Origin of the sequence: Herbaspirillum sp. NPDC101397 (assembly GCF_044767325.1) — a bacterium.
Lineage (GTDB): Bacteria > Pseudomonadota > Gammaproteobacteria > Burkholderiales > Burkholderiaceae_D > Herbaspirillum.
Map to the genome: position 1 here is coordinate 1 of NZ_JBIWNS010000002.1, position 111,559 is coordinate 111,559.

Here is a 111,559-nt window from a genome sequence, read left to right on the forward strand (position 1 = left end):
CTTGCGAGTAGCCGGTGGCGGCAGGTGCAAATCGGATAAAGAGGGGAAACTTGTCTGAGCGCAGCGAGTTTGTTTCCCCTCCCGATTTGCGCCTGCCGCCGCCGGGAACCCCGAAGGGGCTACGAACTTGCGGTCGCCTTCTTTTGCTTACTTTTCTTGGCGAAGCAAGAAAAGTGAGCGGCTGCCGGGCCGCCCCCGGCTTGGTCGATCGAAGAAAGAAAAGATTTAACGAGAACAGGAAGACAGATCAGGCAGAAGCCACAGAATTGCGGTTACCAACCCGCTTGACCAACGCCGCCAACACATCCTGCCCGTCAAGCCAGTCGCCCAACCCCGAAGCAGTATTGATATGCCCCACCGCCCCCGCATTGACAAACTCGCTCCCCCAAACGCCCGCCCAATATTCAGCGCGTTCCGCCGACATCCAGGGATCATCAGTACTGCCGATCACGACCGAAGGAAACGGCAACCGCGTCTGCACGACATCGGCCACCTTGAATTTTTCAGGATCCGCCGGCGCCACCAGCAATGCACCGACGATATGACCTGCATCCAGACCCACACGATGCACCGTCGTCAGACAGCCAAAGCTGTGCGCAACGATCACGGTCGGACGCGCATCCTGTGCCAGCACCTCCTGCAAACGCGACGACCACACCGGCAAATCAGCAACATCCCAGTGATCCTGCTCAACCCGCTCGAAGGCCGGATACAACCGCTGCCAGCGCGACTGCCAATGCTCGGGACCGCTGCCGTCAAGTCCCGGCACCACCAGCACACGGAAATCCGCAATGCGTGGGACACCGGAGCTGCCTTGATTGCGTGCGGTCGTGTTTCCCATGTCAGGCCACCTTGCTTTCGGCGTTTGGAATCGGAGGCGGGAGCGCCAAGGTAGATTTCGGCGTATCCCACAGATAGCCCTGAGCATACACCGGCGTTGCCAGCTTGCCGCCAAACTCCTGCAGCCGCGCGAATACGTCCGGATTCTCGACGCGTTTAAACACGACGCGAATGCCAAGTGAGCCTGCCTGGCGCAGCAGCTTTTCAGTGCCCTCTTCATCGACCAGTTCGCGCGCGTCGACCTTGATCATGTCAGGCTTGACCTTCTCCAGCAAGGCCAGCGCGTCGCGCGCATCGGCGGCGCTGATGCCGAGCCGGAAACCGTTGCGCCGGTAATTGTCCAGCACATAGTTGAGCAGCCAGCCCTGGTTCTGCGTCACCACCGGCATCTGCAGCACGATCTTGTCATGCGGCAGCTCCAGCAGGTTGAGGATGCGACGGAAAGCGATGCCGTGATTGCTGTCCACGGCTGCCAGCAAACGCGCATGCACGCTCAGGTGCAGACTGACGTCGTGGTCCACCTGGCGATAGAAATTGATCGAATGCAGCATGCGGCACAGGCGGTCCAGTTCGACCGACTCGTCATCGCTGGCGGCCTGGTCGAGCAGGCGCCACAGATGCAGGCCGCTGTCGTCTTCGGAATAACTGCGCGCAAAACCTTCATGCGCGACGATGGCGGCGTCCGGCGTGCCGGCGCTGCCGAATACGCGTATCGGCTGGAATGCAGAAGTGAGCGTGGTGTTGAAATACTTGCCCTGCGCCCGCCCTTCCGCATCCAGCCAGACCCTGGATTCTTCTTTCACAGACCCGTTGAGGCGGGCAAGATATTTTTCCAGGGCTTGATACTTCATCAATGGCTCCGTGATGGAATCGGATCAGAGCTTGGCGATCGAGACTTCGGTCGCCTTGACCAATGCGACGACTTCGCTGCCGATCACCAGGCCCAGGTCCTTGACCGAGCGAGTGGTGATGACCGATGTGACGATGCCGGCAGGGGTTTCGACATCGACTTCGGAGACGACGGAGCCTTCGATGATGGCTTTGACTTTGCCCTTGAATTGATTGCGGACGTTGATGGCTTGAATGGTCATGCTTGACTCCTGGTGAGGTAGAAAACTGCGTTAAAAAATAAAAACAAAAACTTAAATTGCCCACTGCACCTGATTGACGGTCTTTTGCAGCGAGACATCGCCGAGCGCGCTGTCCGGCGCATTGGCCGGATGTTGCAGCACGCGCGACAGGATGTACTCTTCCATCTGCGCGAACGCAGGGTTGCCGCGGGCCCGCGGACGCGGCAGGTCGATGGCCTGGTCGAGCGTGATGTTGCCGTCTTCGATCAGCACCACGCGATCGGCCAGCGCGATCGCTTCCTGTACGTCATGCGTGACCAGCACGGCGGTGAAGCCGCGCTTCTGCCACAGCGATTCGATCAGCTGCTGCATTTCGATGCGGGTCAGCGCATCGAGCGCGCCCAGCGGTTCGTCCAGCAACAATAATTCAGGGTCGTGCACCAGCGCGCGCGCCAACGCCACGCGTTGACGCTGGCCGCCGGACAGCACGGCCGGCCATTCGCCGGCGCGTTCTTCCAGCCCGACCTGGCGCAGAGCTTGCGACGCCGAGGACAAGGCCGCCTTGGGCAAGCCCAGCGCGACATTGTTGAGCACGCGTTTCCATGGCAGCAGGCGCGAGTCCTGGAACATGATGCGGGTCTCCGGCTCGAAGCCCGGTTGACGTCCGCCGGCGTCCTTGGCGAAGAGGACTTCGCCGCGGGTCGCCGTTTCCAACTTGGCGATCAAACGCAACAAGGTGCTTTTGCCGCAGCCGCTGCGACCGACGATAGCGACGAATTCACCGGGCTTGACGTCGAGCGCGACGGCTTTGAGCACTTCGCGGCCGGCATAGGATTTCGACAGGCCGTCGATGGCGACGCGCACACCGCGGCTCTGCTTGTCGGACTGCGCTTCGGCGGCATGCTTTACTTGCGTGGTTTCGACCGGATTGTTTTGCATCGCGACGTCCTTGTTCGTTGCTTGGTTCGTTGCCGTGTTCATTGATAGCCCGGATGCCAGCGCAGCCAGAATTTTTCCAGGCCGCGCGCCAGTACGTCGGCCAGTTTTCCAAGCAGCGCGTACAGCAGGATGCCGACCAGCACCACGTCGGTTTGCAGGAATTCGCGGGCGTTCATGGTCATGTAGCCGATGCCGGCCTGCGCCGAAATGGTTTCGGCCACGATCAGCAGCACCCACACCAGGCCGAGCGCAAAACGCACGCCGACCAGGATCGACGGCAACGCGCCGGGCAGGATCACGTCGCGATACAGCGGCCAGCCGGACAAGCCGTAGCTCTTCGCCATTTCGATCAGGCCCTTGTCGACCGAGCGGATGCCGTGGAAAGTATTGAGGTAGATCGGAAAGAACACGCCGACCGATACCAGGAACAGCTTGGAAGTCTCGTCAATGCCGAACCACAGGATCACGAGTGGAATCAAGGCCAGCGCCGGGATGTTGCGCACCATCTGCAGCGTGGTGTCGAGCAGCACTTCCGCCTGGCGGAAGGTGCCGGTCAGCAGCCCTAGCAGCAGGCCGAGCCCGCCGCCGACGGCGAAGCCCGAAGCGGCGCGCCCGGTGCTCACGCCCAGATGCGTCCACAACTCGCCCGACGCCGACAGGTTCCAGGCTGCACGCAGCACCGCCCACGGCTCGGGCAGGATGCGGCTGGACAGCCAGCCTGCCTGCGCGGCGATCTGCCACACGACGATCAGGCCGACCGGCAAGGCCCAGGACAATAATTGCGTGGCGCCGAAACGATTGCCACTGCCGCTACTTTTAGCGGCAGCGATCTTGCGTGGAGTTTCGGTGGTGTCGACGCCAGAGCTGGCGATGCTTGCACTCATGATGGATCCTTAACTCTCGGACACTTGCTGCGCCGGCTTGGCGGCCGGTGGCGGCACGTGGGTGTTGCCGACAATCTCGCCGAACGGGCCGGTCAGGTTGAAACCGGGCAGCGTTTCCTTCTGCTTGCGCGGCAACAGCGGGAACACCAATTCGGCAAAGCGATACGATTCTTCCAGATGCGGGTAGCCGGACAGGATGAAGGTGTCGATGCCGAGGTCGGCGTACTCCTTCAGGCGTGCCGCCACGGTCGGACCGTCGCCGACCAGCGCGGTGCCGGCGCCGCCTCGCACCAGGCCGACGCCGGCCCAGAGGTTCGGGCTGACTTCGAGCTTGTCGCGCTTGCCGCCATGCAGCGCGGCCATGCGGCGCTGTCCCTCGGAGTCCATCTTGGCGAAGGTCTTCTGCGCCTTTTCGATGGTGGCATCGTCGAGCTTGCTGATGAGCTCGTCGGCGGCGCGCCAGGCGGCGTCCGTGGTTTCTCGCACGATCACGTGCAGGCGGATGCCGAAGCGCAAAGTGCGGCCGGCCTTGGCGGCGCGTGCACGCACGATGGCGATCTTCTCGGCCACTGCCGCAGGCGGTTCGCCCCAGGTCAGGTAGACGTCGACTTGCTCGGCGGCGAGGTCGATCGCTTCGTCCGAGGAGCCGCCGAAGTACAGCGGCGGGTATGGCGCCTGCACCGGGGGATACAAGGCCTTGGCGCCTTTGACGCTCAAGTGCTTGCCTTCGAAATTGGTTTCGCCGCCGGTGTGCGTCTTGCTCAGTACGTCGCGCCAGATCTTGAGGAATTCGTCGGAGATTTCATAGCGCTCCTTGTGCGTGCCGAAGATGCCGTCGCTCTCCTGCTCGGCAGGATCGCCGCCGGTGACGACGTTGACCAGCAAGCGGCCGCCGGACAGGCGGTCGAAGGTGGCGGCCATGCGTGCCGACAGCGTCGGTGCGCTCAGGCCGGGACGCACTGCGACCAGAAATTTCAATTGCTTGGTTTCACCGATCAGGCTGGCGGCGGTGACCCAGGCGTCTTCACAGGAACGTCCGGTCGGCAGCAACACGCCGTCATATCCCAGAGTATCGGCAGCGACCGCGACCTGCTTCATGTAGTCATGACTGACCAGACGTCCGCCTTCTGCGGTGCCGAGGTAGCGGCTGTCGCCGTGCGTGGGGATAAACCAGAAAACGTTCATTGCAAACTCCAATCGATATCGGTATCAGGTGAAACCAGCGGTGCGCCGGTCTCTTGCAAGCCGGCGCATCCATGATGCGTATTGCGCGTATTTACTTCAGCACGGCGTCCTTGACGCTGAGTTTTTTCGGGATCAGCTTGAGCTCGAAGAAGGCGTCAGCGATGCGTTGCTGCTCTTCCAGCACCTTGGCGTCGATCGGCCGGAAGATGTGTTCGTAGCGCTTCAGGCTAACTTCGATGACGTCGGTGTCCAGGCCCTGGATAGGCGCGAGTTGGGCCGCGGCTTCCTTGGTGTTCGCGCGGATCCATTGGCCTTCCTTGGTGATTTCTTCCAGTAGCACCTTGAGAACGGCGGCATTCTTTTCCGCGAACGGACGCGCACTCAGGAAGAACTGGTGATGGCTGACTGCGCCCACACCGCTTGCCAGGCGACGCGCGCCGATCTGTTTTTCAGCGGCGGCCTGGAAAGGATCCCAGATGGCCCACGCATCGATGGCGCCTTTTTCAAACGCGGCGCGGGCATCAGCCGGCGCCAGGTAGACCGGCTGGATGTCGCTGTAGTTGAGGCCGGCTTTCTTGAGCAGGGCCACCACCAGCCAATGCACGTCGGAGCCTTTGTTGAAGGCGATTTTCTTGCCCTTCAGTTCGGCCACGCTCCTGATCGGCGAATCCTTTTGCACCAGCAGGCCTTCGGCGTTCGGCGTCGGGATTTCATAGGCGGTGTAGACAAAGTCGGCGCCTGCCGCCTGGGCAAATACCGGCGGCGCTTCGCCGACATAGCCGAAGTCGACCGAGCCGACGTTCAGCGCTTCCAGCAATTGCGGACCGGCAGTGAATTCCGCCCATTTGACTTCCACGCCTTGCGCTTGCAGACGTTTTTCCAGCGCGCCGTGCGCCTTGAGCAGCACCAGCGTGCTGGCGGCTTTTTGATAGCCGATGCGCAGCACTTGCTTGGACTGGGCCGCGGCGAAGTTGCTCATGCCAAGGCCTGCAGCGGCGATGGTCAGTGTGGTCAGCGCGGACAGCAGGCCGAGGGTACGGCGTCTGGCGGAACGTTGTTGTGCACTCATCTGGTTTTCCCGTAACTGTTATTTTGTGTAATTTGGCGTAACAAGGCCCCTCCGCTCCTGCAGCGGATAGCGGGTCTTGCATGGATGATCAATGAAGCGGGAGGACGCGGCCCGCGCTTAAACGCTACATCGGATCTGCGAAAACGGTATATCGGTGAATACGCCCGGCGCGGTCTTGTGCAAGGCCAGCAGGCTGCTCGACAACTGGTCGACGCCTTCCTGCACGCGCGCCACGATGGGCGCATCGAGCACCAGGCCGTCCTGCTCGGACCAGATCACCTGCGCCTCGGTGGCGTAAATACTCGGCAGCACATGTTTGGGGTTCAGCGACGACAGCACAGGACGCAGCGCGTAATCGAGCGCCAGCATGTGCGACTGACTGCCGCCGGTAGCCAGGGGCAACACCAGCTTGTCGGTCAGGCCGAACTGCGGCAACAGGTCGAGGAAAGCCTTGAGCGCGCCGCTATAGGCCGCCTTGTAAACCGGTGTCGCCACAACCACGGCCGAAGCCTCTTCGACACGCGCCAGTGCGGCCTTGATCTCGGGATCGTTGAAGTCGGCGCGGATCAAGGCCTGACCCGGCAGATCGCGCACGTCCAGTTTGGAATAGCGGTGCCCGAGCGCGGCCAGCTTTTCGCCGACGTGGTGCAGCAAGCGGGTGGAACGGGACGGAGCGGAAGGACTGCCGGCCAACAAGAGAATCGTCATGGTCAACTCAAAGGGTGAATCTGGTACCTGGTGATGATTCCGGAAGCCCTGCTGCGGGCTTCCGGAGTGTGATGCCGATGTGCCGCAATTACTTCTTGTTCGGCACGTACAACTGGTCGAAGCTGCCGCCGTCGGAGAAGTGATCCTTCTGGGCCTTCTGCCAGCCGCCGAAGGTATTGTCGACCGTGATCAGGTTGACCTTCGGATATTGCGAGGCGTACTTCGCAGCGATCTTCGGGTTGATCGGACGGTAGTAGTTCTTGGCGATGATTTCCTGGCCTTCGTCGGAATACAAATGCTTCAGGTATTCTTCAGCGACCTTGCGGGTGCCACGACGGTCAACGACTTTGTCGACCACAGCAACAGGCGGTTCAGCCAGGATGGAAATCGATGGGGTGATGACGTCGAACTTGTCCGGGCCCCATTCTTTGAGCGAGATCAGCGCTTCGTTTTCCCATGCCAGCAAAACGTCGCCCAGACCGCGCTCAACAAAGCTGATGGTGGCGCCGCGTGCGCCGGAATCCAGCACCGGCACGTTCTTGAACAGCTTGGAGATGTAGTCGCGCGCAGCGGCGTCATTGCCGCCCTTTTTCAGCGCGTAGGCCCATGCCGCCAGGTAGTTCCAGCGTGCACCGCCGGAGGTCTTCGGATTCGGCGTGATCACCGAGACGCCAGGTTTGATCAGGTCGTCCCAGTCCTTGATCTTCTTGGGGTTGCCCTTGCGCACCAGGAACACGATGGTCGAGGTGTACGGCGAGCTGTTGTGCTCGAGGCGCTTTTGCCAGTCGGGCGGCAGCAGCTTGGCCTTTTCGGAGATTTCGTCGATGTCATACGCCAACGCCAGCGTCACGACGTCAGCGTCGATGCCGTCGATGACGGAGCGTCCCTGCTTCCCGGAACCGCCATGGGATGCTTTGATGGTCACGTTGTCGCCGGTCTTGGCTTTCCAATACTTGGCGAAGGCCTTGTTATAGTCGGCGTAGAGTTCGCGAGTCGGGTCGTAGGAGACATTCAGCAAGGAAACATCCGCGGCGTGGGCCAGCGGCACAACCTGCGAGAACAAGGCTGCGACGGCAACCGACTTGATAAGCTTTTTCAACATGATCTGCATCCCTCTTGGTTCAGTTTTGTTCTGGAGAGCACAGGTTAATGAGGCGGCAAGAAAAAACGAACGAATACTTTCTTCTCTCAATATGCGAAAAACAGATAAGCAACAACAAGGCTGCCGAATATAGAGAGGCGCTGTTCATATCAAATTCGCATAAGAGAATCACCTGCAGCAATATAGCCGGGAGGCATGGGCGAACGGGGAATTCCCGGCGAATCGTAATATCGGCCTTTATGACGCAATTACGGAACTGCCCTCTCCTTTGAACCTGTCGTCGCCGTTTCATTTTTGTCCTCGTAAAACTACCATCCCGCCCGGAAAACGCCTCTTCCTGGCGCACCGCCTTCTTCTCCTTTTCACAATGTGGTATAAAGAACCTATTGCAATGCATCAGAAATCGAGATGAAAAAAGAAGCCCACGACGAGACAGGCGCGATATCGATCCAGGTCATTGAACGGATGGTGTCCCTGCTGGACGCGCTGGCGATGTATCCGGATCCGGTCAGCCTGAAGGAATTGTCGGCCGCCACCAAGCTGCATCCCTCCACCGCCCACCGCATCCTCAACGACCTGGTGGTAAAGCGTTTCGTCGATCGCTCGGAGCCCGGCACCTATCGCCTCGGCATGCGTCTGCTTGAACTCGGCAACATCGTCAAGAGCCGCCTGAGCGTGCGCGAAGCGGCGCTCGACTTCATGCGCGCCCTGCATCGCAAGACCCATCAGACCATCAACCTGTCGGTGCGCCAGAGCGATGAAATCGTTTATATCGACCGTTCCTTCTCCGAACGCTCGGGCATGCAGGTGGTACGCGCCATCGGCGGCCGCGCGCCGCTGCACCTGACCTCGACCGGCAAGCTGTTCCTCTCCATTGACGACCCCAAGGCCGTGCGCGCGTACGCCACGCGCACCGGACTGGCCGGCCACAACAAGAATTCGATTACCGATCTGAGCAAGCTGGAGCGCGAACTGAGCATGGTGCGCGCGCTCGGTTATGCACGCGACAACGAAGAGCTGGAGCTGGGTGTGCGCTGCATGGCGGCAGGCATCCGTGACGACTCCGGCAAACTGGTCGCGGGACTGTCGATTTCGGCGCCGGCTGATCGCCTGCAGGAAGATTGGGTGGAAGATCTGGTCACCACGGCGGCGCAGATCTCCTCAGCGCTGGGCTTCGTGAGCCAGCAAAGCCTGCAGGATGGCGCGGCATAGTTTGAACGACTTCTACGTGCCGGGGCAGGAATAAAAAAGGCGAACCGAAGTTCGCCTTTTTTTATTGTCTGGTGACTTTAAAACCCGGATCAGCCTTCGTCCGCACGTGCACGCAGGTTCACGCGGGTCAGGTTTTGCGGGCCTTGCTCGGACAGCCATTTGCGCATGCGTGCAGCATCGCCCACGTGCGACAGCTTACCCTTGGAATCGAGGAACACCATCACTACCGAACGGCCTTCGATCTTGGTCAGCATGACCAGGCAATGGCCTGCTTCATTGATGTAACCGGTCTTTTGCAGGCCGATGTCCCAATCCTTGCTGGCGACCAGGCGGTTGGAGCTGGCGTATTGCAGGGCGTGGCCGCTGGGCTCGACCATGTATTTGGCGTCGGTCGAGTATTGGCGAATGATCGGATAGTTGTAAGCCGCGACCACCAGTTTGGCAAGGTCGCGTGCGCTGGCGACGTTGTTGCTGGAGAGGCCGGTTGAATCAACGTAGTGCGTATCCATCATGCCCAGCGAGCGCGCCTTGGCGTTCATTGCGGCGACGAATGCCGGCAGTCCGCCCGGATAATTGCGACCGAGCGCCGATGCCGCGCGGTTTTCGGAACTCATCAGCGCAATGTGCAGCATGTCGTCGCGCGACAATTGTGCGCCGACACGCAGGCGCGAGCTGCTGTGTTTTTGACGATCGACGTCGTCATCGCTGACGGTCAGGACTTCTTCCATGTTCTGGCGCGCTTCAACCACCACCAGCGAAGTCATCAACTTGGTGACGGACGCGATCGGCAAGGCAACAGAGGAGTTTTTTTCAAACAGGACTTGCGAGCTGGCCTGGTCGATCACCAGCGCGACATTGGAACGCAGCGCCAACGGGTCTTGCGTCAGGTTGAGGCCGGCCATGTCGCCGGCGGTCATGACGGGCGGCACCACCGGGACAGTCGGCATGGCGGCTACGCGCTGATACACCACGCGGCGCTTGCCGTGGACCACGGCGACCTTCTTGACCAGTTTTTCACGGCGATCCAGCGAGGCTTGGGGAGCGCGCCTGGGCGCGGCGACTGGACGACGATTGACGACGTTCTTCTTGATTACAGTCTTTTTAACGACCGTTTTCTTGGAATTAGGTGAAGTTTGCGCTTGCACCGAGGATATGCCGACCAAGACCAGAAGTGCCGTAGCGACGGCAGCTAGCGCAGATTTGAGCATTGGTGAACCTCCCCCTGATTGATACATACAAGAAACTGTTGGCAGTGTAGCAAACCAAGGGAAAATCGCAAGATAATTAGGTAGTTAGCGCAACTTTTTAATCAATTTTCTTGAAAAAGTGCGCTTTTTTAATTTTTGGAAACCCCGCGCGACTTTTTAACGGTCGCGATACCTCTGATTTGCTATAAACAGACCCGCCAGTACAAAAATAAAACCCACAGCATGATACCAGTGTAACGTCTCCCCCAGCCAGGCCATCGCGATAACAGAGGCGAATACCGGGACCAGATGAACGCATTGCGATGCCCTCACGGCGCCGATCCGATCAATGCCGTAGTTGCACACGAGCGTGGCCAGGATACTTGGGAAAACAGCCAGATAAAAAACACCGGTCACACTGGTTTGGCTGAGCGATATAACGAACGTCCGCCCGCCTCCGTTGACGAGCATCAGCAAAGTCAATGCAAACAATCCGAGCACGCCCGTGACCCACAAAAAACAGAAGCTCGGCAAGACACGCGGGCGACGCGGCAACAGCAAGAGATAGACACTCCACATCACCATCGCCACCAGCATCCAGGCATCGCCGCGATTGAGCTGAAAGCTTGCCAGGCCGGTAATCGAGCCATGGCTGATGATGGCGGCAACGCCACAGAGGGAGACGCTGACGCCTAGCAGCTCCATGCGACCCGGCCGACGCCTGTGTATCAGCACGGAGAGCAACACGGTCCAGACCGGAATCGAGGAATTGAGCAAGGCGGCGTTGGTCGCGCTGGTGAAATGCAGCGCGCCGAAAATCAGCGCGTTGTACAAGCCGGTGCCGAGCAAGGCCAGCAAGCTCAGCAGCGGTAAAGCCGCACGGATGTCCGCACGATAACGTACCACGTCGCGCCACACGAACGGCGCCAGGATCGTCAGGATCAGCACCCAGCGCCAGAACGCCAGCGTCAGCGGCGCGACCTGCTCATTGAGCGCTTTGCCGACCAGCATGTTGCCGGCCCAGAACAGGGCCGCGGTGGCGAGCGCGAGGACGGCGAGGAAATCGGAGGAGCGCAGTGCTTTCATGGCTGAGCGGCGTGCCTGACGCTGACGTAAGGAAAATGCCGCCCAGCATAAGCATCGACTCATATGGGGTCCAATATATTATTAGACGCCCTTTAAGTCGGTTTCCGTATGAGTTGCCTGCTCCCGCCGGTTACTTCTTGATCGCCTCCACCAGCACGGTGTCGATATCGAAGGAATAATCCTCGGCCACGTTGAAATAGGTGCGCACTTCCGCCGGCGCGGCGCGCCACAACGACTTGATTGCGGCAATGTGTTCCGGCGAAGTGCGCATGCGCGCGACCCAGGAGGAGAATTCCAGCGTCAGTTTCCAGCTCTTGGAGAACTCGACCTGCAGGCCGGTCTGCGCAATCAATTTTTTCCATGACGACAGACTGACGTTGCGCACATGCGAAGTGTCGCGCAGCAGCTCGATGCCCTGCACGTAGGTGTCGGCCAGCACATCTGCGGGCGCTGCAGTGTCGATCATCACAAAGCGGCCGCCCTGCTTCAGCACGCGTGCGGCTTCGTGCAAAGCCTGCGGCAGATTGCGCCAGTGGTGTGCGCTGAAACGCGTGCACACGACGTCGAACGAGGCATCGGCAAATGGCAGGCGGTCGGCGCTGCCCTGCTGCACCTCGATGTTTGGCAGCTTGCGTTCGACGGCGGCGGCGCGCACCACTTCCAGCATCTGTGCCGACAAGTCGTAGGCGACTACCTGCGCGGCGAACGGCGCCGTCGCAAAGCTGGCATGACCGCCGCCACAGCCCAGATCCAGTACGCGGGCATGCGGATAGGCAGCGGCATACGCCGCGAGGTCTTGCAGATCCGCCCCCTGCGCATGGACGGCGCTGGTCAGATACGAGGCGGCGGTGGTGCCGAACTGTTCGGAAATCACTTCATTGTGGCTACGCATTCCTGGCTCCTGTGTGATGTGCTACGTGGTTGTTGACTGGCTGGAGACGCAAGTTTAGTTGTTCTGTATCCTGGTACAAGTTCACCATTTATACTATTACCAAAACCAATAGCCTGAACCCTCCGCCATGCCCTCCGACGACACCAGACAGGATAAAACCCTCAAACCCGACATCAAGCGCAAGGCGCTGGGTGAGTTCATCAAATCGCAGCGCGAACAGATCTCGCCGACGCTGGCCGGACTCGGTCATCTGGCGCGCGGCACGCGCCGCCGGACACCGGGACTAAGGCGCGAAGAAGTGGCGCAGCTGTGCGGCATCAGCGTGACGTGGTACACCTGGATAGAACAAGGCCGCACCGATTCGATTTCTCCGCAAGCGCTGGCGCGCATCGCCGACGCGCTGCACCTGCCGCGCGCCAAACGCACCTATCTGTTTGAACTGGCGGAAAAGAAGGATCCGGTACATCAGGACGATCACACCGAAAGCATCGCGCCGGAAATCCTCGAGGTCGTGCGCAGCATCCGGCAGCCGGCCTATGTGCTGGACCGCTACTGGAATGCGCTGGCCTGCAACGCGCCCGCGCGCAAGCTGTTCACGGGCTGGCTCACCGCCGGCAGCGAATACGACAATCTGCTGTTTTTCACGTTCTGCACCACGGCCTCGCAAGAGTTGATCACCGACTGGGAACAGCGCGCACGCCGCCTGGTCGCGGAGTTTCGCGCCGATTGCGGGCAATACCTGGACGATCCGCAGATCAAGACGATGGTGGAAGAATTATCGGCGCGCAGCGCGCTGTTCAAGCGCGCCTGGGGCCTGCAGGATGTGGTCGAACGCGAAGGCGGCAAGCGCCTGTTCCGCCATCCCGTACAAGGCGAGCTGACTTACCAGCAGGTGAATTTCCGCGTGGCGAACCGGCCGGATCTGAAGCTGATCACCCTGATGCCGGTCTGAACGGATTACTTGCGCACCACGAAAGCGACGCCAATCACGGCCACCACCATGCCGATGATGCCGACCACGCTGAAGACTTCGCCGAACATCAGCCAGGCCATCACTGCAGTGGTCGGCGGCGTCAGGTACAGCAGGCTGGTGACGGCCGTGGCCGCACTGCGCCGGATCAGCGCGAACAGCAGGAAGATGGCGCCGATCGACAGCGCCAGGATGGACCACAGCAAGGCGCCGATGAACTGCGGCGTCCATGCGACCGCGTGCAAACTCAGGTCGAAGTCTTCCACGAAAATCGCAAACGGCAGCACCACCAGCAACGAAGCGACGAACTGCACGATGGTGCCGGTGCGCAGGTCGAAGTGCGGGCAGAAACGCTTCTGATACAGCGTGCCGATGGTGATCGTCACCAGCGCCATGACGCACAGGGAAATCGCTTCCCATGACAGGCCGATCAGTGAAATCTTGTTGGCCACGACCAGCCCGACGCCGCACAAACCCAAGCCCAGTCCCAGCCATTGGCGTCCCTTGACGCGCTCGCCGACGAAGGGTGCCGCGAAGGCCGTGAGTACTGGTTGCATGCCGACGATCAACGCGGTCAACCCGGCCGGCATGCCCATCTTGATCGCGCTCCACACGCCCGCGAGATAACCGGCATGCAACAGAACGCCGGCGACGGAGATGTGTGCAACCTGCAGCCCTTGCGGCCATGGCGCGCGCAAGATCAGCACCAGCGGCACGAGGAAGATCAGCACGCCGACGAAGCGCAGGATCAAAAAGGTCAGCGGCGGCGCATACGGCAGGCCAAACTTGGCGACGATGAAGCCGGTGCTCCAGATCAGCACAAAGGACAGCGGAACGAGATTGAGCAACAGGGGATTCCAGGAACGTTTGTCCTGGGCTGCGCCGGCGGCGATGCGAGTCATAGTTATCCAAAACACACTGCGGGAAGTCTGCGCCGGAGTGCGGTGAACGTTTTGGCTCCGGAGCTCAGTTCCAGTCGGCAGCGTATCGACTGGCAAGCGTTATTGTTTGTACGTGGACGGCGACGGTGTCTTCGATGTTTTTTCCGTAACCGCCCGCCATCGTAACCGCGATCGGAATTCTTTGCTGACGGCCCAGTTCGAACACCAGCGTGTCGCGCGCCGCCATGCCGGCCATGCTCAGTTTCATGCGCCCGAGGCGGTCGCCTTCGTGCGGATCGGCGCCGGCCAGGTAGATGATGAGTTGCGGATCGAAGCGTGCCATCAGCTGCGCCAACGCCGCCTCCAGTGCCGCCAGGTAGGCGGCGTCGCCGACGCCGTCGGGCAAGCCGACATCGAGATCGCTGCGTTCTTTCTCGAATGGGTAGTTGTGCTCGCCATGCAGCGATAAGGTAAACACCGAATCGTCCGTCGCCAGAATCGATGCAGTACCGTTGCCCTGATGGACGTCGAGGTCGACGATCGCCACGCGTGCGGCGCGACGTTCAGCCTGCATCAGGCGGGCGGCGACGGCGGCGTCATTGAACACGCAAAAGCCGGCGCCGCGATCGGCATAGGCGTGATGCGTGCCGCCGGCCAGGTTGACCGCCACGCCCTGCTCCATGGCGCTGCGACAGGCGGCGATGGTGGCGCCGGCGGATCGGCGCGAACGCTCGACCATTTCCGGCGACCACGGGAAACCGATGTCCTTTTGCACCTGCTCCGGCAACGCGCCGCGCGAGACCAGATCGACATAGCGCGGATGATGCGCCAAGGCCAGCACGCCATCAGTGGCGGCCTGGGCTTCGTGGAATTCCAGATCCGCCACTGCACGCGCGGCTCCCTCGCGGATGAGGCGATACTTGATCATCGGGAAACGATGTCCGGCCGGCAGCGGCAGGACGAAGTGGTCGCTGTAATAGGCTCTCAACAATAGGCTCTCAACAATAGGCTTTCAAAAACAGACTTTCAATAGGCTTTCGTTAGCCTGATACAGACGTGATACTGGCGAAATACTGGCCAGAAAAAACCGACTCGGAAGTATGTTTGACGCCTGCGGAAAATAGACCACAATCTTTTTCAAAATCGTCGGCAAACCTATTGACATGCCGGTGTTTTCACCTAAAATCCGAATTGTGCACCGCACAAAAGAGTGTCCAACAATAGCGTGCATTTTCCCCTGCCCCATTCCATTCAATCTTGATATCGGACCAAAGGACTACGCAAAATGACGACTCTCACCGAACAATTCTCCGCCGCAACCAAAGCAAACTTCGAAGCGCAAATCGCACTGTTTAGCCAGTTCGCTAACAAGACCTTCGAGGGCGTCGAAAAGCTGGTCGACCTGAACCTGAAAGCCACCAAGTCTTCCCTGGAAGAATCCCGCGAAGCAACACAAAAATTGCTGACGGCGAAAGACGCGCAGGAATTCTTCTCGCTGTCGACCGCGCAAGCCCAGCCTACCGTTGAAAAGAGCCTGGCATACGGCCGCCATCTGGCCGGCATCGTGTCGACCACGCAGGCAGAACTGACCAAGACTGCCGAAGCGCAACTGGCTGAAGTCAATCGCAAGGTGATTTCGCTGATCGACGAGGCTTCCAAGAACGCCCCAGCCGGTTCGGAGAACGCAATTACTTTCGTCAAGACAACCATCGGCAACTTCAATGCCGGCTACGAACAGTTCACCAAGAGCGCCAAGCAAGCAAGTGAAGCGCTGGAAGCAAATGTCTCAAGCGCCGTTGATCAGCTGTCGCAAGCAACCGTAAAAGCAACAGCCCGTGGCAGCAAGAAATAATTTCAACGAATAATTCGAGCTTCAACAACACCCGGGCAGACAATATTCGTTATGATGACTGTTCTGCCCGGTTTGCTTTACAGGTTTGTTGACACAGTTGTAACGCTGCAAGATTTTCTGCAGGTGGTTGCAAGTAGTGCTTGTGCAATACCCGTTATTCAGCAATGAGGCGTATCCCCGTTCTACCCGTAGCGCCTCAGAGCAATCTTTGTCTCCTCGGTATCTGATTTCCTCCTAAGATACCGTTTCTGATGCCTCGGTGAGCCGGGGCATTTTTTTGCCCACGGCATTCACTTCCGCTCAGATCAGCCTGCTTGCTGGTAATCAGCCTTCAACTGGCGCAGGCCTTCTTCCATCTTGCGGAAAGCATCTTCCACTTGCGATGGATCGCCTTTGACACCGAGGTCAATGTGGCGACGGGTCTTGTCGTCGCCCACGTGCGGCAGGCTGAATACTTTCACCAGCGCAAACTCTGCCTCGATGGCTTCCATCAGCGGCGTCAGCGTCGACTCCGGCATCTCGAACACCAGCACCGATTTTTCCGCGCGTGCGACTTGATGGAACAGATGCGCATAGTGCGTATCGAGCACCCATTCGAACATCGGCCACGCCATCACCGGGAAACCCGGGGCGAAATAATGCGCGCCCTCGCCGCTGACGTTCGGCACAAAGAAGCCGGGAATCTTGTTGAACGGATTGGGGATAATCGAGGAACCAACCGGAAACTCACCCATCTTCAGGCGATGCAGGTTTTCCGGTGCGTCGAACACCGGCGTGATGCCGGCTTCGCGCGCGGTATCGGCGATACGCTCCTGGATTTTCACCTTGGCGTCCGGGTGCAGCGCGAGGGCCACGCCCCGTGCCGCCGCCGCGCACTGGCGCGTGTGATCGTCGGGTGTGGCGCCGATGCCGCCGGTGCAAAACACGATGTCTTCGCTGGCGAAGGTGCGCCTGAGCGTGTTGGTGATGCGTTCGGGATCGTCGCCCACATACTCCACCCAGGCCAGTTGCAGGCCACGTGCGGTGAGCAATTCAAGTACTTTGGGAAAATGTTTGTCGACGCGTTTTCCGGAAAGGATTTCGTCGCCGATGATGATGAGTCCGATAGCCATAAATATCCGTTCGCTTCTGCAGGTGGTAACCCGGAATTATGCCCTGATCCGGATAATCCGGCTGCGCCCGGCTCAGTTGCCGGCGGAAGAAGCGGCAACCGTGTCGGCGTTAGTTGCAGCGCGCAGGCGGCTCAACGCTTCCAGGCAATAATATTGGAACCACAGTCCCGTGAACACGAACACCAGCACGTACAGCCAGATCGCACCGGCCGCGAGGATGGGAAAAAAAATCACCGACAGGGCGCCGCCCAGCCACAGCAGGGTCGGCGCGGCGCCCATGGTGCCGGCGATGGCGCCGACCAGCAGCAGCGGCCAGCGATGCGCATGCAGGATGGCGCGGCGCTCTTCCGGCGTGGCGTAGTCAGCCAGCGTGTCATAGGCCATCACGCGATACGTCAGCCAGCCCCACAGCAGCGGATGGATCACGAACGCCAGCGGCGGGAAAATCGACAGAGGCAAGGTCACGATCCAACCGAACACGAACACCGCAAAGCACCACAGCGAGGTCCACAGGCTGCCCGCCACCGAACCGCCGTGGCGCTGCTCGAGATGTGAATAATGACGACCGCCGACGTGGCGTGCGATGGCCGGCACCGCCCACAAGCCGACGAACACCAGCGCCGTCAGGATCATCAGCGGCAGCAAGGCCCACATGGCGATCAGCGGCACGATGACGGTCTTGAGCGCGCCCATGTTGAACCAGCTGAGAATGGAGCCGGCCACGCCAAAGCCGTTGTGGCCGACGAAGTAATCCTGCAGCCAGTCGATCATCGGTTGCAGGCCGAGCCACAGCGCCACGCCCCAGAGCACAATCGACATCACGAACGGCAGCACTGTCAGCAGCAGCATGCGGATATGCAGCTGCGACAGCAGCGCGCGTCCGAAGGAGACGGTCATCAGGCGCATCAGCGCGCCGCCTTGCGGGAAAATTCGACGATGCGCTTCAGGCCCAGCCATTGCTGCGCCCAGAAGCCGCGACCGTAGTTGCGCCCCTTGCCGGCCGGTGGCGGCAGCTGGTCGCGCACGCCGGTCATGGCGAAGCCGGAACCGACGTGGCGGGTGCGGAACAGCACATCCCAGATCGGGAACAGCACCGCGAAGTTATGACCACCCAGCGAATTCTTGCCGCGGCTCTCATGACCGATGCCGATCGCGTGATGCAGGCGATGGAAGCGCGGCGACACCAGCAGCCACTCCCCAATGCGGCCGAAATGGATGCGCACATTGGCATGCTGCAGACTTTGCAACATGCGCGACGCCGACACCAGCAGGATGTATTGACCCGGCTGTACGCCGATAGCCAGCGCCACGATGCCCATCAGGACGTCGCGCACCAGGTCGTCGAGCAGGTGGTTGCGGTCGTCGCTCCACAGGTTCATGTTTTCCTGGCTGTGATGCAGGCTGTGCAAGGCCCACAGCCAGCGCACGCCATGTTGTGCGCGGTGATACCAGTAGTCGCAGAAATCCAGCACGATCAGGTAAAGCAGGAAGCTCACCAGCGCCTGATCGGTGACGCCCGGCCAGACGTCGTCGAGGTTGAAGGTGCCCCAGCCTTCCCAGTGCAGGAATTCGCTGAGAGTAGACATGAGCGGGTCAAGCAGGAAAAACACCAGGATCGAGAACGCGCCGAGACGATGCAAGGCGGTATAGATGAAATCGTTCCAGCGCGCGCGCCGGTCGGTGAACGCATGCACGGGAATCCAGGCCTCCAGCGGGCGCAGGATGATGAACAGCACCGCCAGCTCGCACACGCCGACCAGGAACCATTCGGTGCCGGTGAACGCCTCTTCGACGAATTCTCCGAGGCCGAGATTGAACACCATCGGCTGGACGACGGTTTCAAACAACCATCCCTGGACGGTGGCGAACAAATCGGAAAATGCCTGAATCATGTGCATCATGAGGATTGCCTGGGTAAATGCTGTAATTACTGAAGACGCTGCGCTGGTGCGTGCTTATTTGATAACGGCGGTCTGCTGCCTGTCGAGCGCAGCCCGGTAAGCCGGATGTTCGCGCAAGGTGGCGAAGCAGAAACCCTTCCGCTCCAAGCCGGAAATCAACGGCTCCAGCACGGCCGGCGCCCATGGATCCTTGCGCGACCAGATGCCAAGATGGGCCATGACGATGTCGCCATCTTTCAGTTTGCGCAAAGCTCGTTGCAGCAACATGGCATTGGGCCATTTTTCGCTCGGCAACTCGTCGCCCGAGAAACCGGCTTCGGCCCACGCCACATGAGAATAACCGCAAGCGCGCCCTGCCGCCAGCAGCTGCGGCGTCAGCTTGCCGCCGGGCGCGCGCCACAGATGGTCGAGCGTGGCGCCGGTCAGTTCCTTGAAACGATCCGCCACGCGCTGCAGCTCGCTGCAATACTGGGCGGCGCTCCAGACCTGCTTCTGGCCGGCGTGCGCGCCAAATTGTGGTTTGACTTCGATGCGGCCGTCGGGCAGATCACGCTGGACGTAGACATGGTCGAAGGTGTGCGTGCCGAAAGCATGGCCTTCGGCGACACGCGCTTTCCAGTATGGTGCCCAGGCCGGATCGAGCGTGTAATCGCCGTTGACGGTTTTTTCGTTGGCGAGGAAGAAGGTCGCCTTGATGTGATGCTTGTTGAGCGTTTTGGCGATGAACTCGGCCTGCGACTGGCTGCCGGTATCAAAACTGAGGTAGATCGTGCCCTTGCAGGATGCGGCATTGTCGGTCGCCGCCTGCACCGGCCAGATCGAGACCACTGCGGCCACCGCAGCGCCCATGGCAGCGAACCTGCCAAGGCGAAGCGAACCTGCTTGCAGCGCCCTCTGCATCAGAGGTCGGCAGCCCGATTGATGAAGTAGATGCCGTGCGGCGAACGGCCGACCGGGATGATTTTCGTGATCTTCTTGCTGGCAAGATCAATTACGGCGACCTTCTTGACCCAGCGCAACGTAACCCACATGGTCTTGCCGTCGTCAGTCACTTCCATGCAATCCGGGCCGCCGGGCACGGAAATGACGCCGACGCTTTCCAGCGTTTGCAGGTCGATGATGTTGATGGTATTGGAGACGCGATTCGAGACATAGACATAGCGCTTGTCGCCGTGGGCGCGGAAGTTGTGCGCGCCTTCGCCGGTGCGGATGGTCTTGACGGTCTTCTGCGTGCGCCAGTCGATCACCTGCACGTAATCCTTGCCCATGATGCCGACCAGCAAATACTTGTTGTCCGGTGTCATGAAGATACCGGCAGGCAACTTGCCGACCGGCATGGTCCATTTGACCTGCTGGGTTGCCAGATCGATCGCGCTGATCTCGTTGCTGCCCTGCTGGGTGATGAACGCGGTGGTGCTCGCTGCGTCAAAAGCGATGTGGCTCGGCGTCTTGGCCAGACGCACGCGCTTGGCCAGGTCGAGGTTATGGCCGTCGTAGCGGTACACGTCGACGCGGTCCAGGCGCAAGCCGTTGGCGATGAACCATTTCTGGTCCGGGGAGAAGCCGATCTGGTACGGATCGATGATGCCGCGCAGCTGGCGTTGTACTTCGCCTGTCTTGGGATCAAGGAAAATCAGCTGGTTGCCGGTGGCGCTGGCAACGATAAGCGACTTGTTGTCGGGCGTCGCCATCAGGTGATGCGGTTCCTTGCCGACCGAGAAAGTGTTGATTTCCTTGTAAGTCGACTGATCCAGCAACGTCACCGTGGCGTCGCCGGAATTGAGGACCACCACCACGTTCGCAGATGCCGGCGCAGTGATGACAGCGGTCAGCGCGCACAGCGCCAGAAGAGAGAGCCGGGAAAACCGGGCAAAACTATGCAGCATGAAGAACTTTACTTTAAAAATTGCGATCTTACCGTGCATGAAATCCGTAACAAATCCGTAAAAAAGCACGCCCCACGGTACCTAACGCTTGTGATGCCGATTTGGCTGACACGAGTGGCGTTGATCCCGGTGTTTTGCGGTGTTTTGGTTTACACTGCCACCAACCCCGTTCAGCAACGCAGCATGTACATGCGCAGAACGCAGGGAGGACGGGCCTTTCAGCGCCCTTTTCTCCCGGACGCGCGGCTAAAAACACAGCACAAACAAACTCTTTGAAAGGAACAAAATGTCTACTATCGCTACCTCCTCTGGACTGCAATACGAAGAAATCCAGGTTGGCGCCGGCGACGAAGCCAAGGCAGGAAACCATGTCAGCGTGCATTACACCGGCTGGTTGCAAAATCCGGATGGCACCGCCGGCAGCAAATTCGACTCGAGTAAAGACCGCAACGATCCATTTGCGTTCCCTTTGGGCGCAGGTCATGTGATCAAGGGCTGGGATGAAGGCGTCCAGGGCATGAAGGTCGGCGGTGTCCGCAAGCTGATCATTCCTGCTGCGCTGGGCTATGGCGCACGCGGCGCCGGCGGCGTGATTCCGCCGAACGCGACACTGATTTTCGAAGTCGAACTGCTCGCGGTCTAAGCGGTTTAACGCCGTCCCAAGGCCATTCAGGAGGAAACATGAGTTTGCAGGAACAATTTGAACAGACCGTCGCCGAGTCCAAGAACCTCTCGGAACGCCCCGACAACATGACCCTGCTGAAGATGTACGGCCTGTACAAGCAAGGCAGCAGCGGCGATGTGCAAGGCGATCGTCCTGGCATGACCGACTTTGTCGGTCGCGCCAAATGGGACGCCTGGGAAGCCCTCAAAGGCTTGCAGCAAGAGGAAGCGCAGCAGCAGTATATTGACCTGATCGCCGATCTGAAGGGCTGATCTATTCCTTGAAAACAGCGTCCGGAAAATAAAAAACCCGCCTCGGCGGGTTTTTTATTGCCTTCATGACAATGCCGGATGAATGCCAGATGATTACGGCTTCGGCTGGACATCACGATTCAGCAGGTTCGGCGGCGTCTGCCCCGACAGCGCGGCGATCAGGTTATCGGCCGCGCAGTTTGCCATCGCCAGTCGCGTCGGCGTCGAGGCGCTGGCGATGTGCGGCGTCAGCACGACGTTCGACAAACCGAGGAAATCCGGATTGAAGGCAGGTTCGTTCTCGAACACATCGAGGCCCGCAGCAGCAATCTTCCTGTCGCGCAAGGCGGCGATCAGCGCCGCGTCGTCGACAATCCCGCCGCGCGCCAGATTGATCAGCGTGGCCTGCGGTTTCATCAGGGCCAGATCGGCGGCCTTGATGGTGTGATGCGATTCTTTCGAATACGGCAACACCAGGATGACGTGATCGGCGGTACGCAGCAGTTCTTCCTTGCCGACATACTTTGCATTGTTGGCGCGCGCTTCCAGTTCCGGTGAAAGTTGCGAACGGTTGTGATAAATCACATTCATGTCGAAACCCAGCGAACGCCGTGCGATGGCCTGGCCGATGCGGCCCATGCCGATGATGCCCAGCGTCGAACCATGCACGTCCGATCCGGTGAAACTGTCGTAGCTCCACTTTTTCCAGTGCCCGGCGCGCAGCCAGTGTTCCGACTCGGTGACGCGGCGCGCGGTCGCCATCAACAGCGCCCAGCCGAAGTCGGCGGTGGTTTCGTTGAGAACATCAGGCGTGTTGGTGGCTTGCACGCCGGCCTTGGTGGCGGCGGCGACGTCGATATTGTTGTAGCCGACCGCCATGTTGCACACCGCCTTCAATTGCGGATTAGCCGCGAACAAGGCGGCGCTGACCGGTTCGCTCGGCGTCGAGAACAAGCCGGCCTTGCCCTGTACCTTGGCAATCAGTTCATCGGCCCCGAAAATGCGGTCTTCCTGATTGGACTCGACGTCGAAATGCTGCGCCAGGCGCTCCAGCACTTCAGGGAAAACGGCGCGTGCAACGAAGATCTTTGGTTTCATGCTTGTCTCTTTATCGTTAAACAAAAAACAGGAAGGTCATGATGACGAACAGCGGCACCAGGATGGCGAACGACCAGGCCATATAACCGAAGAAGGACGGCATCTTGATGCCGCGCTCTTCGGCGATGGCCTTGACCATCATGTTGGGCGCATTGCCGATGTAGCTGTTGGCGCCCATGAACACGGCGCCGGCCGAAATCGCCGCCAGCGTCGAACTCAACTTGGTCATCAGCGTATGCGCGTCACCCGACGCGGTGTTGAAGAACACCAGATAAGTCGGCGCGTTATCGAGGAATGACGACAGCAGCCCCGTGATCCAGAAATACATCGCGTCGACAGGCTGGCCGTCCGGGCCGGTGACGGCACGCACGACGGCGCCGAACGCACCCGCTTCGCCTGCCCGCAGCATGGCGATCACGGGAATGATGGTGATGAAGATACCCGCAAACAACTTGGCCACTTCGAGGATCGGCCCCCACGAAAAATCGTTGCCGGCACGTGCAGATTTCGGTGTACTCCACAGCGAAATCACGATGATCGCGACCAGCGCGAGGTCGCGCAGCAGGTTCTGCAATTCGACCGGCGTGCCCATGACATCGAATGCCACGCCTGACTTCCAGAAGCCGCTCATGAGCACCAGCGCGATCACCGCCAGCAGCAGCACGAAATTGAATTTCCCTTCGAAGCTGATGCCCGAGTCGGGCGTCGGATCGCGCGCCGGCGGCAAGGCTTCTTCCTTGTTCTTGTAGTAGTGGCTATCGAGCAGATAGAAAATCACCAGCAGCGACACGCAGACGAACAAGGTCTCGGGGAAGATGTTCTGCATGGTCCAGAAAAAATCCACGCCCTTGAGGAAACCGAGGAACAGCGGCGGATCGCCCAGCGGCGTCAGCGAGCCGCCCGCATTGGCAACCAGGAAGATGAAGAACACCACAATGTGCACCGCATGCTTGCGGTTGTCGTTGGCGCGGATCAGCGGGCGAATCAGCAGCATCGACGCGCCGGTGGTGCCCATGATGCTGGCCAGCACGGTGCCCAGCGCCAGCAGGCCGGTATTGAGCGCCGGCGTGCCGTGCAGGTTGCCGCGCACGCAGATGCCGCCGGCCACCACGAACAAGGCGGTCAGCAAGGCGATGAAGGGGATGTACTCGGCCAACAGCGCATGGACGGTACCGGCGGCGGCCGTATGCACGCCGAACGTCGCCGCAAACGGCAGCAGGAATGCCGCGCCCCAGGCCAATGCGATCTTGCCGAAATGATGGTGCCAAAAATGTTCGAAGAGCAAAGGCCCGAGCGCAATCGAGAGCAACAAACCAATGAATGGAATACCCCACAACGCAGACAATGCGCCGCCGTCAAGATCGGCTGCATGAGCCAGTTGAGGAAGCATCAAAGCAAGGCCGAGACCGGCCGATGTCGTGAGGAGTTTTGTGCGCAATGTGAGACCTTGTGAAGAGGAAAAACCGTAACAAACGAGGCCACACTATACCAGCAAGACCGGCCATGGCGGCCGGAATCCGAATGCATTAAAACATTTCAACCAAGGCTTTGGGGCAGAATCTGAACCGGCGAAAATTCTCTCGCCGCGGTCATGCCGCGAGGGCTTACTTGATCTCGAATACCTGCCGCAGATACTTCACGTAGGCTTCATCGTCGCACATGTTCTTGGCCGGCGTATCGGACAGTTTCGCCACCGGCTGCCCGTTGCAGCGCACCATCTTCATGACCACCTGCAGCGGCGTGTAGCCGAGATCGTTGGTCAGGTTGGTGCCGACGCCGAAGGCCACTTTTGCGCGATCCTTGAAGCGCAAATACAGCGACACCACCTTGTCGAAATCGAGGCCATCGGAAAACACCAGCACCTTGCTCTTGGAGTCGACGCGGTTGTTGTCGTAGTGTTTCAGCAGGCGCTCGCCCCATTCGAACGGATCGCCGGAATCATGGCGTGCGCCGTCGAACAGCTTGCAGAAATACATGTCGAAATCGCGCAGGAAGGCGTCCATGCCGTACACGTCCGACAAGGCAATGCCGAGGTCGCCGCGGTATTCGCGCGCCCACATTTCAAAGCCGTAAATCTGCGAATCGCGCAGGCGTGGACCGAGCGCCTGGCAGGCTTGCAGGTATTCATGCGCCATCGTACCCAGCGGCGTAAGGTCGTGCTGCATGGCGAACTGGACGTTGGAGGTGCCGGCAAAATGACTGCCCATGTGGTCCTTCATCGCCAGGATCACTTCGGCGTGCCAGCTGCGCGAGAAGCGGCGGCGTGTGCCGTAGTCGGCGATCTTGCAACCGTCCAGCGCCGGGTTGTCGGTCAGCAGCGCGATCTTGTCGCGCAGGCGCGCACGGCCGGTCTCGTAGTCGGGAGCGCGCTGAGTGGCGCGAAAATACACTTCATTGACGATCGCCAGTACCGGCACTTCAAACAGGATGGTGTGCAGCCACGGACCTTTGACCTGAATCTCGATCTCGCCGTTGTCAGCCGGCGACGGCGTGACGCTGATGTACTTTTCGTTGAGATGGAACAGATCGAGGAAGTCGACGAAATCGCTCTTGATGAAACGAAAGCTACGCAGGTAGGCCAGTTCCGATTCGCGGAAGCGCAAACGGCACAGCGCGGCGATTTCCGCCTTGATCTCATCGATATACGGCGTCAGGTCGACATCGTCGTTGCGGCATTTGAAACGGTACTCGACCTGCGCTCCCGGGAAATGATGCAGCACCACCTGCATCATGGTGAACTTGTAGAGGTCGGTGTCGAGCAAGGAAGAAATAATCATGGCGCCTGACGAGTCAAAAATGATCGTGTGCTGGAGAGGACAAGGGGCACTATCTTACCTTGGATAGGGAAGATCGTGCCCCGCCTGCGTGGAGGGTTAATCAGTCAGCCGATCAGCCGGCCGGATCGATCATGCGCCGCGCAAGGATTGCGGCATGATCAGCGCATCGCCGAAGCCGGCCTGCGTCCCTTGATGTAATTGTCGTCCGGCATGTAGCGCGCGCCGTCGAGGTAATGCCATTCGGTCATGTTGCTGCGCCCATCCTTGCACACCAGCGTCGCGACGAACGCCCCCATGCTCGACTGCTGGTCGTGGGCGCGGAAGGTGATCGGCCCGACCGGCGTCTCCACGCTCAGGCCGCGCATGGCCGTCACCAGTTTTTCGGAATCGACCGATCCGGCCTTCTTGATGCCGGCGGCGATCGACATCACGGTGCTGTAGCCGAACACCGCCTGCAACAACGGACGATCGTTGAAACGCTTCAGGTAGGCCTCGCGGAAGCGCTGATGCTCGGGCGTGGCGAGTTGCTCCGACGGATAACCCAGCACCACCCAGTTTTTGGTGCCTTCATATTGCGCCAGCACATCGCCCAGCGCCGGGCCGGCCGACATTGAAAACACCGTGCTGGCGGCGAACAAACCCTGACGGCTGCCCTCTTCCGCGAATTGCTGCAGGTCGCTGCCGAAGGCGGCGTTGAAGATCGCATCAGGGCGCGCCTGGCGCAAGGCCTTGACGACCACCTCGGCGCGCATCTTGCCCAGCGCCGGCCATTGCTCGGCGACGAATTCAATGTCCGGACGGCGCTCTTTCAGCAGCAGCTTGAAGTTGGCGACAGCGCTTTGTCCATATTCGTAATTGGGCGCGACGATGGCCCAGCGCCGTCCCGGCACCTTGGCGGCCGCTTCCGCCAGCATGGCGGCCTGGGTATAAGTCGACGGCCGCAGGCGGAAAGTGTAGCGATTGCCCTTGTCGAGCGTGATGGCGTCCGACAAGGCATCGCCGACGACAAACAGCTTCTTTTCGGATGCAGCTGTCCTGGCGACTGCCAGCGCCACGTTCGACAGCATCGAGCCGGTCAGCACATCGACGCGATCGGTCTTGATCAGCGCCTCGGCGTGCCGTACGGCCTCATCGGGGCTGCCGCTGTCGTCGCGCGAAATCAGTTCGAGGTTGCGTCCCAGCAGGCCTCCGGCGGCGTTGATTTCGACCACGGCCAGGTCGGCGCCGTTGCGATAGGCCTGGCTCGACTGCGCCACGCCGGTATGACTGTTGATTTCGCCGATGCGGATGTTCTCGGCCCGGGCGGCAACCGCCAGCGCCAAACCCAGCCCCAGCGCCGCCGTCAGCCCGGTCAGCGCGCGTGTCACGAAACCCGTCTTTGCTTGTTCGTCGTTCACTTTTGATCTTGTCCTTGGACGAATGAATATTTCATATTTACTTATACGTAATTTGTATAAGCCTCATTTGTGAGAAAAGTTGAATTGCCTTAAAATACAAGGCTTTCCAGCCGGTTGTATAGGGATTGTCGCGCGACCAGAAGATTTGCCTCAGATCTGCCTGCAAATTGCGAAGCAATCAGGGAACAATCAGGAATTCCGGCTGCAATCGAAATTTGCCTCGATTGAACCGCGCCATATTGCCACTAATTCCGGCTGAGTTTGCCCAGGTTTTAAAGAAATTTTACAGATAGGACTGTTATGACCCACGTTGTGACCGACTCCTGCATCCGCTGCCGTTACACGGACTGCGTCGATGTATGCCCGGTTGATTGCTTCCGCGAAGGCCCGAATTTCCTCGCCATCGATCCCGACGAGTGCATCGATTGCGCCGTTTGCGTAGCCGAGTGCCCGGTCAATGCGATCTATGCGGAAGAAGACGTACCGGCCGATCAGCAGGAATTCATCAAGCTCAATGAACAACTGGCGCGTTTCTGGCCTTCAATCACCAAAACCAAGGCGCCGCTGGCCGAAGCCGAGGAATGGAAAGACGCCAAGAACAAACTGGAGTTCCTGCAGCGCTGAGCCTGACAGCGCCGCAACGGAGCGGCGCCGGCAACCGGCCGGCACGCTCCTTCAACAGACAGCCTTCACTTCTAGCCATACAGCCAAGATCGGGAATGCACGCGCAAGCCGCTACGCAAACCTGCCTTGGCCGATAGCCAATTGAGTCTGGAAACACCCTCAACTGAAACGGAAATTGGATTTTTTTATGGACAACTTCAAGATTGCCGCGGCTGACGCCGGCAAGACAACGCCGATCGAAACCGATGCCGTCATCGTCGGCGCCGGCCCGGTCGGCCTGTTCCAGGTATTCGAACTCGGCCTGCTGGAAATCAAGGCGCACGTCATCGACTCGCTCGCCAATGTCGGCGGCCAATGTGTCGAACTGTATCCGGACAAACCGATCTATGACATTCCCGCCGTGCCTGTCTGCACCGGCCAGGAACTGACCGACAACCTGCTGAAGCAGATCGAGCCCTTCGATCCGACCTTCCATCTGGGCCAGGAAGTCACCGTCGTGCAAAAGCGCGAAGACGGCCGTTTCGACCTCGAAACCTCGGCAGGCACCAAGTTCATCACCAAGACCATTTTCATCGCCGCCGGCGTCGGTTCGTTCCAGCCGCGCACGCTGAAGGTCGACGGCATCGAAGCCTTCGACGGCTCGCAACTGTTCTACCGCGTCAAGAATCCGGCCCAGTTCGAAGGCAAGAACATCGTCATCTGCGGTGGCGGTGACTCCGCGCTGGACTGGGCGCTGAACTTCGTCGGCAAGGCCGAATCCGTAGTGCTGCTGCACCGTCGCGAAGAATTCCGGGCGGCGCCGGCATCGGTGGCCAAGATGAAGGAACTGTGCGAACAGTACGAAATGCAACTCATCGTCGGCCAGGCCACCGGTTTTGAAGCCAAGGACGGCAAGTTGTCCGAAATCAAGGTCACGGGCGCCGACGGCGTCACCCGCCGCTTGCCGCTGGACATGTTGCTGGTGTTCTTCGGTTTGTCGCCAAAACTGGGCCCGATTGCCGAATGGGGCCTGGACATCGAGCGCAAGCAGTTGAAAGTGGTCGACACCGAAAAGTTCGAAACCAATGTGCCGGGCATCTTCGCGGTCGGCGACATCAACACCTATCCGGGCAAGAAGAAGCTGATTCTGTCGGGCTTCCACGAAGCCGCGCTGGCCGCTTTCGGCGCTGCACCGTACATCTTCCCGGACAAGAAGATCCACATGCAGTACACGACGACATCGCCGAAACTGCACAAGATTCTCGGCGTGGAAACTCCGGTCTTCGATTAAATCCGATCACCCGTGCTTCACAAAAAAAGCCTCTTCCATTCGGACAGAGGCTTTTTCTTTGTGCATTGGCGTGCATATTGATTCAAAATCAACATTCTGATGCCGATAATGTCGCTATAAATCGTTGAATAAAAAGGCATAATTTGTTCCACAACCTGAAAATTCTTTGTCGACATTTAGTGTTTTTATCATGCCCCGGCGCACCACGGTGAACACCGAACCGTGTTAAAATATTGCATTGCAACATAGCAAGAAAATAGAGCTATAACAGAGCAATACTTGTAGTCTCGACAGCACACAATGCCGTTATGGACTAACCAGCCAGCTTCATGCGTACTATGTGTAAAGGTCAGCCATGCTTTATCAAATTCACGAATTAAACCGTGCCTTTCTCACCCCCCTGATGCAATGGGCGGAGACCTCGGCAAAACTGTTTTCCGATCCTGTTTCCCCGCTGGCCCACACGCCATTCGCACAACGTATCGCCGCCGGTTACGAACTGCTCTACCGCCTCGGCAAAGACTACGAAAAACCAGAATTCCAGATCGAATCGACCGAAATCAATGGCAAGACCATCGGGATCGTCGAGAAAACTGCTGAAACCAAGCCCTTCTGTCGCCTGATTCATTTCAGCAAGGACCTGGACAGCAAGCAGTACGCCGCGCTCAAGCAGCCCACCGTGCTGCTGGTTGCACCGCTGTCCGGTCACCATTCCACGCTGCTGCGCGACACCGTGCGCGGCCTGCTGCCGAATCACGACGTGTTCGTCACCGACTGGACTGATGCACGCATGGTGCCGCTCGATAAGGGCGCGTTCCATCTGCATGACTACGTTTATTACATCCAGGACTTCATCCGCACCCTGGGTCCGGACGTGCACGTGATCTCCGTGTGCCAGCCGACCGTACCGGTGCTGGCCGCGATCGCCCTGATGGCGAGCGCCAACGATCCCAAGCTGCCCAAGAGCATGACCATGATGGGCGGTCCGATCGACGCGCGCAAATCGCCGACCGCGGTCAACGACCTGGCCACCGAAAAGCCGTTCAGCTGGTTTGAAAACACCGTGATCTACAGCGTGCCGGCCAACTTCCCCGGCTTCGGCCGCAAGGTCTACCCGGGCTTCCTGCAGCACGCCGGTTTCGTCGCCATGAACCCGCGCCGCCATGCGCAGAGCCACTGGGATTTCTACATGCACCTGCGCGACGGCGACGACGAGTCGGCCGAAAGCCATCGCAAGTTCTACGATGAATACAACGCGGTGCTCGACATGCCGGCCGAGTTCTACCTGGAAACCATCAAGATCGTATTCCAGGACTTCGACCTGCCGCAAGGTACGTGGAAGATTGACGGCAAGCTGGTGCGTCCGCAGGATATCAAGTCGGTGGCGCTCTTTACCATCGAAGGCGAACTGGACGACATCTCCGGCTCCGGCCAGACCCAGGCGGCGCAAGACCTGTGCTCGTCGATTCCGAAGTCGCGCAAGCAGCACTTCACCGCGCCCAAGTGCGGCCACTACGGCATCTTCTCGGGCCGCCGCTGGCGCGAAGTGATCTGTCCTAAAATCGGCGAATTCATCAAGGCGAATTCCTGATCGGTCTGCAGTCCAAGATCCGCAAGCCTTTGCCCGTAACAAGGCAAAGGCTTTTTTATTGCCTGCACGCAGCGATTCCCTCACGGCGCCGGTTTCCGGGATAATACGGCTTCCCGTCCGTCCAGCCATTTTTTACCAGCCATCCAACGTGTCTTCCTCCGCTGTCCTCACACTCGCCGACCAGATCGAAAACCTGCTGCCGCAAACCCAATGTGGCAAGTGCGGCTATCCCGCCTGCCGGCCGTATGCGGAAGCGATCGCCGACGACAGCGCAGGCTACAACCAATGCCCGCCGGGCGGCGCCGAGGGCGTGGCGCGCCTGGCGCAACTGCTGTCCCGCCCGCTGCTGCCGCTCAACCCGGTCAACGGACTGGAGCGTCCGCGCACGCGCGCCGTCATCGACGAAGCCGCCTGCATCGGCTGCACGCTGTGCATCCAGGCCTGCCCGGTCGACGCCATCGTCGGCGCCGCCAAACAGATGCACACCGTGCTGCCCGATTTGTGCACCGGCTGCGATCTGTGCGTGGCGCCCTGCCCGGTCGACTGCATCGCCATGGTTGAAGTCACGCCGGGCCTGACGGGCTGGCAGGCATGGTCGCAGGAACAGGCCGATGCCGCCCGCGCGCGGCATGACTTCCGCAGCTTCCGCCTGCGTCGCGAGAAGCAGGAAAACGACGACCGCCTGGCCGCCAAAGCCGCCGCCAAGTTGAAGGAGGTGGAAGCCGCCGATGCGCTGACGCCAGCTGAGAAAGCCGAGCAGGACCGCAAGAAAGCCATCATCCAGGCCGCCATCGAACGCGCGCGCCTGAAAAAAGAACAAGCCGCCGCCAATGATCAACCAACAGCCAAGCCCGTCCGCCAGCCATGAACAGCGAAAAGCGCCGTGAAATATTCAGCCGTCTGCGGCAAGCCAATCCGACTCCGACCACCGAGCTGGAATACACCACGCCGTTCGAACTGCTGATCGCCGTGCTGCTTTCAGCGCAGGCCACCGACGTCTCGGTCAACAAGGCCACGCGCAAGCTGTACCCGGTCGCCAATACACCGGCCAAGATCTACAAACTGGGCGTGGACGAGCTGATTCCCTATATCCAGACCATCGGCCTGTTCCGCACCAAGGCCAAGAACGTCATCGAAACCTGCCGCATCCTGCTGGAACAGCACGGCGGCGAGGTGCCGCAGACGCGTGAAGAACTGGAAGCCCTGCCGGGCGTGGGGCGCAAGACTGCCAATGTGGTGATGAATACGGCCTTCGGTCATCCGACTATCGCTGTGGACACGCACATTTTCCGCGTGTCCAATCGCACCGGCATTGCGCCGGGCAAGGACGTCGATGAGGTCGAACGCAAGCTGATGAAATTCGTCGCTCCGGAATTCCTGCAGGACGCCCACCACTGGCTGATCCTGCACGGCCGCTACACCTGCATCGCGCGCAAACCGCAATGCTGGAACTGTCTCATCGCCGATCTATGCGAGTTCAAGAAAAAGACGCCTCTGCCCGAAAAAGGCGTGTAGCCGCCCGGGTCAGTTGGCGCTGCCGCTGATGACCTTCCTGACCACCCAACTTTGGTTTTCCACCTCGTAAATGGTGAAGGTGGGATTGTTGAGGTCGCCGTCCTGGTTGAACGAGATCGTGCCCGTCATGCCGTTGAAGCGGATTTCATGCAGCGCCTCGGCGACCTTCTTGGGATCCGTTGAATTGGCCTGCCGCATCGCTGCGATCAGCACTTGCGTGGCGTCATAGGCGAACGGTGCAAAGAGCTCGATGTTGCTGTCGAATTTCTGCATGTAATTCTTTTCAAAATTCTTCCAGCCCGGCATCTTGCCCATCGGCAGCCCCGGCTCCAGCACCACGCTGCCGTTGCCGTCGGCGCCCGCCGCGCGCAGGAACGGCAAACCCACGGTGCCGCTGGAACCGATGAAGCGGACCTCGGGATTGCGCCGCTTCAGGCTGCGCGCCAGCGTCGAGGCCTGCAGCTCGAGGCCGCCGAACATCACCGCGTCGGGACGCAGCCTGGCGGCGTCGGTCAGCACTGCATTGAAATCCGAGGTCTTGTCGCTGACGCTGTGGGAGCCGACGATCTGCGCGCCCTGCTCCTTGGCCGAGCGGATGAATTGTTCGACGAAACCACGCCCGAACGCCGTGCCGTCATCCACCACCAGAAAGCGCTTGGCCTGGAGCGTGCGGACCGCATAGTCGGCGGTGTGGCTGCCGGCGCTGCCGTTGTTGCCGATGGTGCGGAAGGCGGCGCGATTGCCTTGCTGAGTGTATAGGGTGCTCATGCTGGCCGGCGAGATCTGGATCACGCCGCCGGCATTGTAGATCGGCGCGGCAGCCAGGCTGGCGGCGCTGTTCCAATGGCCGATGACGCCCACCACGCCGCTGCGCACCAGATAGCGGGCGATCAATTCGGCGGTGCGCGGATTGCTGCGGTCGTCCTGGATCAGCAATTTCAATTGGACCGGCCGGCCCTGGATTTGCAGGCCGCGCTTGTTGGCCTCATCGACCGCCAGTTGCGCGGCGTTGGCCATGCTTTTGCCGACGGCGGACGACGTGCCGCTCAACGGACCTGCATAGCCGATCAGCACGGTGCGGCTGTCGTCGTCTTCCGGGCTGGTCTTGGTGACAGCGGTGGCCGAGGCGATTGAGGCGTACGAGGAAATGGAAAACAACGAGAGCAACAGCAGCGACGACGACAATAGCGCCGGCAACAGGAACGCGAGCTGCACCCTGCAGAGCCTGAGTTTCATGAATGGTGTCCCCTCATTTCGCGAGATGTGACGATGTTTTTGCTCGTCTTGTAGGGACATATTACCGCAGGACAATTTCGTGCGTATGACTGGTTTTTCCTGCGCCGGCCGAGTTGGCCGACACGGCGTACAATACGGCTTTTATGCGTTTCGCCAGCCGCCGCAATGTTCAACCCCTCCCAGCATGATGTCCGCCGCTTCTTTTGCGAAGCATTCCGCAAGTATCGCGCCAACGAAATTCTGACTCCTCTCGAAGCCATCGCCCGCGACTGGATCGTCGAGCATCCCGAATACGATGATTCGCTCAAGGACGTCGAGCAGGCGCTGGCCGCCGATTACTCGGTCGAGCAAGGCCACAACCCCTTCCTGCACCTGTCGATGCATCTGTCGATCAGCGAGCAGATTTCCATCGACCAGCCGCCCGGCATTCGCAAGGCTTTCGAAGCGCTGGCGCAGCGCAAGGGCTCGGCCCACGACGCGCATCATGAAATCATGGAATGCCTGGGCGAGATGATCTGGAATTCGCAGCGCAGCGGCCTGCCGCCGGACGGTGCGGCCTATATCGAAAGCATCAAGCGCCGCTGATCTTCCCGTTCTGGCGCAGCGTCCATGAAAAAAGCCACGGCATGCCGTGGCTTTTTACGTTGAGGCCAGGCCTCGACTACCGGTTTTACTTCTCCAGCACCAGCGAACCAGGCAGCTTGTGCAGGTAAGCGGCGATATCCTGGATATCCTTGTCGGTCAGCACCTTGGCCTGACCGGCCATGATGGCGTTGGTGCGGCCGTTCATGCCGTCGTTGCCGCGGCGATACGACACCAGCGCATGCTGCAGGTAATCCTGATGCTGGCCTGCCAGCTTCGGATACGAAGGATCGATCGGGGAATTGAAATCTTTGCCGTGACAGGAAGCGCAGTTGTATTTTTCAACCAGCAGCTTGCCAGATTCGGCATTGCCCGCCGCAGCTGCTTGCAGGGAAACAACGGAGGCAGCGGCGAAAGCTGCCAAGGTCAGGATCTTGTTCATCTCGTGCTTCCCTTATTTTTGCTGTGAGTAGTAAGCAGCCAGTTCAGCGATGTCCTTATCGGACAGGCTGCCGGCGATGCCCTGCATGGACGGATGCTTACGCTCGCCTTTTTGATAGGCCTTCAGCGCGTTCTCGATATATTTTTCAGACTGGCCGCCCAGCATGGGGACCTGGTAGACCTCGGGGAAAGTCGCCTTGTAGCCTGGAATCCCGTGACAGCCGATGCACATCGACACATTGACCTTGCCGGTGTTACCTGCAAGATCGACGGCCGAGGCCGCGCTGGCAACACCCGCGAGAGCGAGCAGTACGAAGAGTTTTTTCATATTGGCAGGGGTAAATAAAATCAACTAAAGCGAAACACATGACTGTTCGAAGCTGGTTTCACAGGTTTGGCTATACATTATTGGCTCAACCAATTTGGCTTATTGGATTACTTGAGCATTCTCGCCCGTCCCCTGCGACGCCAAAAAACCGGTTGATTTTACCCCAACAACGCCGTGAGTCAATCTGTCGCAGCGCTCCAAATTACAACATCCCCCTCTGCGCCCACCCCATATTGCGGTGCTTCACCGCTCCTCTTCGGTCTCCGATTCGCTCGGAACGGGCCTTAAGGCGGCGCTGGCGGCCTTTTCAGGGAATAAAAACGTCCACGGCGAAGCCGCAAAACGTCGCAATACAGCACGAAAAACCACGCGCCGGATGCGCGCCGGGATTTCCCGCGCGCGCAAGGCCAGCGCCATCGCACACAAGAACGCGATGCCGACGTTGAGCGCGCCGATCACCATGATGCCGCTGACGGCCAACCAGAATGCCGGCGTCGACACAATACCCCAGCCAAGACTGGCCCCGGCGGCCACCAGCGTGCCGGTCGCCAGCGTGACGTGGCGCACGTCCAGCGGCAGTCCGAAGAACTCGGCCACCACCGGCCCCATACCGAGCAGCACGCCCAGCGAGACATTGCCGACGATGGCGGCGACATGGCGCTCCAGCCAGATGGCCCAGCGCGCCGCGCGTGCAGCGCCCAGCGCGTGCACCAGCCGGCGCTGATGCGCCAGTGCTTCGCGCAGGCGGCGCAAGGCGAACCAGTTGTCGGCAAATCCCGCCGCCAGGCTCGACAGCCACAGCAGGATGCCGGTCAAGGCTGCGTACAAGGGCGCCGGTCCGACCAGCGACAGGCTGTGCAAGGCCGCGCGGGCTTTTTCCGGCGTCATCAGCGTCGCGCCGGAGGCCAGCAGGAAGCCGGCCGTGATCAGCAGCATCGTCGGGATCACCGCAATCAGGTTGCCGAAAATCGCCGCCGCCTGCGAACGCAGCAGCATGGCGGTCTCGCCGATCAGTGCCCGCAGGCCGTCAACGGTGTCCAGCTCGCCCATCTTGGCCGCCAGCGCCGGTGCAGTCACGGCCGGCTGTTTGGTTGCCAGTACGCCACCCAGGGCGGCAATCAGCAGGAAGCTGAAGGCGTAATTGATTGATGCGAACACGCCCTCGAAGAAATGCGCCAATCCCAGCCTGGCCAGGGCGATCTTGCCCAGCACCGTGAACGCCGTGACCACGCCGCCGATACAGGCGGCCTTGAGCATCGCACGGTAACCGGCGCTGTCGCGCGCGATGTAATGTTCGCCGTGATCGGCGCTGCGTTCGACCATCTTGCGCGCCAGCAGCGCGAAGCTGCGCCGCACCAGGCTGCGCACCGACGAGCGGCTGTGATGGGCGGCGATCAGGTCGGCCAGCAGCAATTGCACGCGACCGGCTCCGCGCCCCGCCTTGGGTTCCCGCCAGGTAGCCGAACGCACGTCGATGAGACGCCCCATGCGCGTCAGTTGGGCGCGCATGCGCTCGATGCGGTAGACCAGGCTGACCGAAACGCCGTATTCATCCAGATGCGCATAAATGCGATCGGTCTGCGCCTGGCACACCGCGATCAGCATGCGCGCGCTGCGCAACGGGCCTTCGTCGTGCGGGCTGGCCCGCAGATAGGCTTCCATTTCGCGTCGCAGGGCCATGAAAGGCGTGGCCTGCAGCGGCATCTTCGGCTCCAGCCGCTGGCGGAACGCCGGGCTGATACCGTCGGCCACCACCACCGTGGTGAGATAAGTCAGCGCCTCTTCAATCTGCTGCCAGTAGGTATGCGAGATGCCGTCGTCGGCTGCCAGCTTCCACAGCCGCTCCTGCAGCTCCTGATCCAGCTCGAGCAACCATTCGGCGTCGTCCGGATCGGGGAACATCGCGGCGAACAAGGTCGGCAACTCGCTGGGCGACAAATGCCGCGGCAGCACCATCTTGAAAGCGCGTTCAGTCAGCTCGGTAAAAAAGGCCGGTTCATGCGGCAAGCCGGTGACCGAGAACAGTTCCGGCCCACTCGCCTCGCGCAGGGTCTTCTGCAGGCAGCCCTGCACCTGGCGGCGAATGTCGCGATGCGCGTCGAGCCAGTCCAGCATGGCGCGCACGCGCTGGTGCTTGACCCGGCGCCAGCCTTCAGCGTCGAGCAGGGAAACCTTGGGTTGATGGCGCACCCATTCGGCGACGTCGATCATCCAGTTGGCGCGGTCATGCCAGGCGGAATCGGGATCGGCGCGGCGCATCAGCACTTCCAGCTGCGGCCCATGTTCGCCGTGGTGTTCGTAACGCGCTTGCAGACCATGGCGGAAACGCCGCCAGATCACGCGCATCTTAAGAAAAAGAAACTTCATGCCTCACTCTGTTTTTATAAGGAAAATCACATGCAGCAGCATCAACGCCGCAGCAAATTCCTCTGATTTCACTATATGGGGACGAAAAGCCCGTTTTCAAGCAAAGCCGGACCGTCTGCGCCGGCAGGTACGCGAGAAGCCTGAATCTTTTTACCTTATACTCGGATTTATTTTCGTCCTGATGACACCCCCGCCATGCGACAAGAAACACGCTTCGAAGGTTCCTCCAGTTACGTCGCCACCGACGACCTGAAACTTGCGGTGAACGCCGCGCTGACCCTGCAACGCCCCTTGCTGATCAAAGGCGAGCCCGGCACCGGCAAAACCATGCTGGCCGAAGAAGTCGCGGCAGCGCTTAACCGGCCATTGCTGCAATGGCACATCAAATCCACCACCAAGGCGCAACAAGGCCTGTATGAGTACGACGCAGTGTCGCGGCTGCGCGATTCGCAGCTCGGCGATGAGCGCGTCAAGGACATCCACAACTACATCCTCAAGGGCGTGCTGTGGCAAGCCTTCACCGCCGACGAGCCGCAGGTGCTGCTGATCGATGAAATCGACAAGGCTGACATCGAGTTCCCCAACGACTTGCTGCGCGAGATCGACCGCATGGAATTCTATGTGTATGAAACCCGCGAAATGGTGCGCGCCAAGCATCGCCCGCTGGTGATCATCACGTCGAACAACGAGAAGGAATTGCCGGACGCCTTTTTGCGCCGCTGCTTCTTCCACTACATCAAGTTCCCCGACAAGGACACCATGCAGCAGATCGTCGACGTGCATTTCCCGCACCTCAAGCGCGATCTGCTGGCGCAGGCGCTGCAGACCTTTTATGAAGTGCGTGACATTCCGGGCCTGAAGAAGAAGCCGTCGACCTCGGAACTGATCGACTGGCTCAAGCTGTTGCTGGCCGAAGACATCCCGACCGAGACCCTGCACAGCAAGGACGGCAAGGCCGCCATCCCGCCGCTGCACGGCGCGCTGCTCAAGAATGAACAGGACGTGCATTTGTTCGAACGCCTGGTGTTCATGTCGCGCAATAATCGATAATTTCGACAGCCCGATCCATTCAGTCACGCAAGGAGTCCGCCATGCAATTCCTGCATCCGATCACGCTCAAAGGCCACTACGCCACGCTCGAGCCGCTGTCGCTCGACCACCACGATGCGCTGATCGCGGCGGCCTCCGACGGCAAGCTGTGGAAGCTCTGGTACACAGCGATTCCCAAACCGGAAAACATGCGCGCCGAAATCGAGCGCCGCCTGCGGCTGCAGGAACAGGGCTCGATGCTGCCCTTCGTCACGCGCCGCCACGACACCGGCGCGCTGTGCGGCATGACCACCTACATGAACGCCGACGCCGTCCATCGCCGCGTCGAAATCGGCTCGACCTGGACCGCCGCCAGCGCCCAGCGCACCGGCATCAACACCGAGTGCAAGCTGATGATGCTGAGCCATGCCTTCGAGACGCTGCACTGCATCGCCGTCGAATTCCGCACCCACTGGATGAACCAGCAATCGCGTGCAGCCATCCTGCGCCTGGGCGCGAAGCAGGACGGCATCCTGCGCAATCATCAACGTGCGCCCGACGGTTCATTGCGCGATACGGTGGTGTTTTCCATCATCGAATCCGAATGGCCGGCAGTCAAACGCCATCTGCAATTCAAGCTCGGACACTGATTCGGATTCAATTATTTCTTCTATGCTGATCGACTTCTTTTTCACGCTCAAGGACGCACGGATCCCGGTCTCCATCAAGGAGTTCCTGATCCTGCTTGAAGCCATGCAAAAGAACGTGATCTCGCCGGACATCGACGACTTCTACTATCTCTCGCGCATTACGCTGGTCAAGGACGAGGCCAATTACGACAAGTTCGACAAGGCCTTCGGCAGCTATTTCAAAGGCATCGAAACCATCTTCGAAAAGAACCCCGAGATCCCGCTCGACTGGCTGATGAAGCGCATGCAGCGCGAACTCACGCCGGAGCAGAAAGCGGCGCTGGAGAAGTTTGGTTATGACAAGCTGATGGATCGCCTCAAGGAGTTGCTCAAGGAGCAGCACGAGCGCCACGAAGGCGGCAACAAATGGATAGGCACCGGCGGCAGTTCGCCCTTCGGCAACAGCGGCTACAACCCGGAAGGCATCCGCATCGGCGGCGAGAGCAAGAACCGCAGCGCGGTCAAGGTGTGGGACGAACGGACCTACAAGGACTACGACAGCGAACGTGAACTCGGCACGCGCAACATCAAGGTGGCGCTGCGCCGCCTGCGCAAGTTTGCACGTGACGGCGCCGAGGAGGAACTGGCGCTCGACGACACCATCCGCGCCACCGCCAACAATGCCGGCTACCTCGACATCCGGATGCAGCCGGAACGGCGCAACAACATCAAGGTGATGATGCTGTTCGACGTCGGCGGTTCGATGGACGACCACATCGCACGCACCGAAGAACTGTTTTCCGCAGCGAAGACGGAATTCAAGAACATGGAGTTTTTCTACTTCCACAACTGCGTCTACGACTACGTATGGAAGAACAACCGCCGACGCCATGCGGAGCGCTTTCCGACCTGGGATCTGCTGCACAAATACTCGCCGGACACCAAACTGATCTTCGTCGGCGACGCCACCATGAGCCCTTACGAGATCGTCCAGCCGGGTGGCTCGGTGGAATACAACAATCCGGAAGCCGGCGCGGTCTGGCTGCAGCGCTTCACCAGCACCTTCGCCAACTTCGCCTGGCTCAATCCGGAACCGGAAGGCCTGTGGCAATACCGCCAATCGATCTCCATCATCCAGCAACTGATGAGCCAGCGCATGTTTCCGCTGACCATCGACGGCTTGGAACGGGCGATGCGCCTGCTCAGCAAGTAGCCAATCTAGGCGGCTACAGGCGTATAACCGGCTTCCTTGATCGCTTCTTCAAACTCGGCTGCTGCGACGCTGCTGTCGATGTTGACGCGCTTCTCGGCAACCTGGACGTCGACCTTGGCGTCGGCGTCGACTTCCTTGACGGCACGCGTAATGGCGCTCGCGCAGTGGTTGCAGGTCATGTCCTGGACGTTGAATGTCAGCATGGTGTTGCTCCTTCGTGATGGAAAGATGTCAGCTTAAACCTTCCCACAAGGAGAAGGTCAAGCACCTCATTGCGTGATATTTCATGAATCATGTCAAAATAGGCCTTGACCTTACCATGATGGGAAGGATCATGCTGAACCCGTGATCAATCCCTCAATGAGCCAAACATGAACTCCGCCACACCCGCCCCAACGCTGCAGGAAGTGACGCTCGCCGTCGAAGGCATGACCTGCGCCTCCTGCGTCGGTCGCGTCGAGAAAGCCTTGCGCGCGATTCCCGCCGTCCATGACGTCAGCGTCAACCTGGCCACCGAACGGGCGACCATCCAGGCTGAACCGGGCGTGCACGCCGACCAGCTGATCGCCGCCGTCAACAAGGCCGGCTACGACGTCAAGCAACAGGAAATCACGCTCGACATCGACGGCATGACTTGCGCATCCTGCGTCGGCCGCGTGGAGAAGGCACTCTACAAAGTAAGCGGCGTCAGCGCCGTCTCGGTCAATCTCGCCACGGAAAAAGCCACGCTGACCACCACCAGCGAAGTCACGGTAGACACGCTGATCGCCGCCATCGACCGCGCCGGGTACTCCGCCAGCCTGCCCGCCGCAACACAGGCAAGCGCACAGAAATCCCCCGCCGCGCCGTCGTGGTGGCCGGTAGCCGCCGGCGCCCTCTTCACCGCGCCGCTGATCCTGCCGATGCTGCTGATGCCGTTCGGCATCGAATGGCAATTGCCCGGTATCTGGCAATTGCTGCTGGCGACGCCGGTGCAGTTCTGGCTCGGCGCCCGCTTCTATCGCGCCGGCTGGCGCGCCGTGAAGGCATACGCCGGCAACATGGACCTGTTGGTCGCGCTCGGCACCAGCGCCGCCTACGGTTTGTCGCTGTATCAGTTATTCAATCAATGGCAAGGCGAATATGCTGGCCATGCCGGACACGGCGCGGTGCATTTCTACTTCGAAGCTTCGGCTGCCGTCATCACCCTGGTGCTGCTCGGCAAATGGCTGGAAACCCGCGCCAAGCGCCAGACCGCCGACGCCATCCGCGCGCTCAATGCATTACGGCCGGACACGGCGACGGTGCGGCGCGACGGCGTCGACAGTGAAGTCGCCTTGTCGGCCATCCGGCTCGGCGACCTGGTCGTGGTGCGTCCCGGCGAACGCGTCGCAGTCGACGGCGTAGTGCGCGAAGGCGCCAGCCATCTGGACGAATCCATGCTCACCGGCGAAAGCCTGCCGATGGAAAAACACGGCGGCGACCACGTCACCGGCGGCGCCATCAACGGCGACGGCTTGTTGCTCATCGAAACCACCGCCGTCGGCGCGGAAACCGTGCTGGCCCGCATCATCCGCATGGTGGAACACGCCCAGGCCGCGAAGGCGCCGATCCAGCGCCTGGTCGATCAGGTCAGCGCGGTGTTCGTGCCGGTGGTGCTGGTGCTGGCCTTGCTAACGCTGCTGGGCTGGGGCCTGATCGCCGGCGACTGGGAGCAGGCTCTGCTCAACGCCGTGGCCGTGCTGGTGATCGCCTGCCCGTGCGCGCTCGGTCTGGCCACGCCGACTGCCATCATGGCCGGCACCGGCGTCGCAGCGCGTTACGGCATCCTGATCAAGGATGCGGAAGCGCTCGAAATCGCCCATGGCATCGGCGTGGTCGCCTTCGACAAGACCGGCACGCTGACCGAAGGAAAACCGGTGCTGGCAGCCATGCATGCGATCGACCACGATGACGACAAGCTGCTCGCTCTCGCCGCCGCATTGCAACGCAACAGCGAACATCCGCTGGCGCATGCCGTGATGGCTGTCGCAGCACAAAAACAAATTGCTCCGGCTGCGGCCGACGACAGCAAAGCCGTCCCCGGTCGTGGCACCCAAGCGCTGATCGGCGATCGCCTGACCTACCTCGGCAGCGCGCGCTGGATGCAGGAACTCGGCGCGACACCCGATCAACACGCGGAACTGGCCGGCATTGCAACGACACTGGAGCAGCAAGGCCGCACGATTTCCTGGTTGGCGCAAAGCGAAGCCGAGGGTAGCAACATCGCCCTGCTCGGCCTGCTGGCCTTCGGCGACACACTCAAGGCCAGCGCGCGGCAAGCCGTGGACAGCCTGCATGCGCTCGGCGTACGCACCGTCATGCTCAGCGGCGATAACCACGGCGCCGCTGCACACGTGGCGCAGCAACTGGGACTCGACGATTTCCGCGCCAACATCCTGCCGGCCGACAAGGCGCAGGCGATCGGCGGATTGCGCAAGGACGGCGCATTGGTCGCCATGGTCGGCGACGGCATCAACGACGCGCCGGCACTGGCTGCGGCCGACGTCGGCATCGCCATGTCGACCGGCACCGACGTCGCCATGCAGGCCGCCGGCATCACGCTCATGCGCGGCGATCCATCGCTGGTGGCGGACGCCATCGACATCTCGCGACGCACTTACGGCAAGATCCGCCAGAACCTGTTCTGGGCATTCATCTACAACATCGTCGGCATTCCGCTGGCAGCATTCGGATTGTTGAATCCGATGATCGCCGGCGCGGCAATGGCGATATCCAGCGTGAGCGTGGTCAGCAATGCGCTACTGCTCAAGCGCTGGAAGCCGCAACAAACCCGCCAATCAGAGGGAGAAAAATCATGAGCATGAATATCGGCGAAGCTGCACAGGCTTCCGGCGTCTCCGCCAAGATGATCCGCCACTACGAAGACATCGGCCTCGTGCCCAAGGTGGCCCGCACCGACGCCGGCTATCGGATCTACGGCGAGCGCGACGTGCACCTGCTGCGTTTCATCCGGCAAGGCCGCGTGCTCGGCTTTTCGATGAAGCAGATCGGCGACCTGATGGGCTTGTGGCTGGACCAGTCGCGCCCGAGCCGCAAGGTCAAGCAACTGGCGAATGATCACATCGTCGAACTCGATATCAAGATACGTGAACTGCAGGCGATGAAATCAACCTTGCAACAACTCGCCCACGATTGTCACGGCGACAGCCGGCCCGATTGCCCCATCCTTGACGCATTGAGTGCGGAGCTTCCGGGTGAACACATCGAAACACATTGATTATCGGATCAGGCCTATGACAAGTACGCTTCCCGACACCATTCGCTGGGGCATCATCGGCTGCGGCGCCGTCACTGAACGCAAAAGCGGTCCTGCCTATCAGCAAACGGCCGGCTTCGCGTTGCATGCCGTGATGCGCCGCGACGCCGCCAAGGCTGCCGACTACGCGCGCCGGCACGGCGTGCCGCGCCACTACGATGACGCCGATGCGCTGATCGCCGATCCGGACATCGACGCCGTCTACATCGCCACGCCGCCCGACACGCACTTGTTCTACGCCCTGAAAGTGGCGGCGGCGAACAAGCCCTGCTGCATCGAGAAACCAATGGCGCCCACGTTCGCCGAATGCAAAACCATCTGCGCGGCATTTGAAAACCGCGGCCTGCCTTTGTTTGTCGCCTATTACCGGCGTTCGCTGCCGCGCTTCGCGCAAGTCAAACGCTGGCTCGACGAAGGCCGCATCGGCGCGCCGCGCAGCGTCAACTGGCAATTCAGCCGAACACCCTCGCCGCTCGACCTGAGCCGCGCTTACAACTGGCGCACGGATGCGGCGATCGCGGCCGGAGGTTACTTCGACGACCTGGCCAGCCACGGCATCGACCTGTTTGCACATTTGCTGGGTGAGGTGGTGCAGGCGGCCGGATGCAGCGCCAATCAGCAGGGATGGTATTCAGCGGCCGATACGGTCAGCGGTGCCTGGCTGCACGCCTCCGGCGTCACCGGCAGCGGCAGCTGGAACTTCGGCAGCTTCGAGCGCTGCGACAAGGTGGAGATCACCGGCAGCCTCGGCAAGATTGCCTTTTCAGTGTTTGAAGAGGCTCCTCTGCAGCTGACTACCGCTGCCGGCGTCGAAGAGGCTGTCATCGCCAATCCCGACAATATCCAGCTGCACCACGTACGCAACATGCACGAGCATCTGCGCGGCAGTGCGGCTCACCCATCAACAGGGCGCACCGCCGCGCGTACCAGCTGGACGCTGGATCGCATTCTGGGAAAAATTTCTTAGAAGGGTTCGACCTTTTTGACGTCGATGGTGGCGTCCTTGCCGAAATGCTTGTCGACCTTGCCGTAGATGCGCACCTGGGTGGTTTCACTGATCGGCGTGGACGGGAAATGCTTGTCGTCGATTTCGATCTCGATCTTGCCGCTGCCGTCCTGGAAGGTGTAATGCTCGTCGCGCAGCTTCGCAATGATGGCGCCGACCAGCACTACATGCGTGTCGTCGGCGGATTTGGCGGCGCTGGCGACGGTCTGGATTGACGGCTTGTGCGAGGGGCCGGTGTATTGCGCGAACGCGGGAATAGCGGTGGCGGTCAATAGCGCCGAAAAGGCGAGCGCGCAGGCGGAGGATTTTTTCATGGCTGTTCCTTGTTTTTCATCTCGGGAGGAACAGGTTGGAAAACTCCATGCAGTATTGGTTCCGGCTTCACCCGTTTGCGGGAGACAACATGTTCACCGCGAGCGGACACGGTATTTGCCCAAGGCGATGCGCTCGCCGTCGACTGCAATCTGTCCGGCATCCGCCAGATATTGCAAACGCGAGCTCCAGAAGACATCCCCTTGCGCATTCCGCGGGTCCACTCGCTCCATCGCTTCACCCACGACCGCCACGGCGCGCTGCCATTCCCGGGAACAGCAAGCCAGCAACAGATCGTCGTGTACGTTCATGGGGCGGCAATGCAGGCGATCATTTTCATCGCACTCGCGCAACATCTCAGGTTGCGCGGCAATCGCTGCGAATTCGCGTGCATACTCGTCCCGCTGCAATGGCGACAATGGCACGGCATGCGCGATGAACTCCCTCAATTGTCCTGGCGGCCATGCCGCCGTCGCATGAACGCCGTCGCGCGCAGGCACCCGGACCGTCAGCAAGGCATGGTGAAGTCCGGACAGCCGATGACAGGCCATCCGGAGGAACACCTGTTCCGACCCGCTTCCGCTATGCCAGACGCATATCCTGGAAGAAGCCGCGGCGGCCAGCGTCGATTTCATCTCATGCCATGGCGCGAAACAATCAGGCGCTTCCTTCAGCCATTCTTCGCTGTATCCTCGCCCCATGTCGCGCCAGAAAGCGCCTCGTTCATTGCCATCCTCCAACGGACCCAGACTGTAATCGTCCCCGGCGCAAAACACGCGCGCGTCCGGGAATGCGATGCGCAGTGCGTTGGCGGTGCTGTCAAAACTGACCAAGTGAAATTCCATCATGAACGCCTTTCGTTTCAATAAGCATCACTCCCGAAACAACATGCCCGGGAGGAAAATCATTGGAACAGGCTTGGCTGTCTGCGTTCGTCGTAAAAATTCTGGAAACGGCGCTTAGCGCCGCAGGCAAGGAGGAGCAATGCGGCCAGCGGCGTTTTGTCAGCGACTCTTAATGACAACCGCTGCCGTGGCTCCCGAGATTGACCGGCTTGCTGTCGTCGCTCATGTTGGCCAGGCCTTGCAGGATGCCGCAATCGCGCGTCGCCTGCGCCGTGTCGCATTGCGCGCGCAGGCCTTTCAACTGCACCTGCAGCTTCTTCAGTTCGGCAATGCGCTGCGCGACATGGCCGATGTGCTTGTCGAGCAAGGCATTGACCTCGCCGCAGTTTTCCTCGGGCGCATCACGGAATTGCAACAGGCTGCGCACCTCGTCGAGCGTCATGTCAAGGGAACGGCAATGGCGGATGAATTGCAGCCGTTCAACATGCGTGTCGCCGTACAGGCGGTAATTGCCCTGTGAGCGCGTGGGCGCAGGCAGCAAGGCCTCGCGCTCGTAGTAGCGGATGGTTTCAACCGGGCAATCGGTGCGCGCCGCCAGTTCGCCTATCTTCAGTGCATCCATGCTTTCTCCAGAACAACCAGCCTGCAAGCAAGGTTATAAAAGGCTTGACCTTGTAGCTGGTTCAGGGTTTTTAATATACAGCAAGCCTAGGGCCTGCTATCAAGTAATTTGCGAATGCGAACGCGCGGCAGGCGTTGACTGCCTAGGCGCAGCGACGCGACGTAGCGGCACTACGGCAAGGAGCTGCAACAACGGCAGGCGACGCCTGCAGCCGTTCCCGAAGGGTTTCAACCAGAAGGCGCTGGCGGCGTTGCATGGCTTGCAGGTGGGCCCACCACCTGCTACGCCACGCGCCTTGCCAACACGCCTTCTGGTTGAAACGCATCTCGCAAATTACTTGATAACAGGCCCTCATCTCGCTTGTCAGGAGCACGCATGTCGAATTGCTGTAACCACGATCACGACCACAATCATGGCAAGAAAGCCGGCCATGTCCACGATCACGACCATAATCATGGCAAGAAAGCCGGCCATGTCCACGATCACGACCATGAGCATGCGCACGATCACGCAGCATCGTCGGCGGACAACGCCAAACCGGCCGGCCTCGCCGACGCCGAAGAAGCCGTGTTCTTCATCCAGAAGATGGACTGCCCCACCGAAGAAAAGCTGATCCGCGAACGCCTGGCCAACATGGACGGCATCGCCGCCATGCAGTTCAACCTGATCCAGCGCGAACTGACGGTGCAGCATCGCCTGCCTTCGGTCGAGCCCATCGTCAAGACGCTGGCAGCACTCGACATGCTGCCCAAGGTCAAGAGCGACACACTCGATGCCGAGGCCGGCAGCGATGATGATCACAGCGCATCGTATGCGATTCCCGCGCGTAAATGGCTGATGGTCGGCGTCGCCGGTGTGGCGGCTCTAGCTGCCGAAGTGGTGGCCTGGAATAGCGGCGATGACGGCTCGCTGACGGTGATTGCGCTGGCGTTGTTTGCGATTGCGGTCGGCGGTCTCGACACGCTCAAGAAGGGCTGGATCGCGCTGCGCCACCTGTCGTTGAACATGAACTTCCTGATGTCGCTGGCCGTGATCGGCGCCGCCATCATCGGCCAGTGGCCGGAGGCTGCGGTCGTCATCGTGCTGTTCACGCTGGCCGAGATGATCGAGTCGCTGTCGCTGGACCGGGCACGCAACGCCATCGCCGGACTGATGGCAATGTCGCCCGACAAGGCTACCGTGCTGCAGGACGGCGCCTGGATCGAGGTCGCGGCGAAACAGGTGGCATTGAACACCGAAGTGCGCGTCAAGCCGGGCGAGCGCATCCCGCTCGACGGCGTGGTCACGCAAGGACAGCCGGCGATCAACCAGGCGCCGATCACCGGCGAAAGCATGCCGGTCGCCAAGCAAATCGGCGAGCAGGTCTTTGCCGGCACCATCAACGGCAACAGCGCCTTCGACTATCGCGTCACGGCACTCCAAAGCGAATCGACGCTGTCGCGCATCGTCAAAAGCGTGCAGCAGGCGCAAGGCCAGCGTGCGCCGACGCAACGCTTCGTCGACCAGTTTGCGCGTTATTACATTCCTGCGGTCGTCATAGTTGCGGCACTGGTGGCGATCGTGCCGCCGCTGTTGCTGGGTGCGGCTTTCTATCCATGGCTCTACAAGGCGCTGGTGCTGCTGGTGATCGCCTGCCCTTGCGCGCTGGTGATTTCCACGCCGGTGACCATCGTCAGCGGACTGGCCGCAGCGGCGCGCCACGGCATCCTGATCAAGGGCGGCGTATATCTGGAGCAGGGACGGCAGATCAAGGCGCTGGCGCTCGACAAGACCGGCACCATCACGCACGGCAAGCCGGTTGTGACCGATGTGCAGTTGCTGTCGGACGGCGACCAGGTCCTGGCATTGCAGCAGGCCGCCAGCCTGGCGCTGCGCTCGGACCATCCGGTGTCGGCGGCGATTGCCGCGTACTGGAAGCAGCAGCAACAGCAAGGCGCTGCGGACGAGGTCACCGACTTCGAAGCATTGAGCGGTCGCGGCGTCAAGGGACGCATCGGCGATAGTGAATTCCTTCTCGGCAATCACCGTCTGGTGCATGAAATGGGCATGTGCAGTCCGGAGCTGGAAGCACGTCTGCAGGTACTGGAAAAACAAGGCAAGACCACCACCATCCTGTGCCGGGACGGCCGTGTGCAATTGCTGCTGGCGGTCGCCGACACGGTGCGTGACAGCAGCCGCGACGCCATCGCCCAGTTGAAGCAACTCGGTGTCAGCGTCACCATGCTGACCGGCGACAACGCGCACACTGCGCGCGCCATCGCCGACATCGTGCAGCTCGACGATGCGCGCGGCGACCAGCTTCCTGAAGACAAATTGACGGCAATCGGCGAGCTGATCGACCGGCACGGTTACGTCGGCATGGTCGGCGACGGCATCAACGACGCGCCGGCCTTGGCGCGCGCGCAGATCGGTTTCGCCATGGGTGCGGCCGGCACCGACACCGCGCTGGAAACCGCCGACGTCGCCCTGATGGACGACGACCTGCGCAAGATTCCCGACTTCATCCGCCTGAGCAAAAAGACCCACAGCGTGCTGATGCAAAACATCACGATTGCGCTCGGCATCAAGGCGGTCTTCCTGGCGCTCGCGCTGGCCGGCGAAAGCTCGCTGTGGATGGCGGTATTCGCCGACATGGGTGCGAGCCTGATCGTGGTGTTCAACGGCTTGCGATTGGTGCGCTCTCTGTAGAAATCCTCACCACACCGGCTGCGCCGACCCGAGCGGCGCAGCCGGCCTGTCCCAGGCCATCGCCGTTCCACCCACCGTCACTGCACCGCGCACACGTTGCGCCGGCCCCCAGAAAGTCTGTTCGATCGCCGGCGCCAGATCGCCGGCGTTTTCCGCTGCCAGCGCCGCATCAACCTGATTGCCCGATCCCGTCACCAGCAACTGCGCCATGCGCGCCAGCGACGTGCGTACCTCGCTCCCCTTGCCGGTTTTCAAACGCTGCGTCAATCCACGGATCGCCGCTGTCGCCATCAGGTAACCGGTGGCGTGGTCCAGCGCCTGCACCGGCAACGGCGTCGGCTTGTCGCGGCCGAGGCGGCGCATGCCGGCTTCGGCGATGCCGCTGCTCATCTGCACCAGGCTGTCGAAACCGCGCCGCGTTTTCCACGGACCGCTCCAGCCGTAAGCGTCGAGGCTGACGTCCACCAATGCGGGATTGACGCGGCGACGATTGGCGGCGTCGAAACCCATGCCGGCCAGCGCATCGGAACGATAGCCGTGCACCAGCACGTCGGCCTGTGCCAGCAATTGGGTGAAGATTTCCTGCCCCTGCGACGTGCGCAGATCGAGCCGAGCGCAACGCTTGCCCGGCACGAGGTCGGGCACCACGCCCGGCTCGTCCCAGCTGGGCGGGTCGAGCCGCAGCACGTCGGCGCCAAAGCCGGCCATGAAGCGCGTCGCGCTCGGCCCCGCCAATACACGCGTCAGGTCGAGCACGCGAATCCCTTGCAAGGGACGTTGCGGATTGACAGGCCAGCCGGGCTTCGCGCTCGCGGGCGCATCGGCGACGTGCAGCAGCGGTTCGGCGTTGACGGCGACTCCCTGCGGATGAACCCGCCATTCCTCCATGGTCCGCATTCTGGCGGCGCACCCGCCTTGCGCGACGACGGCGGCTTCCAGCTCCTCGGCGTTCCATTGCGCCACGGCATGGGCGACGGCGGTCCGGTCGACCGGCGCCTTCAGCACCGCCAACGCCGCCGCACGATGATGCGGTGCGTTGGTGTGCAGGCGTATCCAGCCGTCGGCCGTCCGGTAGTCGCCGGCAACCGCATCCCACAAGGGCGGCGCTTCCCAGCCTTGCGGCCGCAGCGAGGTGCCGAACCAGAACGAGGCCAGCCGGCGGTCGACCGCCACTTCCCGTTCAGCGCCGCCGACGGCTTGCACCAGCTCCGCAACCGCCAGGCCGGCGGCCCCGACGGACCCCGCCGCCAGATCGGTCACTGCGAAGACCGACGGCAGACTACCCTCGCCGCTCATGCGGACTTGTTCAAGGAAAGCCGACTCGCCCTGCGCGGCCAGCCAGATCTCGCGCAGGAAAGCCTGCGTGCTTGGGTGTGATTGAGCAGACATCATGACCTTTCATCGGAAGATTGGTGAAGATGACTGAAGCATATTCCGCTCGTTTTAATTGTCAATATTGATTAATATAATCAACATAACTCTCTACCGGAACGACTATGCCCACCTACCTCAGCTCCGCCGAAGCCGCTGCTGCGCTCGGCGTTTCGCGCCAGACCCTGTATGCCTACGTCAGCCGCGGCCTGCTCAGCGCGCAGCCGGACGGCACTGCGCGTGAAAGCCGTTACCTGGAAGAAGAAGTCACACGCCTTGCGACCCAGCGCACGCGCGGACGCAAGCCGAAGGAAGTCGCCAAGGCCACGCTCAACTGGGGCTTGCCGGTGCTGGAATCGGCCATCACGCTGATCGAAGACGGCCGGCTCTACTATCGCGGCCGCGACGCCGTCGCCCTGGCCCAATCGGAGTCCGTAGAAGACCTCGCCGCACTGCTGTGGAACGCCGAAGTACGGCAAGCATTCGGCCCCGGCGAGGTGGCGGCTCATCCCGCTTACGCCGGTTTGCTCAAACATTTCGCCGGACGCCGCGCGGAAGAATCGCTGCTGCCGTTGTTCACCGTCGCCAGCGATGACGCCGCCACCGCGCAATGGCAAACCTCGCCCGAGCGCACCGCCGAAGGCAGCGGCGCGCTGATGCGCCTGCTCGCCGCCTGCCTGCTCGGCACGCGACCATCGGCAGCGCCCATCCACGAACAATGCGCCAAGGTGTGGAAGCTGGATGCGCACGGCGCGGCACTGGTGCGCATGGCGCTGGTGCTGTGCGCCGATCACGAACTCAACGCCTCGAGTTTCACCGCACGCTGCGTGGCGTCCACCGGCACCAGCCTGCGCGCCGCGGTGATCGCCGGACTGGCGGCACTGACCGGCGGCAAGCATGGTGGGACCACGGCGCGCGTGGAAGCCTTGCTGGATGAAATCGGTGAGCATGATGTCGCTCCCGGACTGCAACGGCGTCTGGCGCGCGGCGACGACTTGCCCGGCTTCGGTCATCATCTCTATCCGGACGGCGACGTGCGCGCCAACGCCTTGCTGGCGGAAGTGTTGCCCCATCATCCGGCATGGGGCGACATCATCGCCGCGACCCGCGGCCTGATCGGCCAGCATCCGTCGGTGGACTTTGCGCTGGTGGCGCTGCGCCGTCATCTGCAATTACCGGTGGGCGCCGCCTTCGGCCTGTTCGCGCTCGGACGCGGCATGGGCTGGATAGCGCAGGCGCTGGAGCAGCGCGCAAGCGGCGAACTGATCCGGCCGCGTGCGGCATACACCGGCCCGCGGCCGATTCCGCTTACTGCCGGTCTCGCAAAATAACGAGGCCCTTTTCCGGCAGTGCTACACTACGGCCCATGACTTCGCGCGTAAAAATCCTCCTGCTCTGGCTACTGGCCTTTGCGATTCCCGTCCAGGGATTCGCTGCCGCCGTGCAGGCCGGTTGCGCGCCATCACATCCGATGCAGATGTCGGCGATGGTTGCACCTGCTGCGGCCGATGCACATCATCACGCTGGTCATGACATGCACGACGTCAACACGCAAGCCGACACCGATCATCCGTCTCACACTCAGCATCAGCACAAGGCTTCCTCGGCCTCGTGCAGCTCCTGCAGCGTCTGCACCATCGGCGCGGTCCTGCCGCTGGCGCTCGACAAGCTCATCATCCTGCCTGTATCGGCAGACATCCACGTCGCCGACACCCCGCACGGCTTCGTCGGCTATACGCCGGAAAATCCTGAACGTCCCCCTTCACTGTCCGTGTAACCACTGAAGCTGCACCGGCGTAAGCCGCCTGCAGCTTCCTGCAACCGTTCCGGCGCGTGATCCTGATTGTGCGCCGGCAAACTTGTCGTTTGCACGAGGCTTACATGAATGCATTTCCCTTCTTGCGCAGATTTTTGCGTCCACTCGCGCCGCCGCTGCTTGCCGTCTTTCTTGCGGGCTGTGCGAGTTTCAGCGACGACGGCGGTTTCAACACCGTCAACCAGGCCGCACAACAGCGGCTCAACAAAGAAACCAGTTGGACGCGATCCGAACAGGACGCCGACAACGTCGCCCGCCGCGTCCGCACCATGCTGGCACGACCGCTGGCCGTCGACGACGCGGTACAGATCGCGCTGATCAACAACCGCGAATTGCAGGCGTCCTACAGCGAACTCGGCATCGCCGAGGCCGACCTGGTGCAGGCCGGACGGCTGCCCAATCCAGGCTTCAGTTTCGGGCGAACGCACAGCGGCGACGAGATCAAGATCGAGCGTAGCCTGTCGCTGTCGGTGATGCGTCTGCTGACCATGCCCGCCGCATCGCGCATCGAGGCGCGACGCTTCGAGCAGACCAAACTGAAGGTTGCCGACGTCATGCTGCGCACCGCCGCGCAGACACGCAAGGCTTACTACCAGAGCATCGCGGCGACGCAGACCGTGCTTTATCTGGAGCAGGTGAAGCAAGCCGCCGAAGTCGCTCATGAACTCGCCGCGCGCATGGCGAAGAAAGGCAACTTCTCGCAACTCGACGCCGCGCGCGAGCAGGCCTTCTACCTCGACACCTCGGCCCGGCTGACGCGCGCACGCACGCAAGTGGTACAGGAACGCGAGAACCTGATACGCCTGCTTGGACTGCGCCGGCAAGACGGCGAACTGCAATTACCGCAACGCCTGCCCGATCTTCCCAAGCAGCCGGTCACCCTGGCCGACAGTGAACACGTCGCGATGGAACAACGGCTCGACGTGCAATCGGCGAAGCTGGAAGTCGCCGCGCTACAAACCTCGCTCGGCCTCAGCAAAGCCACCCGCTTCATCAACGTGCTCGACCTCGGCTACGTGCGCAATTCGGAAACCGGCAAGGCCGCCGAAGTCGGTTACCAGGCCAGCATCGACATCCCGCTGTTCGACTGGGGCGGCGCGCGCGTGGCCAAGGCCGAAGCGATCTACATGCAGGCGGCGCACCGGCTCGCCGCCACCGCCGTGCAGGCGCAGTCGGAAGTACGCGTCGCCTATGCCGCGCAGCAGCACGCCTACACTCTGGCGCGCCAATACCGCGACGACGTGGTGCCGCTGCGCAAGCGCATCTCCGACGAATACCTGCTGCGTTACAACGGCATGCTGATGAGCGTGTTCGAACTACTCGCCGATGCGCGCGAACAAGCCGAGGCCGTCAATGCCGCCATCGAGGCATCACGCGACTACTGGATCGCCGACAGCGACCTGCAGCTGGCGCTGGGAGGGCGGAGCGCTCCTGCACCAAACATTATCGAAGGAACAAAACATGACTGACGCCGCCAACAAACTGAGCCGTCGCGCCTTCCTGCAAGGGTCTGCGCTGGCGGTGGGCGCCACCGCCGTCACGCGCATCGGCGCCGCCTCGCTGCCCGAAGCCGCCGTGCAAACCAGCGCCGCTACACAAGCGCCGCTGACGCCGCCCAACGGCCGCCCCTATCATCCCGTCGTCACGCTCAACGGCTGGTCGCTGCCCTGGCGCATGAACAACGGCGTCAAGGAATTCCACCTGGTCGCCGAACCGGTGGTGCGTGAAATAGCCCCCGGCATGAAAGCCAACCTGTGGGGCTACAACGGCCAAAGTCCCGGCCCCACCATCGAAGTCGTGGAAGGCGACCGCGTGCGCATCTTCGTCACCAACAAGCTGCCGGAACACACCTCGGTGCACTGGCACGGCCAACGCCTGCCCAACGGCATGGACGGCGTCACCGGCCTGACCCAGCCGGGCATCCCGCCGGGCAAGACCTTCGTCTACGAATTCACGGCGCGCCGGGCGGGCACCTTCATGTACCACCCGCATGCCGATGAAATGGTGCAGATGGCGATGGGCATGATGGGCTTCTGGATCACGCATCCCAAGGACCCGAACTTCATGCGCGTGGACCGCGATTTCGTCTTCCTCCTGAACGCCTACGACATCGAACCGGGTGCGGCCACGCCCAAGGTCAACACCATGCTCGACTTCAATCTGTGGACCTGGAACAGCCGCGCCTTCCCCGGCATCGACGCGCTGCCGGTGCGACAGAACGACCGCGTGCGCATCCGCGTCGGCAACCTGACCATGACCAATCATCCTATCCATTTGCATGGTCACGAATTCGTCGTCACCGGCACCGACGGCGGCTGGACGCCGCCCGCTTCACGCTGGCCTGAAGTCAGCGCCGACATCGCCGTCGGCCAGATGCGCGCCATCGAATTCGACGCCACCGAAGAAGGCGACTGGGCGCTCCATTGCCACAAGTCGCACCACACCATGAACGCCATGGGCCACGGCGTGCCGACCATGATCGGCGTCGAACAGACCGACCTCGCCAGGAAGATCAACCGCCTCATCCCTGATTACATGGTGATGGGCGACAAAGGCGGCTCCATGGGCGACATGGAGATGCCGCTGCCCGACAACACGCTACCGATGATGGGCGGTGCCGGACCTTACGGATCGCTGGAAATGGGCGGCATGTTCAGCGTCGTCAAAGTGCGCAAGAACCTGGCGCGCAACGACTATCGCGACCCCGGCTGGTACCAGGCTCCGCCCGGTACGGTCGCCTACGAATGGCGCGGCGCCGACCAACCTGCCGCTGCGGCGCCCGGTCCGAAAAACCAAGCCGACGACAACACCGTCAACGTGATTCGCCGTCCACACCAACATTAATCAAGGAGTTACACCATGCACCATCGCCATTTCTTCGCAGCACTCAGCATCGCCATTGTCGGCGGCAGCGCCTCTGCCCAATCCATGCAATCCACCCACCATCACGACGCCCATGCCGACGGCGGCATCGGACAACCCGGCATAGAGGCGAACGTCACCCGCACCGTCAAAGTCGACATGCGCGACAACATGCGTTTCACCCCCGATGCCATCCGGGTCAAGGCCGGCGACACCATCCGATTCATCGTCACCAACAGCGGCAAGATCCGGCACGAAATGGTGTTCGGCAGCGATGCCCAACTGAAGGCGCATTACGCCGCCATGTTGAAGAATCCGGAAATGGAACACGCCGACGACAACCAGATCACACTCGCGCCCGGCAAGAGCGGCGAACTGCTCTGGCAATTCAGCCAGGCAGGCACCGTCAATTTCGCCTGCCTGCAGCCGGGACATTACGATGCCGGCATGAAAGGCAGCGTGACCGTGGCCGGCACTGCGCACAAACATTGACCAACGTTGAAAGGATGATCATGAAACACCTTAATTTCTTCGCCCCGCTGCTGGCGCGGCTTGCGCTGACGGCAGCCCTGGGCGCATCCCTCTGCGCAGCGGCGCAGCAAGCTCCGGCTGCGTCAGGAGATTCCCCGCCGCAGGTTGCCGGCGAAGTCCGCAAAGTCGATGCCGAAGCCGGCAAGATCACCCTGCGTCATGGCGACATCCCCAACCTGGAGATGCCGCCCATGACCATGGTGTTCCGTGTGGCCTCGCCGGACTTCCTGAGCCGGGTCAAAGCCGGCGATCAGGTGCTGTTCTCCGCTGAAAAGAGAAATGGCGCGCTGACGGTCACCGCCATCGAGGTCAAGCCGGACCAGTAAGACTCCCGACAGAAAATCGGGCTATCATCTTCCCTCTGACAAGGGGGCCGGCGACCGCATCAATGCGGTCGCCGCTCCACCATAACAACGACTGGAGACCGTATGAGCCCCCACATCATCGACACCACGCCCGAGGCATACAGCTATCCGCTGCTGATCAAGCAATTGCTTCACTCCTCCATGGCGACCGCGCCCGACCAGGAAATCGTCTACGGCATCGACAACCAGCGCCGCCACACCTACGCCGACCTCAACGTGCGCATCCAGCGCCTCGGCAACATGCTGCGCGAACTCGGCCTCCAGCGCGGCAACACCGTCGCCGTGATGGACTGGGACAGCCATCGCTATCTCGAATGCTTCTTCGCCGTGCCGATGCTGGGCTGCGTGCTGCAGACCGTCAACGTGCGCCTGTCGCCGGAGCAGATCGCCTACACGCTCAACCATGCGCAGGCCGACGTGCTGCTGGTGAATTCGGATTTCCTGCCCGTCCTCAAACAAATTCGCGGCGAGCTCAAGACGCTCACGCGCTGCGTGCTGATCACCGACGACGGCACGCCGGCGCCGCGCGGTCCCGGCTTCGCGGGCGAGTACGAAGAACTGCTGGCGCAGGCGTCGCCGACCTGCGAGTTCCCCGACTTCGACGAGAACGCGCGCGCCACCACCTTCTACACCACCGGCACCACCGGCCTGCCCAAGGGCGTCTACTTCAGCCATCGGCAGCTGGTGCTGCACACGCTGGCGGTCACGGCCGGCCTGGCGCTGGCGCCGCAGCAAGGACGCCTGCATCGCGACGACGTCTACATGCCGCTCACGCCGATGTTCCACGTGCATGCCTGGGGTCTGCCCTACGTCGCCACGATGGCCGGGCTCAAACAGGTTTATCCGGGTCGCTACGTGCCCGACACCATTCTCAAACTGATCGATACGGAGAAGGTCACCTTCTCGCATTGCGTGCCGACGATCCTGCACATGGTGCTGAGCGCGCCGGCAGCAAAAGACGTCGATCTGTCGAACTGGAAAATGATCATCGGCGGCTCGGCCATGACCAGTGCGCTGGCGCAGGCGGCGCGCGAACGCGGCATCGACGTTTTCACCGGCTACGGCATGTCGGAGACCTGCCCTATCCTTTCGCTGGCGCACGTACCCACCGCCGAACTCGGCACCGGACAAGACGTTGCCACACGCGTGAAGACCGGCCGCCCGATACCGCTGGTGGCGCTGCGCACGGTCGACGCCAACATGAACGACTGCCCGCACGACGGCAAGAGCACCGGCGAAGTGGTGGTGCGCGCGCCCTGGCTCACGCAAGGCTACCTGCACAATCCGGAGGCGTCGCAAGGCCTGTGGGAAGGCGGCTGGCTGCACACGCAGGACATCGGCAACGTCGACGCGCGCGGCTACCTGCAGGTCACCGACCGCATCAAGGATGTGATCAAGACCGGCGGCGAATGGGTGTCATCACTGGAGATCGAAGAAATCATCGCGCGTCACCCCGCCGTGGCGGAGATCGCGGTGATCGGCGTGAAGGATGCCAAATGGGGCGAACGCCCGGTGGCGCTGGTGGTGCTCAAGGCTGACCAGGCCGGCAAGATCGATGCCGACGACATCCGCAAACTGGTGCTGGCAGCCGCCGACGACGGCGTGATTTCAAAATACGGCGTGCCGGACCGCATCGAGTTCGTGAAAGAACTGGCGCGCACCAGCGTCGGCAAGCTCAACAAGCGCGTGATGCGCGAGCAATATCCGTCCTGATCAACTGATGTGATTGAAAAGCAGGACGTTCAGAACAAATTCAGTCGTCCTGCGACATCACGCGGTTTTTTCCGCCCTGCTTGGCCTTGTAGAGACGTTTGTCCGCCAGGCGAATCAGGTCGCTCTGGGTCTGCTCTTCCTTCGGAATCACGGTCGCCGCGCCAACGCTGACGGTGACCCATTCGCCGGTGGTCGAATGCGCATGCCCGATGTGCAAGGCTTCCACCATCTCGCGCAATTTTTCGCCGGCAGCGCGCGCGCCTTCGGCATCGGTGCCCGGCAGGATAACCGCGAACTCTTCGCCGCCGTAGCGTGCGCTGAGGTCGGATGAACGCACCGCGCTGGCTTCCATCGCCCGCGCGACGTTCTTGAGTACCTGGTCACCGGCGACGTGGCCGTAGTTGTCGTTGTACAGCTTGAAGTTGTCGACGTCGATCAGCAGCAGTGAAATCTCTTGCTGCACGCGCTTGGCGCGCTTCCATTCCGCATTCAGGTAATCATCGAAATAGCGCCGGTTGGCGATACTGGTCAGGCCGTCGGTATTGGTCAGGCGCTGCAGTTCGAAATTGCTCTTCTGCAGCTGCTGCTGGCTCTCGCGCAGGGCGCGGTAGGCTGCGTCGCGTTGCAACTGGTTGTTGTACGAGCGCGAGTGGTAGCGGATGCGCGCGATCAGTTCGATCGTGTCCGGCAGCTTCACCATGTAATCGTTGACGCCGGTGGCGAAGGCATCGCGCTTGACCAGCGCGTCTTCCTTGCTCGACAGCACGATGATCGGAATATCCATCGTCAGCGGATTGCTGCGGTACTGCTTCACCAGCGTGAGGCCGTCGACGCCGGGCATCACCAGATCCTGCAGGATCACGGTGGGCTGCGTCTTTTCGGCAATGCCCTGGGCTTCTTCAGCGCGCGAGCAGAAATGGAAATCGATGTCGGATTCGGTCAACAACGCACGCCGGATCGCTTCACCGACCATGGCCTGGTCATCGACCAGCAGCACCATGATCTTGTAGTCGGCCGGCGGCAGTTGTATGCCGAGGTCGCTGTCGTTACTATCATTGCTGACATTACCGGTAAGAGTCGGAGACTCCATGTTGTCGTTCCTTTGCATCATGTAAATTGACTGACCAGCGCCTTGGCGATGTCCGCTATCGGCAAAATTTCGGTGGCGGCATCGAGCGCCGCAGCGGCCTTCGGCATGCCGTAGACGGAACTGCTCTCGCGATCCTGGGCGATCGTGTGATAGCCGGCGTCGCGGAGGGCCTTGAGACCGGCGGCGCCATCGCGCCCCATGCCGGTCAGCAAGACGCCCACAGCCTGGCCGCGCCACTGTCGCACCACGCTGTTGAAAAACACGTCGATCGATGGATGGTAGACATCCTCGGGCGACTCCGGCGCATAGCCGAGGCTATCGCGATTCCTGAACAGCAAATGCTGATTGGTGCCGGCCATGAGCACCGTGCCGCGTTGCGGACGATCGCCCTCTTGCGCCACCTTCACCGCCAGTCTGCTTTGTTGCTGCAACCAACCCGCCATGCCGCCGGCAAAACCGGGGTCGATGTGCTGCACGATCACGATGGCCGCCGGAAATGTATCGGGAAGCGTGCGCAATATGGTCGCCAATGCGCCCGGACCTCCTGCCGACGCACCGATCGCCACCAACTTGTCGGAAACTGTCGGCGCCACCGGAATTCGCCTCGGCTCGATCGTCGGGCGCGCAACCGATGACTGCGCAGGCTTGCGTTCCATGCGACCTATCCGGTCGATTTTTTCCATCAGCACGGCCGAACCCTGGCGCCAGTCGCTGCCCGACAGCGCCGGGGTATCGACGGCGTCAAGCGCGCCATGGCCGAGCGCCTGGTAGACCTTGTCGGCGCAGGCGCCGATGTCGGCCGTGACGATCAGGATCGGGCACGGCGTCTGCTGCATGATGCGGCGCGTGGCTTCGACGCCATCCACGCCCGGCATGACGATGTCCATCAGGATCAGGTCCGGTAATTGCCAGGCGCATAGCTCAACCGCTTGCGCGCCGTCCTGCGCCACCCACAGCAACTGGTGTTCGGGCCACTCCGCCAGCACGCGGCGCAGGATCTCGACCACCATGGGGACGTCATTGACGATGGCGATCTTCATCAGGCCGCTCCGATCAGATCGACCACCGCCTGCAGCAGTGTCTCGTCGTGGAAGCTGCTCTTGGTGAAATAGTGATCGGCGCCAGCTTCGAGGCCGCGCTGGCGATCTTCTTCACGGTCTTTGTACGACACGATCATCACCGGCAGATTGCGCAGGTGCGATGCCTGCCGGATCAGCGTGACCAGCTCGATGCCGTCCATGCGCGGCATGTCGATATCGGTGATGACCAGGTCGAACTGTTCGGTGCGCACGGCGTTCCAGCCGTCCATGCCGTCGACCGCAACGGCGACCTGGTAACCGCGGTTGCTCAGCAGCTTGCGCTCCAGTTCGCGCACCGTCAGCGAATCATCGACCACCAGCACTTTCTTGCGCGCGGCGCCGGCATCGTCGGCAGTCGCCTGGCCGACGTTTTCGAGCTGACCGGCGACGCTGAGCTTCTCCACTGAACGCAGCATGTCGGCCACGTCCAGGATCAGCACCGGTGCGCCGTCTTCCATCAGGGCGCCGGCCTGCACGTTGGGGATCTTGCCCAGGCGCGCGTCAAGCGCCTGCACCACCAGCATGCGTTCGCCGAGGAAGCGGTCGACCGCCAGTCCGTAGGTATGTTCGTTGTCGCCGATGACCACCACCATGACCGACTCGCCCTTGGCCCGCAATTCGCCTTTTTGCAAAATCTGGTGCGCGCTGACGAGACCGATCTGGCGACCTTCGAAACTGAAATGCTGGTAGCCCTCGAGCACGTCCAGCTCTTCGCGCTGCAACTCCAGTGTGCGATTGACGTAAGCCAGCGGGAACGCGTACGGCTCGCCGTCGATGCTGACCAGCAGGCTGCGGATCACCGACAGCGTCAGCGGCAATTGCATCTGGAAGCGCGTGCCCTGACCGGCCGTGCTGGTGATGCGCACGGTGCCGCGCACCTGCTTGAGCATGTCGGCGACGACGTCGAGGCCGACGCCGCGGCCGGAGATATCGGTGACCGTGTCGCGCAGGCTGAAACCGGGCAACAGCAGGAATTCCAGCAGCTCGGCTTCACTCAGGCGCGCAACGATGTCGTCGGTCGACAGCTTGCGTGCGACGATGGCTTTCTTCAATTGCGCCATGTCGATGCCGGCGCCGTCGTCGCTGACATTGACCTGCAACATGCCGGCGCTGTGACGCGCCTCCAGAGTAATACGGCCCTGCTCCGGCTTGCCGGCCTGCAGGCGCTGTTGCGGCGATTCGATGCCGTGGTCGACGGCATTGCGCAGCAGGTGACCGATAGGCGCATCGAGTTTTTCCAGGATGTCGCGGTCGATCTGGGTGGCGTTGCCGACGATGTCCAGCCGCACCGACTTGCCCAGCGTGTTGCCGACGTCGCGCACCATGCGGGCGTAGTTGCCGGAACCTGCCCCGGCGCCGTCCGAAAACGGCCGCATGCGGCAGGCCAGCGCCTCTTCGTAGAGACGCTGCGACAGGTTGACGGAATGACGATCGAACATCTCAAGCTCGGCCAACTGATCGCCGACCATGTGCTGCGACTGCAGCATCAGCGCGCGCACTTCATTGAGCGCGACTTGCGCGGCCTCGCCGCCGGCGCTCATCTTTTGCTGCAGCATGTCGAGCGCTTGCGCAGCTTCGCGCTGCAGGCGCTTGACGCGCAGCATCGATGCGGCAAACGGTTTGAGGCGGCGCGATTCCACCAGCGATTCGCCGCTCAGGCTCAGCAGGCGGTCGAGATTGTCGGCGGAGACGCGCACCGAACGGCCGCCGCCAACGTGGGCGCTGTCGCGAGCTTCGATTGATGTGGCTGGTGTTGGCGCCGCGACAGAAGTTATTGCAGGCTGGTTTGCAACGACTGGTATTGCTCCCCCTGCATCGTCACTGCTGTCGGTCATGGCCACACTGAGCGCCAGCATGAAGGCGTCGATCTCGGGCTTGCCCTCCTTGTCGCCCCAGGTTTCGTCGTCACCCGGCGCATTGGCGATACGTTCCAGCAAGTCGACGCCCTTGAACAAGGCGTCGATCTGCCGGCGCCGCAAACTGAGCTTGCCCTGCTGCGCCAGCACGAAACAGTCTTCCATCACGTGCGCGACGTTGACGCCGGCGTTGAGCGTGATGATGCGCGCCGCGCCCTTGAGCGAATGGGCGGCGCGCATGCACGCTTCCAGCGGCTCGGCCAACTGTTCGGGATCGACGTCAACACCGTGGCGTTCCAGTTCGAGCAGGCCGGCGTTAAGCACCTGCACCTGGCTTTCCACTTCATGCCGGAACAATTCCAGCATGGTCATCTGCCGCAGATCGGGCGAACTCATGTCAGGCTCCGATTCAGGGCATAAAACAGCAGGCCGCAGTCGATCAGGCCAAGTTGCCGCTCGCGCCACGAGATCAGCGATTGCGTGTACGTCATGCCCGCATGCGCCATGGTCGAGGGTGGCGGCTGCACGGCATCGGCGGCATAGCCGTAGACGCCGGCGACTTCATCGACCGGGAACACCAGCACCTGCTGTTCATGCTCCACCACCAGAAGGCGTTGTGCAGTCTTGGCTGAAGCAGCATCGGCAGAGGCCATGCCGAGCATGCGGCCCAGCGATACGCAGATTTTCAGTGCGCCGCGGATATTGGTCAGCCCGAGCACGGCAGGATTGGCCTGACCCGGCAAGCTATGGACGGCGCGCGCCTCGATCACTTCGACCACGGCGGCGGTCGGAAACGCCAGCCACTCGGCGCCGACGCGAAACGCCAGCATCGATGCCGTGGCGTCGCCGCGACCACGCACTTGCGCCTCGCCCTCGCCGATGGACGAAAACAAGGCGTCGCTCGCATCGTCGCCAAACACGGGCCGGTCGAGCAGCGCCGAGGCGGCCGACGCGAAGGTCGGGCAATTGAGGCAGCGGAAATATTCTTTCAATTTGGCGCAGCTGCTGTCGCCGCGTACGCCGATACGATTCCAGCAATCGTCGACGGCGATTTCCACGACGACCGGCGAAGAGACAAAATCAGGCATCCGAGCGCTCCCCATTGACCGGTTTCAGTTGCGCCTTCCGGGCTCGTTCCGCGCGTTCCTGCAAACGCTGCGCACCCGCATCGTCGCCCTGTGCCGCCAGCAAGGCCGCCAGATGCAACAAGGCTTCGCGGTGGTCGGGTTGCAGGTAGATCGCCTTGCGGTACAGCTGCTGCGCGGCGCTGGCATCCTGGCGCGCATCGCTGATCAGGCCTTGCAAATGGTAAGCGTCGGCGTTGGGACTGACAGCATTCAGTTGCTCGCACAGCGCCTCGGCCTGTGCCAGTTCGCCGCGATCGGCGCGGGCGCGAGCCTGCGCGAGCAGGTCATTCTGTACAACGGCAGATGGCGTCCCGTCTGGAACACGTTGACGAAACGGTGCAACCTGCACTGGCCGGACTCGCGGTGGCGGCGCAGGTTCAGGCGCGACAATCCGGGGAATTGCCGCCACCATCTTTAGTGGCGGCAGCGGCAAGTCCACACGATCAACCGATTTCTTGCGTCGGAACCCGAAACTGAGCGGGATGCCGATCGATTCGATATGCGGCTTGAGCAGCAATCCGGCCTCGGCCGGGCCGACGAAAATGCAACCGTCGCGGTCCAGCAGGCGCTCCAGCACCTGCACCGCCTGCTGTTGCACGTCGCGGTCGAAGTAGATCAGCACGTTGCGGCAAAAGATGAAATCGTAAGGCGCTTCGTTGCGCATGAAGTCGGGCGACAGCATGTTGCCGAAGCGGAAAGCGACCTGCTGCCGCACGTCCTCGTCAAGCGCCCAGTCGTGCTGGCCGGCGCCTTCGTGACCGTCGGTGAAATGGCGTTCGCGATACTCGAGCTGTTTGCCGCGGAACGAATTGCGGCCGTAGACCGCGCGCTGCGCTGCGGCCAACGAACGATGGCAGATGTCGACGCCGTCGATGCGGAATTGCGCGGGCGGCACGCCGGCCTCGAGCAGCGCCATCGCGATGGAATACGGTTCTTCGCCGGTCGAACAAGGCAGGCTCAGGATGCGTACGGTGGCGTTGGAGGCGTTAGGCGCACGAATGATTTTTTCGCGGGCCAGCCGCGCCACGGCGAGGATCGCTTCGCGGTCGCGGAAGAACCAGGTTTCCGGCACCACCACGAGTTCGATGAGCTCCTGCAATTCGCCCACGCCGGATTGCAGGACATGCAGGTATCCGGTCATGTCGGCCTGGCCCAGCACCTTCATGCGCTCGCGCACGCCGCGCTCGATCAGCGCGCTGCCGACAGCGGCAATGTCCAGCCCCATGTTTTGCTTGAGCATGGCGGCAATCGGTTCGACTGCCGCGTGGTCATCGTGGGAAATCAGGGAAGCATTGGCGCTCATGCCGGGCTCTCCTCGGGGAACAGCAAGGCCTGGACGTCGGCGCCGAGCATGTCGGCCACCTTGACCCATTGGATCAGATTGTCGCCTTGGCGCATGACCGGACCGAGGTAGCGCGCGTTGTCGTGCACCAGCCCAGAGCCGGTGAAATCGGCGACTTCGCAGCGCAGCGTGTCGGTGGCGCGCTCGACGATCAGTCCCAGCAGTTGCGGCGTTTGCCCTTCAGGCATGTAACGGACCAGCACCATGCGCGTGCTCAAGCGTGCGGCCGCAGGCGTGCCGAGCGCCAGCATGCTGACGTCCAGCACCGGCACGTTGCGGCCGTCGTGGCTGAAGATGCCGCGCACCCATGGCGGCGCTTCGGGTACCTGCTTGCACGGCGCCGGCGGCAATACCACCGCCACCTCGGCGGCGTCGAGCGCATAGCGTTCATTACCGATCTGGAAAATCAGGAACAGCATGGCAGGCCGCTCAGGCCGATACCTTGAAGCGCGACACACCGTTGCGCAGGCCGTTCGACACCAGGTTCAGTTCGTCGATGGCCTGGCTCGATTGCTGCAGCGATTCGACGGTCTGCTGGGCCGCTTCGCTCAGTTGCAGCAGCGCCTGGTTGATCTGTTCGGCGCTGTTGGCCTGCGCCTGCATGCCTTCGTTGACCACCTGGAAGCGCGGCGCCAGCGCCTGCACCTGGGCGATGATCTGCGACAGCTGGGTGCCGACCTGCTGCACTTCGGCCATGCCGCGACGAACCTGGTCGGAGAACTTGTCCATGCCCATGACGCCGGCGGCGACCGCCGACTGGATTTCCTTGACCATCAATTCGATGTCGTACGTGGCCACCGCAGTCTGGTCGGCCAGGCGACGGATTTCCGTCGCCACGACCGAGAAGCCGCGGCCGTATTCGCCGGCCTTCTCCGCCTCGATGGCGGCGTTCAGCGACAGCAGGTTGGTCTGGTCGGCGACCTTGGTGATGGTGGTGACGACCTGGTTGATGTTGCCGGCTTTCTCGTTGAGGATGGCAAGCTTGCCGCTGACCGAGCCGGCCGCTTCCATGACGTCCTGCATGGTGTCTTCCATGCGCGTCAGGCCGCTCTGTCCGCTGCCGGCCAGCGTGGCGGCCTGTTCCGACACCAGCGAGACTTCGTTCATGGTGCGCACCAGGTCGCGTGAGGTGGCGAAGATTTCTCGCGAGGTGACGCCGATTTCGGTGGTGGTGGCGGCCGTCTCGGAGGCAGTCGCTTGCTGCTGACGCGAAGTCGCGGCGATTTCAGTCACTGAAGTGGATACCTGCGCCGACGATTTCTGCGCCTGACCGACCAGCGCGGTCAGCTCATCGGTCATGCGGTTGAAGCCCGCCGCCAGATGCGAAAACTCGTCGCGGCGCTCGAAATACAGCCGCTGCGAAAAATCGCCGGCGCGCATCACGTCGAGGATGCCCATCAGACGCTGCATCGGACCGGTAATCGCGCGCAGCAAGAAGTAGCCGCACACCACCGCTGCCGCCAGCGCGGCGATCACTGCGATCAGCATGCTGGTCTTGGCCTGGGTCACGGCATCGGTGATGCGTTGCGCCGAATCGTCGGAAATGGTCTTGTTGATCTCGACCATCTTCTGCGTCAGCGTATAACCGGTGCGCCAGGCCGGACGCAGCTGGTCCGAAATGATCTTGTAGACGGCCGGATTGGGGCTGGACAAATCCATGCGCAGGATTTCCTGCTGGATCTGCCGGTATGCCATGCGAGCCTGCTTGAACTGATCGAACAAGGTGCGATCGCGGGTGGTGAAGATAGTCTTTTCGTATTCTTCCTGCAGATGATTGAGGCGTTCGCCGTTGGCGCGCAGCAGCGCGATGTCGGCCTGGCGTGTCGCCTCGGTATCGTCAACCTGGGCGATTTGCTGGCCCAGCAGCAGGTTTTCATACCAGGCGGCGTTGATCATGGTGCTGTAATACAGCCCTGGTGTGGAGTCCTGACGCAGGCTGGTGGCCTCGTCGTCGATCTTGGCCAGCCTGGTGTAGGCGATGCCGGCCATGACCGCCATCAGGATCAGGATGACCGCAAAGCTGCCGAGGATTCGCTGTTTGATCGTCCAATTTTTCATGCTGACGGGGCTCTCTCAATAGGATAAAAGTTGCTGCAGAAGATGATGCGAAATCTGGCGTGAAATTAATATCGAAAAATCATCGAAAAACCGCTAGATTCTTGCTTCCCGCGCATTATCGCTGAATCGCCTGCGCATTGCCACTCGCGGTCCCAATGAAAAACGCCGGTGCAGATATCTGCACCGGCGTTTTCGCCTGCAAGCTCACAAAAGCGTGATCAGTTGAAGATCACCGTCTTGTGGCCGTTCAGCAGGATGCGGTGTTCCGTGAACCATTTGACGGCGCGCGCCAGCACCACCGACTCAATGTCGCGGCCAATGGCGGTCAGCGTATCCGGTCCCATGGAATGGTCCACGCGCTCGACGCCCTGCTCGATGATCGGGCCTTCGTCGAGGTCGCTGGTGACGAAATGCGCAGTGGCGCCGATCAGCTTCACGCCGCGGTCATGCGCCTGGTAATACGGCTTGGCGCCCTTGAAGCTGGGCAGGAAGGAATGGTGGATGTTGATCGCCCGGCCTTTGAGCGCAGTGCACATCGACGGCGACAGGATCTGCATGTAACGCGCCAGCACCACCAGGTCGATCTGGTTGTGCTCGACGATTTCCAGGATGCGCGCCTCCTGCGCCAGCTTGGCCTCTTCCGATGCACCAGCGGCCAATGGCAGATGATGGAAGGGAATGTTGTAGCTTGCCGCCAGCTGATAGAAATCGGTGTGATTGGACACGATGGCCGGGATTTCCACCGGCAGCAGGCCGCTCTTGTAGCGGAACAGCAGGTCGTTGAGGCAATGGCCGATCTTCGACACCATCAGCAAGACGCGCGGCTTGGCGGCGGCGTCGTGCAGTTCCCAGTCCATGTTGAGCGAACCGCCCAGCAGTGCGAAATCGGCGCGCAGCACTTCGTCGCTGATCGAGGCGTCTTCCGACGCGAAATGCACGCGCATGAAGAACAGCTTTGACTGGGCGTCGCCGAACTGGGCGGAATCGATGATGTTGCAGCCGTGATCGGCGAGAAAGCCCGACACGCGATGAACGATGCCGCGCTGGTCGAGACAGGAGATGGTGAGGATGTATTCCGGGTGAGTCATAGTCGATCTTGAAAGCGCTGTCGCCTGCCGCCAAGTCCCGGAAAAAGACTCCGGAATGCAGCCGAATGGCGAAAAACCGCTATTGTCGCATGCCCGGCGCACGCGCACAAAGCGCCAAACCCCCACCAGGGGTCTGGAAAGCACGAAAAACGGCCAAAAACCGTTAAAAACAGGCGAACTAGGTCAGCAACCCGTCCGGAACATTCCGGAGAGCATCGCGCTGTTTCAGCCGACTTGATCAATAATCCGATAGACGGCCACAGGCGGACACGCCGCTGCCGCGCCTGCGGCAAGCAGCTGACGATCGCCGCTTACTCGATCAAGTAAGACGGCCAGGTGAAATTGATGCGTCTGTTAAGCCGTTTTAGCCTGCAACAGTTCGCGCTGCTCTGCGCTGCCGCCGACCTGCACATCGCCGCTGAGCTGGCCGCCTTCTTCGATCACAAGTTTGCCGTAACGGATCTTGCCCGATACCCGGCCACTCGAATAAATCACCAGTTTCTGGCGCACGGTCAGATCGCCGTCGAAGTCGCCGCGAATTTCAGCCAGGTCGATTTCAGCCGATCCCTTGAACGCGCCCTTTTCGGCGATCTGGATCACGCGCGAATCCATGGTGGCTTCCACGCGGCCTTCGACCACGAGCGTGTCGCAATCATTGATTTCGACACCCTTCAATTTGATGTTGGGTCCGACGATCAGCTTGCTGCCCATTTCGTTGGAGCCGGAGCTGTTGTTCGGCTGCGAACCGGACGAAGAAGTGGAAGTCGGAGTCGCCGTCTTGGACACATTGGATACGCCCGGTTGCGTCAAGTTGTTGTTGGCGCTGAAAGGGGAATTTGGCGAATTGGTTTCTCGTTTGCCAAAGAGAGTTTCTGAGCGAAGCATGGTATCTCCTGAAGATAGATGTGCGGTGCAAGACGTGGCACTGATAAAACAAATCGGGGACATGATCCTCATATGGTGGCGCCCTGTTTCGACGCGATGATGAACACTGTCCTCCGCGGAGGATGAGATCGCTGTAATGCTGATGCCGTTTGCGTTTTCACGACATGAGTTGTGCAGCGATATCAGGCGATTCGGCACATCATGAAATAGAAAGTTCACGAGAATTTTGTAACAGAGCAATGAGTTTGCGGAACATCGGCGCAATGCAAATCGCAGCACGAATTTTTTATGCGTATAAAATTTTCGCGACACGCAAATATCACCTTGTACGTCGTCGTTTTTTTTGCGCGTTTTCACTCTGTGAGGGCGATTATTTTTCATGACGCTGATGATGGTGTCGCCAATCGGCGACACCATCGTTTTGGTCGATCGCATGACGAATGGCGGTTACATTTTTCGGCGCATTTTTTTCTTTTTTTATTTTTCTTCCGCATCTCTTTTTTATTTTTCACGTCGTCGACATCGCGCGTCGCCCTCCTTCAACAGCTTGACTTTTTGCAGGCCGCAAGAGATTCTTTGCCGCACTCAACGACGCGCCGACTCATTGCTCACGTCGCGTATCTATTTCCATAACAACGAACGGGGTAAACATGAGCGACACTTTCGATCCGGCGGGACAGCCTGAACCCAACCAACCGGTCAGCTTTGCCTCGCTGCTGCCGGCGCACACCGGGCCATCGGCGCAAGCGTTTTCGTTCAGCGGACGCGGCTCCGAATATTTCCGCATATGGATAGTCAATCTGCTGCTGTCGGTGGTCACCTTCGGCATTTATTCGGCGTGGGCCAAGGTGCGCCGCCTGCGTTATTTTTATGACAACACGACGGTGGCAGGCACCAGCTTCGAGTATCACGGCAACCCCATCGCTATCCTCAAGGGCCGCATCGTTGCGGTGGTGCTGCTGTTCGGCTACCAGTTCGCGTTCAACTACAACCCGCTGCTGGGCGTCATTGCGCTGCTGGTGTTTGCGCTGGCGGTGCCGTGGCTGATCTGGCGCAGCTTGCAGTTCAAGCTGTACAACTCCAGCTACCGCGGGATCCGCTTCGGTTTTCGCGGCAACGGCGGCGGCGCTTACAAGACCTATCTGCTGCTGCCCATCCTGACCGTGCTGACGCTGTACCTGCTGACGCCGTTCACGCATCAGCGCATCAAGCGCTTCCAGCACAATGAATCGCGCTTCGGCGCCAGCCATTTCTCGTTCGACGGTTCGGTGGGCAGTTTCTACAAGACCTACCTGATCGGCTTCGGGATTTACCTGGCCGGCTTCATCGCGATCGTGGTGGCGCTGGGCGGCACCGCGCTGATTGCCGCCGGGCGCGATTTCGGCGCGCACAGCGTGTTCTCGTTCATGCTGCTGTTCTTTGCGCTGTATGTGTGGACGTTCCTGATGTATCCGCTGTTCCTGACGCTGCTGCAAAACCTGATCTGGAACCATACCCGTCTTGGCGAGCACCGCTTCCATAGCACGATGCGCTGGCCGCGCATGATGTTCATCGCCTTCACCAACATCATCGGCATCGTGCTGACGCTGGGATTGTTCACGCCGTTTGCGCAGATCCGCGCGCTGCGCTACAAGATCGAATCGATGAGCCTGCATGCGGCCGGCAATCTCGACGAGTTCATCGCCGACAATGCGGCGCAAGGTTCCGCCGCCGGTGAAGGCCTGAGCGACCTGCTCGACTTCGATCTGTCGCTTTGAGCGCCCCGATGCAGATTGCGGCGTTTTACTTCGACGGCAGGACCTCGCGTCGCCACGCGGTCACGCTGGTCGTGGCCGACGGCATTGCCACCATCAGCGGCGATGCCGAGCGGACCTGCCCGATTACGCAACTGCGCGTGTCCGAACGACTCAACCGGGCGGCCCGCAAGGTGACCTTCCCCGACGGCGCCTATCTCGAAATCCAGGACAACGCCGCCTTCAACATGCTGCTGCAAGCCACTGCGCACCGCGATTCGCTGGTGGTGCGCATGCAGCAGAACTGGCGCGCCACGCTGGCCGCGGCCGCGACCCTGGTGGCGGTGCTGGTGCTGGGCTACCTCTATCTGCTGCCGCTGGCGGCGGAAGTCGTCGCGCGCTCGCTGCCGATCAGCGTCGAGCAGCGCATCGGCGACGGCGCGCTGGACTTCCTCGACGACCATATCCTGCTGCCGACGCAATTGCCGGCCGCACGGCGCACCGCCATCACGACGCGCTTTCGCGCACTGACGGCAGAAGTCGAAGGTGTACCGCACTACGAGATCGTGTTCCGCAAAAGCCGCATCGGGCCGAATGCGCTGGCGCTGCCGTCGGGTCAGATTGTGCTCACCGACGAGATCGTCACGCTGCTGGACGACGACGACGCCGTCATGGGTGTGCTCGCGCATGAACTGGGCCACGTGCACCGGCGCCACCTGATGCGCCGCCTGATCCAGAGCTCGGCCATCGGCGCAGCCGCGACGGCGCTGTTCGGCGACGTCTCGGCGGTGATCGCCAATATCCCGACCGTGCTGCTGGACATGAAATATTCACGCGACGTCGAGCGCGAGGCCGACGACTATGCCGTGGAGCTGTTCAAGGCCAACGGCATCAGCCGCAAGAAGCTGGCGTACGTGTTCGAGAAGCTGGGCGAGAAGGAAGCTGCCGACGGCGGTGTACCGCCTTACCTGTCGAGTCATCCGGCCAGCGCCGAGCGGGTTGAGCGCATTCTCAGCGCCCAATAGCTCGCCGGCGGCCGTTCAGACTCAGGCCGGCACCTGATCGAGGAAGCCGGTCACGCTGCGCAGGCGTCCTTCCTGCAGGACGGCGTAATCGGTGCCTTTGATCATGGCTTCTTCATCATCCAATCCCAGCGCCCACGAAAAGCGCAGATGATCGCCATGGAAGTCGGCCGCGCCGATGCGGCTGAAGCGAAAGCCCGGGAAGCGCTCGTGTACCGCCGCCACCAGTTGCGAGATGGCGGCATGACCATCGCCCTGCATCAGCGGATCGCGATAGCTCGCGTCGGCAGTCCACAGTTCCTCGATCAGGCCGGCGCGGCGCGTGGCGTCTGGCTCGTTCCAGACGGCGATGTAGAGGTCGACCAGCTTGCTCATGTGTGCGTTGTTCAGGTTTGTCATGCTCGGCTCCGAGTAGTAAGTGAAATAGAGAGATCAACTGATCGTCGCCCGGCGCGTCCAACACCACGTCCGGCGCAACGTCAGGCACATCTTTGCTCGTCCCGCCTACCACCAGCAATTACTTCAGAGGTAATGTAACGAAGCCGGACGATAAGCTATGATCGCCCCATGATCACGACACTACCTCTCGCCTCCCCGTCATCGCGCCACGCTGCGCGCAGCGCCAGCGACCTGCTGCGCGAATGGCGCCTGCGCCGTCGCATGAGTCAGCTCGACCTGGCCTGCGAGGCTGAAATTTCGACGCGTCATCTGAGCTTCCTCGAAACCGGCCGCTCGCAACCGAGCCGGGAGATGCTGTTGCGGCTGGCCGAACGGCTCGATATCCCGCTGCGCGAACGCAATGCCTTGCTGATGGCGGGTGGCTTCGCGCCGCTGTTTCCGGAACGGGCGCTGGACGATCCGGCGTTGCAGGCGGCGCGTGCCGCGATCGAACAGATCCTGACCGGCCACGAGCCGTTTCCGGCGCTGGCCATCGACCGCCACTGGAACCTGGTGTCGGCCAATCGCGTCATTGCGCTGCTGCTCACCGGCGTGGCGCCGGAACTGCTGGCCGCGCCCGTCAACGTCATGCGCCTGAGCCTGCACCCGCAAGGCTTGGCGCCGCGCATCGTCAACTTTCCGGAATGGCGTCGCCACATGCTTGATCGCCTGCGCCAGCAGATCGCATTGAGCGCGGATCCGGTGCTGATCGACCTGATGAAGGAGCTGCAAAGCTACCCGGAGCCGGCCGGGGCCGGGGCCGGCTCCGATGCCCATCCGGCCTCGCCATATGCGGCCGTGGCGGTGCCGTTCCAGCTGGCGACGGACCGGGGCACGCTGTCCTTCTTCAGCACCACCACCATCTTCGGCACGCCGGTCGACATCACCTTGTCGGAACTGGCGATGGAGTGTTTTTTTCCGGCCAATGCGGAGACTTCCGCAGCCTTGCGGGCAATGCTGCCGGACTGAGGCGCACAAAAAATTTCCTCGCGACACTATTCCTCCGTTTTTGCCTCAATCCGGCTACGGTACTTTTACGATCGCGGCAGAAATCGGTTTACATTTCGCACTAGTGTGCTAAATTGACGACCATGGATACCGTCATCACCCGTACCGCCAAAAGCGAACTGACCCTGGCCGCGATCGTCGACACCGCCCTTGAAATGGCGGCAAACGAGGGGCTGGAGTCGCTGTCGCTGGGCGAGGTCGCCAAGCGGCTCAACATCAGCAAGAGCGGCGTGTTTTCGCGCGTCGGCTCGCGCGAAGCCTTGCAGCAGGCGGTGCTGGACGAGTTCGACCGGCGCTTCGTCGAAGAGATTTTCAAGCCGGCGATGGCGTTGCCGCGCGGCCTGCCGCGTCTGAACAAGATGATCCGCAACTGGCTGCAGCGCACCAACAACGACGTCAGCTGCCTGTACATCGCCGGCGCTTTTGAATACGACGACGTGGTGGACAGCCCGATGCGCGACCGCATCAAGAAGAACATCCTGCAATGGCGCGGCATGCTGCACCGGACCATCGAGCAGGCGCTGGAAGAAGGCCAGTTGCGCCCGGACACCGATCCCCAGCAACTGGTGTTCGAGCTGTATTGCCTGATGGTCGGACTGATGCACGATGCGCGCTTCCTGCGCGATCCGGAGGCGCTGGGGCGCGTACAAACAGCTTACGACCGGTTGATTTCGACTTACCGCAGCTTCAATTATCACGGCTGAGGCTGCGGCAGCGCCCATGGCAGGCGCCGCCGGCAGAAATTGTGTTTGTTTTTTTATTCAAATTTCGCACTATCGTGCTAAACAGGGAGTGAATCATGTGGATTATCATCGGTGCTATTGCACTGCCCATCGCGGCATCGTTGTTGTTCCAGTTATTGCAGGCGATGAACCTGGTGCCTGACAGTAATGAGGATTTCGTCTTCATCGAGGCGGCAGAACTCGTAGAGCAGCAGACGGATGCTGCGGCCAGGAACAATGTTTTCGTTGCGGCGGTCAATATCCAGGTTCCGGTGAAGGAGTTCTGAGCGTCTGCTTTGGTCGCTGCGGTATTGCCGTCACTGGATTGACGATCTCCTTATCAATACCAGCCCCCGACGAACTGCCGATGTCTACGCCAAACAACGAACCCACCCTGTCCGCCGAGATCTTCCCCGACCGGCAACTGACCACCCTCGCCTGCATGCTCGCCCTGCTGATCGCCGTGATCAGTTGGTTCGCGCTGAGCGCCCAGACCGACATCACCATCGACCGCCTGCTCGACCGCGGCATGACGGTCATGGACGGCGTCGAACGCTTGACGAGCTATCTCACCAACCTGACCATCCTGCTGAGCGCCGTGAGTTTTTCCGCGCTCGCCCTGCCCGGTGCGAATCCGGTCAGCCGTTTTTTCCGCAGGCCGCAGGTCATTACGGCAGTGGTGGCCTACATGATCTTCGTCGGGATTGCCTACAACCTCCTGCTGCGCCAACTGTGGCAGCCGACCGGCTTTCGCGCACTGGTCAACGAAAGCCTGCATACCGTCACGCCGTTGCTGGCGCTGGTCTATTGGATCTTCTTCGTCCCCCGCTTCCAGCCCAGCCTGAAGAAATGCCTGCTGTGGCTGGTCTACCCGCTCGGCTACCTGAGCATCACGCTGTGGCGCGGCGGCAGTTCCGGCTTTTATCCCTATCCCTTCATCAACGTGCGCGACCTCGGCTATCCGCACGTGCTGCTGAACGCCACCGGCCTGTTCGCAGGATTCCTGGCGCTGATGGGCTTGTTGCTGATCATCAACAACGCCGGCAAGAATCTCCTGCTGCGTCGCTGAGGCGGCGTCCGGCACACGTTCGCCCAAAGCTGAAGTCGACGCATGGAATGCTTTGCGGCAAGTCATGTCCAACCGGCGTCCGGCGGCTTTCCGGGTCGTGCCGGCACACTTCATTCGTCTGCGCATGTAAAAAAATGTTGTCGAAAAACGCTGCGATCGAGGTTTCTTTCTCAAGTTGTCACGCAGATGACCGATATAGGCTGTGGACAGACTGTATTCCCCATCATTGGAGCACGATCATTTCTCTCACCTACATGCCTGACCCCGCCACTGGCAGGCGCCGCAACCCGGCCACGCACGATGCCATCCTGGACGCCACTTGCGTCCTGCTCGATGAGATCGGCTTCGACAAGCTCTCGCTTGAAGGCGTGGCTGCGCGCGCAGGTGTAGGTAAAGCGACCATCTATCGCTGGTGGCCGAACAAGAGCTCGCTGGCCATGGAAGCATTGCTGCGCGAAGTCGGTCCGACTGTCGCCTTCCCGGAGACAGAATCGGCCCGCCACGACATCGAAAATCAGATCCGCAAGCTGGCCAAGCTGTATCGCGGCAAAACCGGCCGTGTGGTGTGCGAAATGATCGGCCTGTCGCAGTTCGACGCCGAGACCATGCGGCTGTTCAACGACAACTTCCTCGATCCGCGCCGCAACGCCGCCAAACAAGTGCTGTTGCGCGGTATTGAGAACGGCGAATTCAAGCCTGACCTCGATTTCGACGTCATCTTCGACCTGCTGTACGGCCCGATCATCCAGCGCATGCTCATGCGCCATGCCGGCATCGATGAACGCCATATTGACCTGCACGTCGCATTGGTGCTCGACGGCATCACTCCCGCCAAAACCAATATCGAATTAATTTAACAACATTCTCGCAAGATTTGTTGCGCCGTAGGAATTTTGCACCTAGAATTAGAGACGAAACGTATCGTCTTGTTTTTCTTATTGCACAACAACGCATCCCGGCCCTCGGTCAGGGATGCGCTCAACCTCAGCGAGAACCGTAAATGCCCTGTCCTCATTTGGCGACCTCCGGTCAGCCAGAGACACGACCGCTTGTTCGCACCTCTACGCCAGGGCTGCACGTCCGACTTCCCCTTTCCCGGTTCGTCCTTGATCTTCTGCAGCGTCTTGCGCCTGAACGGCGCCGCGACGGTCCGCATCTGCGGCTTCGCCTGTCGGAATAAGACGTCGGCGCCATGCCGAGAATGAAATAAGAAACCCAATAAATTCAATCAAGTCAGTTTGCAGATGCGGGGGCACTATGCAGAACGATGTGGCAAATGCGGAAAAAAATAACGCGAGCAGTCAACACAACCACTGTCATGAACAGGGCCGCATAAACGTGCGCTCATGTTCAGCGCATGAAGCGACGTACCGCAGTGGTCACGATGAAATCAACTCTTCCTCATATGCAAACGTCCGTGTGCATCGCACTGTCTCGTTCTGGAGTTTTCTGCTGATTCCGATGGCCGTCATACTCGGATGGACGCAATATGCTTCCCTCAGCGCAGCGCCGTGGATGGACATGACCGACTTGCAGAATCCCGGTCACTGGAACGAAGCCATGCGTTACTACATCTGGCTGCAACTGGTCTGGGTGCCCGCCAACATGGTCATCTTCCTGGTTTGGTGCGCACTGGGCGTGCGGATCTGGAACTGCAAGCGCAAAATATCGGCGCCCTGAACACATGATTTCAGCCGGCCCTCCCCGGGATGGCTGGCCACCTCCCTCAGCCAACCAGGCGTGCTGCGTAATGCGCATGCGCGCTTCTGCCTGCCGTGACGACTGCCACATGACGGACAATGCATCCACACGGACAGTTGAAAAAGTCTGTTCAAAGACGCCCCCGGATCGTATGAATACGCTAACGTTTCTATATAATCATTTGCAAAAATAGAATTACTTTGAGCATGTCCGCCTCATGCTCCTGAACAGCTGCTTGAACAAAAAATAACAAAAAAGGACCTAAAGAAAGCGTCAGCATCGCCGATCACCTTACGTATTGCCGTATTGCCGTATTGCCGTATTGCCGTATCGCCGTATTGCCACCGGGTCGCTCCTCAGATCTTGAAATTTTTTATAAGCCAACAACAGTGAAGAAGCGCCTACCCAAAGTCCTCAGCATTCTGGCCTGGCCCCTTGGGTGCCTCATCCTGGCAATCGTCATGTGGTCGCTGCTGCTGGCGCGTCTCAACGATCGCGAAGCGGAAATCGGCAAGAACGCGTTGCAAGACGCCAGCGTCCAGTCGAAGTCCTATGCCGAACAACTGGCGCGCGCCATCAGCCAGGTCGACCAAATCACGCTGCACCTGAAGTACTACTGGAATTTCACGAATGGCCACCTGAGCGTGGAAGATCAGCAGCAGCAAGGTCTCTATCCGACCTCATCGCTGCTGTACGTGACCATCTCGGACCGCGATGGCCAGCTCATGACCAGTTCGCTGTCGCTGCAGAAGCTGGCCAACATCGCCAATCGCGATTATTTCCTCAACCACAAAAATCATGCGCACAGCGGCTTGTTAATCAGCAACCCGGCGATAGGGGTACGTTCGCAGCGTATGCTGATCCGCTTTTCGCGCCGTCTCAACGATGCCGAGGGCAACTTCAACGGCATAGTCATGGTCGCAGTGGAACCGGCCTTCCTCGCGCCTTCACAAGATGAATCCGCGCTCGGCAAGAAAGACTTCATCGCCTTGTTCCAACCGGACGGCACGCCGCTGCTGTCACGCACCATGGACGCGCTGCAGACACAGGAGACCGTGTTCAAGTCCCGGCCGCCGCTGGTCGGCGCCAACGCCGCCATGGTCATGCCCGGCTCCACCTTCGGCGACGGCGAAGAACGCATCGTCGCCTGGCATACGGTGCGCGGCTATCCCCTGGTGGCTGCGGTCGGCGTGTCGACGCGCGACGTCTACGCGGCTTTCCGAGAGCGCGCCGCCGACTACATGTTCATCGCCAGCGCCTGCTCGGTGTTCCTGGCGATTTGTGCGGTGGTTGGCATGCTGTTCTCGATGCGGCTTGCGATCCGCAAGCACGAAATCGAAAAAGCGCGCGAAGCCTACGGCATCGTCACCGAAGGCGGTGCCGACGGGTTCTACATGTGGCTGGCTCTGCGCGGCAAGGACGGCGAGATCAGTGACTTCCAGGTGCTCGATTGCAATGAACGCGGCGCCGCCATCTTCGGCATCAACAAGTCCGAACTCATCGGCAGTCACATGTCGCGCTTTTATTCGCCGGAATACTTCACGACGCTGATGCCGACCTTTCGCAGCGCCATGGAAAACGGCGAATACGAAGACGAATTCGAGACCCCGCCCGAAAGCCCGCTCGGTGCGTCGTGGCTGCATCGGCGCATGGTACGCACGCGCTTCGGACTGGCAATCACCGTGCGCGACATCAGCGAAAGCAAGGCGCATGAACTGGCCCTGCTGGAGCAGCTCAATACCGACGAACTGACCGGCCTGCCCAACCGTCACTGGGTCATGCGCTACCTGAACCGGCTATTGCACGACGCCGCCGGCGACGGCCACGGCTTTGCCGTTCTGTTCGTCGATCTCGACGACTTCAAAAACGTCAACGACACGCTCGGCCACTCCAGCGGCGACCTGTTGCTGCAAGCGGTGACACAGCGGTTGCGCGAACTGGTTCCCGCACCGCATCAGGTGGTGCGCTTCAGCGGCGACTCGTTCACAGTGATCCATCAGGGCGGCAGCATCGATGAAGCCGCGCAACTGGCCGATGGCATCCTGTCGGCGTTCTCGCGGCCGCTGATGCTGTCCAATCAGAATATCCTGCAAATCAACCTGTCGATCGGCATCAGCATGTTCCCGCGCGACGGCAACAGCGTCGATGCCTTGCTCAAGCATGCCGACACTGCCATGCACGCGGCAAAGTCGGAGGGCAAGAAACGCTTCCGCTTCTACCAGCCGCAATTGTCCGAGCGGCTGCAAATCAAGATAGAAAACGAAAACGCCCTGCGCCTGGCGATCGAACGCGACGAGTTTGTGCTGTATTTCCAGCCGCGCGTGAACACGGTCAGCGGTGAATTCTGCAGCATGGAAGCGTTGGCGCGCTGGCAGCATCCGGTGCGCGGCATCGTGTCGCCACTCGAGTTCATCCCGGTGGCGGAAGAAACCGGTCTGATCCTGAAGCTGGGCGAACTGATCATCCGCAAGGCTTGCGCGCAACTGGCGCAATGGCGCATCGCCGGACTGCCGCTGTTGCCGATGTCGGTTAACGTCTCCTCACGCCAGCTGAACCAGGGCAACCTTAACGACATCATCGCCACTGCGCTGGCCGAACACGCCGTCGACCCGGCCCAATTGGAAATCGAACTGACCGAATCCTGCATGATGGCCGACGCCCTTGAGGTGGCCGAAGAACTGGCGTCGTTCCGCCAGCTCGGCATCAAGCTACTGGTGGACGATTTCGGCACAGGCTATTCCTCGCTGTCGCAACTGCAGCGTCTCGACCTGGACGTGCTGAAAGTGGACAAGGCCTTCACCGCCGAACTGGGCGTGCGCGCCGAAAGCGAAGTGCTCTTCAACGCCATGGTGTCGATGGCGCATGCCTTGCACATGACCGTCGTGGCCGAGGGCGTGGAAACTGAAGCGCAGCTGCATCTGCTACAGGCGCTGGGCTGCGACGAGGTCCAGGGCTACTATATTTCGCACCCCGTCCCCGCCGCCGAGATCCCGTCGCTGATGCGACGGCGCTATCTGTTCCCTGCTTCCCCGGTGACGCTGGCCTGAGTTACTTCGCCTGCACCAGCACCGCTTTGGAAACGTCTGCCGCGGCATTGCCTTCCATGACGACGATGCGCGCCGCAGCCGTAGCCATGCTTGCAGCATCCGGGGCCGCCAGTTCTCGCAACGGGCCGATAGCAGTGCCGTTCGACATGCCCTTGGCATCGGTGACAAAACGCGCCACCGGCGCTGCCTGACCATCCAGATAGACGCTGTACGCGGTCTGTGGCTTGAGCTTGAACAGCGATACTTCCAGCGCATCGACCACACCGAGATTGCGCGAGACCACAAAGCCGCGCGCGTCAGCCGGACCGCCAGCGGCCGCTTGCAAACGGATGTTCAGCGGATCGCTGTTCACGCGCGCAACGAGATTTGCCGCACCGCCGTCAGCGCCTGCAACATGCGACAGATACACCAGCGCCTGCGGCGCCTGGCCGCCGCCGATATGCGCGATCACCTTGTTGGAGGCCGTGTCGATGACTTCGACGCCGTCGCCATTTTCCAGGCCGACGTAGACGCGGCTGCTGTCATCCGACGTCCAGATGCCGTGCGGCAAGGCGCCGGTGGCAATCGTGGCGATGAGTTTAGCGTCCTTGTCGGTGGTGTAGACCTTGACGACGTTTTCCCCGCCGATGGTCACGTACGCCAGCACCTTGGCGCCGATTTTGGCAAACGACAGATGATTGGTGATGAAGCCTGTGTCGATCACGCCGACGACTTGCTGCGTGCGCGTATCGATGCGCGTGACCTTGCCGACGTCCTTGTGCGTCATCCAGACCTCCTTGTAGTCCGGCGTGAATTGCAGGAACGGCGAGAACGGACTGACGACGTCGATTTTCCTGATCACCTTATGGGACTGGACATCGATCACGTCGACCTGCGGCGTGAAGCTCGACACCGCAAACGCCAGCTTGTTGTCCGGCATGAACTGCACCATGCCGGGACCGACGCCGGTCTGGATGCGGCCGGTTTCCTTGAAGCTGACCGGATCAATCACCGAGATGTAATCCTCACCGCGCACCACCACCCAGACCTCCTTGCCGTCGGCGCTGAAGAAACCTTCATGCGGCGAGCGGCCGACATAGGTCGTGCCCTTGACTTTGTTGGTGGCGGTGTCGACAAAGGTCACCGAATTGGAGCCGTTGGACACCACCAGCAGCGTCTTGTGGTCGGGCGAAAAGCCCATCCCGTGCACGTTGATCTGTCCCTTGTACAGCGGCGACAGCACGTCCGGGCGCGGATTGCCGAGGCGGATCTGGCCGACCAGCGTATTGGTCGCAGGATTGATGACGCTGACGGTATTGCTGTTCTGGTCGGCGGTGTAGACGCGATCGTCGCCCGCCGGCAAGGCCGAAGCGGCGTGTGCGAACAAGGCTGCGACGGCGCCCAGCGCCAGTGAGGATTTTTTCATGTTGATGGTGTCCCTGAGTTGGATTGTGATGATGAAATTACTTGCCGTCCGTGCCGCCATGACGCTGCAGCCAGGCTTGCATGACCTTGATTTCGTTCTGCTGCTCGGTGATGATGCCCAGCGCCAGATTGCGGATTTCCGGATCATCGGAATACAGCAACACCGCCTTCGCCATGTCGATCGCCCCCTGGTGATGCGGCATCATCATTGTGATGAAATCGTGCGGCGGCTTGCCGTTCATCGGCGCCTGCGCCATGCCGTGGTCCATCACCGCCATGGCGTCGTCCATCAATCCTGAAAATGGCTTGGCCGTGCTGGCGATGAAGGCCGGCGGCGCCATGTCATGTGTGGCGCCATGGTGATGCGGCATGTCCTGCGCCAGCGCGTTGCTGCTGGCGCACAGGAAAATCGTCGCCGCCAGCACCGAACCGGCAACCGCCATCGCTGCGGCAAGGTGGCGTTGGGCGGAAATGAATCGCTTTGTTTGTTCCATGCAAACTCCCTTGTATTTTTAATCTGTAGTCGATCCCGCACGCCGACGAACGGTGCACAGGATTGACGATCAGTGTAGGAGGCGCAGCGGGTTAAACGGATGACAAAGCGGTGACAAATTTGTCATGCTTCCCTTCTCGCGAAAGGAAGCATGCGGACAAATTATTTGCTGTAGACGAGGACCGGCGCGGCGCGATAGTCGGAGGGGAACATTTGCTTGAAATTCTCGATCTTGGGCAGATCGAAACGCGCGATATAACCTTGTGTCGGATGCAGCGTGGCGAAATCCTGGTGATAATCCTCGGCCGCATAGAACGCCGTCGGCGCCAGCGGCGTCAGTTGCGTGACGATGCGCGCAGGATAGACCTTGGCCGCATCCAGCTGGGCGATGTAATCGGCGGCGATGCGCTTCTGCTCATCGCTCTGATAGAAGATGGCCGAACGATACTGTGTGCCGCTGTCGGGCCCCTGGCGATTGAGCTGGGTCGGATCATGCACCACCGAGAAATAGATTTGCAGGATCTTGCCGTAAGAAACCTTGCGCGGATCGAAGGTGACCTTGACCGCTTCGGCATGGCCGGTGGAACCGCTGCCGACCATATCGTAGCGCGCCGTGTCCTTGGCGCCGCCGGCATAGCCCGACACTGCGCTGGTCACCCCCAGCGTGTGCTGGAACACCGCCTGCACGCCCCAGAAGCAACCGCCGGCGAGGACCACCGTCTCAGTGGCAGCTGCGTTGGCTGGTGCACTTTTCGGCGGCGGAATCCTGAATGCCGATTCGGCCGCGAACGCCGGCGATGCCGACAACGCCAGCGCCGAAGCTGCAAGCACGAACGGCAGACCGTATTTGTACAACGTGTTTTTCATCATTTACTTTCTTTCATCAAAGTAGTTCCCGTCGTTCCTGCATTGCCGGCACTGCGCCGCGACCATAATTGCGCCATCCGTTGGCGGTTATTTTTCGACAGCACGCGCGTCAGCAACAGCAGCGCCACGATGGTCGTAAACAGGATCGGTTGCGCCAGCAGGTTCTTGCCGGCCTTGACCCACCAGAAATGCAGCACGCCAAGCGGCACGATCACGTAGGTGAGGCGGTGCAGCCATTGCCAGCGCTTGCCGCCGAGCCTGCGCACCATGCCGTTGGTGCTGGTGACGGCCAGAGGAATCAGCAGCACGAAGGCCAGCACGCCGACCGTGATGAATGGCCGCTTGACGATGTCCGCCCACATTTCCTGCACGTCGAAGAAATGATCGAGCCAGAAGAAAATCGTGAAGTGCAACGCCACGTAAAAGAACGCGTACAAGCCCAGCATGCGGCGCAGGCGCACCAGCCAGTTCCATTTGGTCAGCTTGCGCAGCGGCGTCACCGCCAGCGTGATGCAGAGGAAATACAAGGCCCAGTCGCCGGTATTGCGCGTGATGAATTCGATCGGATTGGCGCCCAACCGGTCCAGGAAACCGAATGCCACCAATCGCACCAGCGGCAGCAGCGCCAGCACGAACAGCAGGTTGCGCAGTCGCAGTACCCCGCGCTGTGACAAGCCCGACAGCTTCTTGAGAAATTGCATGCTTGCTCCGGCGTCAGAAGTACTTCTTGAGGTCCATGCCGGTGTACAGGCCGGCCACATCGTTGTAGCCGTTGAACATCAGCGTCTTGCGCTTGCGTGCGAAGAAGCCGTCTTCACCGATGCGGCGTTCGCTGGCCTGCGACCAGCGCGGATGATCGACGTTGGGATTGACGTTGGAATAGAAACCGTATTCCTGCGCGGCATACATGTTCCAGGCCGTCTTCGGCTGATCCTTGAGGAAGCGGATCTTGACGATGGACTTGGCCGATTTGAAACCGTACTTCCACGGCACGATGACGCGCACCGGCGCGCCGTTCTGATTCGGCAGCACTTCACCGTACATGCCCATGGTCAGCAAGGTCAGCGGATGGTTCGCTTCGTCCATGCGCAGGCCTTCGGTGTACGGCCATTGCAGGATCGGATCCGACAAACCGGGCATCTGTTTTTTGTCGGCCAGGGTGACAAATTCGATGTACTTGGCGTTGCCGGTCGGGTCGGCTTTCTTGATCAACGCCGACAGCGAATAGCCGATCCACGGAATCACCATCGACCAGCCTTCGACGCAACGCAGGCGGTAGATGCGTTCTTCCAGCGGCGCCAGTTTCATGAGCGCGTCGAGGTCGAGCGTGAACGGCTTTTTGACCTCGCCTTCAATGCTGACGGTCCACGGCGTGGTCTTGAGCGTGCCGGCGGTGCGCGCGGGGTCGGCCTTGTCGGTGCCGAACTCGTAATAATTGTTGTACGTCGTCGCGTCCTGGTAGGCGGTCGGCTTGTCCATCACCGCGTAGGCGCTGTTGAGCTTGGCAGGCAATTTGCGCGCCGTAGCCGACTGAGCAAACGCGCTGCCGGCGCCGAGCAGGCCGCTGCCAGCGATTGCGCCTGCCGCCACCTTGCCCATGAAAGCGCGGCGCGAGGCGTAGACTTCTTGCGGCGTGATCTCCGAAGCGAGCGGAATATCGATCTGGTCTGGACGGATTTTGATCAGCATGGCGGTTTCCCTGGAATAATGAATGGATGCGATTTGTTGCCTGACAGCACGATACGAGACGATGATGCATGGCGTGGACGCTTCTTTTGCACCATCATCCTATGGCAGGGGCAGTGTCATCAAGATGGCAATTTGATGACAAATTTGTCATCGAGCGCCCGCCACGAATTGCTAGAATGCAGCCACATCTACTGTCCAACCTCTGAACCCTACTCAAGCCCAGCATGGCCATCCTTGTCATCGAAGACGATCCGAAAACCGGCGACTACCTCAAGAAGGGCTTGCGCGAATCCGGCTATACGGTCGATCTCGCGCGCACCGGCACCGACGGCCTGCACATGGCGATGGAACAGAACTACGACCTGGTGGTGCTCGACGTCATGCTGCCTGGCACTGACGGCTGGCAGGTGATGAGCGCGCTGCGCGCCAAGCGCGACCTGCCGGTGATTTTCCTGACCGCGCGCGACCACGTCGACGATCGCATCCGCGGGCTGGAACTGGGCGCCGATGATTACCTGGTCAAGCCGTTTTCATTCACCGAGCTGGTGCTGCGCATTCGCACGCTGCTGCGCCGCGGCGTCACGCGCGACGCCGAGGTCTATCAGGTGGCCGACCTGCAGCTCGATCACGTGCGCCACAAGGTCACCCGGCAAGGCGTCAATATCGTGCTGACCAACAAGGAATTTCTTCTGCTGCATCTGCTGATCAAGCGCCAGGGTGAAGCCTTGTCGCGCTCGGTAATCGCCTCGCAGGTGTGGGACATGAATTTCGACAGCGACACCAACGTCGTCGACGTCGCAGTCAAGCGCCTGCGCGCGAAGATCGATGCGCCGTTCGAAAAGAAACTGATCCATACCGTGCGCAGCATCGGCTACATGTTTTCGGAAACGCCATGAAGGACGCACAATGAAAGTCCGGCAATGAGACCGTGGCGTTCCTGGACGCTGGCGTTCCGCGTCAGCGCGCTGTTTGCGTTGATCGCCTGCCTGGTGGTCACCGGACTCGGCATGTACCTCTACAACTCGGCGCGCCAGTCGCTGGAAGTGCGCGCCGACTACACGCTGATCGGCCGCGTGGAACATTTCCGCAACCTGCTGCACGATCTCTACAACGTCGAGCAGATGGAGCAGCGCCCTGCTCTGTTCGAGAGCATGCTCGGCAACGAGCAGGATGTGCGCATCTTCCGCCGCCAGGGCGAAGCGCCGTTCATCAACATGAATCCCGACAACCTGACGCCGCCGGCGATGACGCCGGTCGCCATCGGCGTGCCGCTCGGGATATCTTCTCTGCATGACGGCATGCGCGCCGACGGTGTGCGCGTACGCTGGGTCGCCGCGCTGGCGGACGTCGGCAACCACAACGATACCGTCGAGATCGTCGCCGCCTATGTCATGACGCAAGAGTCGCGCATGATGACGGTGTACCTGTGGCGCGTGGTCGCCGCCGTCGCGCTGGCCGTGTTGCTGACCTCGGTGCTCGGCTTCGCCGTGCTGCGGCGCGACCTGATGCCGCTGACCCGCATGAGCCGCCGCGCCGCCGAGATCACGCCGGCCAACCTCAGCACCCGGCTGCGCGAAGAAGACGCGCCGGCCGAATTGCGCCAACTCGCCGGCGCCCTCAACGCCATGCTGGACCGGCTCGAAAACGGCTACGAACATCTGTCGCAGTTTTCCGCCGACCTGGCGCATGAGATCCGTACGCCGGTCAACATCCTGATGGGGCAGACGCAGGTGACCCTGGGCCAGCGCCGCAACGCGGAAGAGTATGAGCAGTTGCTGGAATCGAACCTGGAAGAATTGACACGCCTGTCGCGCATCATTGAAAACATCCTGTTCCTGGCGCAGACCGATCACGCGGAACTGGTGGTCGACCGCAGCGCCATCGACCTGAAGGAAGAGTTGCAGAAGATCGCCGATTATTTCGAAGGCGTGGCCGCCGAGCGCGACATGCAGTTCGAAGTCGATGTGGCGCCGGGTCTGGCCTGCAGCGCCAACCTCGTGATGTGGCGACGCGCGGTGAGCAACCTCGTCGTCAATGCGGTGCGCTACGGCGATGCCGGCACCGCCATCAGGATCAGCGCTCGGTTGACTGCCGACGGCGTCGCCATCGATGTCGCCAATCGTGGTGCGGCGATGACGCGGCAACAGATGGAACGCATGTTCGACCGCTTCTATCGCGGTGACAAGTCTCGCAGCGAATTCACCGAATCCAACGGCCTCGGCCTGGCGATCGTCAAGGCCATCATGACCGTGCACGGCGGCACGGCGGCAGTGGCGTGTTCAGCCGACGGCTGGATCGCCTTCAGTCTGCTCTTCTCCACTCGGGGGAAGGTCACTCTGCGCTGATCAGCCGGCGGCTTGCTTCAGCGCCGCCAGTTCCGTCCGAACACGCGTCATCACTGCATCCCAGTCACCTGCCGTCGTCTGCCTGAACAGACGCGCCGAGGCATACCAAGGGCTGTCGTCGCGTTCCAGCAGCCAGCGCCAGTCGGCGGCGTGCGACAGCAATATCCAAACGGGAACACCCAACGCGCCGGCCAGATGCACAGCAGCGGTATCGACGCCAACTACCAGATCCAGATTGGCAATCAGCGCAGCGGTGTCGTCGAAGGCTTGCAATTCACGTCCGGGCCATTGCAGCGCAGATGTGCTCTGCAACCAGTCGGCGTCACGCTGGCGCAGCTCCGGTTGCAGCAGGAAGAATTCAGCGTCGGGGATATCCAGCAAGGGTGCAAACGCCTGCAATGGAACCGAGCGGCGGCGGTCGTTGTGGTTGCCGGCGTTGCCCGAGCAGACGATGCCGATGCGCAGCGGCCGGTCGCCTTCCGTGCCCTGTTCCAGCGATTGCGCCCAATGCTGCCGCATGTGCGATCCGGCGCGCAGATAGGCTTGCGGCGACGGGATCGTGTCCGGACGCGTGCCGAACATCAGCGGCAGGCTCATCAGCGGCAACTGGTAATCGGCTGCGGGAAAATCTTCGCCGATGGCCTTGACGATGATGCGTGTGGGCTTGCCCGAGTCAGGATCGATTTCCAGCGTTTGCAACAGCGTCTTCAGCGCGGCATGTACTTCCAGCACGACATTCGCACCGAGCGCGGCGACCTGTTGCGCGTAACGCGAGAATTGAATGGCGTCGCCCAGGCCCTGCTCCGCCCACAACAACACGGTCTTGCCGGCGACGGCATCCTCGCCGGGCCAGCGCGCAATGCCGCCATGACGCTGCGGATCGGCGCGCTCGCCCTGCCAGCGAGATTCATACAAAGGCCAGGCTTCGTCGAAACGTCCCAGCGCCAGCAGGGTCAGCGCCAGGTTGACGCTGGCGTCGGCATAGCCGGCGCGCAAGTTCAAGGCTTTCCGGGCGGACGTGATCGATTCCTCGTAGCGGCGCAGGCGTCCCAGCGTCGCCGCGCGGCACACCCAGCCGTCGCCGAAATCCGGCTCCTGCGCCAGCACCTGGTCGACGCTGGCCAGCGCCTCTTCGTTGCGATGGAGTTCGTACTGCAGCAAGGCCAGATCAAAGCGATACACGCTCTGTGCGGGCGCCAGAGAAACTGCTTGCTGCAGGCTCTGCAAGGCGTCGCCCGGACGTTGCAGGCGCTGCAGCAAGACGCCGTGGCGATGCCAGGCATCGGGGTTCTGCGGCGCAAGGCGCAAGGCGTGTTCGACTGCTTGCAGCGCTTCTTCATTGCGATTGAAGTCCTGCAGCAGCAAGGCAGCGGCGTGGAAAACATCGGCATGCTGCACGCCGGCGGCGATCAGTTGCAAATAGAGGCTCAGCGCTTCCTGATGCTTGCCCGCGTCATACAGGACACGGCCGAGCTTATAGCTCACCGCAAGGTCGCCCGGCGTCAGCGCCAGCGCGCGGCGGTACAACTCGATCGCCTGCGCGTGCAGCTGCAAGCCGGCGGCGACGGCGCCGGCCAGGTGCAGCAAATTGAAATCGGCGGCGGCCTGCTGCGCCAGCGGCTGCAGGATGGCGTGAGCCGCTTCCAGCTGGCCGTGCTGGAAAAACAGGTAAGCCTGGGCGATGGCGTCGTTATTATTCATGGGCGCGATGTTAACACGCATGCGCCCCGACTTGTTTCGGCTAGGCGCCGACGTTACCATTGAAATTGCCGCTGACATTGCCGTTGAAATAGCGCCCCGGCGATTCGCCGAAACAGCGCCGGAACATGGCGATGAAATTGCTCGGCGAGGCATAGCCGAGCGCATCCGCCACCGCGGCCACCTGCTCGCCGCGCGCCAGCCGCTCGAGCGCATGCGTGAGCAGCGCCTGCTGCCGCCATTGGGCGAAGCTGCAGCCGACCTCGACGCGGAACAAACGGCTCACCGTGCGCGGCGACAGGCCGGCCCATTCGGCCCACTGCTCCAACGTGCGGTTGTCCGCCGGCTCCTGCATGATGGCCGAGACGATCCTCAGCAGGCGGCGATCCGTCGGCAACGGCAGATGCAGCGGCTCGTGCGGCGCTTGCCGCACTTCGTCGAGCAGCACGTTCATTACGCGCCGTTGCGCCGGCGACAACGCATCCTGGGTGCTCCACGTCACCGCGCGCCGCACCAGCGCCCGCATCAGGTCGGAGACACCGATCACGCACGGCTTATCAGGCAGCCCGCGACAGGCTTCCGGTGAGATCAGGATGCTCCAGCCGCTCATCACGCCGAGGATGTCGGCCTGATGCAATTCGCCCGGTGGAATCCAGCCGGCGCGCTGCGGCGGCAGCAGCCACGAACCGTGCCTGGTGCGCGCATGCACCAGGCCGCTTTCGATGCAGAAAAGCTGGCCGCGCAAATGCGTGTGCCAGTCGTATTCGCGCGTACCGATCTTGAGCCGCTCGAATTCGTCGGCGCGCAAATCGTCGCCCCAGATCGCAATCAGAGGCGGTCCATCGGCGCGGTCGCTGACGTCGGCGAATTGTGCGTAGAGTTCTTTTGTCATGGCCGGATTTCAATATATTCTGTCCAAACAACGTTATCACGCTTTCCCGCTTTCGCTCAATACTGTCCATCCCGACAGTTCTGCACAGTGATTCTGCATCCCTCCAGCGAAAGGAAAAACGTGAAGCCATTCCCTTCTTCATCCCTGCATGTGATCGTCATCGGCGCCGGTCTGGGCGGCCTGTGCCTGGCCCAAGGTCTGAAGCAAAACAGCATCTCGGTCGCCGTCTATGAAAAGGACGCGTCGCCGTTCAGCCGCACACAGGGCTATCGCATCCGTATCGACCACAACGGCCGCGATGCGCTGCAAGCCTGCCTGCCGCCAGAGCGGTACCGGCTGTTCAGCGCCACCTGCGCACAGGCGCCCGCCGGCGTCAACACCGTCAACGGACAATTGCAGCCGCTGGCGGGTAAATGGGTCAGCAGCTGGCGCAAGGGTGCGGCGGAAGGCGGCGCATCGGACAACCTGGCCGATCGCCAGACCATGCGTCAGGTGCTGTTGCAGGGCTTGCGGCGCGAGGTGCATTTCGGCACGCAATTCCTGCACTACGAAGAAACCGCCGATGGCCGCGTGACGGCGCATTTCGTCAATGGCGGCAGCGTCACGGGAGATGTGCTGGTCGCGGCTGACGGCGTCCATTCGGCAGTGGCGGCGCAACGCTTCCCTGCGATGCAACCGCAGGATACCGGTGACGTCTGCGTCTACGGCAAGACACCGCTGACCGCAGCTTTGCGCGCAACGCTGGCGCATCAGCTGCAAGCCGGCACCAGCGTGATTTTTGAAAAAGGATTGGCGGGCGTGATCGACGCCATGCGCTTTAGTAGCGATGCCTTCGACAGCGACCTGCAGCAACCGGACGACTATCTGTACTGGGCGCTGGTCGGCGCGCGTGAACGCTTCGGTCTGGAACAAGGCGCGGATGCGGCGCTGCGCCTGAGCGCGGCCGAGCTGACGCAAAAGATTGGCGCCGTCACGGCCGGCTGGTCGCCTGCACTGAAATTGGTGTATGAGTCCTGCAATCCGGCCATGCGCACGCTGGTGCCGATACGCACGGCGAACTTGCCGTGCCTGTGGAAGGCCTCGCGGGTGACGGCGCTGGGCGATGCGATCCATGCGATGAGCCCGGCCGGCGGCCTGGGCGCCAATAGCGCGCTGGCCGATGCCGCGCTGTTGACGCGCGCATTGGTCGAAGCACAGCGCGAGGCCGGTGGCGTTGAGAAGGTGGACACCATCACGCCTGCGGTTGACCTGTATGAAAGCCTGATGTGCGCACGCAGTTTTGCCGCGCTGGCATCATCGCAACAAGGCAACCGCGAATTGCTCGGCCGCGACGAAAACGCCGTGACCGACTGACGCAGCAAGCGCCCCAGGTCAGCCGCCGGATGCGCGCAATTGTGCGCGCGAGCCATAGCGATTGGCGTACACCCAGGTAAATTCCGCTCCCAGCAGGAAGATCTGCGCTGAATAATAGATCCACGCCAGCAGCAAGGCGAACGAACCGGCCGCACCGAAACCCGAGGTCATGCCCGCGCGCCCCAGGTACAGCCCGATCAGGTATTTGCCGATGATGAACAGGATGGTCGTGGCGACCGCGCCGGCGCGTACGTCGTGCCATGCCAGCCGCACGCTCGGCAGGTATTTGTAGATCACCGAAAACAATCCCGTAAAAACAGCGAATGAAATCGCGAAGTTCAGCACCTGCAGCAGGATTTCCCAGCCGATAAACCAGCTGCCCCACCATTTCCCCAGCGCCGCCAGTCCGGCGCTGGCCACCAGCGAAATGATCAGCATGAAGCCGAGGCCGAGGATCAGGCCGAATGACAATAAACGTTTGCGAATCAGCAGCCAGATGCCGCTGTCGCGGGGTGCCGCCGGGATGTGCCAGATGCGGTCGAGCGCGCTCTGCAACTCCGCGAACACGGCGGTGGCGCCAATGACCAATGTGACGATACCGAGGCCGGCGGCGATGATGCCGTCGCGCGGCTCACTCACCGACTTCAGCAAACCCTGCACCGCCATTGCGCCTTCCACCCCGACCACGCCCTGAATCTGCCCGACAATTTCGCCTTGCGCTGCGTCATGGCCGAAGATCATGCCAGCCACCGCAATCGCGATCACCAGCATCGGCGCCAGCGAAAAGATCGTGTAGTAGGCGATCGCCGCGCCCATGCTCGGCGCAAAATCGTCCAGCCACGCGGTCACGGCGCCTTTGCTGAGCTGCCAGGCCTGCTGCGCGCGGGTTTCGTCGGGCAATTTGCGGATGAAGGTGTGGGGCATGGTGTTTTTCCGTACAAATAAGTGGTCGGATCGCCCGGAAGCCGGTTTGATTCCCGAAAGATGCTGTTTTTCACGGTTTTTTGGAGTTTTTTCGACACCGGCGCGTCGTCATGCGGCAACGCAGCGATTGTTTGGATTCCTGAAATGTCGTATATTTCAGTAATTACTGAAAATTCAAAAACAATCCACGATGCCGCTCCGCCCCCTCCCCCAGGAATTTTCCATGGAACCCAACACCCTCAGCCCCCTGATGCAGCGCTTCATCCTCCATTTCGGCGAGATGGGCAGCCGTTGGGGCATCAACCGTACCGTCGGCCAGATCTATGCCCTGCTGTATGTGCAGGCGCGTCCGCTGAACGCCGATGAAATCGCCGATTACCTGAGTTTCTCGCGCTCCAACGTCAGCATGGGGCTCAAGGAGCTGCAATCGTGGCGGCTGGTCAAGCTGCTCCATCAGCCCGGCGACCGCCGTGAATATTTTGAACCGCCGAAGGATATTTGGGATATCTTCAAGGCCTTGCTGGAAGAGCGCCGCCGCCGCGAAATCGAACCAACGCTGTCGATGCTGCGGGACGCCTTGCTTGAAACACCAGCCAGCGTCGACGACAAACATGCACAAAAGCGCATGCGCGAAATGTACGACCTGATCGAGCTGTCCAGCTCCTGGTTCGACGACGTACAGCGGCTGTCGCCGGAAACCTTGTCTTCGCTCATGAAGATGGGCTCGAAGATCAAGAAGCTGCTGGACGTCAAGGACAAGTTCCGCTTCGGCGGAGAGAAGAATGACAAGAGCAACGACAAGGGCGACAAGAACGAAAAAAGCGAGAAGGCTGCCCTAGCCTCTCCCGACCAAGCCAAGGAGTGACCCATGTCCAGACCTTCATGGTTGCTGCGCACGCATAGCCTGTGGCGCCTGCCGCGCCTGACCAAATTGCCGCTTGGCGCTGAAATCGCCTTGATCCTGGTGGTCAAGATCGCGCTCCTGACGGTGCTGGCAAAAACCTTTTTCTCCGAACCGCAGGCCAAGAAGATGCGCATGCCCACCGCCCAGGTGGAACAGCATCTGCTGGCGCCGGCGTCGGAATCTGCATCTCCCGCATCAATTACAACCAACGCATCACCTTCCACCTCCGAGGTCCCTCATGCTTCCCATTGACGAAGTCGTCAGTCTGTCGCGCCTGCAGTTCGCCATCACGGCGCTGTACCACTTCCTGTTTGTTCCCCTGACGCTCGGCCTGTCCTGGATCCTGGTCATCATGGAATCCGTCTACGTCATGACCGGCAGTCCCATCTACAAGGACATGACGCGTTTCTGGGGCAAGCTGTTCGGCATCAACTTCGCCATGGGCGTGGCCACCGGCATCACGCTCGAGTTCCAGTTCGGCACCAACTGGTCGTATTACTCGCACTACGTCGGCGACATCTTCGGCACGCCGCTGGCGATCGAGGGCATGGCGGCGTTCTTCCTCGAGTCGACCTTCGTCGGCCTGTTCTTCTTCGGCTGGGATCGCCTGTCGCGCGTCAAGCATCTGATGGTGACCTTCCTGGTCGCACTGGGATCGAGCCTGTCGGCGCTGTGGATCCTGATCGCCAACGGCTGGATGAACAACCCGGTCGGCGCGGAATTCAATTTTGAGACCATGCGCATGGAACTGGTCAGCATGACCGACGTGATCTTCAATCCGGTGGCGCAGGTGAAGTTTGTGCACACCGTCGCAGCCGGTTACGTCACGGCGTCGATGTTCGTGCTGGGCGTGTCCGCCTACTATCTGCTCAAGGGCCGCGACACCGCGTTCGCCTTGCGTTCGTTCGCGGTTGCCGCCGGCTTCGGCCTGGCGTCGACCTTGTCGGTGATCGTGCTCGGCGACGAATCCGGCTACACCGCCGGCGAAGTCAACAAGGTCAAGCTGGCAGCCATCGAAGCCGAATGGGAAACCCATCCGGCGCCGGCCGGCATCACCATCTTCGGCCTGCCCGACAACAAGGGCGAGCGTACCGATTACGCCTTCAAGGTGCCTTACGTGCTGGGCCTGATCGCCACGCGTTCGGTCGACACGCCGGTGATCGGCATCAAGGACCTCAAGAAGGAACACGAAGTGCGCATCCGCAACGGCATGCTGGCCTACGCCGCGCTGACGCGACTGAAATCCGGCGACAAATCGCCCGCGGCGCGCGCCGAGTTCGACAAGCTCAAGCATGACCTGGGCTACGGCCTGCTGCTCAAGAAGTACACCCCGAACGTGATCGACGCCACGCCGCAGCAGATCGCCAAGGCGGTCGACGACACCATCCCGAACGTGGCGCCGCTGTTCTGGTCGTTCCGCGGCATGGTGGCGCTGGGCATGCTGTTCCTGTTCATCTTCTCGGCCTCGTTCTACTTCCTGGTGCGCAAGCAACTGGCGCCGCAACGCTGGCTGCTGCGCCTGGCGGTGTTCAGCATCCCGCTGCCATGGATCGCCGCCGAGCTGGGCTGGATCGTGGCCGAATACGGCCGCCAGCCGTGGACCATCGCCGGCATCCTGCCGACGCATCTGTCGGCCTCGACCCTGCAAGCGTCGAGCCTGTACTTCAGCCTGGCCGGATTCATCCTGTTCTACACCTTCCTGCTGGTGGTGGAAATGATCCTCATGGTCAAGTACGCCAAGCGCGGGCCGAGTAGCCTGCACACCGGCAATTACCACTGGGAGTTGCTGGAGAAGCAAAAGAAACCAGCCGTTGCAGTGAAGCCGCCGCAGCCGCGTCCGCCGCTATCGAAGCCGACCCGCTGACACTGATGCAGATGCTTACGCAACTCACCACCATATTCACGCAGAAGTACACAAGGAAATCCTCATGATCTTCGACTACGAAACCTTAAAAATCATCTGGTGGGCCTTCGTCGGCGTGCTCATCATCGGCTTCGCGCTGACCGACGGCTTCGACTTCGGCGTGGGCATGATGCTGCCCTTCGTCGGCAAGACCGATGCCGAACGCCGCGTGCTGATCAACTCCATCGGCCCCACCTGGGAAGGCAACCAGACCTGGTTCATCACCGCCGGCGGCGCCACCTTCGCGGCCTGGCCGCTGGTCTATGCGACCGCCTTCTCCGGCTTTTACATCGCACTGATGGTGCTGCTGTTCTCGCTGTTCTTCCGCCCGGTCGGCTTCGACTATCGCAGCAAGGTGGCCGATCCGCGCTGGCGCAACGCCTGGGACTGGGGCCTGTTCGTCGGCGGCGTCGTGCCGCCGCTGATCTGCGGCGTGGCCTTTGGCAACCTGCTGCTGGGCGTGCCGTTCCACTACGACGACACCATGCGGGTGGAATACACCGGCAGCTTCTTCGAACTGCTCAATCCCTTCGGCCTGCTGGCCGGCGTGCTGAGCGTGGCGATGCTGCTGACCCACGGCGCCACCTTCATCATGGTGAAGACCGAAGCGGCGATTGCAGTGCGCGCGCGCAAGATTGCACTGTGGGGCGCACTCGCCACCCTCGCCTTGTTCGTCGCGGCCGGCTTCTGGGTCGCGTACGGCGTCGACGGCTACAGCATCACCGACATGCCGAGCGCCAACAGCGCTTTCATGCCGCTGGCGAAGACGGTTGAAATCGTCTCCGGCGCATGGATGGAAAACTACACGCGCTGGCCCGCCACCAAGGCGATCCCGATCGCCGCCATCGCCGGATTGCTGCTGGTGCTGATCTTCGGCGCGTGGCGCAAGGCGCGGCTGGCTTTCATCAGCAGCGGCATTGCGGTGACCGGCATCATCCTGACCGCAGCCACCGCCATGTTTCCGTTCATCATGCCGTCGTCGCTGGACCCGCGCAGCAGCCTGACGGTCTGGGATGCGGTGTCAAGTCACAAGACGCTGGGGATCATGTTCTGGCTGGTGCTGTTCTTCCTGCCGCTGATCATGCTCTACACGGCCTGGGTGTATCGCGTCATGCGCGGCAAGGTGACGCTCAAGCACATCGCCGACAACGAACACACCGCCTACTAACCAATTACATCGTCGAGAAGGAGAACATCATGTGGTATTTTGCCTGGATACTCGGAGTCGGCCTGGCGCTGGCCTTCGGCATCATCAACGTCATGTGGCTGGAGGCGAACTACGCCTTCGGCCGCCGCAAGGAAGACGAAACCCGCGAACGCTTTGTCGCCGCCAGCGCCCAGGCCGAGCTGGCAAAAAAACGTCCGCTCAAACCGTGAGGCCGCGATGAAAACACCTTCCGCCCACCTCGTCGATACCGACGCCGCCCTGCTGCAGGCGCTGCCCGGCGCCGGTTTTGCCGATGCATTCCGCATTGCCCTCAGCGATGAACAAGCACGCCAGTCGGCTGCCCAACTGGCTGAACAGATGTTCCGTCGCGCGCCGTCCTGGGTCACGCTACTGGTGTCGATCCGCAATCGCGCGGTGGCAGTGTTCGGCCTGCGCGCAGCCGACATGCAGGTCGGCGACGACAGGCACAGTGGCGTGGCGGGTTTTCCGATCATTGCGCAGAACGACGACCTGGTGCAGCTCGGCTTCGACGACAAGCATCTGGATTTCCGTGTCTGGGTCCGGCGCGATGCCGCCACACCGACGTCACCGGCCCAGCTGACGCTGACCACGGCAGTACGCACCAATCAGTTGCTCGGCCGCGCCTATCTCGGTGTGATCATGCCGTTTCACCGGTGCATCGTGCCGGCGATGCTGAACAACTTGCGTAGCTGAACTCTACTTGTTCCGTAAAAACAAAAAGCCCCGCCGTTTGACCGGCGGGGCTTTTTTCATCGATGATCGCGATGTGTGAAATTGATACCAGTATTAAACCAGTGTCAGTGTCACGTTGATGTTGCCGCGTGTGGCGTTCGAGTATGGGCAGACTTGATGCGCCTTGTCGATCACCGATTGTGCAACTGCGCGATCCAGGCCCGGCAGGGAAATGTTCAGTGCCACTTCGATGCCGAAGCCGCCTGGAATGGTGCCGATGCCGACGGTGCCGGTGATGCTGGTGTCAGCAGGAATGGCGATCTTTTCCTGGCCGCCGACGAACTTGATCGCGCCCAGGAAGCAAGCCGAGTAACCGGCTGCGAACAGTTGTTCAGGATTGGTACCGTTGCCGCCTGCGCCGCCCAGTTCTTTTGGTGTGGTCAGCTTGACGTCCAGGATGCCGTCGGACGACTTGGCCGAGCCTTCACGGCCGCCGGTTGCAGTTGCAGTCGCTTGGTAGAGTGCTTTTTCGATTTTCATTTTGTTTCCTTTCGAGTGGTTCAGAAGAAGATGCGGGGAGGCATCGATTATTGGTAATTCAGGGTTGAAACCAGGGTAAAAAATTCATTTAAATCCCAAACGCCGCAAACTGCAAGGAATTTAAATTTTAAACAATAAAATTGCTAACAATATAAATAATAAGCGAGTAAAACGAAATACGACTGCTCCTGCAGATACCAGAAGCACACAACGGCATCAAGAACCCTCGGCGTCGTCCAGCAAGCCCTTGCGCAGATCTTTCAATTGCTCGCGCAGGTTGGCGACTTGCTCCAGTGGCGGCAAGGCGCACATCAGCCGCTCCGGCACCGCCATCGCCCGCTTGCGCAGGGCACGTCCATCCTGGCTGAGCCGGACCACGACGCGACGCTCATCTTCAGTGTCGCGGGCGCGGTGCAGCAAACCCATCGCTTCCATGCGCTTCAACAACGGCGTCAGCGTACCCGAATCGAGGAACAGCTTGCCGCCCAGGTCGGACACGGTGACTTCGTCCTTTTCCCACAAGACCAGCATGACCAGGTATTGCGGATAAGTGATGTCGAGATCCTTCAGCAACTTCTTGTAGACCTTGGTCATCGCCAGTGACGCCGAATACATGGCGAAGCACAATTGATTTTCAAGCATCAGGGCCTGATCAATCGCTGCTGCGTTCTTCGATGTGTTTGCGTTTGCCATGGAGTGAATAATACATAGCCAAAAATTAAATTGCAAGCAATTTAAATAGAAATCTGCATTGATTTAAAAATACAACAAACTTGCAGATACTTGCCGATGCGCAAGACCCCCTCCCTGCCGGCCGCCAACAGAAAAGGATCACCGCTCGAAGCGCTGCTCCACCATCTCCTTGCCCCACTGCGCTCCCGGCCATTCTTCCTTGAGCCGGAATCCGCAGCTCTCATACAGACGGCGCGCCGCATCCAATCCCTGGAAAGTCCACAACTGCACCGACGCAAATCCCTGTGCATCGCAAAACGCCATCGCCGCCGCCATCAGACGGCGCCCCACGCCTGCTCCGCGCAGACCGTCATCGACGATGAACCAACGCAAATGCGCCTTGTTGTCGCCCAGATCCTGGCCGTCGATGGCCACCGAGCCGACGATGCGCTGACCTTGCACCGCCAGCCACAAACCATTGCGCGAATGATCCAGACGCGGTACGAATTCTGCCAGTCCCGCCGCCACCTTGCTCTCGAAAAAGCAGCCGAAGCCAACGCTGCGCGCGTAAAACATCGCATGCATCTGAACGATACGGCCGATCACACCAGCCTGATAACCGGCGACGATGCGAATCTCGTCGGCGTGCACGATTGCCTCGCCTGACCGGCGCGCCTCCAGCGCCAGCGCATAGACACTCAGCCCTTGCGCTACGGCGTCTTGCTGATCCGCACTCAATTGTTCGAGCGCCCCGAGGACCTGCTTGCGGCCGAACGCCTGGACGGCAGTCAGCGTACGGCGGCCTTGCTGCGTCAACGCCAGCCATTTGACGCGGCCATCGACGTCGCTGGCCCGCTCCTGCAATTCCCCTGCCTCGACCAGCTTGCGCACCATACGACTGACGCTGGACTTTTCAAGACCGAGGAATTCGGCAAGCTGTGCTGCGCTCATCGACTTGCGCGCGCCGATCTCGATAATGGCGTGCACGGCAGACGGCGGATAGTCGGTCGCCGCCAGCGTGGATTGCATGAAGCCCAATTCGCGCACCATCCGGCGCGAAGCGGTACGGATGCCGTCGACAAAAGAAAGGTCCGGCGGAGAGCCTGGTTTTTGCATATTTTTCATCCTTCGTTTTTATATAGTTGTATTATACAACTATAAATCACGGGAAGATTATTGTGATTCAAATGCGCCCCTCAGGAGAAATGCCATGGAAACGATGCCGCAAAAGGAATGCAGCGCCCGTCCGTACGACATGACCGGACAAGTTACCCTGGTGACCGGAGGCGGTAGCGGCATCGGTCGTGCCGCTGCGATTCGCATGGCGCGTGCGGGCGCCAGCGCCGTGGTGATTGCAGGCCGGCGTCAGCCGGAGGGAGAAGCCGTGGCCGCCGAATGCCGCGCCGCCGGTGCACAAAGCCTCTATGTGCAAACCGATGTGACGCAGGAAGGCGACCTTCAACGACTGATCGACACCGTACTGACGCAATTCGGACGCCTGGACGCAGCCTTCAACAATGCCGGGCGACAGGAACGACGGGCATCCCTGCACGCGCAGGAATCCGCTGTCTACGACGCCATCTTCGACGCCAACGTGCGTGCCGTGTTCTTGTGCCTGAAATACCAATTGCCGCCGATGGCGGCTCGCGGCAACGGCAGCATCGTCATCAATACCTCCGTCAGCGGCGTACGCAATCCCAATCCGGGGCTTGCCCTCTACTCCGCCTCCAAGGCGGCCGCCATCTCGCTGATGCGGTCGGCGGCCATGGAATATGCGCCCCACGGCGTCCGCATCAACGCGATCGCTCCCGGCAGGGTGGTCACCGACATGATGCTTTCATCAGGCATTGCCGACATGTCCGCAGTGGCCGCAGGCTTGCCGCTCAGACGCATGGGGCAACCGGAGGAAGTCGCCGAAGCCGTGTTATGGCTGCTGTCCGGCGCAGCATCGTACGTCGTCGGACACGTGCTGGCAGCAGATGGCGGATTCCTCGCTTCGTGAGCCCATCCTGTATCATGCGGACCAGCTTGACTGCGGTCTCAATGGTCGCACTCATGCCGCTTATTTCTTGCCCTCCGACATCCCGCACACTCCGGAAATGCTTTCAACAACATCCTCGCAGGCGCCGCACGCCATCTCCCTCGCCCTGTTCTGCAAGGTGGTCGACAACTATGGCGATATCGGTATCTGCTGGCGGCTGGCGCGGCAATTGCAAAAGGAACACGGGGTTGTCGTCACCTTATGGGTCGACGATCTGAAGAGTTTTCAGCGGATCTGCCCGGAGGTCGCGACCGCTTGTGAGACGCAGGAAATTCAAGGCGTCGTCGTCCGGCATTGGCGCGATCAGGACGGCGTATTCGGCGTCGCTGACATACCGGACATCGTGATCGAGTTTTTTGCCTGCAACATCCCGCCCGGTTATATCAAGGCCATGTCGGAATGCGCGCCACGTCCGGTCTGGCTGAACCTGGAAGGCCTGACGGCGGAAACCTGGGTGGAAGGCTGCCACACGCTGCCTTCGCCGCATCCGCAACTGCCGTTGACGAAGTACTTCTTCTTTCCCGGATTCAACCAACGCACCGGCGGCCTGCAGATCGAATCCGGCCTGACTGAACGACGCGACGCTTTTCTTGCCGATCCGCGCGCCGCCGCCGGCTTCCTTGCGCAATTCGGCGTAACCGAGGCCGAGACGGCTGCGCTCAAGGTCTCGCTGTTCTGCTATCCGCAGGCGCCGATCACGGACCTGTTCGCCGCCTGGGGCGACGGCGACCACGCCGTCACCTGCCTCGTCCCGGAAGGCGTCGCGACCGACGCCGTGCAAGCCTTCCTTGGCCGGACACCGGTTGCCGGCGCCCATGCCACGCAGGGCGCGCTGACGGTGCGCGTGCTGCCGTTCGTGCCGCAACCTGATTACGACAAGCTGTTGTGGGCCTGCGACCTCAACTTCGTACGTGGAGAGGACTCCTTCGTGCGTGCGCAGCTGGCCGGCAAGCCTTTTGTCTGGCACATCTACCCGCAGGATGAAAACTTGCACCACATCAAGTTGAAGGCTTTCCTCGCCATCTACAAAGCAGCCACACCGGCGATGCAAGCCATGATGCTGACCTGGAACGGCGCCTTCACGGAACAGACCGACATGGCGACGCGCTGGCCGCTGCTTGCTGCCGAATTGCCACAGCTTGCCGATCTGTCCATGGAATGGCGGCAACAGCTGTTGGCAAATGGCGATTTGACGTCAAATTTGCTGAAGTTTGCGGCGTCGGTGCGCAAGTAACCACGAGTAACAGCAAAATCGGCCCGGAAATGGGTTAAAATATAGGGCTAATTTTTAGGCATCATCGATTCAACATCAATTCAATCGTACGTGGGCTTGCGGTGTGGTTCTGCCAGTAGGCTACAGAAGATTTTTACGCAACCTACTTTTTACGTATATTCGCTATGAAATTTGCAAAAGAAATTCGCGTCGGCAACATCATTATGGTCGACAGCAAGCCAATGATCGTCCTGCGCTCCGACGTTAACGGCTCGAGCCGCACCGGGTTCACTTACAAGTGGAAGATGAAGAACCTGCTGACCAACAGCCCACAGGAAAACGTTTTCCGCGGCGACGACAAGTTCGACGTGGTCGTGCTGGACAAGAAGGCAGTGACTTACTCCTACTTCGCCGATCCGCTGTACGTGTTCATGGACTCCGAATACAACCAGTTCGAAATCGAAGGCGAAAACCTGGGCGACGCACTGGGCTACCTGAAGGACGGCATGGAATGCGAAGCGGTCTTCTATGACGGCAAGGCAATCTCGGTCGAACTGCCAACCACCATCGTGCGCCAGGTCGTGTACTCGGAACCAGCCGTCAAGGGCAATACTTCGGGCAACGTCCTGAAGGAAGCCAAGATCGAAAACGCGATCGAAGGCAATCAGATCGTCGTGATGGTCCCGCTGTTCGTCAGCCAGGACGACCAGATCGAAATCGACACACGCACCAACGAATACAAGAAAGTTGTGCGTAACTGATTTCAGCTGTTCCGCAGTACAAGTAAAAAAGCCGCGTTCTTCGCGGCTTTTTTCATCCTCGGTCAGTCGTTGCTCCCTCCCCCCTTTTTCCAAAAAACCTCATTGTCCTTTCAATATAGTTGCATTGCGAACTAATTTGCAGTATTGTGAATCCATGTTTGATCACTGCCTCTATTTCAATACCGCAGCATTGTCCCGCCGCTTGGAGCGCGAGTGGGCGGAAGCCTTTGCGCCGTTCGGCCTGACCGCGCCGCAGGGTTTCATGCTCAGGGCCATCATCGACAGGCCGGGAATGCTGCAAAGTGAATTGGCGGCGGAGCTTGCCATCGCCCGTTCCACCACCACACGTGCGCTCGATACGCTGGAGCAAAAAGGTTTGCTTGAGCGTCGCAGGACCGACGGCGACGGCAGGGAAATCTCGGTGTATCCGACGCCCGCCGGGGTTGAAATCAAGGTGGCGCTGAATGCATCGGCGGGCGGCGCAGCGGAGAAGATCCGCAAGATCCTGGGCAAGCAGGAATTTGCCGATGCCGTCCTGAAAATCAGGGACGTACGTTCAGCCCTGGAGTGATTGTTTTCGTGCGCGTGTTTGCGCTTATTTTTACCCCATATAGTTGCATTGCTAATTATATTGATGAAGGCGTTTTTTCGCTTTTCACCAATGATCCCGCCTGACACGCTCAGGTCCGACTTATCGGAATTCCATCCAACCTCAAGGAGAACACCATGTTTGCAATGCAATACGGATTTGATGTCCCAGATGCAGAACCAGTCAGAGCGCGCGTCAGAGAAATTGGCAGCCGCTTCGACCAATTGCCGGGGCTGTACTCCAAGGCCTTTCTGGTCGCCGATGCCATCGACGGCAGCCCGGCGCGCTATACCCCGTTCTATCTCTGGGATCAGCTCGACGGCATGAGCGACTTCCTGCTGTCGGATGCATTTCGCGCGGTAGTCGCCAAATACGGTCGCCCGATTGTGCAGCGCTGGAACAAGGTCGCCTTTTTAAAAGGAGCGGCGGTCGCACAAACGCCGACGTTCGCGACTCAGCAATTCATCGACATTCCTGCCGACGTCGACCTGGCGCAGCTTTGCGAACTGCACGCTACCGACGCAGAAGCGATGATCTGCGAACACGACCTGCATTCGGTTTTCGTCGGGCTGGATACCAATAACTGGAAGCTGATGAGGATAGCGCTGTGGCAGGCACGGCCGGTTCAATCCCCGTCGCACGGCAGCAAAATCCTTGAAGTAGCCCACCTTTCCGCGCCCGCGCTGAAGAAGGAACTCGGGGTCTGATTCAATGCGCGGGAAATCGCCGGCGGCGCCTTGGGCACAGCGGAAACAAGTCTTGCCGGGGCCGGCTGCGCTCTATTTAAGCCCCTTCGTCTGCGCCAGACGCCGCGCGGCCTTGCCGCCTTCGCTGGCCCAGAACGCGGTATCCGCAGCCTGGATGCGCTGCGCCGAATTCTCCATGTGACGCAAGGCCGCCGCGCGCGCTGCATCGGCGTCGCCGTCGTCAATCGCCTGCGCAATCACGGCGTGCTCATTGCGCACCTGCTGGCTGAAATCCTCGCGACGCGCCTCATTGATCCGCGCCACACGAATCGCCGCCTGCAGGAACTGGCTCAGGAACTGCAGCAGCGAGGTGTACAGCGGATTGTGCGCGGCCTCGGAAATCGCTGCGTGGAAAGCAAAGTCTTCCGGCACCCCGTCGCGGCCTTCCAGCACCGCCTTGTCGATATCCTTCAGCGCCTGCCGGATGCGCTGATTCTCCGCCTTGGTGCGGCGCTGCGCCGCCAGTGCCGCCATCTCGCCCTCGACGCCGCGGCGCAACTCGATCACGCGCAGCACCGCCTGGATCGAATCCTGCACATCGATGTCGAGCCGGAACGGCGTCGCATTGTTCGGCGCGAGGACGACAGTGCCGCTGCCCCGGCGCGAACCGACCAGGCCTTCCGATTTGAGACGAGAAATGGCTTCCCGAATCACGGTGCGGCTGACCTGGAAGCGTTCAGTCAATTCATTCTCGGAAGGCATGCGTGCGCCGGGCGCGAAATCACCCTGACGGATCTGTTCGTACAATGCGCCTGTCACGCGATCGGCCAGTGTGCCCTTGGCGGAATCGAGCGGTCCTGGCGAAGCGATGCGCGAAGCCATCTTCGAAAGCTGAGTATTTTTCATGTTGATTGACATGATACCGCTTTCTTTTTACACTGGCTGCAAAGTTGTATGACAACTTTCGGAATTCATTCCCTGCACATCGTAAAAATCGAGGAGATAAAATGCATATCGTTATCACCGGCGGCGCCGGCTTTCTGGGCAGCCGCTTGGCGCGTCAATTGCTCAAGCGCGGTCAGCTGACCGGCAGCGACGGCAAGCAGCAGACCATCAGCCGCATCACCCTGCTTGACGTCGTGGCCGCGCAAGGCTTCGACGACGCGCGCATTGACGCAGTGGTTGGCGACATCGCCGATGCCGCCGTCATCGAACGCGCGATCACCAAGGACACGCAATCGATCTTCCATCTGGCGGCCATCGTCAGCGGCCAGGCCGAAGCTGATTTCGAACTCGGCATGAAGATCAATTTCGACGCCACCCGCCTCATCCTGGAACGCGCCCGCGCGCTGGGCACCAAGCCGCGCGTGGTGTTCACCAGCTCGGTGGCGGTGTTCGGCGGCGACCTGCCGGCGCAAGTGCCGGACAACGCATTGCTGATGCCGCAGAGTTCCTACGGCGCGCAAAAGGTGATGGGTGAATTGCTGGTCAACGACTACAGCCGCAAGGGTTTCATCGACGGCCGCGCGCTGCGCATGCCGACCATTTCAGTGCGTCCGGGCGCCCCCAACAAGGCCGCGTCGAGCTTCGCCAGCGGCATCATCCGTGAACCGCTCAACGGCCAGCCATCGGTCTGCCCGGTCGCGCCCGACACGCGCATGTGGCTGATGTCGCCGCGCAAAGCCATCGACAACCTGATCCACGGCCATGAAATCAACGGCGCCGACCTTGGCCTGGCGCGCTTCCTCAGCATCGACGGCCTGTCGGTGTCCGTGCGTCAGATGGTCGATGCGTTGGAACAGGTTGCCGGTGCCGACGTCGTCAAGCTGATCGAATGGAAGGAAGACGACGCCATCAAGCGCATCGTCAACTCCTGGCCGGGCAGCTTTGAGGCCAAGCGCGCCAAGGCGCTGGGTTTCACGGCGGACAGCGATTTCGCCGGCATCGTGAAGGCGCATATCGAGGATGAAGTGAAGAAATAAGTTCTTCCGCTCATTTCGTAAAAAAACGGCGCCTGCAATGGCGCCGTTTTTTTTGATACATCATCTGCCACCCCATAAAAAAAGCGCGGACAAATCCGCGCTGAATGGGAGACTGCCGGCCGCGTCGTTCCCCGCCACGGCCTTCAGTACAACAGCAACAACTTCCTGTTACTTTGCTTTCGCCAGCATGTTGAACACGCTGGAAAAATCCAGTCCGCCGGACCCCGACTTGCTGTGGATGTCGTACAGATTGCGCGCCAGCGCACCCATCGGCACGCTGCTGCCGGTGGCCAATGCATTCTCCACCGCCAAACCCAGATCCTTGAGCATCAGATCGACGCCGAACCCACCGGCGTAGCCCTTCGATGCCGGCGCATTTTCCATCACGCCGGGGCAGGGATTGTAGACTTCCAGCGTCCAGTTGCGGCCCGAGCTCTTGGACATCACTTCCGACAGGACCTTGGGGTCCATGCCATTGGCGATGCCGAGGCGGATCGCTTCGGAGGTGCCGATCATCAGGATGCCCAGCAACATGTTGTTGCACACCTTGACGGTCTGGCCGCTGCCGCTGGCGCCGGCGTGGTAGATCGCCTTGCCCATCTTTTCGAGATAAGGTTTGGCGAGACCGAAGCCGTCGTCGGTGCCGCCGACCATGAAGGTCAGCGTGCCGGCGGTGGCGCCGCCGGTGCCGCCGGAGACCGGCGCATCCAGCATGGTGTAGCCTTTTTCCAGCGCAGCGGCGGCGACCTTGCGGGCGCTTTCCGGCGCGATGGTCGAACAGTCAATCAGCAAGGTGCCGGGCTTGATGTGGGCCAGGATGCCCTTGTCGCCGAGGTAAATCGATTCGACGTGCTTGCTGGCCGGCAGCATGGTGATGACGACCTTGGCTTTGGTTACTGCAGCCATGGCGTCGGCTTCAGTGACGCCGCCGCGCTCGACCAGCTTGTCGACGCTGGCCTTGACCAGGTCATGCCCGCTGACCGAATAACCCGCCTTGACCAGGTTCTGCGCCATGGGCAAGCCCATGTTGCCCAGGCCAATGAAAACGATATCGGCGCTCATGTTGTTCTCCTCTTCCTCTTCGTCTTTGGCTGCTTACTTCAGCGAAATCGTCGTGTTGACCTGACCTGCTTCTTCGTCCGGTGCGTACCAGCGTGCCGTCACGGTCTTGGTCTGCGTCCAGAACATCACTGCCTGTTTGCCATTCGGGCCGAGGTCGCCGAGCTTGGAAGCACGCGAGCCGGTGAAGCTGAAGTACGCCACAGGCACCGGAATAGGCACGTTGATGCCGACCTGGCCGACGTCGATTTCATTCTGGAACTTGCGCGCCGCCCAACCGGACGAGGTAAAGATCGAGGTGCCGTTGCCGTTCGGATTGGCATTGATGAAGGCGATGGCGTCGTCCAGGGTTTCGACTTCGACGATGCACATCGCGGGTCCGAAGATTTCCTGTTCATAGATGTCCATGCCGGCCTTGACGCCGGTGAACACGGTCGGGCCGACGAAGTTGCCGGACTCGTTGCCCGGCACCTTGCAATTGCGGCCGTCCAGCAGCAGCTTGGCGCCCTGCTCCACGCCGACGCCGATCAGGCGCTCGACACGTTCCTTGGCAGCCTTGGAAACCAGCGGGCCGACGTCGGCCTTGCGATCGCTGCCCGGGCCGACTTTCATGGCCTTGGAGCGCTCGACGATCTCCGGGATCCATTCCTTGGTCTTGCCGACCAGGACCACCACCGAGTTGGCCATGCAACGCTGCCCGGCGGCGCCGAATGCCGCGCCGAGCAGGTTGTTGATCGCTTGGTCCTTCGGTGCATCAGGCAGCACGATGCAGTGATTCTTGGCGCCCATCATGCACTGCGCGCGCTTGCCGGCTTCGCTGGCGCGACGATAGATGTGAGTGCCGACATTGGTCGAACCGATGAAGGAGACGGCCTTGATATCGGGATGGTCGCAAATCATGTTGGCCACTTCCGGACCGCCGTGAACCACGTTCAGCACACCCGGCGGCAGGCCGGCCTTGTTGGCCAGTTCAACCAGGAACAGCGACGAAGTCGGATCCTGCTCGGACGGCTTCAGCACGAAGGTGTTGCCGCAGGCGACCGAGATCGGGAACATGAAGCAAGGCAGCATCACCGGGAAGTTGAACGCGGTGATGCCGGCGCCCACGCCGATCGGCTGGTGAATGGTGTAGACGTCGACGCCGCCGGCCACGTTCTCGGCCAGTTCGCCCAATTGCAGCGAGGTGATCGAGCAGGCATGCTCAACCACTTCGAGGCCGCGCATGACTTCGCCTTCGGCGTCCGGCAGGGTCTTGCCGTGTTCGCGGGTGATCATCTCGGCCAGCGGTGCGATATTGTCGCGCAGCAGTTGCTGGAACTTGAGCATGATGCGCATGCGTTGCGCCAGCGAAGTATTGCGCCAGGTCTTGAACGCTTCCTTGGCGTTGGCGACGGCGCGGTCGACTTCCTCTTTGGTCGCGAACGGCACGCGCGCGACGACTTCCTGCGTGGCCGGATTGATCACGTCGCGCCATTCTTTCGAAGTCGACTGGACGTGTTCGCCGTTGATGTACAGGGGAACGTTAGGAATATTGGCTTGGCTCATGATGCATTTTCCATAGTGATGAAGAAGAAACCGGGGTCGTGTCGGAGATGTATGGCAGGTAAAACACGACTCCCGGAAAAACTTATTTGACCAGCGGGCAGGCCGCGTCCATCGGACGGAAGGCTTGTTGTGCCGGAATGGTCGACAACAGTTTCAGGTAATCCCAGGGCGCCTTCGATTCAGCCGGCGACTTGACCTGGTACAGGTACATGTCGTGGATCACGCGGCCGTCGGGACGGATCGAAGCGTTGCGCATGACAACGTCGCTGATCGGGATCTCGCGCATTTTTTGCGAGACCACTTTCCAGTCGGAGGTCTTGGCGGCGGCGCGCGCCTTCAGGAAGTGATACACGCTGGAATACACGCCGGCCTGAACCATGGTCGGCTTGTTGTTCTTGAACTGCGCTTCGAAGCGCCTGGAGAAGCCACGCGTCTGTTCGTCGTAATCCCAGTAGAAGCCGTCGGTGTAGACCAGGCCCTGGGCTGCATCGAGACCGAGTGCATGGACGTCGGACAGGAACACCAGCAGCGCCACCAGGCGTTGATCCTTGCCGCCCACGGCGAACGAACGCGCCTGCTTGATGGCATTGACGACGTCGGTGCCGCCGTCAGCCAGGCCGATCACCTGGGCCTTGGAAGCCTGCGCCTGCAAAAGGAAGGACGAGAAGTCGGAAGCATTCAGCGGATGACGGACCGAACCCAGCACGGTGCCGCCGTTGGCCTTGACGACGTCGGACGCATCCTTCTCCAGCGAGTGGCCGAAAGCATAGTCGACAGTCACGAAATACCAGGACTTGTTGCCCAGCTTGGTCAGCGCAGCAGCCGCGCCGGCCGCTTGCGAATAGGTGTCGAACATCCAGTGGAAACCATTGGTCGCGCATTCGGCCGTGGTCAGCGCGCCGGTGGCGGGACCACTGTACATGGCGATGCCGCCCTTTTCCTTGATCAGCTTTTGCACGGCCAGCGCCACCGACGAATTGGTCAGGTCGGCGATCGCCTCGACCTTGTCGCGGTCCAGCCATTCACGCGCGCGCGTGACGCCAACGTCGGGCTTGTTCTGGTTGTCGGCCGAGAGGACTTCAATTTTCATGCCCTTGCATTCGGCCTTGAGGCAATCCTCGATCGCCAGCTTGGCGGCAACTACCGAGCCCTGACCGCCCATGGCGGAGTACGGGCCGGACATGTCGGTCAGGATGCCGATTTTGACGGTGTCTGAATTTTGCGCCTGGACGGCGCCGGCAATACAGGTCAGGGAAAGCGCGGCGACGGCGAGGCCGGCGCGGATGTTCTTTTGCATTGAGTCTCCTCGTTTATATGTTTTTTATGAAATTGCTCTGCGGCGATTTCGAGCCTCATTTTGCATGTGCGTTAATATCGTTACAATAACCAATAATTCAAAAGCCTTTTGCATAATTGCAAACGCAATGCAAACGGCTCACAACAATGCACAAGCACGTACAACGGAGACAAGATGCTGGATTGGGACAACCTGCGGGTATTCCTCGAACTTACACGCAGCCAGGGCCTGGTTGATGCCGCCAAGAAACTCGGCATCGATCATTCGACCGTATCGCGGCGCATCAAGCGCTTTGAAGAACAGGTTGGCAGCCAGCTGTTCGACCGCAACAACCACGGCTACAGCCTGACCGCAGACGGTTACCGTCTGGTCGAATACGCGGAAAAGATAGAAAGCACGGTCTACGCCGCTGCCGAAGAACTGGGCGGCCATAACAGGCTGTTGTCGGGCCAGGTGCGCCTGGGCGCGACGGAAGGCTTCGGCACCTTCGTGCTGGCGCCGCATATCGCCCACTTCTGCGCGCGCAATCCGCACATCTCGGTGGACATGCTGCCGATGCCGCGCTTCGTCAACCTGTCCAAGCGCGAGGCCGACATCAGCGTGACCATCGAGCGGCCGGTCAGCGGTAATTACGTTGTCACGAAACTGGCGGACTATGCCTTGAGGCTGTACGCCACCCCGGGCTATCTGGGCAGCCATCCACCCGTGCGCAGCGTGGCCGATCTCGAACCGCACGCCTTCATCGGCTATATTGACGATCTGGTGTTCAGTGAAGAGCTGCGCTACAAGGAAAACATCGCGCCCGAGGCGTTTCGCGCCTTCCGCAGCACCAGCGTGATTGCACAGTACACGGCGGCGCGCAGCGGCCAGGCGTTGGCGATCCTGCCCTGCTTCCTGGCCCAGCAATCGGATGACCTGGTGCCTGTGTTGCCTGATGAAGTCGAGATCAAGCGTTCGTTCTGGCTGGTCGCCGCCAGCGAGCAGCGGCACGTGGCGCGGGTGTCGGCGCTGTGGAGTTACCTGCGCGACTGCATGGAACCGAATAAGGAATTTTTGATGGGGAGGTCGCGTCAGATGACCTGGATGAAATGAGAACGCGCAACCAGCGCGCATTGTATTGAGTTGTTCGCAATCCCACCTGAGCCCCCCCCCGGCTCGAACACAAGGAGATCAGCATGGCAGCAAAGAAGATTTTATTGTTGACCGGCGACTTTGCCGAAGATTACGAAACCATGGTGCCGTTCCAGGCGCTGCAAATGGTCGGCCACACCGTGCACGCTGTCTGCCCCGGCAAGAAGGCGGGCGACAAGATCAAGACCGCCATCCATGACTTTGAAGGCGACCAGACCTATACCGAAAAACCGGGTCACCAGTTCGCTCTCAACGCCAGCTTCGACGAGGTCGATCCGGCCAAATACGACGCCATCGTCATCGCCGGCGGCCGCGCGCCGGAATACCTGCGCCTGGACGCCAAGGTGATCGCCATCGTGCGCCATTTCGCCGAAGCCAAGAAGCCGATCGCGGCGGTCTGCCACGGCGCGCAATTGCTGGCGGCGGCGGGCGTGATCGAAGGCAAGAAGATTTCGGCCTATCCGGCCTGCGCACCGGAAGTCAAACTGGCCGGCGGCCACTATGCCGAGATCGCTGTCGATAGCGCCATCACCGACGGCAACTTCGTCACCTCGCCGGCCTGGCCGGGTCATCCGGAATGGCTGGCGCAATTCCTCAAGATGTTGGGTACGGAGATCAAGCTGTAGTCTTTCGCTTCGCCCGTTAAAAAGCCGCAGCCTGTGACGGGCTGCGGCTTTTTTATTTACTGCAGATGCCGCTCAGGCTTTGGTAATCCAGGCCGGTGATTCTTTTTCGAGGAAGGCGCGCAAACCCTCCTTGCCCTCTTCCGACGCACGCAGATCGGCGATCACGCCGGTGGTGTAATCGCGCAGCGCCGGCGTGGCCGGCAAGGGGTTGGCGACCTGCGCCAATTCCTTGGCGCGTCGCATTGCCTGCGGACCGTTGGCCAGCAAGGTGGCGATGATTTGCTCTGTCTTTGCTTCCAGCTCGGTGGCCGGCACCACTTCATGCACCAGGTCGATGGCGGCGGCGCGGATGGCCGAGAAGCGCTCCGCCGTGACGAAGTAGCGACGCGCCTGCGAGGTGCCGATCTTGGCGATCACGTAGGGGCTGATGACGGCCGGCGCCAGGCCGAGCTTGACCTCCGACAAGGCGAAGAAGGCGTTGTCGCTGGCGATCGCGACGTCGCAGCAGGATACCAGGCCGACGCCGCCGCCCATCACGGTGCCCTGGATGCGGGCCACGGTCGGGCATGGAAAATTGTTGAGGTTTTCCATCAGCGCGGCGAGCTGGTGCGCATCCTTGAGATTGTCTTCGCGCGAAGCGTCGGCCATACGGCGCATCCAGCCGAGATCGGCGCCGGCGGAGAAGGATTTGCCGGTCGAGGCCAGCACCAGCACATTGACTTGCGGATTGTCGCGCGCTTGTCCGATCAGGTCGATCAGATGGGCGATCAGCAGGTCGTCGAAGGCGTTGTGGACTTCGGGGCGGTTCAGGGTGATGGTGGCTACCCCGCGCTCGTCGATGGTGAGATCGGCGGCTTGGCTCATGGTGGGCTCCTTTGTCTTTTATTGATTGCTTGATGGCTGATGGTAAAAGAAAAATGCGATCAAGGGGATGTGGGTGAGGAGATTAGCGGGAAATGGGGGGATGGGTTGTCTTTGGAAGGACAAAGGTGGTGGTGGTTGCTGCTGGATTTGCGGCGGGGGTCGCCCGCTTTGCGGGCGCGCTTGTTTCGGCTTTGCCGAAACGTTGCTGTTGTTCTTGGATTGACTGATTGACGGCGTTGGGTCGAACGCCGGTTCGCCCGCTTTGCGGGCGCGCTCGTTTCGGCTTTGCCGAAACATTGCTGTTTTTTCTTGGATTGATTCATTGACGGCGCTGACTCGAACGCCGGTTCGCCCGCTTTGCGGGCGTGCTCGTTTCGGCTTTGCCGAAACATTGCTGTTTTTTCTTGGGATTATTTTTCTTTTGAGCAGGATCGCCGGTCTGCTAACGAACGCTGCGCGTCCGGGGATTCGCCTACCTTCGGCAGGCCGCGGTTTCGCCAGCAGGCGAAACCCTTCGAATCCCCCGCGTGATGTGCGCAGGCACATCACTTGGGGACGTCAAAATAAAAATGCCCGCATAAGCGGGCATTTTTATTTTGGCGTCCCCAGGGGGATTCGAACCCCCGTACTCACCGTGAAAGGGTGATGTCCTAGGCCTCTAGACGATGGGGACAATTGTCCTGTACTGCAGTAACCATTCAATAGCACTTTGTAAAAGCTGGCGTCCCCAGGGGGATTCGAACCCCCGTACTCACCGTGAAAGGGTGATGTCCTAGGCCTCTAGACGATGGGGACATCGCATACATCATGTCCCGCAGCTGTTACCGTACTACGACTGTGTGGCATCACAGTTTGTTACCTGCATCTTACTGCTACTTCTACTACTCAGTTACTACTGAGTCGCTGGTGGAGGTAAGCGGGATCGAACCGCTGACCTCTTGCATGCCATGCAAGCGCTCTCCCAGCTGAGCTATACCCCCTTGCGAAGAAGCGAGATTATGCAACATGCATTGGTAAATAGCAAGAGGGTTTTCGGAAAAACCCTCTTCTTTATTACAAATAGTTTTGCAAACGCGCCAGCACCGCTTCGCGGCCGAACAATTCCAACACCGCGTCAATCGCCGGCGTCTGCAACTGACCGGCCACGATCAGGCGCAATGGCATCGCCAGCAACGGCATCTTCAGCGTGTGGGCAGCAAGCACTTCCTTGATCATTGCGCCCAGCGCCGCCTTGCTCCACTCCACCGTCGCACAGCGTGCAGCGAAATCCTGCAACGCCGGCTTGATGGCGTCGGTGATGTGTTGCGCCACCAGTGCAGCATCAGGTGCAGGCTGACGATAGAACATCAGCACCGCAGGAGCGAGTTCGTTGACGGTATTGGCGCGCTCCTTGAGCAATGCAATGGCCTGCGCCAACGCCGGCGCGCCGTCGAACTGCGCGCCTTCTTTTTCCAGCAGCGGACGCACCAGCGCAGCGAGGCGCTCGTTGTCGGCCAGCTTGATGTAGTGGTTGTTGAGCCAGGCCAGTTTTTCCGGATTGAATTGCGCCGGCGACTTCGACAAATGGTCGAGGTCGAACCATTCGCAGAATTGTTCCATCGAGAAAATTTCTTCGTCGCCGTGGCTCCAGCCCAGGCGCGCCAGGTAGTTGAGCATGGCTTCCGGCAGGAAACCTTGCGCCGGATAATCCATCACGCTGACCGCGCCGTGGCGCTTGGACAGCTTCTCGCCGTCGGCG

General features: G+C 60.9%; 110 protein-coding genes and 3 tRNA genes (1 of these 113 cut by a window edge). 51 read left to right on the forward strand and 62 right to left on the reverse strand.

Annotation, left to right across the window (positions count from 1 at the left end; translation table 11 throughout):
• Positions 1–247: 247 nt before the first annotated feature.
• From ACIROW_RS04735 to ACIROW_RS04775, 9 genes are all read right to left on the reverse strand, one after another.
• Entirely contained in the window at positions 248–841 is a 594-nt protein-coding gene (locus tag ACIROW_RS04735) for an RBBP9/YdeN family alpha/beta hydrolase (RefSeq protein ID WP_402272493.1), read from the reverse strand.
• 1 nt (position 842) lies between these two features.
• Entirely contained in the window at positions 843–1,691 is an 849-nt protein-coding gene (locus ACIROW_RS04740; RefSeq protein ID WP_402272496.1) for an EAL domain-containing protein, read from the reverse strand.
• A 24-nt stretch (positions 1,692–1,715) separates the two neighbouring features.
• Complete coding sequence (locus ACIROW_RS04745; RefSeq protein WP_007884497.1) at positions 1,716–1,931, reverse strand: molybdopterin-binding protein; 216 nt, start codon at positions 1,929–1,931, stop codon at positions 1,716–1,718.
• A 51-nt stretch (positions 1,932–1,982) separates the two neighbouring features.
• The gene (locus ACIROW_RS04750; protein WP_402272500.1) at positions 1,983–2,849 is read right to left on the reverse strand and encodes an ATP-binding cassette domain-containing protein; all 867 of its coding nucleotides are present in this window, start codon (positions 2,847–2,849) and stop codon (positions 1,983–1,985) included.
• Between the two features lie 38 nt (positions 2,850–2,887).
• Positions 2,888–3,733 (reverse strand): aliphatic sulfonate ABC transporter permease SsuC, encoded by an 846-nt coding sequence (ssuC, locus tag ACIROW_RS04755; RefSeq protein WP_402272502.1) that lies wholly within the window; start codon positions 3,731–3,733, stop codon positions 2,888–2,890.
• A gap of 9 nt (positions 3,734–3,742) precedes the next feature.
• Positions 3,743–4,918 carry an FMNH2-dependent alkanesulfonate monooxygenase gene (ssuD, locus tag ACIROW_RS04760; RefSeq protein ID WP_402272504.1) on the reverse strand — a complete coding sequence of 392 codons (1,176 nt, stop codon included), beginning with the start codon at positions 4,916–4,918 and terminating at the stop codon, positions 3,743–3,745.
• A 91-nt stretch (positions 4,919–5,009) separates the two neighbouring features.
• Positions 5,010–5,987, reverse strand: a complete 978-nt coding sequence (locus tag ACIROW_RS04765) for a sulfonate ABC transporter substrate-binding protein (protein WP_402272506.1) — start codon at positions 5,985–5,987, stop codon at positions 5,010–5,012.
• Between the two features lie 117 nt (positions 5,988–6,104).
• Complete coding sequence (ssuE, locus tag ACIROW_RS04770) at positions 6,105–6,695, reverse strand: NADPH-dependent FMN reductase (protein WP_402272508.1); 591 nt, start codon at positions 6,693–6,695, stop codon at positions 6,105–6,107.
• An 88-nt stretch (positions 6,696–6,783) separates the two neighbouring features.
• Positions 6,784–7,797, reverse strand: a complete 1,014-nt coding sequence (locus ACIROW_RS04775) for a sulfate ABC transporter substrate-binding protein (RefSeq protein WP_402272511.1) — start codon at positions 7,795–7,797, stop codon at positions 6,784–6,786.
• 408 nt (positions 7,798–8,205) lie between these two features.
• Between ACIROW_RS04775 and ACIROW_RS04780 the strand changes: the two genes are divergently transcribed.
• Complete coding sequence (locus ACIROW_RS04780; RefSeq protein ID WP_402272513.1) at positions 8,206–9,009, forward strand: IclR family transcriptional regulator; 804 nt, start codon at positions 8,206–8,208, stop codon at positions 9,007–9,009.
• Positions 9,010–9,098: 89 nt separating this feature from the next.
• On the opposite strand, the gene pbpG is transcribed toward ACIROW_RS04780, so the two are convergent.
• From pbpG to ACIROW_RS04795, 3 genes are all read right to left on the reverse strand, one after another.
• Entirely contained in the window at positions 9,099–10,217 is a 1,119-nt protein-coding gene (gene pbpG, locus ACIROW_RS04785; RefSeq protein WP_402272516.1) for a D-alanyl-D-alanine endopeptidase, read from the reverse strand.
• Positions 10,218–10,373: 156 nt separating this feature from the next.
• A complete protein-coding gene (locus ACIROW_RS04790; RefSeq protein ID WP_402272518.1) occupies positions 10,374–11,282 on the reverse strand; it encodes a DMT family transporter in 909 nt (302 codons plus the stop codon).
• Between the two features lie 130 nt (positions 11,283–11,412).
• Positions 11,413–12,174, reverse strand: a complete 762-nt coding sequence (locus ACIROW_RS04795) for a class I SAM-dependent methyltransferase (RefSeq protein WP_402272521.1) — start codon at positions 12,172–12,174, stop codon at positions 11,413–11,415.
• Positions 12,175–12,301: 127 nt separating this feature from the next.
• On the opposite strand from ACIROW_RS04795, the gene ACIROW_RS04800 reads away from it, so the two are divergent.
• Entirely contained in the window at positions 12,302–13,126 is an 825-nt protein-coding gene (locus ACIROW_RS04800) for a helix-turn-helix transcriptional regulator (RefSeq protein ID WP_402272524.1), read from the forward strand.
• 5 nt (positions 13,127–13,131) lie between these two features.
• Here the strand turns inward: ACIROW_RS04800 and ACIROW_RS04805 are convergent, their stop codons facing one another.
• Both ACIROW_RS04805 and ACIROW_RS04810 read right to left on the reverse strand, forming a co-directional pair.
• Positions 13,132–14,046 (reverse strand): DMT family transporter, encoded by a 915-nt coding sequence (locus ACIROW_RS04805; RefSeq protein ID WP_402272527.1) that lies wholly within the window; start codon positions 14,044–14,046, stop codon positions 13,132–13,134.
• Positions 14,047–14,110: 64 nt separating this feature from the next.
• Complete coding sequence (locus tag ACIROW_RS04810; RefSeq protein ID WP_402272529.1) at positions 14,111–15,013, reverse strand: histone deacetylase; 903 nt, start codon at positions 15,011–15,013, stop codon at positions 14,111–14,113.
• A gap of 297 nt (positions 15,014–15,310) precedes the next feature.
• On the opposite strand from ACIROW_RS04810, the gene ACIROW_RS04815 reads away from it, so the two are divergent.
• Entirely contained in the window at positions 15,311–15,877 is a 567-nt protein-coding gene (locus ACIROW_RS04815) for a phasin family protein (protein WP_402272531.1), read from the forward strand.
• A gap of 305 nt (positions 15,878–16,182) precedes the next feature.
• On the opposite strand, the gene ACIROW_RS04820 is transcribed toward ACIROW_RS04815, so the two are convergent.
• The 5 genes from ACIROW_RS04820 to ACIROW_RS04840 all read right to left on the reverse strand — a co-directional run bounded on the left by ACIROW_RS04820 (position 16,183) and on the right by ACIROW_RS04840 (position 20,776).
• Complete coding sequence (locus ACIROW_RS04820) at positions 16,183–16,989, reverse strand: competence/damage-inducible protein A (RefSeq protein WP_402272533.1); 807 nt, start codon at positions 16,987–16,989, stop codon at positions 16,183–16,185.
• Positions 16,990–17,061: 72 nt separating this feature from the next.
• A complete protein-coding gene (locus ACIROW_RS04825) occupies positions 17,062–17,895 on the reverse strand; it encodes an EI24 domain-containing protein (protein ID WP_402273796.1) in 834 nt (277 codons plus the stop codon).
• On the reverse strand, positions 17,895–18,881 hold the full coding sequence (locus ACIROW_RS04830) for a sterol desaturase family protein (RefSeq protein ID WP_402273798.1): 987 nt from the start codon (positions 18,879–18,881) through the stop codon (positions 17,895–17,897). The genes ACIROW_RS04825 and ACIROW_RS04830 overlap by 1 nt, the downstream gene beginning before the upstream one ends.
• A gap of 63 nt (positions 18,882–18,944) precedes the next feature.
• Complete coding sequence (locus ACIROW_RS04835) at positions 18,945–19,739, reverse strand: polysaccharide deacetylase family protein (protein ID WP_402272535.1); 795 nt, start codon at positions 19,737–19,739, stop codon at positions 18,945–18,947.
• 50 nt (positions 19,740–19,789) lie between these two features.
• The gene (locus tag ACIROW_RS04840; protein ID WP_402272538.1) at positions 19,790–20,776 is read right to left on the reverse strand and encodes a cytochrome D1 domain-containing protein; all 987 of its coding nucleotides are present in this window, start codon (positions 20,774–20,776) and stop codon (positions 19,790–19,792) included.
• Positions 20,777–21,062: 286 nt separating this feature from the next.
• On the opposite strand from ACIROW_RS04840, the gene ACIROW_RS04845 reads away from it, so the two are divergent.
• Both ACIROW_RS04845 and ACIROW_RS04850 read left to right on the forward strand, forming a co-directional pair.
• Complete coding sequence (locus ACIROW_RS04845) at positions 21,063–21,419, forward strand: FKBP-type peptidyl-prolyl cis-trans isomerase (RefSeq protein ID WP_116433276.1); 357 nt, start codon at positions 21,063–21,065, stop codon at positions 21,417–21,419.
• A 38-nt stretch (positions 21,420–21,457) separates the two neighbouring features.
• The gene (locus ACIROW_RS04850; RefSeq protein WP_402272540.1) at positions 21,458–21,712 is read left to right on the forward strand and encodes an acyl-CoA-binding protein; all 255 of its coding nucleotides are present in this window, start codon (positions 21,458–21,460) and stop codon (positions 21,710–21,712) included.
• Positions 21,713–21,805: 93 nt separating this feature from the next.
• Here ACIROW_RS04850 and ACIROW_RS04855 read toward each other — a convergent pair whose 3' ends face one another.
• From ACIROW_RS04855 to ACIROW_RS04870, 4 genes are all read right to left on the reverse strand, one after another.
• The gene (locus ACIROW_RS04855) at positions 21,806–22,789 is read right to left on the reverse strand and encodes a 2-hydroxyacid dehydrogenase (protein ID WP_402272543.1); all 984 of its coding nucleotides are present in this window, start codon (positions 22,787–22,789) and stop codon (positions 21,806–21,808) included.
• A 16-nt stretch (positions 22,790–22,805) separates the two neighbouring features.
• Positions 22,806–24,179: a sodium:proton antiporter gene (locus tag ACIROW_RS04860; protein WP_402272546.1), complete on the reverse strand. Its 1,374-nt coding sequence runs from the start codon at positions 24,177–24,179 to the stop codon at positions 22,806–22,808.
• Between the two features lie 214 nt (positions 24,180–24,393).
• The gene (pncB, locus tag ACIROW_RS04865) at positions 24,394–25,566 is read right to left on the reverse strand and encodes a nicotinate phosphoribosyltransferase (protein ID WP_402272548.1); all 1,173 of its coding nucleotides are present in this window, start codon (positions 25,564–25,566) and stop codon (positions 24,394–24,396) included.
• A gap of 158 nt (positions 25,567–25,724) precedes the next feature.
• Positions 25,725–26,963 carry an ABC transporter substrate-binding protein gene (locus tag ACIROW_RS04870; protein ID WP_402272551.1) on the reverse strand — a complete coding sequence of 413 codons (1,239 nt, stop codon included), beginning with the start codon at positions 26,961–26,963 and terminating at the stop codon, positions 25,725–25,727.
• A 300-nt stretch (positions 26,964–27,263) separates the two neighbouring features.
• On the opposite strand from ACIROW_RS04870, the gene fdxA reads away from it, so the two are divergent.
• From fdxA to nth, 5 genes are all read left to right on the forward strand, one after another.
• The gene (gene fdxA / locus ACIROW_RS04875) at positions 27,264–27,587 is read left to right on the forward strand and encodes a ferredoxin FdxA (RefSeq protein WP_053198552.1); all 324 of its coding nucleotides are present in this window, start codon (positions 27,264–27,266) and stop codon (positions 27,585–27,587) included.
• A gap of 187 nt (positions 27,588–27,774) precedes the next feature.
• The gene (locus ACIROW_RS04880) at positions 27,775–28,857 is read left to right on the forward strand and encodes an NAD(P)/FAD-dependent oxidoreductase (RefSeq protein ID WP_402272553.1); all 1,083 of its coding nucleotides are present in this window, start codon (positions 27,775–27,777) and stop codon (positions 28,855–28,857) included.
• 355 nt (positions 28,858–29,212) lie between these two features.
• Positions 29,213–30,448 carry a polyhydroxyalkanoate depolymerase gene (locus tag ACIROW_RS04885; RefSeq protein ID WP_402272556.1) on the forward strand — a complete coding sequence of 412 codons (1,236 nt, stop codon included), beginning with the start codon at positions 29,213–29,215 and terminating at the stop codon, positions 30,446–30,448.
• Between the two features lie 148 nt (positions 30,449–30,596).
• Positions 30,597–31,316 carry an electron transport complex subunit RsxB gene (gene rsxB / locus ACIROW_RS04890; RefSeq protein WP_402272558.1) on the forward strand — a complete coding sequence of 240 codons (720 nt, stop codon included), beginning with the start codon at positions 30,597–30,599 and terminating at the stop codon, positions 31,314–31,316.
• Positions 31,313–31,963: an endonuclease III gene (gene nth, locus ACIROW_RS04895; RefSeq protein WP_402272561.1), complete on the forward strand. Its 651-nt coding sequence runs from the start codon at positions 31,313–31,315 to the stop codon at positions 31,961–31,963. The genes rsxB and nth overlap by 4 nt, the downstream gene beginning before the upstream one ends.
• 9 nt (positions 31,964–31,972) lie before the next feature.
• Here the strand turns inward: nth and ACIROW_RS04900 are convergent, their stop codons facing one another.
• Positions 31,973–33,199, reverse strand: a complete 1,227-nt coding sequence (locus tag ACIROW_RS04900; RefSeq protein ID WP_402272563.1) for a branched-chain amino acid ABC transporter substrate-binding protein — start codon at positions 33,197–33,199, stop codon at positions 31,973–31,975.
• A gap of 165 nt (positions 33,200–33,364) precedes the next feature.
• Here ACIROW_RS04900 and ACIROW_RS04905 point away from each other — a divergent pair, with 165 nt between their 5' ends.
• Complete coding sequence (locus tag ACIROW_RS04905; protein ID WP_402272566.1) at positions 33,365–33,784, forward strand: DUF1841 family protein; 420 nt, start codon at positions 33,365–33,367, stop codon at positions 33,782–33,784.
• A gap of 85 nt (positions 33,785–33,869) precedes the next feature.
• Here ACIROW_RS04905 and ACIROW_RS04910 read toward each other — a convergent pair whose 3' ends face one another.
• The 3 genes from ACIROW_RS04910 to ACIROW_RS04920 all read right to left on the reverse strand — a co-directional run bounded on the left by ACIROW_RS04910 (position 33,870) and on the right by ACIROW_RS04920 (position 36,917).
• Positions 33,870–34,223 carry a cytochrome c gene (locus ACIROW_RS04910; RefSeq protein ID WP_265214495.1) on the reverse strand — a complete coding sequence of 118 codons (354 nt, stop codon included), beginning with the start codon at positions 34,221–34,223 and terminating at the stop codon, positions 33,870–33,872.
• A gap of 12 nt (positions 34,224–34,235) precedes the next feature.
• On the reverse strand, positions 34,236–34,550 hold the full coding sequence (locus ACIROW_RS04915) for a cytochrome c (RefSeq protein WP_053198566.1): 315 nt from the start codon (positions 34,548–34,550) through the stop codon (positions 34,236–34,238).
• Positions 34,551–34,793: 243 nt separating this feature from the next.
• The gene (locus tag ACIROW_RS04920) at positions 34,794–36,917 is read right to left on the reverse strand and encodes a site-specific recombinase (RefSeq protein WP_402272570.1); all 2,124 of its coding nucleotides are present in this window, start codon (positions 36,915–36,917) and stop codon (positions 34,794–34,796) included.
• 195 nt (positions 36,918–37,112) lie between these two features.
• Between ACIROW_RS04920 and ACIROW_RS04925 the strand changes: the two genes are divergently transcribed.
• Genes ACIROW_RS04925 through ACIROW_RS04935 form a run of 3 tightly spaced genes read left to right on the forward strand, consistent with a single transcriptional unit; the run spans position 37,113 to position 39,788 of the window.
• Positions 37,113–37,967, forward strand: coding sequence for an AAA family ATPase (locus tag ACIROW_RS04925; RefSeq protein WP_402272572.1), 855 nt, complete (start codon positions 37,113–37,115; stop codon positions 37,965–37,967).
• A 41-nt stretch (positions 37,968–38,008) separates the two neighbouring features.
• Positions 38,009–38,596, forward strand: a complete 588-nt coding sequence (locus tag ACIROW_RS04930) for a GNAT family N-acetyltransferase (protein ID WP_402272574.1) — start codon at positions 38,009–38,011, stop codon at positions 38,594–38,596.
• 22 nt (positions 38,597–38,618) lie between these two features.
• Positions 38,619–39,788 (forward strand): VWA domain-containing protein, encoded by a 1,170-nt coding sequence (locus tag ACIROW_RS04935; protein ID WP_402272576.1) that lies wholly within the window; start codon positions 38,619–38,621, stop codon positions 39,786–39,788.
• A 5-nt stretch (positions 39,789–39,793) separates the two neighbouring features.
• Here ACIROW_RS04935 and ACIROW_RS04940 read toward each other — a convergent pair whose 3' ends face one another.
• On the reverse strand, positions 39,794–39,991 hold the full coding sequence (locus ACIROW_RS04940) for a heavy-metal-associated domain-containing protein (RefSeq protein ID WP_402272578.1): 198 nt from the start codon (positions 39,989–39,991) through the stop codon (positions 39,794–39,796).
• 168 nt (positions 39,992–40,159) lie between these two features.
• On the opposite strand from ACIROW_RS04940, the gene ACIROW_RS04945 reads away from it, so the two are divergent.
• The 3 genes from ACIROW_RS04945 to ACIROW_RS04955 are packed head-to-tail and all read left to right on the forward strand — an operon-like array spanning position 40,160 to position 44,053.
• Positions 40,160–42,628, forward strand: a complete 2,469-nt coding sequence (locus tag ACIROW_RS04945; RefSeq protein ID WP_402272580.1) for a heavy metal translocating P-type ATPase — start codon at positions 40,160–40,162, stop codon at positions 42,626–42,628.
• Between the two features lie 2 nt (positions 42,629–42,630).
• Positions 42,631–43,047, forward strand: a complete 417-nt coding sequence (cueR, locus tag ACIROW_RS04950) for a Cu(I)-responsive transcriptional regulator (protein ID WP_402273801.1) — start codon at positions 42,631–42,633, stop codon at positions 43,045–43,047.
• 16 nt (positions 43,048–43,063) lie between these two features.
• On the forward strand, positions 43,064–44,053 hold the full coding sequence (locus ACIROW_RS04955; protein ID WP_402272582.1) for a Gfo/Idh/MocA family protein: 990 nt from the start codon (positions 43,064–43,066) through the stop codon (positions 44,051–44,053).
• Here ACIROW_RS04955 and ACIROW_RS04960 read toward each other — a convergent pair.
• The 3 genes from ACIROW_RS04960 to cadR all read right to left on the reverse strand — a co-directional run bounded on the left by ACIROW_RS04960 (position 44,050) and on the right by cadR (position 45,871).
• Complete coding sequence (locus ACIROW_RS04960) at positions 44,050–44,406, reverse strand: NirD/YgiW/YdeI family stress tolerance protein (RefSeq protein WP_402272584.1); 357 nt, start codon at positions 44,404–44,406, stop codon at positions 44,050–44,052. The two genes, ACIROW_RS04955 and ACIROW_RS04960, sit on opposite strands and share 4 nt — an antisense overlap.
• Positions 44,407–44,499: 93 nt before the next feature.
• A complete protein-coding gene (locus tag ACIROW_RS04965; RefSeq protein ID WP_402272586.1) occupies positions 44,500–45,252 on the reverse strand; it encodes a DUF3658 domain-containing protein in 753 nt (250 codons plus the stop codon).
• A 166-nt stretch (positions 45,253–45,418) separates the two neighbouring features.
• A complete protein-coding gene (cadR, locus tag ACIROW_RS04970) occupies positions 45,419–45,871 on the reverse strand; it encodes a Cd(II)/Pb(II)-responsive transcriptional regulator (RefSeq protein ID WP_402272588.1) in 453 nt (150 codons plus the stop codon).
• A 375-nt stretch (positions 45,872–46,246) separates the two neighbouring features.
• Here cadR and ACIROW_RS04975 point away from each other — a divergent pair, with 375 nt between their 5' ends.
• Entirely contained in the window at positions 46,247–48,559 is a 2,313-nt protein-coding gene (locus ACIROW_RS04975) for a heavy metal translocating P-type ATPase (RefSeq protein ID WP_402272590.1), read from the forward strand.
• A gap of 6 nt (positions 48,560–48,565) precedes the next feature.
• On the opposite strand, the gene ACIROW_RS04980 is transcribed toward ACIROW_RS04975, so the two are convergent.
• Positions 48,566–49,951 (reverse strand): CoA transferase, encoded by a 1,386-nt coding sequence (locus tag ACIROW_RS04980; protein ID WP_402272592.1) that lies wholly within the window; start codon positions 49,949–49,951, stop codon positions 48,566–48,568.
• A 104-nt stretch (positions 49,952–50,055) separates the two neighbouring features.
• Between ACIROW_RS04980 and ACIROW_RS04985 the strand changes: the two genes are divergently transcribed.
• The 7 genes from ACIROW_RS04985 to ACIROW_RS05015 all read left to right on the forward strand — a co-directional run bounded on the left by ACIROW_RS04985 (position 50,056) and on the right by ACIROW_RS05015 (position 57,217).
• Positions 50,056–51,261, forward strand: a complete 1,206-nt coding sequence (locus tag ACIROW_RS04985) for a citrate synthase (RefSeq protein WP_402272594.1) — start codon at positions 50,056–50,058, stop codon at positions 51,259–51,261.
• A gap of 35 nt (positions 51,262–51,296) precedes the next feature.
• Complete coding sequence (locus ACIROW_RS04990) at positions 51,297–51,707, forward strand: hypothetical protein (protein WP_402272596.1); 411 nt, start codon at positions 51,297–51,299, stop codon at positions 51,705–51,707.
• Between the two features lie 104 nt (positions 51,708–51,811).
• Positions 51,812–53,215, forward strand: a complete 1,404-nt coding sequence (locus tag ACIROW_RS04995) for a TolC family protein (protein ID WP_402272599.1) — start codon at positions 51,812–51,814, stop codon at positions 53,213–53,215.
• Positions 53,208–54,590, forward strand: coding sequence for a multicopper oxidase family protein (locus tag ACIROW_RS05000; RefSeq protein ID WP_402272601.1), 1,383 nt, complete (start codon positions 53,208–53,210; stop codon positions 54,588–54,590). Before ACIROW_RS04995 ends, ACIROW_RS05000 begins: the two co-directional genes overlap by 8 nt.
• Positions 54,591–54,605: 15 nt before the next feature.
• Entirely contained in the window at positions 54,606–55,100 is a 495-nt protein-coding gene (locus ACIROW_RS05005) for a plastocyanin/azurin family copper-binding protein (RefSeq protein ID WP_402272603.1), read from the forward strand.
• 20 nt (positions 55,101–55,120) lie between these two features.
• Positions 55,121–55,465 carry a copper-binding protein gene (locus ACIROW_RS05010; RefSeq protein ID WP_402272605.1) on the forward strand — a complete coding sequence of 115 codons (345 nt, stop codon included), beginning with the start codon at positions 55,121–55,123 and terminating at the stop codon, positions 55,463–55,465.
• A gap of 102 nt (positions 55,466–55,567) precedes the next feature.
• On the forward strand, positions 55,568–57,217 hold the full coding sequence (locus ACIROW_RS05015) for a fatty acid--CoA ligase (RefSeq protein WP_402272607.1): 1,650 nt from the start codon (positions 55,568–55,570) through the stop codon (positions 57,215–57,217).
• Between the two features lie 40 nt (positions 57,218–57,257).
• Here the strand turns inward: ACIROW_RS05015 and ACIROW_RS05020 are convergent, their stop codons facing one another.
• From ACIROW_RS05020 to ACIROW_RS05060, 9 genes are all read right to left on the reverse strand, one after another.
• Positions 57,258–58,217, reverse strand: coding sequence for a diguanylate cyclase (locus ACIROW_RS05020; protein ID WP_402273803.1), 960 nt, complete (start codon positions 58,215–58,217; stop codon positions 57,258–57,260).
• A gap of 107 nt (positions 58,218–58,324) precedes the next feature.
• The gene (locus ACIROW_RS05025) at positions 58,325–59,347 is read right to left on the reverse strand and encodes a chemotaxis response regulator protein-glutamate methylesterase (protein WP_402272609.1); all 1,023 of its coding nucleotides are present in this window, start codon (positions 59,345–59,347) and stop codon (positions 58,325–58,327) included.
• The gene (locus ACIROW_RS05030; protein ID WP_402272611.1) at positions 59,347–61,638 is read right to left on the reverse strand and encodes a hybrid sensor histidine kinase/response regulator; all 2,292 of its coding nucleotides are present in this window, start codon (positions 61,636–61,638) and stop codon (positions 59,347–59,349) included. The genes ACIROW_RS05025 and ACIROW_RS05030 overlap by 1 nt, the downstream gene beginning before the upstream one ends.
• Positions 61,635–62,330 (reverse strand): chemotaxis protein CheW, encoded by a 696-nt coding sequence (locus ACIROW_RS05035; protein ID WP_402272613.1) that lies wholly within the window; start codon positions 62,328–62,330, stop codon positions 61,635–61,637. Before ACIROW_RS05035 ends, ACIROW_RS05030 begins: the two co-directional genes overlap by 4 nt.
• The gene (locus ACIROW_RS05040; protein WP_402272615.1) at positions 62,323–63,672 is read right to left on the reverse strand and encodes a CheR family methyltransferase; all 1,350 of its coding nucleotides are present in this window, start codon (positions 63,670–63,672) and stop codon (positions 62,323–62,325) included. The genes ACIROW_RS05035 and ACIROW_RS05040 overlap by 8 nt, the downstream gene beginning before the upstream one ends.
• Positions 63,669–64,130, reverse strand: coding sequence for a chemotaxis protein CheW (locus ACIROW_RS05045; protein ID WP_402272617.1), 462 nt, complete (start codon positions 64,128–64,130; stop codon positions 63,669–63,671). The genes ACIROW_RS05040 and ACIROW_RS05045 overlap by 4 nt, the downstream gene beginning before the upstream one ends.
• Positions 64,131–64,140: 10 nt before the next feature.
• Positions 64,141–65,769, reverse strand: a complete 1,629-nt coding sequence (locus tag ACIROW_RS05050) for a methyl-accepting chemotaxis protein (RefSeq protein WP_402272619.1) — start codon at positions 65,767–65,769, stop codon at positions 64,141–64,143.
• 218 nt (positions 65,770–65,987) lie between these two features.
• Positions 65,988–66,857, reverse strand: coding sequence for a formyltetrahydrofolate deformylase (gene purU, locus ACIROW_RS05055; RefSeq protein WP_402272621.1), 870 nt, complete (start codon positions 66,855–66,857; stop codon positions 65,988–65,990).
• A 354-nt stretch (positions 66,858–67,211) separates the two neighbouring features.
• A complete protein-coding gene (locus ACIROW_RS05060; protein WP_402273805.1) occupies positions 67,212–67,742 on the reverse strand; it encodes a polymer-forming cytoskeletal protein in 531 nt (176 codons plus the stop codon).
• Between the two features lie 650 nt (positions 67,743–68,392).
• Between ACIROW_RS05060 and ACIROW_RS05065 the strand changes: the two genes are divergently transcribed.
• Both ACIROW_RS05065 and ACIROW_RS05070 read left to right on the forward strand, forming a co-directional pair.
• Positions 68,393–69,499, forward strand: a complete 1,107-nt coding sequence (locus ACIROW_RS05065) for a YjgN family protein (protein ID WP_402272623.1) — start codon at positions 68,393–68,395, stop codon at positions 69,497–69,499.
• 8 nt (positions 69,500–69,507) lie between these two features.
• Positions 69,508–70,500: a M48 family metallopeptidase gene (locus ACIROW_RS05070; RefSeq protein WP_402272625.1), complete on the forward strand. Its 993-nt coding sequence runs from the start codon at positions 69,508–69,510 to the stop codon at positions 70,498–70,500.
• Between the two features lie 21 nt (positions 70,501–70,521).
• On the opposite strand, the gene ACIROW_RS05075 is transcribed toward ACIROW_RS05070, so the two are convergent.
• On the reverse strand, positions 70,522–70,896 hold the full coding sequence (locus ACIROW_RS05075; RefSeq protein ID WP_402272628.1) for a nuclear transport factor 2 family protein: 375 nt from the start codon (positions 70,894–70,896) through the stop codon (positions 70,522–70,524).
• Positions 70,897–71,064: 168 nt separating this feature from the next.
• Here ACIROW_RS05075 and ACIROW_RS05080 point away from each other — a divergent pair, with 168 nt between their 5' ends.
• From ACIROW_RS05080 to ACIROW_RS05110, 7 genes are all read left to right on the forward strand, one after another.
• Complete coding sequence (locus tag ACIROW_RS05080) at positions 71,065–71,904, forward strand: helix-turn-helix domain-containing protein (RefSeq protein ID WP_402272631.1); 840 nt, start codon at positions 71,065–71,067, stop codon at positions 71,902–71,904.
• 122 nt (positions 71,905–72,026) lie between these two features.
• The gene (locus tag ACIROW_RS05085) at positions 72,027–72,647 is read left to right on the forward strand and encodes a TetR/AcrR family transcriptional regulator (RefSeq protein ID WP_402272633.1); all 621 of its coding nucleotides are present in this window, start codon (positions 72,027–72,029) and stop codon (positions 72,645–72,647) included.
• Between the two features lie 95 nt (positions 72,648–72,742).
• Positions 72,743–72,952 carry a hypothetical protein gene (locus ACIROW_RS05090; protein ID WP_402272635.1) on the forward strand — a complete coding sequence of 70 codons (210 nt, stop codon included), beginning with the start codon at positions 72,743–72,745 and terminating at the stop codon, positions 72,950–72,952.
• A gap of 80 nt (positions 72,953–73,032) precedes the next feature.
• Positions 73,033–73,734, forward strand: coding sequence for a Pr6Pr family membrane protein (locus tag ACIROW_RS05095; RefSeq protein ID WP_402272638.1), 702 nt, complete (start codon positions 73,033–73,035; stop codon positions 73,732–73,734).
• A gap of 254 nt (positions 73,735–73,988) precedes the next feature.
• Complete coding sequence (locus tag ACIROW_RS05100) at positions 73,989–74,591, forward strand: TetR/AcrR family transcriptional regulator (protein WP_402272641.1); 603 nt, start codon at positions 73,989–73,991, stop codon at positions 74,589–74,591.
• A 562-nt stretch (positions 74,592–75,153) separates the two neighbouring features.
• Entirely contained in the window at positions 75,154–75,414 is a 261-nt protein-coding gene (locus ACIROW_RS05105; protein WP_402272644.1) for a hypothetical protein, read from the forward strand.
• Positions 75,415–75,896: 482 nt separating this feature from the next.
• Positions 75,897–78,482, forward strand: a complete 2,586-nt coding sequence (locus tag ACIROW_RS05110) for an EAL domain-containing protein (RefSeq protein ID WP_402272647.1) — start codon at positions 75,897–75,899, stop codon at positions 78,480–78,482.
• 1 nt (position 78,483) lies between these two features.
• Here ACIROW_RS05110 and ACIROW_RS05115 read toward each other — a convergent pair whose 3' ends face one another.
• From ACIROW_RS05115 to msrP, 5 genes are all read right to left on the reverse strand, one after another.
• The gene (locus tag ACIROW_RS05115; RefSeq protein ID WP_402272649.1) at positions 78,484–79,887 is read right to left on the reverse strand and encodes a hypothetical protein; all 1,404 of its coding nucleotides are present in this window, start codon (positions 79,885–79,887) and stop codon (positions 78,484–78,486) included.
• A gap of 37 nt (positions 79,888–79,924) precedes the next feature.
• Positions 79,925–80,329, reverse strand: a complete 405-nt coding sequence (locus tag ACIROW_RS05120; RefSeq protein WP_402273807.1) for a DUF305 domain-containing protein — start codon at positions 80,327–80,329, stop codon at positions 79,925–79,927.
• Positions 80,330–80,541: 212 nt separating this feature from the next.
• Positions 80,542–81,249 (reverse strand): peptide-methionine (S)-S-oxide reductase MsrA, encoded by a 708-nt coding sequence (gene msrA, locus ACIROW_RS05125; RefSeq protein WP_402272651.1) that lies wholly within the window; start codon positions 81,247–81,249, stop codon positions 80,542–80,544.
• Complete coding sequence (locus tag ACIROW_RS05130) at positions 81,246–81,947, reverse strand: sulfite oxidase heme-binding subunit YedZ (RefSeq protein WP_402272653.1); 702 nt, start codon at positions 81,945–81,947, stop codon at positions 81,246–81,248. Before ACIROW_RS05130 ends, msrA begins: the two co-directional genes overlap by 4 nt.
• A 13-nt stretch (positions 81,948–81,960) precedes the next feature.
• Complete coding sequence (gene msrP, locus ACIROW_RS05135; RefSeq protein ID WP_402272656.1) at positions 81,961–82,935, reverse strand: protein-methionine-sulfoxide reductase catalytic subunit MsrP; 975 nt, start codon at positions 82,933–82,935, stop codon at positions 81,961–81,963.
• Positions 82,936–83,159: 224 nt separating this feature from the next.
• On the opposite strand from msrP, the gene ACIROW_RS05140 reads away from it, so the two are divergent.
• Together ACIROW_RS05140 and ACIROW_RS05145 are read left to right on the forward strand one after the other, a co-directional pair.
• On the forward strand, positions 83,160–83,831 hold the full coding sequence (locus ACIROW_RS05140) for a heavy metal response regulator transcription factor (protein WP_402272659.1): 672 nt from the start codon (positions 83,160–83,162) through the stop codon (positions 83,829–83,831).
• A 24-nt stretch (positions 83,832–83,855) separates the two neighbouring features.
• On the forward strand, positions 83,856–85,280 hold the full coding sequence (locus tag ACIROW_RS05145; RefSeq protein WP_402272662.1) for a heavy metal sensor histidine kinase: 1,425 nt from the start codon (positions 83,856–83,858) through the stop codon (positions 85,278–85,280).
• On the opposite strand, the gene ACIROW_RS05150 is transcribed toward ACIROW_RS05145, so the two are convergent.
• Both ACIROW_RS05150 and ACIROW_RS05155 read right to left on the reverse strand, forming a co-directional pair.
• A complete protein-coding gene (locus ACIROW_RS05150) occupies positions 85,281–86,981 on the reverse strand; it encodes a tetratricopeptide repeat protein (RefSeq protein ID WP_402272665.1) in 1,701 nt (566 codons plus the stop codon). It abuts the gene before it with no gap.
• Positions 86,982–87,021: 40 nt separating this feature from the next.
• Positions 87,022–87,870 carry an AraC family transcriptional regulator gene (locus ACIROW_RS05155; RefSeq protein ID WP_402272669.1) on the reverse strand — a complete coding sequence of 283 codons (849 nt, stop codon included), beginning with the start codon at positions 87,868–87,870 and terminating at the stop codon, positions 87,022–87,024.
• Positions 87,871–87,990: 120 nt separating this feature from the next.
• Here ACIROW_RS05155 and ACIROW_RS05160 point away from each other — a divergent pair, with 120 nt between their 5' ends.
• On the forward strand, positions 87,991–89,223 hold the full coding sequence (locus tag ACIROW_RS05160) for an FAD-dependent oxidoreductase (RefSeq protein ID WP_402272670.1): 1,233 nt from the start codon (positions 87,991–87,993) through the stop codon (positions 89,221–89,223).
• An 18-nt stretch (positions 89,224–89,241) separates the two neighbouring features.
• Here the strand turns inward: ACIROW_RS05160 and ACIROW_RS05165 are convergent, their stop codons facing one another.
• A complete protein-coding gene (locus tag ACIROW_RS05165; RefSeq protein ID WP_402272672.1) occupies positions 89,242–90,147 on the reverse strand; it encodes a YihY/virulence factor BrkB family protein in 906 nt (301 codons plus the stop codon).
• 223 nt (positions 90,148–90,370) lie between these two features.
• Here ACIROW_RS05165 and ACIROW_RS05170 point away from each other — a divergent pair, with 223 nt between their 5' ends.
• The 6 genes from ACIROW_RS05170 (at position 90,371) to ACIROW_RS05195 (ending at position 94,836) form a co-directional block, all read left to right on the forward strand.
• Positions 90,371–91,012, forward strand: coding sequence for a GbsR/MarR family transcriptional regulator (locus tag ACIROW_RS05170; protein WP_402272674.1), 642 nt, complete (start codon positions 90,371–90,373; stop codon positions 91,010–91,012).
• Positions 91,013–91,015: 3 nt separating this feature from the next.
• Entirely contained in the window at positions 91,016–91,303 is a 288-nt protein-coding gene (gene cydP, locus ACIROW_RS05175; protein ID WP_402272677.1) for a cytochrome oxidase putative small subunit CydP, read from the forward strand.
• Positions 91,290–92,915: a cytochrome ubiquinol oxidase subunit I gene (locus ACIROW_RS05180; protein ID WP_402272679.1), complete on the forward strand. Its 1,626-nt coding sequence runs from the start codon at positions 91,290–91,292 to the stop codon at positions 92,913–92,915. The genes cydP and ACIROW_RS05180 overlap by 14 nt, the downstream gene beginning before the upstream one ends.
• Before the next feature lie 64 nt (positions 92,916–92,979).
• Positions 92,980–94,122, forward strand: a complete 1,143-nt coding sequence (cydB, locus tag ACIROW_RS05185) for a cytochrome d ubiquinol oxidase subunit II (protein ID WP_402272681.1) — start codon at positions 92,980–92,982, stop codon at positions 94,120–94,122.
• A 29-nt stretch (positions 94,123–94,151) separates the two neighbouring features.
• Positions 94,152–94,331, forward strand: a complete 180-nt coding sequence (gene cydX, locus ACIROW_RS05190) for a cytochrome bd-I oxidase subunit CydX (RefSeq protein WP_402272683.1) — start codon at positions 94,152–94,154, stop codon at positions 94,329–94,331.
• A 7-nt stretch (positions 94,332–94,338) separates the two neighbouring features.
• Positions 94,339–94,836 (forward strand): DUF2867 domain-containing protein, encoded by a 498-nt coding sequence (locus tag ACIROW_RS05195; protein WP_402272686.1) that lies wholly within the window; start codon positions 94,339–94,341, stop codon positions 94,834–94,836.
• A 93-nt stretch (positions 94,837–94,929) separates the two neighbouring features.
• On the opposite strand, the gene ACIROW_RS05200 is transcribed toward ACIROW_RS05195, so the two are convergent.
• The 3 genes from ACIROW_RS05200 to ACIROW_RS05210 all read right to left on the reverse strand — a co-directional run bounded on the left by ACIROW_RS05200 (position 94,930) and on the right by ACIROW_RS05210 (position 97,143).
• Positions 94,930–95,355: an organic hydroperoxide resistance protein gene (locus ACIROW_RS05200; protein ID WP_402272688.1), complete on the reverse strand. Its 426-nt coding sequence runs from the start codon at positions 95,353–95,355 to the stop codon at positions 94,930–94,932.
• 216 nt (positions 95,356–95,571) lie between these two features.
• Complete coding sequence (locus ACIROW_RS05205; RefSeq protein ID WP_402272690.1) at positions 95,572–96,048, reverse strand: MarR family winged helix-turn-helix transcriptional regulator; 477 nt, start codon at positions 96,046–96,048, stop codon at positions 95,572–95,574.
• Positions 96,049–96,186: 138 nt separating this feature from the next.
• Positions 96,187–97,143, reverse strand: coding sequence for a GNAT family N-acetyltransferase (locus tag ACIROW_RS05210; protein WP_402272692.1), 957 nt, complete (start codon positions 97,141–97,143; stop codon positions 96,187–96,189).
• A 94-nt stretch (positions 97,144–97,237) separates the two neighbouring features.
• On the opposite strand from ACIROW_RS05210, the gene ACIROW_RS05215 reads away from it, so the two are divergent.
• From ACIROW_RS05215 to ACIROW_RS05235, 5 genes are all read left to right on the forward strand, one after another.
• Positions 97,238–98,029 carry an SDR family NAD(P)-dependent oxidoreductase gene (locus ACIROW_RS05215; protein WP_402272695.1) on the forward strand — a complete coding sequence of 264 codons (792 nt, stop codon included), beginning with the start codon at positions 97,238–97,240 and terminating at the stop codon, positions 98,027–98,029.
• Between the two features lie 97 nt (positions 98,030–98,126).
• Positions 98,127–99,302: an elongation factor P maturation arginine rhamnosyltransferase EarP gene (gene earP, locus ACIROW_RS05220; protein ID WP_402272698.1), complete on the forward strand. Its 1,176-nt coding sequence runs from the start codon at positions 98,127–98,129 to the stop codon at positions 99,300–99,302.
• Positions 99,303–99,466: 164 nt separating this feature from the next.
• On the forward strand, positions 99,467–100,042 hold the full coding sequence (locus ACIROW_RS05225; RefSeq protein ID WP_402272700.1) for an elongation factor P: 576 nt from the start codon (positions 99,467–99,469) through the stop codon (positions 100,040–100,042).
• 154 nt (positions 100,043–100,196) lie between these two features.
• Positions 100,197–100,613, forward strand: a complete 417-nt coding sequence (locus ACIROW_RS05230) for a MarR family winged helix-turn-helix transcriptional regulator (protein ID WP_402272702.1) — start codon at positions 100,197–100,199, stop codon at positions 100,611–100,613.
• A gap of 155 nt (positions 100,614–100,768) precedes the next feature.
• Positions 100,769–101,338, forward strand: a complete 570-nt coding sequence (locus tag ACIROW_RS05235) for a DUF4865 family protein (protein ID WP_402272704.1) — start codon at positions 100,769–100,771, stop codon at positions 101,336–101,338.
• Positions 101,339–101,410: 72 nt separating this feature from the next.
• On the opposite strand, the gene ACIROW_RS05240 is transcribed toward ACIROW_RS05235, so the two are convergent.
• Entirely contained in the window at positions 101,411–102,199 is a 789-nt protein-coding gene (locus tag ACIROW_RS05240) for a FadR/GntR family transcriptional regulator (RefSeq protein WP_402273810.1), read from the reverse strand.
• A gap of 125 nt (positions 102,200–102,324) precedes the next feature.
• On the opposite strand from ACIROW_RS05240, the gene denD reads away from it, so the two are divergent.
• On the forward strand, positions 102,325–103,299 hold the full coding sequence (gene denD / locus ACIROW_RS05245; RefSeq protein ID WP_402272706.1) for a D-erythronate dehydrogenase: 975 nt from the start codon (positions 102,325–102,327) through the stop codon (positions 103,297–103,299).
• Positions 103,300–103,467: 168 nt separating this feature from the next.
• Here denD and mmsB read toward each other — a convergent pair whose 3' ends face one another.
• The 3 genes from mmsB to ACIROW_RS05260 form a co-directional block, all read right to left on the reverse strand.
• Positions 103,468–104,361, reverse strand: coding sequence for a 3-hydroxyisobutyrate dehydrogenase (gene mmsB / locus ACIROW_RS05250; protein ID WP_402272708.1), 894 nt, complete (start codon positions 104,359–104,361; stop codon positions 103,468–103,470).
• 33 nt (positions 104,362–104,394) lie between these two features.
• Entirely contained in the window at positions 104,395–105,903 is a 1,509-nt protein-coding gene (locus ACIROW_RS05255; protein ID WP_402272710.1) for a CoA-acylating methylmalonate-semialdehyde dehydrogenase, read from the reverse strand.
• A gap of 82 nt (positions 105,904–105,985) precedes the next feature.
• Positions 105,986–107,200: an ABC transporter substrate-binding protein gene (locus ACIROW_RS05260; RefSeq protein ID WP_402272712.1), complete on the reverse strand. Its 1,215-nt coding sequence runs from the start codon at positions 107,198–107,200 to the stop codon at positions 105,986–105,988.
• A 174-nt stretch (positions 107,201–107,374) separates the two neighbouring features.
• On the opposite strand from ACIROW_RS05260, the gene ACIROW_RS05265 reads away from it, so the two are divergent.
• Positions 107,375–108,292, forward strand: coding sequence for a LysR family transcriptional regulator (locus tag ACIROW_RS05265; protein ID WP_402272714.1), 918 nt, complete (start codon positions 107,375–107,377; stop codon positions 108,290–108,292).
• Positions 108,293–108,375: 83 nt separating this feature from the next.
• The gene (locus ACIROW_RS05270; RefSeq protein ID WP_402272716.1) at positions 108,376–108,957 is read left to right on the forward strand and encodes a DJ-1/PfpI family protein; all 582 of its coding nucleotides are present in this window, start codon (positions 108,376–108,378) and stop codon (positions 108,955–108,957) included.
• Between the two features lie 72 nt (positions 108,958–109,029).
• Here the strand turns inward: ACIROW_RS05270 and ACIROW_RS05275 are convergent, their stop codons facing one another.
• The 5 genes from ACIROW_RS05275 to gltX all read right to left on the reverse strand — a co-directional run.
• The gene (locus ACIROW_RS05275) at positions 109,030–109,821 is read right to left on the reverse strand and encodes an enoyl-CoA hydratase-related protein (protein ID WP_402272718.1); all 792 of its coding nucleotides are present in this window, start codon (positions 109,819–109,821) and stop codon (positions 109,030–109,032) included.
• Between the two features lie 597 nt (positions 109,822–110,418).
• Positions 110,419–110,494 (reverse strand) — tRNA-Glu (locus tag ACIROW_RS05280).
• A gap of 46 nt (positions 110,495–110,540) precedes the next feature.
• Positions 110,541–110,616: transfer RNA gene (locus ACIROW_RS05285), tRNA-Glu, on the reverse strand.
• 109 nt (positions 110,617–110,725) lie between these two features.
• Positions 110,726–110,801 (reverse strand) — tRNA-Ala (locus tag ACIROW_RS05290).
• Positions 110,802–110,874: 73 nt separating this feature from the next.
• Positions 110,875–111,559, reverse strand: partial view of a glutamate--tRNA ligase gene (gene gltX / locus ACIROW_RS05295; RefSeq protein WP_402272720.1) — the end only. The gene runs 728 nt beyond the window's last position; only the last 685 of its 1,413 coding nucleotides appear in the window; its start codon lies beyond the right edge, outside the window — the gene reads right to left on this strand; it ends in the stop codon at positions 110,875–110,877.

What these genes read in the sequence shown, in the direction of transcription:
- ACIROW_RS04735 (WP_402272493.1), bottom strand. Translation starts at nt 841, where the DNA reads ATGGGAAACACGACCGCACGCAATCAAGGCAGCTCCGGTGTCCCACGC.
- ACIROW_RS04740 (WP_402272496.1), bottom strand. Translation starts at nt 1,691, where the DNA reads ATGAAGTATCAAGCCCTGGAAAAATATCTTGCCCGCCTCAACGGGTCT.
- ACIROW_RS04745 (WP_007884497.1), bottom strand. Translation starts at nt 1,931, where the DNA reads ATGACCATTCAAGCCATCAACGTCCGCAATCAATTCAAGGGCAAAGTC.
- ACIROW_RS04750 (WP_402272500.1), bottom strand. Translation starts at nt 2,849, where the DNA reads ATGCAAAACAATCCGGTCGAAACCACGCAAGTAAAGCATGCCGCCGAA.
- ssuC (WP_402272502.1), bottom strand. Translation starts at nt 3,733, where the DNA reads ATGAGTGCAAGCATCGCCAGCTCTGGCGTCGACACCACCGAAACTCCA.
- ssuD (WP_402272504.1), bottom strand. Translation starts at nt 4,918, where the DNA reads ATGAACGTTTTCTGGTTTATCCCCACGCACGGCGACAGCCGCTACCTC.
- ACIROW_RS04765 (WP_402272506.1), bottom strand. Translation starts at nt 5,987, where the DNA reads ATGAGTGCACAACAACGTTCCGCCAGACGCCGTACCCTCGGCCTGCTG.
- ssuE (WP_402272508.1), bottom strand. Translation starts at nt 6,695, where the DNA reads ATGACGATTCTCTTGTTGGCCGGCAGTCCTTCCGCTCCGTCCCGTTCC.
- ACIROW_RS04775 (WP_402272511.1), bottom strand. Translation starts at nt 7,797, where the DNA reads ATGTTGAAAAAGCTTATCAAGTCGGTTGCCGTCGCAGCCTTGTTCTCG.
- ACIROW_RS04780 (WP_402272513.1), top strand. Translation starts at nt 8,206, where the DNA reads ATGAAAAAAGAAGCCCACGACGAGACAGGCGCGATATCGATCCAGGTC.
- pbpG (WP_402272516.1), bottom strand. Translation starts at nt 10,217, where the DNA reads ATGCTCAAATCTGCGCTAGCTGCCGTCGCTACGGCACTTCTGGTCTTG.
- ACIROW_RS04790 (WP_402272518.1), bottom strand. Translation starts at nt 11,282, where the DNA reads ATGAAAGCACTGCGCTCCTCCGATTTCCTCGCCGTCCTCGCGCTCGCC.
- ACIROW_RS04795 (WP_402272521.1), bottom strand. Translation starts at nt 12,174, where the DNA reads ATGCGTAGCCACAATGAAGTGATTTCCGAACAGTTCGGCACCACCGCC.
- ACIROW_RS04800 (WP_402272524.1), top strand. Translation starts at nt 12,302, where the DNA reads ATGCCCTCCGACGACACCAGACAGGATAAAACCCTCAAACCCGACATC.
- ACIROW_RS04805 (WP_402272527.1), bottom strand. Translation starts at nt 14,046, where the DNA reads ATGACTCGCATCGCCGCCGGCGCAGCCCAGGACAAACGTTCCTGGAAT.
- ACIROW_RS04815 (WP_402272531.1), top strand. Translation starts at nt 15,311, where the DNA reads ATGACGACTCTCACCGAACAATTCTCCGCCGCAACCAAAGCAAACTTC.
- ACIROW_RS04820 (WP_402272533.1), bottom strand. Translation starts at nt 16,989, where the DNA reads ATGGCTATCGGACTCATCATCATCGGCGACGAAATCCTTTCCGGAAAA.
- ACIROW_RS04825 (WP_402273796.1), bottom strand. Translation starts at nt 17,895, where the DNA reads ATGCGCCTGATGACCGTCTCCTTCGGACGCGCGCTGCTGTCGCAGCTG.
- ACIROW_RS04830 (WP_402273798.1), bottom strand. Translation starts at nt 18,881, where the DNA reads ATGATTCAGGCATTTTCCGATTTGTTCGCCACCGTCCAGGGATGGTTG.
- ACIROW_RS04835 (WP_402272535.1), bottom strand. Translation starts at nt 19,739, where the DNA reads ATGGGCGCTGCGGTGGCCGCAGTGGTCTCGATCTGGCCGGTGCAGGCG.
- ACIROW_RS04840 (WP_402272538.1), bottom strand. Translation starts at nt 20,776, where the DNA reads ATGCTGCATAGTTTTGCCCGGTTTTCCCGGCTCTCTCTTCTGGCGCTG.
- ACIROW_RS04845 (WP_116433276.1), top strand. Translation starts at nt 21,063, where the DNA reads ATGTCTACTATCGCTACCTCCTCTGGACTGCAATACGAAGAAATCCAG.
- ACIROW_RS04850 (WP_402272540.1), top strand. Translation starts at nt 21,458, where the DNA reads ATGAGTTTGCAGGAACAATTTGAACAGACCGTCGCCGAGTCCAAGAAC.
- ACIROW_RS04855 (WP_402272543.1), bottom strand. Translation starts at nt 22,789, where the DNA reads ATGAAACCAAAGATCTTCGTTGCACGCGCCGTTTTCCCTGAAGTGCTG.
- ACIROW_RS04860 (WP_402272546.1), bottom strand. Translation starts at nt 24,179, where the DNA reads ATGCTTCCTCAACTGGCTCATGCAGCCGATCTTGACGGCGGCGCATTG.
- pncB (WP_402272548.1), bottom strand. Translation starts at nt 25,566, where the DNA reads ATGATTATTTCTTCCTTGCTCGACACCGACCTCTACAAGTTCACCATG.
- fdxA (WP_053198552.1), top strand. Translation starts at nt 27,264, where the DNA reads ATGACCCACGTTGTGACCGACTCCTGCATCCGCTGCCGTTACACGGAC.
- ACIROW_RS04880 (WP_402272553.1), top strand. Translation starts at nt 27,775, where the DNA reads ATGGACAACTTCAAGATTGCCGCGGCTGACGCCGGCAAGACAACGCCG.
- ACIROW_RS04885 (WP_402272556.1), top strand. Translation starts at nt 29,213, where the DNA reads ATGCTTTATCAAATTCACGAATTAAACCGTGCCTTTCTCACCCCCCTG.
- nth (WP_402272561.1), top strand. Translation starts at nt 31,313, where the DNA reads ATGAACAGCGAAAAGCGCCGTGAAATATTCAGCCGTCTGCGGCAAGCC.
- ACIROW_RS04900 (WP_402272563.1), bottom strand. Translation starts at nt 33,199, where the DNA reads ATGAAACTCAGGCTCTGCAGGGTGCAGCTCGCGTTCCTGTTGCCGGCG.
- ACIROW_RS04905 (WP_402272566.1), top strand. Translation starts at nt 33,365, where the DNA reads ATGTTCAACCCCTCCCAGCATGATGTCCGCCGCTTCTTTTGCGAAGCA.
- ACIROW_RS04910 (WP_265214495.1), bottom strand. Translation starts at nt 34,223, where the DNA reads ATGAACAAGATCCTGACCTTGGCAGCTTTCGCCGCTGCCTCCGTTGTT.
- ACIROW_RS04915 (WP_053198566.1), bottom strand. Translation starts at nt 34,550, where the DNA reads ATGAAAAAACTCTTCGTACTGCTCGCTCTCGCGGGTGTTGCCAGCGCG.
- ACIROW_RS04920 (WP_402272570.1), bottom strand. Translation starts at nt 36,917, where the DNA reads ATGAAGTTTCTTTTTCTTAAGATGCGCGTGATCTGGCGGCGTTTCCGC.
- ACIROW_RS04925 (WP_402272572.1), top strand. Translation starts at nt 37,113, where the DNA reads ATGCGACAAGAAACACGCTTCGAAGGTTCCTCCAGTTACGTCGCCACC.
- ACIROW_RS04930 (WP_402272574.1), top strand. Translation starts at nt 38,009, where the DNA reads ATGCAATTCCTGCATCCGATCACGCTCAAAGGCCACTACGCCACGCTC.
- ACIROW_RS04935 (WP_402272576.1), top strand. Translation starts at nt 38,619, where the DNA reads ATGCTGATCGACTTCTTTTTCACGCTCAAGGACGCACGGATCCCGGTC.
- ACIROW_RS04940 (WP_402272578.1), bottom strand. Translation starts at nt 39,991, where the DNA reads ATGCTGACATTCAACGTCCAGGACATGACCTGCAACCACTGCGCGAGC.
- ACIROW_RS04945 (WP_402272580.1), top strand. Translation starts at nt 40,160, where the DNA reads ATGAACTCCGCCACACCCGCCCCAACGCTGCAGGAAGTGACGCTCGCC.
- cueR (WP_402273801.1), top strand. Translation starts at nt 42,631, where the DNA reads ATGAATATCGGCGAAGCTGCACAGGCTTCCGGCGTCTCCGCCAAGATG.
- ACIROW_RS04955 (WP_402272582.1), top strand. Translation starts at nt 43,064, where the DNA reads ATGACAAGTACGCTTCCCGACACCATTCGCTGGGGCATCATCGGCTGC.
- ACIROW_RS04960 (WP_402272584.1), bottom strand. Translation starts at nt 44,406, where the DNA reads ATGAAAAAATCCTCCGCCTGCGCGCTCGCCTTTTCGGCGCTATTGACC.
- ACIROW_RS04965 (WP_402272586.1), bottom strand. Translation starts at nt 45,252, where the DNA reads ATGATGGAATTTCACTTGGTCAGTTTTGACAGCACCGCCAACGCACTG.
- cadR (WP_402272588.1), bottom strand. Translation starts at nt 45,871, where the DNA reads ATGGATGCACTGAAGATAGGCGAACTGGCGGCGCGCACCGATTGCCCG.
- ACIROW_RS04975 (WP_402272590.1), top strand. Translation starts at nt 46,247, where the DNA reads ATGTCGAATTGCTGTAACCACGATCACGACCACAATCATGGCAAGAAA.
- ACIROW_RS04980 (WP_402272592.1), bottom strand. Translation starts at nt 49,951, where the DNA reads ATGATGTCTGCTCAATCACACCCAAGCACGCAGGCTTTCCTGCGCGAG.
- ACIROW_RS04985 (WP_402272594.1), top strand. Translation starts at nt 50,056, where the DNA reads ATGCCCACCTACCTCAGCTCCGCCGAAGCCGCTGCTGCGCTCGGCGTT.
- ACIROW_RS04990 (WP_402272596.1), top strand. Translation starts at nt 51,297, where the DNA reads ATGACTTCGCGCGTAAAAATCCTCCTGCTCTGGCTACTGGCCTTTGCG.
- ACIROW_RS04995 (WP_402272599.1), top strand. Translation starts at nt 51,812, where the DNA reads ATGAATGCATTTCCCTTCTTGCGCAGATTTTTGCGTCCACTCGCGCCG.
- ACIROW_RS05000 (WP_402272601.1), top strand. Translation starts at nt 53,208, where the DNA reads ATGACTGACGCCGCCAACAAACTGAGCCGTCGCGCCTTCCTGCAAGGG.
- ACIROW_RS05005 (WP_402272603.1), top strand. Translation starts at nt 54,606, where the DNA reads ATGCACCATCGCCATTTCTTCGCAGCACTCAGCATCGCCATTGTCGGC.
- ACIROW_RS05010 (WP_402272605.1), top strand. Translation starts at nt 55,121, where the DNA reads ATGAAACACCTTAATTTCTTCGCCCCGCTGCTGGCGCGGCTTGCGCTG.
- ACIROW_RS05015 (WP_402272607.1), top strand. Translation starts at nt 55,568, where the DNA reads ATGAGCCCCCACATCATCGACACCACGCCCGAGGCATACAGCTATCCG.
- ACIROW_RS05020 (WP_402273803.1), bottom strand. Translation starts at nt 58,217, where the DNA reads ATGGTGCTGCTGGTCGATGACCAGGCCATGGTCGGTGAAGCGATCCGG.
- ACIROW_RS05025 (WP_402272609.1), bottom strand. Translation starts at nt 59,347, where the DNA reads ATGAAGATCGCCATCGTCAATGACGTCCCCATGGTGGTCGAGATCCTG.
- ACIROW_RS05030 (WP_402272611.1), bottom strand. Translation starts at nt 61,638, where the DNA reads ATGAGTTCGCCCGATCTGCGGCAGATGACCATGCTGGAATTGTTCCGG.
- ACIROW_RS05035 (WP_402272613.1), bottom strand. Translation starts at nt 62,330, where the DNA reads ATGCCTGATTTTGTCTCTTCGCCGGTCGTCGTGGAAATCGCCGTCGAC.
- ACIROW_RS05040 (WP_402272615.1), bottom strand. Translation starts at nt 63,672, where the DNA reads ATGAGCGCCAATGCTTCCCTGATTTCCCACGATGACCACGCGGCAGTC.
- ACIROW_RS05045 (WP_402272617.1), bottom strand. Translation starts at nt 64,130, where the DNA reads ATGCTGTTCCTGATTTTCCAGATCGGTAATGAACGCTATGCGCTCGAC.
- ACIROW_RS05050 (WP_402272619.1), bottom strand. Translation starts at nt 65,769, where the DNA reads ATGAAAAATTGGACGATCAAACAGCGAATCCTCGGCAGCTTTGCGGTC.
- purU (WP_402272621.1), bottom strand. Translation starts at nt 66,857, where the DNA reads ATGACTCACCCGGAATACATCCTCACCATCTCCTGTCTCGACCAGCGC.
- ACIROW_RS05060 (WP_402273805.1), bottom strand. Translation starts at nt 67,742, where the DNA reads ATGCTTCGCTCAGAAACTCTCTTTGGCAAACGAGAAACCAATTCGCCA.
- ACIROW_RS05065 (WP_402272623.1), top strand. Translation starts at nt 68,393, where the DNA reads ATGAGCGACACTTTCGATCCGGCGGGACAGCCTGAACCCAACCAACCG.
- ACIROW_RS05070 (WP_402272625.1), top strand. Translation starts at nt 69,508, where the DNA reads ATGCAGATTGCGGCGTTTTACTTCGACGGCAGGACCTCGCGTCGCCAC.
- ACIROW_RS05075 (WP_402272628.1), bottom strand. Translation starts at nt 70,896, where the DNA reads ATGACAAACCTGAACAACGCACACATGAGCAAGCTGGTCGACCTCTAC.
- ACIROW_RS05080 (WP_402272631.1), top strand. Translation starts at nt 71,065, where the DNA reads ATGATCACGACACTACCTCTCGCCTCCCCGTCATCGCGCCACGCTGCG.
- ACIROW_RS05085 (WP_402272633.1), top strand. Translation starts at nt 72,027, where the DNA reads ATGGATACCGTCATCACCCGTACCGCCAAAAGCGAACTGACCCTGGCC.
- ACIROW_RS05090 (WP_402272635.1), top strand. Translation starts at nt 72,743, where the DNA reads ATGTGGATTATCATCGGTGCTATTGCACTGCCCATCGCGGCATCGTTG.
- ACIROW_RS05095 (WP_402272638.1), top strand. Translation starts at nt 73,033, where the DNA reads ATGTCTACGCCAAACAACGAACCCACCCTGTCCGCCGAGATCTTCCCC.
- ACIROW_RS05100 (WP_402272641.1), top strand. Translation starts at nt 73,989, where the DNA reads ATGCCTGACCCCGCCACTGGCAGGCGCCGCAACCCGGCCACGCACGAT.
- ACIROW_RS05110 (WP_402272647.1), top strand. Translation starts at nt 75,897, where the DNA reads ATGTGGTCGCTGCTGCTGGCGCGTCTCAACGATCGCGAAGCGGAAATC.
- ACIROW_RS05115 (WP_402272649.1), bottom strand. Translation starts at nt 79,887, where the DNA reads ATGAAAAAATCCTCACTGGCGCTGGGCGCCGTCGCAGCCTTGTTCGCA.
- ACIROW_RS05120 (WP_402273807.1), bottom strand. Translation starts at nt 80,329, where the DNA reads ATGGCGGTTGCCGGTTCGGTGCTGGCGGCGACGATTTTCCTGTGCGCC.
- msrA (WP_402272651.1), bottom strand. Translation starts at nt 81,249, where the DNA reads ATGATGAAAAACACGTTGTACAAATACGGTCTGCCGTTCGTGCTTGCA.
- ACIROW_RS05130 (WP_402272653.1), bottom strand. Translation starts at nt 81,947, where the DNA reads ATGCAATTTCTCAAGAAGCTGTCGGGCTTGTCACAGCGCGGGGTACTG.
- msrP (WP_402272656.1), bottom strand. Translation starts at nt 82,935, where the DNA reads ATGCTGATCAAAATCCGTCCAGACCAGATCGATATTCCGCTCGCTTCG.
- ACIROW_RS05140 (WP_402272659.1), top strand. Translation starts at nt 83,160, where the DNA reads ATGGCCATCCTTGTCATCGAAGACGATCCGAAAACCGGCGACTACCTC.
- ACIROW_RS05145 (WP_402272662.1), top strand. Translation starts at nt 83,856, where the DNA reads ATGAGACCGTGGCGTTCCTGGACGCTGGCGTTCCGCGTCAGCGCGCTG.
- ACIROW_RS05150 (WP_402272665.1), bottom strand. Translation starts at nt 86,981, where the DNA reads ATGAATAATAACGACGCCATCGCCCAGGCTTACCTGTTTTTCCAGCAC.
- ACIROW_RS05155 (WP_402272669.1), bottom strand. Translation starts at nt 87,870, where the DNA reads ATGACAAAAGAACTCTACGCACAATTCGCCGACGTCAGCGACCGCGCC.
- ACIROW_RS05165 (WP_402272672.1), bottom strand. Translation starts at nt 90,147, where the DNA reads ATGCCCCACACCTTCATCCGCAAATTGCCCGACGAAACCCGCGCGCAG.
- ACIROW_RS05170 (WP_402272674.1), top strand. Translation starts at nt 90,371, where the DNA reads ATGGAACCCAACACCCTCAGCCCCCTGATGCAGCGCTTCATCCTCCAT.
- cydP (WP_402272677.1), top strand. Translation starts at nt 91,016, where the DNA reads ATGTCCAGACCTTCATGGTTGCTGCGCACGCATAGCCTGTGGCGCCTG.
- ACIROW_RS05180 (WP_402272679.1), top strand. Translation starts at nt 91,290, where the DNA reads ATGCTTCCCATTGACGAAGTCGTCAGTCTGTCGCGCCTGCAGTTCGCC.
- cydB (WP_402272681.1), top strand. Translation starts at nt 92,980, where the DNA reads ATGATCTTCGACTACGAAACCTTAAAAATCATCTGGTGGGCCTTCGTC.
- cydX (WP_402272683.1), top strand. Translation starts at nt 94,152, where the DNA reads ATGTGGTATTTTGCCTGGATACTCGGAGTCGGCCTGGCGCTGGCCTTC.
- ACIROW_RS05195 (WP_402272686.1), top strand. Translation starts at nt 94,339, where the DNA reads ATGAAAACACCTTCCGCCCACCTCGTCGATACCGACGCCGCCCTGCTG.
- ACIROW_RS05200 (WP_402272688.1), bottom strand. Translation starts at nt 95,355, where the DNA reads ATGAAAATCGAAAAAGCACTCTACCAAGCGACTGCAACTGCAACCGGC.
- ACIROW_RS05205 (WP_402272690.1), bottom strand. Translation starts at nt 96,048, where the DNA reads ATGGCAAACGCAAACACATCGAAGAACGCAGCAGCGATTGATCAGGCC.
- ACIROW_RS05210 (WP_402272692.1), bottom strand. Translation starts at nt 97,143, where the DNA reads ATGCAAAAACCAGGCTCTCCGCCGGACCTTTCTTTTGTCGACGGCATC.
- ACIROW_RS05215 (WP_402272695.1), top strand. Translation starts at nt 97,238, where the DNA reads ATGGAAACGATGCCGCAAAAGGAATGCAGCGCCCGTCCGTACGACATG.
- earP (WP_402272698.1), top strand. Translation starts at nt 98,127, where the DNA reads ATGCTTTCAACAACATCCTCGCAGGCGCCGCACGCCATCTCCCTCGCC.
- ACIROW_RS05225 (WP_402272700.1), top strand. Translation starts at nt 99,467, where the DNA reads ATGAAATTTGCAAAAGAAATTCGCGTCGGCAACATCATTATGGTCGAC.
- ACIROW_RS05230 (WP_402272702.1), top strand. Translation starts at nt 100,197, where the DNA reads ATGTTTGATCACTGCCTCTATTTCAATACCGCAGCATTGTCCCGCCGC.
- ACIROW_RS05235 (WP_402272704.1), top strand. Translation starts at nt 100,769, where the DNA reads ATGTTTGCAATGCAATACGGATTTGATGTCCCAGATGCAGAACCAGTC.
- ACIROW_RS05240 (WP_402273810.1), bottom strand. Translation starts at nt 102,199, where the DNA reads ATGGCTTCGCGCATCGCTTCGCCAGGACCGCTCGATTCCGCCAAGGGC.
- denD (WP_402272706.1), top strand. Translation starts at nt 102,325, where the DNA reads ATGCATATCGTTATCACCGGCGGCGCCGGCTTTCTGGGCAGCCGCTTG.
- mmsB (WP_402272708.1), bottom strand. Translation starts at nt 104,361, where the DNA reads ATGAGCGCCGATATCGTTTTCATTGGCCTGGGCAACATGGGCTTGCCC.
- ACIROW_RS05255 (WP_402272710.1), bottom strand. Translation starts at nt 105,903, where the DNA reads ATGAGCCAAGCCAATATTCCTAACGTTCCCCTGTACATCAACGGCGAA.
- ACIROW_RS05260 (WP_402272712.1), bottom strand. Translation starts at nt 107,200, where the DNA reads ATGCAAAAGAACATCCGCGCCGGCCTCGCCGTCGCCGCGCTTTCCCTG.
- ACIROW_RS05265 (WP_402272714.1), top strand. Translation starts at nt 107,375, where the DNA reads ATGCTGGATTGGGACAACCTGCGGGTATTCCTCGAACTTACACGCAGC.
- ACIROW_RS05270 (WP_402272716.1), top strand. Translation starts at nt 108,376, where the DNA reads ATGGCAGCAAAGAAGATTTTATTGTTGACCGGCGACTTTGCCGAAGAT.
- ACIROW_RS05275 (WP_402272718.1), bottom strand. Translation starts at nt 109,821, where the DNA reads ATGAGCCAAGCCGCCGATCTCACCATCGACGAGCGCGGGGTAGCCACC.